At 73.5% G+C, this 85,607-nt stretch carries 78 protein-coding genes and 2 pseudogenes; 43 read left to right on the top strand and 37 right to left on the bottom strand.

The features are described from left to right. Positions 1-91 precede the first annotated feature (91 nt). Positions 92-1,759 carry an eCIS core domain-containing protein gene (locus ACZ47G_RS35695; RefSeq protein ID WP_465749990.1) on the bottom strand — a complete coding sequence of 556 codons (1,668 nt, stop codon included), beginning with the start codon at positions 1,757-1,759 and terminating at the stop codon, positions 92-94. A 143-nt stretch (positions 1,760-1,902) separates the two neighbouring features. On the opposite strand from ACZ47G_RS35695, the gene ACZ47G_RS35690 reads away from it, so the two are divergent. Continuing rightward, entirely contained in the window at positions 1,903-2,031 is a 129-nt protein-coding gene (locus ACZ47G_RS35690; RefSeq protein ID WP_465749988.1) for a hypothetical protein, read from the top strand. 38 nt (positions 2,032-2,069) lie between these two features. Here ACZ47G_RS35690 and ACZ47G_RS35685 read toward each other — a convergent pair whose 3' ends face one another. Both ACZ47G_RS35685 and ACZ47G_RS35680 read right to left on the bottom strand, forming a co-directional pair. Continuing rightward, positions 2,070-2,933, bottom strand: coding sequence for a serine hydrolase (locus ACZ47G_RS35685; RefSeq protein ID WP_465750002.1), 864 nt, complete (start codon positions 2,931-2,933; stop codon positions 2,070-2,072). A gap of 146 nt (positions 2,934-3,079) precedes the next feature. Then, complete coding sequence (locus tag ACZ47G_RS35680) at positions 3,080-4,027, bottom strand: LysR family transcriptional regulator (protein WP_465749986.1); 948 nt, start codon at positions 4,025-4,027, stop codon at positions 3,080-3,082. A gap of 192 nt (positions 4,028-4,219) precedes the next feature. Here ACZ47G_RS35680 and bla point away from each other — a divergent pair, with 192 nt between their 5' ends. The 3 genes from bla (at position 4,220) to ACZ47G_RS35665 (ending at position 8,016) form a co-directional block, all read left to right on the top strand. After that, on the top strand, positions 4,220-5,170 hold the full coding sequence (gene bla / locus ACZ47G_RS35675; RefSeq protein WP_465749984.1) for a class A beta-lactamase: 951 nt from the start codon (positions 4,220-4,222) through the stop codon (positions 5,168-5,170). Between the two features lie 95 nt (positions 5,171-5,265). Next, positions 5,266-6,336: an MBL fold metallo-hydrolase gene (locus ACZ47G_RS35670; RefSeq protein WP_465749982.1), complete on the top strand. Its 1,071-nt coding sequence runs from the start codon at positions 5,266-5,268 to the stop codon at positions 6,334-6,336. Positions 6,337-6,405: 69 nt separating this feature from the next. Beyond that, positions 6,406-8,016: an Ig-like domain-containing protein gene (locus ACZ47G_RS35665; protein WP_465749980.1), complete on the top strand. Its 1,611-nt coding sequence runs from the start codon at positions 6,406-6,408 to the stop codon at positions 8,014-8,016. A gap of 191 nt (positions 8,017-8,207) precedes the next feature. Here ACZ47G_RS35665 and ACZ47G_RS35660 read toward each other — a convergent pair whose 3' ends face one another. From ACZ47G_RS35660 to ACZ47G_RS35635, 6 genes are all read right to left on the bottom strand, one after another. Beyond that, positions 8,208-8,852, bottom strand: a complete 645-nt coding sequence (locus ACZ47G_RS35660) for a hypothetical protein (RefSeq protein ID WP_465749978.1) — start codon at positions 8,850-8,852, stop codon at positions 8,208-8,210. Further along, positions 8,849-10,276: a DUF58 domain-containing protein gene (locus tag ACZ47G_RS35655; RefSeq protein WP_465749976.1), complete on the bottom strand. Its 1,428-nt coding sequence runs from the start codon at positions 10,274-10,276 to the stop codon at positions 8,849-8,851. The genes ACZ47G_RS35660 and ACZ47G_RS35655 overlap by 4 nt, the downstream gene beginning before the upstream one ends. After that, complete coding sequence (locus ACZ47G_RS35650; RefSeq protein WP_465749974.1) at positions 10,273-11,349, bottom strand: AAA family ATPase; 1,077 nt, start codon at positions 11,347-11,349, stop codon at positions 10,273-10,275. Before ACZ47G_RS35650 ends, ACZ47G_RS35655 begins: the two co-directional genes overlap by 4 nt. Before the next feature lie 107 nt (positions 11,350-11,456). Next, positions 11,457-11,984 carry a hypothetical protein gene (locus ACZ47G_RS35645; protein WP_465749972.1) on the bottom strand — a complete coding sequence of 176 codons (528 nt, stop codon included), beginning with the start codon at positions 11,982-11,984 and terminating at the stop codon, positions 11,457-11,459. Further along, on the bottom strand, positions 11,981-12,913 hold the full coding sequence (locus tag ACZ47G_RS35640; RefSeq protein ID WP_465749970.1) for a DUF4129 domain-containing protein: 933 nt from the start codon (positions 12,911-12,913) through the stop codon (positions 11,981-11,983). Before ACZ47G_RS35640 ends, ACZ47G_RS35645 begins: the two co-directional genes overlap by 4 nt. Before the next feature lie 323 nt (positions 12,914-13,236). Continuing rightward, positions 13,237-14,325 (bottom strand): alcohol dehydrogenase catalytic domain-containing protein, encoded by a 1,089-nt coding sequence (locus tag ACZ47G_RS35635; RefSeq protein ID WP_465749968.1) that lies wholly within the window; start codon positions 14,323-14,325, stop codon positions 13,237-13,239. A gap of 131 nt (positions 14,326-14,456) precedes the next feature. Between ACZ47G_RS35635 and ACZ47G_RS35630 the strand changes: the two genes are divergently transcribed. Both ACZ47G_RS35630 and thpR read left to right on the top strand, forming a co-directional pair. After that, on the top strand, positions 14,457-15,350 hold the full coding sequence (locus ACZ47G_RS35630) for a LysR family transcriptional regulator (RefSeq protein ID WP_465749966.1): 894 nt from the start codon (positions 14,457-14,459) through the stop codon (positions 15,348-15,350). A gap of 113 nt (positions 15,351-15,463) precedes the next feature. Next, positions 15,464-16,060 carry an RNA 2',3'-cyclic phosphodiesterase gene (thpR, locus tag ACZ47G_RS35625; RefSeq protein ID WP_465749964.1) on the top strand — a complete coding sequence of 199 codons (597 nt, stop codon included), beginning with the start codon at positions 15,464-15,466 and terminating at the stop codon, positions 16,058-16,060. 251 nt (positions 16,061-16,311) lie between these two features. Here the strand turns inward: thpR and ACZ47G_RS35620 are convergent, their stop codons facing one another. Beyond that, positions 16,312-16,902, bottom strand: a complete 591-nt coding sequence (locus tag ACZ47G_RS35620) for a DUF6939 family protein (RefSeq protein ID WP_465749962.1) — start codon at positions 16,900-16,902, stop codon at positions 16,312-16,314. A gap of 244 nt (positions 16,903-17,146) precedes the next feature. Here ACZ47G_RS35620 and ACZ47G_RS35615 point away from each other — a divergent pair, with 244 nt between their 5' ends. After that, entirely contained in the window at positions 17,147-17,566 is a 420-nt protein-coding gene (locus ACZ47G_RS35615; RefSeq protein ID WP_465749960.1) for a hypothetical protein, read from the top strand. A gap of 634 nt (positions 17,567-18,200) precedes the next feature. Here ACZ47G_RS35615 and ACZ47G_RS35610 read toward each other — a convergent pair. After that, positions 18,201-20,033, bottom strand: coding sequence for a serine/threonine-protein kinase (locus ACZ47G_RS35610; protein WP_465749958.1), 1,833 nt, complete (start codon positions 20,031-20,033; stop codon positions 18,201-18,203). Between the two features lie 250 nt (positions 20,034-20,283). On the opposite strand from ACZ47G_RS35610, the gene ACZ47G_RS35605 reads away from it, so the two are divergent. Next, on the top strand, positions 20,284-21,444 hold the full coding sequence (locus tag ACZ47G_RS35605; protein WP_465749956.1) for an iron-containing alcohol dehydrogenase: 1,161 nt from the start codon (positions 20,284-20,286) through the stop codon (positions 21,442-21,444). On the opposite strand, the gene ACZ47G_RS35600 is transcribed toward ACZ47G_RS35605, so the two are convergent. Further along, on the bottom strand, positions 21,435-22,850 hold the full coding sequence (locus ACZ47G_RS35600; RefSeq protein ID WP_465749954.1) for a cytochrome P450: 1,416 nt from the start codon (positions 22,848-22,850) through the stop codon (positions 21,435-21,437). The two genes, ACZ47G_RS35605 and ACZ47G_RS35600, sit on opposite strands and share 10 nt — an antisense overlap. A gap of 222 nt (positions 22,851-23,072) precedes the next feature. Between ACZ47G_RS35600 and ACZ47G_RS35595 the strand changes: the two genes are divergently transcribed. From ACZ47G_RS35595 to ACZ47G_RS35585, 3 genes are all read left to right on the top strand, one after another. Then, the gene (locus ACZ47G_RS35595; protein WP_465749952.1) at positions 23,073-23,447 is read left to right on the top strand and encodes a hypothetical protein; all 375 of its coding nucleotides are present in this window, start codon (positions 23,073-23,075) and stop codon (positions 23,445-23,447) included. 151 nt (positions 23,448-23,598) lie between these two features. Continuing rightward, positions 23,599-23,727 (top strand): hypothetical protein, encoded by a 129-nt coding sequence (locus tag ACZ47G_RS35590; protein WP_465749950.1) that lies wholly within the window; start codon positions 23,599-23,601, stop codon positions 23,725-23,727. Positions 23,728-23,853: 126 nt separating this feature from the next. Beyond that, positions 23,854-24,840, top strand: coding sequence for an NAD-dependent epimerase/dehydratase family protein (locus tag ACZ47G_RS35585; protein ID WP_465749948.1), 987 nt, complete (start codon positions 23,854-23,856; stop codon positions 24,838-24,840). 17 nt (positions 24,841-24,857) lie between these two features. Here the strand turns inward: ACZ47G_RS35585 and ACZ47G_RS35580 are convergent, their stop codons facing one another. Next, entirely contained in the window at positions 24,858-25,205 is a 348-nt protein-coding gene (locus ACZ47G_RS35580; RefSeq protein WP_380454009.1) for an ArsR/SmtB family transcription factor, read from the bottom strand. Positions 25,206-25,302: 97 nt separating this feature from the next. Between ACZ47G_RS35580 and ACZ47G_RS35575 the strand changes: the two genes are divergently transcribed. Then, positions 25,303-27,273: a heavy metal translocating P-type ATPase gene (locus ACZ47G_RS35575; RefSeq protein WP_465749945.1), complete on the top strand. Its 1,971-nt coding sequence runs from the start codon at positions 25,303-25,305 to the stop codon at positions 27,271-27,273. A 66-nt stretch (positions 27,274-27,339) separates the two neighbouring features. Here ACZ47G_RS35575 and ACZ47G_RS35570 read toward each other — a convergent pair whose 3' ends face one another. Together ACZ47G_RS35570 and ACZ47G_RS35565 are read right to left on the bottom strand one after the other, a co-directional pair. Beyond that, positions 27,340-28,083, bottom strand: coding sequence for a G1 family glutamic endopeptidase (locus ACZ47G_RS35570; protein ID WP_465749943.1), 744 nt, complete (start codon positions 28,081-28,083; stop codon positions 27,340-27,342). Positions 28,084-28,340: 257 nt separating this feature from the next. After that, positions 28,341-29,816 carry a PTS transporter subunit EIIC gene (locus ACZ47G_RS35565; RefSeq protein WP_465749941.1) on the bottom strand — a complete coding sequence of 492 codons (1,476 nt, stop codon included), beginning with the start codon at positions 29,814-29,816 and terminating at the stop codon, positions 28,341-28,343. Between the two features lie 282 nt (positions 29,817-30,098). Between ACZ47G_RS35565 and ACZ47G_RS35560 the strand changes: the two genes are divergently transcribed. The 3 genes from ACZ47G_RS35560 to ACZ47G_RS35550 all read left to right on the top strand — a co-directional run bounded on the left by ACZ47G_RS35560 (position 30,099) and on the right by ACZ47G_RS35550 (position 34,910). Beyond that, complete coding sequence (locus ACZ47G_RS35560; RefSeq protein WP_465749939.1) at positions 30,099-31,847, top strand: MFS transporter; 1,749 nt, start codon at positions 30,099-30,101, stop codon at positions 31,845-31,847. Next, on the top strand, positions 31,844-32,293 hold the full coding sequence (locus ACZ47G_RS35555; RefSeq protein ID WP_465749937.1) for a MarR family winged helix-turn-helix transcriptional regulator: 450 nt from the start codon (positions 31,844-31,846) through the stop codon (positions 32,291-32,293). Before ACZ47G_RS35560 ends, ACZ47G_RS35555 begins: the two co-directional genes overlap by 4 nt. Positions 32,294-32,876: 583 nt before the next feature. Then, entirely contained in the window at positions 32,877-34,910 is a 2,034-nt protein-coding gene (locus ACZ47G_RS35550; RefSeq protein ID WP_465749935.1) for a putative Ig domain-containing protein, read from the top strand. A 169-nt stretch (positions 34,911-35,079) separates the two neighbouring features. Here ACZ47G_RS35550 and ACZ47G_RS35545 read toward each other — a convergent pair whose 3' ends face one another. The 4 genes from ACZ47G_RS35545 to ACZ47G_RS35530 all read right to left on the bottom strand — a co-directional run bounded on the left by ACZ47G_RS35545 (position 35,080) and on the right by ACZ47G_RS35530 (position 39,594). Then, complete coding sequence (locus ACZ47G_RS35545; RefSeq protein WP_465749933.1) at positions 35,080-36,399, bottom strand: cryptochrome/photolyase family protein; 1,320 nt, start codon at positions 36,397-36,399, stop codon at positions 35,080-35,082. A 75-nt stretch (positions 36,400-36,474) separates the two neighbouring features. Then, positions 36,475-37,977 (bottom strand): SDR family oxidoreductase, encoded by a 1,503-nt coding sequence (locus ACZ47G_RS35540; protein WP_465749931.1) that lies wholly within the window; start codon positions 37,975-37,977, stop codon positions 36,475-36,477. A gap of 88 nt (positions 37,978-38,065) precedes the next feature. Then, positions 38,066-39,007, bottom strand: a complete 942-nt coding sequence (locus ACZ47G_RS35535) for a MerR family transcriptional regulator (RefSeq protein WP_465749929.1) — start codon at positions 39,005-39,007, stop codon at positions 38,066-38,068. 230 nt (positions 39,008-39,237) lie between these two features. Beyond that, positions 39,238-39,594, bottom strand: coding sequence for a winged helix-turn-helix transcriptional regulator (locus ACZ47G_RS35530; protein ID WP_465749927.1), 357 nt, complete (start codon positions 39,592-39,594; stop codon positions 39,238-39,240). Between the two features lie 89 nt (positions 39,595-39,683). Between ACZ47G_RS35530 and ACZ47G_RS35525 the strand changes: the two genes are divergently transcribed. After that, positions 39,684-40,238, top strand: a complete 555-nt coding sequence (locus tag ACZ47G_RS35525) for a carboxymuconolactone decarboxylase family protein (protein WP_465749925.1) — start codon at positions 39,684-39,686, stop codon at positions 40,236-40,238. A 278-nt stretch (positions 40,239-40,516) separates the two neighbouring features. On the opposite strand, the gene ACZ47G_RS35520 is transcribed toward ACZ47G_RS35525, so the two are convergent. Then, entirely contained in the window at positions 40,517-40,891 is a 375-nt protein-coding gene (locus ACZ47G_RS35520) for a nuclear transport factor 2 family protein (RefSeq protein ID WP_465749923.1), read from the bottom strand. A 103-nt stretch (positions 40,892-40,994) separates the two neighbouring features. Further along, positions 40,995-42,152 (bottom strand): MFS transporter, encoded by a 1,158-nt coding sequence (locus ACZ47G_RS35515; protein ID WP_465750000.1) that lies wholly within the window; start codon positions 42,150-42,152, stop codon positions 40,995-40,997. A gap of 247 nt (positions 42,153-42,399) precedes the next feature. Between ACZ47G_RS35515 and ACZ47G_RS35510 the strand changes: the two genes are divergently transcribed. Together ACZ47G_RS35510 and ACZ47G_RS35505 are read left to right on the top strand one after the other, a co-directional pair. Further along, positions 42,400-42,966, top strand: a complete 567-nt coding sequence (locus ACZ47G_RS35510) for a TetR/AcrR family transcriptional regulator (RefSeq protein WP_465749921.1) — start codon at positions 42,400-42,402, stop codon at positions 42,964-42,966. Positions 42,967-43,119: 153 nt separating this feature from the next. Further along, positions 43,120-44,034 (top strand): DUF2207 domain-containing protein, encoded by a 915-nt coding sequence (locus ACZ47G_RS35505; RefSeq protein WP_465749919.1) that lies wholly within the window; start codon positions 43,120-43,122, stop codon positions 44,032-44,034. Between the two features lie 61 nt (positions 44,035-44,095). Here ACZ47G_RS35505 and ACZ47G_RS35500 read toward each other — a convergent pair whose 3' ends face one another. The 4 genes from ACZ47G_RS35500 to ACZ47G_RS35485 all read right to left on the bottom strand — a co-directional run bounded on the left by ACZ47G_RS35500 (position 44,096) and on the right by ACZ47G_RS35485 (position 50,012). Then, positions 44,096-45,910, bottom strand: a complete 1,815-nt coding sequence (locus tag ACZ47G_RS35500) for an alkaline phosphatase family protein (protein WP_465749917.1) — start codon at positions 45,908-45,910, stop codon at positions 44,096-44,098. Positions 45,911-46,145: 235 nt separating this feature from the next. Further along, a complete protein-coding gene (locus tag ACZ47G_RS35495; protein WP_465749915.1) occupies positions 46,146-46,865 on the bottom strand; it encodes a scabin-related ADP-ribosyltransferase in 720 nt (239 codons plus the stop codon). 162 nt (positions 46,866-47,027) lie between these two features. Continuing rightward, entirely contained in the window at positions 47,028-48,695 is a 1,668-nt protein-coding gene (locus ACZ47G_RS35490; protein ID WP_465749913.1) for a serine hydrolase, read from the bottom strand. Between the two features lie 222 nt (positions 48,696-48,917). After that, the gene (locus ACZ47G_RS35485; RefSeq protein WP_465749998.1) at positions 48,918-50,012 is read right to left on the bottom strand and encodes an endonuclease/exonuclease/phosphatase family protein; all 1,095 of its coding nucleotides are present in this window, start codon (positions 50,010-50,012) and stop codon (positions 48,918-48,920) included. Between the two features lie 137 nt (positions 50,013-50,149). Here ACZ47G_RS35485 and ACZ47G_RS35480 point away from each other — a divergent pair, with 137 nt between their 5' ends. Together ACZ47G_RS35480 and ACZ47G_RS35475 are read left to right on the top strand one after the other, a co-directional pair. Next, on the top strand, positions 50,150-50,869 hold the full coding sequence (locus ACZ47G_RS35480; RefSeq protein ID WP_465749911.1) for a response regulator transcription factor: 720 nt from the start codon (positions 50,150-50,152) through the stop codon (positions 50,867-50,869). Between the two features lie 73 nt (positions 50,870-50,942). Then, a complete protein-coding gene (locus ACZ47G_RS35475; RefSeq protein WP_465749996.1) occupies positions 50,943-51,983 on the top strand; it encodes a sensor histidine kinase in 1,041 nt (346 codons plus the stop codon). A 91-nt stretch (positions 51,984-52,074) separates the two neighbouring features. Here the strand turns inward: ACZ47G_RS35475 and ACZ47G_RS35470 are convergent, their stop codons facing one another. Next, positions 52,075-53,118, bottom strand: a complete 1,044-nt coding sequence (locus tag ACZ47G_RS35470; RefSeq protein WP_465749909.1) for a GlxA family transcriptional regulator — start codon at positions 53,116-53,118, stop codon at positions 52,075-52,077. A 137-nt stretch (positions 53,119-53,255) separates the two neighbouring features. Here ACZ47G_RS35470 and ACZ47G_RS35465 point away from each other — a divergent pair, with 137 nt between their 5' ends. The 3 genes from ACZ47G_RS35465 to ACZ47G_RS35455 all read left to right on the top strand — a co-directional run bounded on the left by ACZ47G_RS35465 (position 53,256) and on the right by ACZ47G_RS35455 (position 56,400). Next, entirely contained in the window at positions 53,256-54,179 is a 924-nt protein-coding gene (locus ACZ47G_RS35465) for an NADP-dependent oxidoreductase (RefSeq protein WP_465749907.1), read from the top strand. A gap of 173 nt (positions 54,180-54,352) precedes the next feature. Then, positions 54,353-56,062: an immunity 49 family protein gene (locus ACZ47G_RS35460; RefSeq protein WP_465749905.1), complete on the top strand. Its 1,710-nt coding sequence runs from the start codon at positions 54,353-54,355 to the stop codon at positions 56,060-56,062. Positions 56,063-56,175: 113 nt separating this feature from the next. Continuing rightward, the gene (locus ACZ47G_RS35455; protein ID WP_465749903.1) at positions 56,176-56,400 is read left to right on the top strand and encodes a hypothetical protein; all 225 of its coding nucleotides are present in this window, start codon (positions 56,176-56,178) and stop codon (positions 56,398-56,400) included. Positions 56,401-56,447: 47 nt separating this feature from the next. On the opposite strand, the gene ACZ47G_RS35450 is transcribed toward ACZ47G_RS35455, so the two are convergent. Then, positions 56,448-56,807 (bottom strand): nuclear transport factor 2 family protein, encoded by a 360-nt coding sequence (locus ACZ47G_RS35450; protein WP_465749901.1) that lies wholly within the window; start codon positions 56,805-56,807, stop codon positions 56,448-56,450. A gap of 54 nt (positions 56,808-56,861) precedes the next feature. Then, positions 56,862-57,482 carry a TMEM175 family protein gene (locus tag ACZ47G_RS35445; RefSeq protein WP_465749899.1) on the bottom strand — a complete coding sequence of 207 codons (621 nt, stop codon included), beginning with the start codon at positions 57,480-57,482 and terminating at the stop codon, positions 56,862-56,864. A 135-nt stretch (positions 57,483-57,617) separates the two neighbouring features. On the opposite strand from ACZ47G_RS35445, the gene ACZ47G_RS35440 reads away from it, so the two are divergent. Then, positions 57,618-59,177, top strand: a complete 1,560-nt coding sequence (locus ACZ47G_RS35440) for a purple acid phosphatase family protein (protein ID WP_465749897.1) — start codon at positions 57,618-57,620, stop codon at positions 59,175-59,177. A gap of 228 nt (positions 59,178-59,405) precedes the next feature. Here ACZ47G_RS35440 and ACZ47G_RS35435 read toward each other — a convergent pair whose 3' ends face one another. Then, positions 59,406-59,867 (bottom strand): carboxymuconolactone decarboxylase family protein, encoded by a 462-nt coding sequence (locus ACZ47G_RS35435; RefSeq protein ID WP_465749994.1) that lies wholly within the window; start codon positions 59,865-59,867, stop codon positions 59,406-59,408. Positions 59,868-60,514: 647 nt separating this feature from the next. On the opposite strand from ACZ47G_RS35435, the gene ACZ47G_RS35430 reads away from it, so the two are divergent. The 4 genes from ACZ47G_RS35430 to ACZ47G_RS35415 all read left to right on the top strand — a co-directional run bounded on the left by ACZ47G_RS35430 (position 60,515) and on the right by ACZ47G_RS35415 (position 63,233). Beyond that, entirely contained in the window at positions 60,515-61,390 is an 876-nt protein-coding gene (locus tag ACZ47G_RS35430; RefSeq protein WP_465749895.1) for a universal stress protein, read from the top strand. 75 nt (positions 61,391-61,465) lie between these two features. Continuing rightward, positions 61,466-61,762, top strand: a complete 297-nt coding sequence (locus ACZ47G_RS35425) for a hypothetical protein (RefSeq protein ID WP_465749893.1) — start codon at positions 61,466-61,468, stop codon at positions 61,760-61,762. An 82-nt stretch (positions 61,763-61,844) separates the two neighbouring features. Next, complete coding sequence (locus ACZ47G_RS35420) at positions 61,845-62,129, top strand: MBL fold metallo-hydrolase (protein WP_465749891.1); 285 nt, start codon at positions 61,845-61,847, stop codon at positions 62,127-62,129. Between the two features lie 402 nt (positions 62,130-62,531). Beyond that, on the top strand, positions 62,532-63,233 hold the full coding sequence (locus tag ACZ47G_RS35415) for a hypothetical protein (RefSeq protein WP_465749889.1): 702 nt from the start codon (positions 62,532-62,534) through the stop codon (positions 63,231-63,233). Between the two features lie 189 nt (positions 63,234-63,422). Here the strand turns inward: ACZ47G_RS35415 and ACZ47G_RS35410 are convergent, their stop codons facing one another. Beyond that, positions 63,423-63,653: an antibiotic biosynthesis monooxygenase family protein gene (locus ACZ47G_RS35410; RefSeq protein WP_465749992.1), complete on the bottom strand. Its 231-nt coding sequence runs from the start codon at positions 63,651-63,653 to the stop codon at positions 63,423-63,425. Positions 63,654-63,755: 102 nt separating this feature from the next. Here ACZ47G_RS35410 and ACZ47G_RS35405 point away from each other — a divergent pair. From ACZ47G_RS35405 to ACZ47G_RS35395, 3 genes and pseudogenes are all read left to right on the top strand, one after another. Continuing rightward, positions 63,756-63,965, top strand: a pseudogene (locus tag ACZ47G_RS35405) (TetR/AcrR family transcriptional regulator); the annotation flags it as partial. Between the two features lie 81 nt (positions 63,966-64,046). Then, the gene (locus tag ACZ47G_RS35400) at positions 64,047-65,279 is read left to right on the top strand and encodes a phosphodiester glycosidase family protein (protein ID WP_465749887.1); all 1,233 of its coding nucleotides are present in this window, start codon (positions 64,047-64,049) and stop codon (positions 65,277-65,279) included. A 114-nt stretch (positions 65,280-65,393) separates the two neighbouring features. After that, entirely contained in the window at positions 65,394-66,641 is a 1,248-nt protein-coding gene (locus ACZ47G_RS35395; protein ID WP_465749885.1) for a hypothetical protein, read from the top strand. Between the two features lie 360 nt (positions 66,642-67,001). Here ACZ47G_RS35395 and ACZ47G_RS35390 read toward each other — a convergent pair whose 3' ends face one another. Both ACZ47G_RS35390 and ACZ47G_RS35385 read right to left on the bottom strand, forming a co-directional pair. Beyond that, positions 67,002-67,658, bottom strand: a complete 657-nt coding sequence (locus ACZ47G_RS35390) for a hypothetical protein (protein WP_465749883.1) — start codon at positions 67,656-67,658, stop codon at positions 67,002-67,004. Positions 67,659-67,849: 191 nt separating this feature from the next. After that, entirely contained in the window at positions 67,850-68,389 is a 540-nt protein-coding gene (locus ACZ47G_RS35385; RefSeq protein WP_465749881.1) for an ATP-binding protein, read from the bottom strand. A gap of 549 nt (positions 68,390-68,938) precedes the next feature. Here ACZ47G_RS35385 and ACZ47G_RS35380 point away from each other — a divergent pair. Then, entirely contained in the window at positions 68,939-69,982 is a 1,044-nt protein-coding gene (locus ACZ47G_RS35380; protein WP_465749879.1) for a Tat pathway signal protein, read from the top strand. A 43-nt stretch (positions 69,983-70,025) separates the two neighbouring features. Next, complete coding sequence (locus tag ACZ47G_RS35375) at positions 70,026-70,514, top strand: TrmO family methyltransferase domain-containing protein (RefSeq protein WP_465749877.1); 489 nt, start codon at positions 70,026-70,028, stop codon at positions 70,512-70,514. Between the two features lie 117 nt (positions 70,515-70,631). Here the strand turns inward: ACZ47G_RS35375 and ACZ47G_RS35370 are convergent, their stop codons facing one another. Together ACZ47G_RS35370 and ACZ47G_RS35365 are read right to left on the bottom strand one after the other, a co-directional pair. Next, positions 70,632-71,309 (bottom strand): NUDIX domain-containing protein, encoded by a 678-nt coding sequence (locus ACZ47G_RS35370; protein WP_465749875.1) that lies wholly within the window; start codon positions 71,307-71,309, stop codon positions 70,632-70,634. Continuing rightward, complete coding sequence (locus tag ACZ47G_RS35365; RefSeq protein ID WP_465749873.1) at positions 71,306-71,689, bottom strand: DUF4406 domain-containing protein; 384 nt, start codon at positions 71,687-71,689, stop codon at positions 71,306-71,308. Before ACZ47G_RS35365 ends, ACZ47G_RS35370 begins: the two co-directional genes overlap by 4 nt. A 49-nt stretch (positions 71,690-71,738) precedes the next feature. On the opposite strand from ACZ47G_RS35365, the gene ACZ47G_RS35360 reads away from it, so the two are divergent. Together ACZ47G_RS35360 and ACZ47G_RS35355 are read left to right on the top strand one after the other, a co-directional pair. Beyond that, the gene (locus tag ACZ47G_RS35360) at positions 71,739-72,497 is read left to right on the top strand and encodes a DeoR/GlpR family DNA-binding transcription regulator (protein WP_465749871.1); all 759 of its coding nucleotides are present in this window, start codon (positions 71,739-71,741) and stop codon (positions 72,495-72,497) included. 227 nt (positions 72,498-72,724) lie between these two features. Further along, on the top strand, positions 72,725-73,159 hold the full coding sequence (locus ACZ47G_RS35355; RefSeq protein WP_465749869.1) for a peptidoglycan-binding domain-containing protein: 435 nt from the start codon (positions 72,725-72,727) through the stop codon (positions 73,157-73,159). A 344-nt stretch (positions 73,160-73,503) separates the two neighbouring features. On the opposite strand, the gene ACZ47G_RS35350 is transcribed toward ACZ47G_RS35355, so the two are convergent. Further along, a complete protein-coding gene (locus ACZ47G_RS35350) occupies positions 73,504-74,124 on the bottom strand; it encodes a hypothetical protein (protein WP_465749867.1) in 621 nt (206 codons plus the stop codon). Positions 74,125-74,506: 382 nt separating this feature from the next. Beyond that, the gene (locus tag ACZ47G_RS35345; RefSeq protein WP_465749865.1) at positions 74,507-75,388 is read right to left on the bottom strand and encodes a LysR family transcriptional regulator; all 882 of its coding nucleotides are present in this window, start codon (positions 75,386-75,388) and stop codon (positions 74,507-74,509) included. Positions 75,389-75,513: 125 nt separating this feature from the next. On the opposite strand from ACZ47G_RS35345, the gene ACZ47G_RS35340 reads away from it, so the two are divergent. From ACZ47G_RS35340 to rbsD, 6 genes are all read left to right on the top strand, one after another. Continuing rightward, the gene (locus ACZ47G_RS35340; RefSeq protein WP_465749863.1) at positions 75,514-76,671 is read left to right on the top strand and encodes a bile acid:sodium symporter family protein; all 1,158 of its coding nucleotides are present in this window, start codon (positions 75,514-75,516) and stop codon (positions 76,669-76,671) included. Between the two features lie 222 nt (positions 76,672-76,893). Continuing rightward, positions 76,894-77,901 (top strand): LacI family DNA-binding transcriptional regulator, encoded by a 1,008-nt coding sequence (locus tag ACZ47G_RS35335; protein WP_380453919.1) that lies wholly within the window; start codon positions 76,894-76,896, stop codon positions 77,899-77,901. 119 nt (positions 77,902-78,020) lie between these two features. Next, positions 78,021-79,559: a sugar ABC transporter ATP-binding protein gene (locus tag ACZ47G_RS35330; protein WP_465749861.1), complete on the top strand. Its 1,539-nt coding sequence runs from the start codon at positions 78,021-78,023 to the stop codon at positions 79,557-79,559. Continuing rightward, positions 79,549-81,504 carry an ABC transporter permease/substrate-binding protein gene (locus tag ACZ47G_RS35325; RefSeq protein ID WP_465749859.1) on the top strand — a complete coding sequence of 652 codons (1,956 nt, stop codon included), beginning with the start codon at positions 79,549-79,551 and terminating at the stop codon, positions 81,502-81,504. Before ACZ47G_RS35330 ends, ACZ47G_RS35325 begins: the two co-directional genes overlap by 11 nt. A gap of 112 nt (positions 81,505-81,616) precedes the next feature. Then, a complete protein-coding gene (locus ACZ47G_RS35320) occupies positions 81,617-82,519 on the top strand; it encodes a ribokinase (protein WP_465749857.1) in 903 nt (300 codons plus the stop codon). After that, on the top strand, positions 82,516-82,899 hold the full coding sequence (rbsD, locus tag ACZ47G_RS35315) for a D-ribose pyranase (RefSeq protein WP_465749855.1): 384 nt from the start codon (positions 82,516-82,518) through the stop codon (positions 82,897-82,899). The genes ACZ47G_RS35320 and rbsD overlap by 4 nt, the downstream gene beginning before the upstream one ends. A 103-nt stretch (positions 82,900-83,002) precedes the next feature. Here rbsD and ACZ47G_RS35310 read toward each other — a convergent pair whose 3' ends face one another. Beyond that, positions 83,003-83,941 carry a MerR family transcriptional regulator gene (locus tag ACZ47G_RS35310; RefSeq protein ID WP_465749853.1) on the bottom strand — a complete coding sequence of 313 codons (939 nt, stop codon included), beginning with the start codon at positions 83,939-83,941 and terminating at the stop codon, positions 83,003-83,005. Positions 83,942-84,117: 176 nt separating this feature from the next. On the opposite strand from ACZ47G_RS35310, the pseudogene ACZ47G_RS35305 reads away from it, so the two are divergent. Together ACZ47G_RS35305 and ACZ47G_RS35300 are read left to right on the top strand one after the other, a co-directional pair. After that, positions 84,118-84,711 (top strand): annotated as a pseudogene (locus ACZ47G_RS35305) (transposase family protein). 191 nt (positions 84,712-84,902) lie between these two features. After that, a complete protein-coding gene (locus ACZ47G_RS35300) occupies positions 84,903-85,463 on the top strand; it encodes an SMI1/KNR4 family protein (RefSeq protein ID WP_465749851.1) in 561 nt (186 codons plus the stop codon). The last annotated feature ends 144 nt before the right edge of the window (positions 85,464-85,607 follow it).

Genomic DNA, 85,607 nt, shown 5'->3' with positions numbered 1-85,607 from the left:
GAGAGCTACCTCGCCGGCCTCCACCTTCGTGGCGCGATGATCTGGAGCAAGGACCTCACCAGAGCCGCTTGATCACGACCAAATACGCACCCTAGTCCCCTCGAGTCGGTCCCTGGCCCGCCAGGATGTCGGCGAAGACGATCACGGACGCGCTCTCGCCGTATTTCGCCGACTTCTCCTGCCGGAAATCGCCGCTCCGCACGAGGATCTGGCGGATGTGGATCTCGGTGCCGATGGGGAAGGTCATCTCCTCCTCGGACTGGTTGTTCCTGCCGAGCGCCCTTCCCCGGTGGTCCTCCGGGAGGCCGAACTCCCAGACGATCTCCTTGCCGGCCACGTACGTGTGGGTCAATGGATCGCCGTACGTGGTCGACAGGATCGCCGGCCACTCGATGGTCTGGTCGACCGAGACGTAGCCACCGTCCGGGTGGTTCTCCTGCTGCTTGAGGATGCCGCCGAACGACTCGAACATGTGCTTGCTGTCGCCCCGCATCACGTTGCCTTCCTCGTTCGCGCGGGGCGTCGCGAAGTCGTCCCACACGCCGTTGATCCGGGCGAAGATGTCGAAGGTGTCCGCGAGGTGCTTCTCGTCCCACGCCTCTGTACTCTGCTCGTCCGCGTACCCCCGCGCCACGGCGATACTGCGCCACGCGTCGAGCACCTCCCTCTCCTTCGACTTGTAGGAGAAGCCGGGGGCGGCGATCTCGCCGGGGGCGAAGCCGACCTGCCCGAGGGCCGCGAGGAGCGGGTTGATCCGGCGGTAGTCGGCACTGAGGTAGTTCTCGCCGAGGTCGAGGTCCTTCTGCTTCTGCTTGGCCGCGAGGACCGCCGGGTCCAACTCGGCGGCGCGAGCCGCTTCATACTCCGCGCGGGACGCCTCCCGCCCTTCGACCGTCCCCCACGACTTGTCCTTGAGGGACGCCCGGGGCTTCTTGCCGTCCTCGCCCGCGGAGATCAGATAGGACCCGAAGGAGAAACCGAGGATCTTATGCCCCTCGATGTCCCCCTCGTCCGTGTGCTTGACGACCTGGGTCTCCTTCGGGAGGCCCGCCGCGAGGGTGCGCTGCACAGGCTCCTTTGCCGCACCGGCCGTCCCGGTCTCGGGCCCGTCCGAACGCTGCGGGCCGGAGGTCGCCCGGGGGGCCGGACGGCTCATCACCGCGCGGGCGTTGGCCTCGGCCTCGCGCTCGAAGCGGTCGGAGGGGTCGGAGACCTTCAGCCCGTTGCCGTGGTCGGTACCGCTGACCGGCCCCTGGCGCTGCTGGATGACGTGGGTGAGCTCGTGGGCGAGGGTGTGCGCGTCGCCCCCGCCCGCGGCGATGACGACGTGGTTGCCGGAGGTGTAGGCACGCGCGCCGACCTCGGCGGCGGAGGCGTTCGCGGCGCTGCCGGTGTGGATGCGTACGTCGGAGAAGTCGGCGCCGAGGCGGGACTCCATGTCCGTACGGGTGGCCTGGTCCAAGGGCCGGCCGGGGCTGCGCAGGACGTCGTGGACGGAGGAGCGCTGGACGGCGGCGGCCGCAGCACGCTGGACGGCGGGGTCCTTGAAGCCCCCGTGGCCGCAGCCGTCCCCGTGCCGGTGCTCCTCCTCGTCCAGTCCGTGGCCGGCCCGGCGAAGCATCTGGACGACCGCCGCGTTGCCCACGGTGCCCTGGAGGGCGAGGAGCCTGGGCCGTGGGTGCCCGGCCGTGGCGGGCGCGTGCCTCGCCTCCCGGCCGGCCTTGGCCCCGGTGGCCTTCTCGTTCTCCCGCTCACGCATCGGGCTCCGCCCCTCCTGGGATCGTCGGTAACGTTCCATTCAACCCAATGGCCGGGGCGCGGCGGAAGGTACTTGAGGGCAGAGCGCGGGTGCCCTGCGGCGGTCTCCTGTGGCACTTTCGTGCAGGTGGCCGGTGGCAGGGTGTGGACGAAGCATTCCGGCGCGGTCGGCTGGACCCACCGCGCCGAGGCATCGCCACCCGCTACGAGAAGACCGCCACCATCCACCCGGCCCGACTCCACATCGCAGGCGTCTTCCCCTGGCCCGCCTGATGATCCAAACGGAACCGCCTCGGTCCTGTCCGGCCCGCTCAGCCCCTCCCGGCCGCTGCCGCCTGTGCCCGGAGGGCGTCGACGGCTAGGCGGGCGGTGGTTCCGATGGCGGCGTCGGCGGCGGGCAGGGTGATGGTGGTGGCGGCGGCCCGGGTGAAGACGGCGACGGCGTAGCGGCCGCCGTCGGGGTACTCGACGACGCCGACCTCGTGGCGCAGCGTGGGGAGGGTGCCGGTCTTGCCGTGGACGCGGACGTCGTCGAAGGGGAAGCCGGAGGCCAGGCGGTGCGGCCAGACCTGGAGGCCGAGGAGGCGTCGCAGGGCGGCGCCGTGCTCGCCGGGGCAGGCGTCGCCGTGCCAGAGGGCGGCGAGCAGGGTGGTCATGTCGCGGGGGGTGCTGTGGTTGGTGAAGGCGGGGTCGAGAACCCTGAGGCGGGCGACCACGGCCGGGTCCACCGGGGAGTCCGGGCCGGTGTCCTCGGCGAGGGCGGCGATGAGGTCGCGGAGCTTGTGGACGGCGACGGTGCGGCTCAGGCCGAGGTCCGCCATGGTCCGGTTGACGGTGTCGAGACCGATCTCGTCCCACAGGACGTCGGCGGCGGTGTTGTCGCTGACGGCCACGGTGAGGTAGGCGAGGTCGCGCAGGGAGAGGCGGGCGGCGTCGAGCATGGCGGCGAGGCCGGTCCCCCCGGGGGTGCGGCCGGTGGCGGGGACGTCGACCTGCCGGGTCAGGTCGATCCGTCCGGCGGCGGCCTCGCGGTACAGCGTCACGAGCAGGCAGACCTTGTGGACGCTGGCGGTGCTGACGGCGGTGTCGGCGCCGAGGTCGATCTCGGCCCCGGTGTCGAGGTCGCGCGCGTGCAGCCGGCCGGTGACGCCCGCGTCGGCGAAGGCCGCGGCGATGCGGGTGCGCGCGGCCCGGCCGTGCGGGGTCCGGGCAGCAGCCGTACGGTCGGCTCGCGTGCGGTCGTTGGCCGTACGGTCGTTGGCCGTACGGTCGGCTCTCGTGCCGTCGGCTCGCGTGCGGTCGGCTCTCGTGCGGTCGCTGGTCACAGCGGGAACTCCATTGCGGGCCGGGGGTAGAGCGGGCGGTTGGGCGGCTGGGGCAGCAGGCCGCCCGGTCCGGTCAGCGCCGCGTGGGCGGCCTCCGCGAACAGCCTGACCGCGGGCCCGCCCCGCCCGGCCGGCCAGGCCGTGGAGGTCCGCCAGGCCAGCGGGGTGCCGGTGAGCGGACGCCAGACTGTACCCGGCGGTGGCGCGGTGCGCGGCACCAGGGCGACGGCGCTGCCGGTGAGCACGAGCGCGCCCGCGACGTCCGGTCCCGGCGGATCGACGACGGCCTCGGGGGTGCAGCCGTGCCTGGTCAGCGCGGTGAGCACCTCGTCGTACAGGGCCGGGGCGTTGGCGCGCGGGGGGAGGACCAGGCGCAGCCCGGTCAGTTCGGCCACCGTTAGCTCCGGGCTGTCGGCGTACGGGCTGCGGGCGGCGAGCAGGACGCCGAGCGGCTGGTGCAGGACGGGGCCGAAGGCCAGTCCGTCGGCCGGGCAGGGGTGGCGGACGACGGCGACGTCGACGGTGTGCTGGGCGAGTTCGCGCACCACGGTCGCGACCGGCAACTCCCGCAGTTCGAGCCGGGTGCCCGGGGAGGCGGTCTCGAAGCCGGTGAGCAGCGCGGCCAGGGCGGCCGGCCCGAGCTCGGGCGGGACGGCCGCGCGCAGGGTGCCGGCCCGTCCGGTGCGCAGGTCGGCGGCGGTGGCGAGGAGCCGGGCCGCGCTGTCCAGCGTCTCCTCCGCCTCGGCGAGCAGCAGCCGGCCCGCCGGGGTGAGGTCGACTCCGCGCGGGCCGCGGTCGAACAGGGTCACCCCGAGTTCGCGTTCGAGGCGCTGGATCCGTTGGGAGAGCGAGGGCTGGGCGATCCTCAGGCGCTCGGCAGCGCGGCCGAAGTGCCGTTCCTCGGCGACGGCGCGGAAGTGGCGGAGGTGCCCCAGCAGGTCCATGGGCAGCAATCATAGGTGTTTTCTTATCACCCACTTCACGATTGAGGTCTTGGACTGGGGAGGCGGCGGCCTGTTTAGCTGAGCGCGACGGCGCGACCACGCCGACACGAACCCGACGGCACGAACACGACCGCACCGCACACGACGGCACCGCACCGCACACGACCGCACCGACCACCTGGGAGACCACCGATGACGCCCGACCTGCACCGACCCCGCACCGCGCTGCCCGCCGTGGCCCTGCTGGTGGCCGCGCTGATCGGCGGGTGCGGCCGAGCGGGCAGCGCCTCGACGGCGCCGGCGACCGGCACGGCCGCGGCGACAGCGGCAACAGCGGCCTCGACGGCTCCCGCGACCGACTCGGCGGACGCCTCCTTCGCGGCACTGGAGCAGCAGTTCGGTGCCCGGCTCGGCGTGTTCGCCGTGGACACCGGTAGCGGCCGGGAGGTCACCCACCGAGCCGACGAGCGGTTCGCGTTCGCGTCCACGATCAAGTCGCTCGCCGCCGGCTACCTGCTGCACAAGGCATCCGACGCTGACCTGGACAAGGTCGTCCCCTACCGCCAGGAGGACGTGCTGGCGTGGGCACCGATCACCTCCCAGCACGTGGCCACCGGCATGACGCTGCGGGACCTGGCCGCCGCCTCCATCCAGTACAGCGACAACACCGCGGCCAACCTGGTCACCGCCCGACTCGGCGGCCCGGCGGCCGTCCAGCAGTCCCTGCGCGACCTGGGCGACTCGACCACCAGCGTCGACCGCACCGAACCCACCCTCAACGAGGCGACCCCGGGCGACACCCGCGACACCAGCACACCGCACGCCCTGGCCACCGACCTGCGCCGCTACGTGCTCGGCGACGTCCTCGCGGAGGACCGGCGCGGGCTGCTGACGGACTGGCTGGTCGGCAACACGACCGGCGGGCCGTACATCCGCGCGGGTGTGCCCGCCGATTGGAAGATCGGCGACAAGACCGGCAACGCGGGCTACGGCACCCGCAACGACGTCGCCGTGGCGTGGCCGGGCGGCGGGCGCAGCCCGATCGTGATCGTCCTCCTGTCCGACCGCGGCAAGGCGGACGCCAAGTCCGACGACGCCCTGCTCGCCCAGGCCACGAAGACCGTCGTCAACACCCTCGGCTGAGCCTCCCCGACCGACCAACCGACCGACCAACCGACCGACCGACCGACCGACCGCCGATCGCCCAACCGCCCGATCGACCAGGAGCCCCGACCGGAATGATCCGCCCCACCCGCCGGACCGCCACGGACGCCGACTTCACCCGGCGCCGCCTCGCCCAGCTCGCCGTCCTCGGTCTCACCGCCGGAGCCGGGCCGGGCGCCCTGGCCGGGCCGGCCTCGGCCGCCGCCCCCGATTCGGCGAGGACACCGTCCGCCTCCCGCGCCCACTACGACCGCGCCCGCCGCCTGGCCGGTGACGACCCCGTGCTGGGGGCCCTGGTGACGGCGCTGACACCCGGTTCCGCCCTGCCCCGGCTGCCCGCGCCCGCGCCCGTCAAGCTGTTCGACAACCTCGTGCTGCTGAGCGTGGGCTGGGTCTCGGCGATGGCGGTGCTGACCGACGACGGCATCGTGCTGATCGACGCGCTCACCTCGCCCGCCGATGCCGAGGGCGTCATCGTCCCCGGACTGCGGGCGGTCGGCGCCGACCCGGCGGCGATCCGGCACGTCGTCGTGACCCACGGCCACGCGGACCACTTCGGCGGCGCGCAGACCCTCGCCGACCGCTACGGCGCCCGGGTACACATGTCCCCGGCCGACTGGGACCTCCTCGCCCGCACCCGCCCCGCCGACGCCCCCGTCCGCGACCTCGACATCGCGGACGGCACGCAGCTCACGCTCGGCGGCACCACGATCGAACTGCACCACACCCCGGGCCACACTCCCGGCACCGTATCGCCGGTCATCCCGGTCCGCGCGGACCGCCGACACCACAGCGCGATGCTCTGGGGCGGCCTCAACCCGCCCTCGACGGTGGCGGAACTCCGCACCTTCCTCGCGTCCGTCCACTCCTTCCGGGCCGTCATGCGCCGGGCGAACGTGGAAGTCGAACTCTCCAACCACCCGAACGACCACGGCCTCGAACGAGCCGAACAGCTCCGGCACCAACCGCCCGGCGCCGCGAACCCCTTCCTCCTCGGCGGCCCTCGCACCCAGCGATACATGGCGGTCATGGACGCGATGCTGCGCGGCCGCATCACCGACGCGGAGGCGACGGAAGCCACGGAGACGATGGAGGAGGCAGCGGAAGCAGCGGCCAAGACTGCCGGGAGGTCCAAATGCGATTGACGCCTGGTCGGCCTGCTGACAAAGTGCTCCCGCCACACGATCGAACATGATCGAAGAGGGGGAAACCGCATGTCAACCACCATCAGCGGGCGCCTGGCCGCCACGCTCGGTGCCGCCGCCGTCGTCCTGATGACCATCGGCGCGCCCACGGCCACGGCCGAGAACGGGCAGACGGCCGTGACCGACCCCAAGGCCGCCCCGAGCCCGCGCTCGCTCGCCGCCGGGGCGTCCACCGACGCCTGCGACAGCACCACGACGCCGGGCTGGATCACCACCACCGAGCCCGCGCTCACCGCGCGCACCACCGCGCCCGGGGCGCGCTTCAAGGTGTGGAACGCGGCCGGCGCCAAGGTCTTCGACCAGACCGCGCAGACGGCTGCCGACGGCACCGTCCAGGTCCGACCCACGGGCCTCGCCGAGGGCGCCGGCTACTCCTGGCAGGTCTGGCCCGACTACGGCCCGGGCGGCGGGAAGCCGACCGCGGCCTGCCACTTCGGGATCGACGCCACAGCCCCGCAGTTCACCGTCGAGTCCGCCGACTTCCCGGCGTCCGCCGGCGGGGCGACCCCGTCGAAGTACGCCGGCCAGACCGGAACCTTCACCGTCAAGGGCACCGACCAGGGCTCGGGCGTCGCCTGCTACCAGTACGTCCTGAACGGCACGCTGAGCGCCGGCGCACCGTGCCAGGGCGCGGGCACCGTGACGGCCGGCGCCGACGGCACCGCGACCTTCCAGCTTAAGCCGACCCAGTGGGGCACCAACGTCCTCACCGTGCAGGCCGTCGACAACGCGGGCAACACCACCCCGCCGGTCACCTACACCTTCTACGCGCCCTCGAACCCGAACCCGCCGTCCACCCCGGGCGACGTCAACGGCGACGGCGTGCCGGACATCCTGCTGCCCGACGCCGCCGGCAACCTCCAGATCATCAGCGCGGACGCCACCAGCACCGTGCCGACGTCGACGGTCGCCGCCGTTCGCGCGCCGGGCGGCGCGGGGTGGAACGGCGTACAACTGCTGCACCGCGGCTGGGACCAGGCGCACGCGCCGGTGGACGACCTGATGGCCCACCGGCCGGGCGGTGCGGGCATGTCCCTCTACCGCAACTTCGACATGGGCGCCTTCGCCCGTGGCGTGATCTCGTTCGGGCGGGACATGGACCCGTTCAACCCGCCGCCGGTCCCGGCGGGCTTCACCCCCGACTGGTCGAAGGCCACTCAGCTGGTGCCCGTGGGCGCGCTCGGAACGGACCAGCGGACCTCGATCCTCACGGTGGAGGACGGCGATCTCTGGCTCTCCACCGACCCGGCTCCGCTGTACGACTACAACACCTTCGTGAGGATCTCCACCACGGGCGCCTGGACCGGCTACGACCTGATCGCCCCGGGCAAGGCGGCCGACGGCTCGCTCGCGCTCTGGTCCCGTAACCAGGCCACCGGCGAGCTGCGGACCTACCCGATCGCCAAGGGCGCAGACGGCAAGTACGACTTCACCTCGCTGGCCGACCCTGCGGCGGGCACGGTGATCGGCACCTTCCCGGTCGCCGAGTACCCCACGCTCGGCAGCGTGGGCGACGGCAACGGTGACGGGCGGCCCGACCTTTACGCCGTCACCGCCGACCGGCACCTGCTGACCTTCAACGGCGTCACCGACCCGAAGGACCTCGGCGTCCTGCGCTGATCCGAAGGACCTCTGCGTCCTGTGCTGATCCCGATGACCGAGGGCCCGTCCGACCGGACGGGCCCTCGGTCTTGTCGTCCTTGTCGTCCTTGTCGTCCTTGTCATCCTTGCCGTCCTCGAGAACGGGGCCGCCGAACGGTCGGTGGCGGGACAGTCAGTGCCGGGACCGTCGGTGGCCGGGGCGCGGGCCCTCAGGTGGCGGCCGGGCGGGTGTCGTCCGGTTGTCCGTCCGGCGGCGGCTGGGGCGGTGTGCGCTCCGGGCGCAGGGCGAGGGCCACGCCGAGGGCGGCTGCGGCCAGGCCCAGGACGGCGAGGGGGCGGGACCACTCGCCGGCCGCGGTGGGGGCGAGGGCCGGGGGCAGGACGAGCAGCGAGGCGGCGAGGGCGGCGGCCGCGGTGGTGGGGCGGATGGTCGGGCGGTGGGGGCCGAGCGCGTCGAGCAGCAGCAGATACCCGGCGAGCAGGACGGTGACTGCGAGCGCCCGCCACCAGGTCGGTTCGCCGAGGGCGGCGAGCGGGACGGATCCGGCGGCCAGGACGGTGGTGCGGGTCGCGGACAGGTGGGCGAGCCACCTCGTCGACGTCGGGCCGTCCGCTGCGGGTACGGCGGCCCACAGGGCGCCGGCGGCGATCGGCAGGAGGAGGAACGGACCCAGCCGGTCGGTGAGCGTGCCGGTGCCGGTGCCCGCGGCGGCGAGGGCGAGGGCGGTACCGGTGCCGCGCAGGGCGGCGCGTTCGAGGCGCGGGGAGAGGGCGGTGGTGCTGCGGACCGGCCGCCTCGGCTTCGCAGGGCGCGGCGGAGCGGTCGTCGGAGCGGTCGTCGAGGGGTCGGTCATCGCCCGCCTCCCACGATGCGGCGGCGCAGCAGCGGCCCGAGGGCGAGGTCCAGGGCTTCGCCGGGCGTGTGGGCGACCACCGGGATGCCCCGGCCGCGCAGGGTGGCGCGCATCGCCTCGCGCTCGGCGCGCCACAGACGCAGGGCGAGGGCGTCGGTCTCGTCGTCGGGGCGGGCGGTCGGCTCGCCGGCCGGGATCTCCACCACGACGAGGGGGTTGCCGCGTTCGCGGATCTGGCCGAGGACGTCGAGGATGCGCTGGTCGGCGAGGGGTGTGAAGGCGTAGACGAGGGCGTGGCCGGGCAGGGCCGCAAGCGACAGGGGCGGGAGGGGGCCGCGCCGGGGGCGGTCCTGGCGGGCCTCCAGCACGCTCTCCACGATGCGGTAGAACTGGCGGTCCCCGGTGGCGGCGGTGAGCTGGCGCAGGCGGCCGCCGACCGCGACGAGGCCGATCCGGTCGTGTCGGCGCAGGTAGGCGCGGGTCAGGCCGGTGGCGGCGCGCAGGGTCTCGTCCAGGCTGCGCCGTCCGGTGGTGGTGTCGATGTAGTCGGCGAGGGTGTCGAGCAGGACGACCGCGTCGACGGCGCGTTCGGCGGCGAACTGGTTGATCTGGACGGCGTCGCGGCGGGTGGTGGACGGCCAGTGGATCCGGCGCTGCCGTTCGCCGGGCACGTGCGGACGGACGCCGACGACCTCGACGCCGGTGCCCTCGTGAGCGGTGGTGTGCTCGCCGATCCGTTCGGGCAGCCGGACCGGGATCGGGGTCAGGCGGGCGGCATCGGGGACGGGGAAGACGTCGACGGTGCCGAGGTCGGTGCGGACGGTCCGGCGGGCCAGGCCCCGGGCGTCGGGCACGTCGAGGTCCACGACGCCCAGGTGACGGCGGCCCCAGCTGTCGGCGTGGAGGACGAGGTCGACGCCGGTCGGGGTGACGGTCAGGGCGTCCAGGGCGAGGCCGGGGCCGAGCGACACGGTGGGCTCGGGCGAGCCGATCCGGCCGTCGTGCTCGATGGTGACGTGCACGGTGACGGGCTCGCCCTCGAAGCAGCGCTGCGGATGGGCGGTGCTCCCGGCGGACAGCCTGCTGGGGCGGCCGGCTCCGGGAGCGGCCAGCGCGAGCAGCACGGCGGCGAAGGCGCCCGGGGCGAGCAGCCAGGCGTGACCGGTGAGCAGGGCGGCGACGGCCGCGGCGGTGGCCACCGTGAGCAGGCGCATGGTCTGCTGACCGGGCCGCCAGTGCGGCGAGGGCGGGCTGTCCGGCAGGCCGGCGGCGCTGGCCCGGACGGTGCGGGCGACGGCCAGGTCCCGGGCGCGGTGGGCGAAGCGGTCGGTGTGATCGGTGCCGTCGGTGCCGACAGTCCCCTCAGCGCCGCCGGTGCCGCCGGTGCCGCCGACGGGCGGGGCCGCGGCCGGGGCGGGGGTCACGGCGCCACCGCGCGGGGCAGCGTCTGCGGCGCCGGGACGGAGGCGACCAGCCGCGCCAGCACGTCGTCCGCCTCGATCTGGCGCACCCACAGTTCCGGCTTGAGCGTGATGCGGTGGGCCAGCGCGGGCCCGGCGAGCGCCTTGACGTCCTCGGGGGTGAGGTAGTCGCGGCCCTCCACCATGGCGTGGGCGCGGGCCAGTTGGATCAGCGCCAGGCCGCCTCGGGGCGAGGCGCCCACCTGAATCTGCTGGTCGTTGCGGGTGGCGTCGACGAGGGCGATGACGTAGTCGACCAGGTCGTCGTCGACCTCGACCCGTTCCACCGCGGCCCGCATGGCGAGCAGTTCCGCCGGGCCGACCACGGTCTCCAGGACCGGCTCGGGGGCCGCCCGGTCGATCCGGGCGCGCAGCATCGCCGCCTCGGTCGCGGTGGGGAGGTAGCCCATCCGCACGCGCAGCAGGAAGCGGTCGAGCTGGGCCTCGGGCAGGGAGTAGGTGCCCTCGTACTCGATCGGGTTGGCGGTGGCGATGACCAGGAAGGGGTCCGGCAGGCGGCGGGTGGCGCCGTCGACGGAGACCTGGCCCTCGGCCATCGCCTCCAGCAGGGCGGCCTGGGTCTTGGGCGGGGTCCGGTTGATCTCGTCGGCCAGCAGCAGCTGGGTGAACAGCGGGCCGGGCCGGAACACCATCTCGCCGGTGTTGCGCTCGTAGAAGGGCGCTCCGGTGACGTCGGAGGGCAGCAGGTCGGGGGTGAACTGGATCCGGCGGAAGTCCAGACCGAGGGTGGTCGCGAACGAGCGGGCCAGCAGGGTCTTCCCGAGCCCGGGCAGGTCCTCGATCAGGACGTGCCCGCCGGCGAGGGCGCCGAGCATGACCAGCCGCAGCGCCTCGGGCTTGCCGACGACGGCCCGTTCGATCTCCGCGAGCACCGCACGGGCCTGCTCCCCGGCCTGCTGCGGGGTCAGCGGGGGCGTGCCGGCGGGGGCGACCGCCGGTACCGCCTCCGGCGCCTCCCCCGGCGGCGTGCCCGGGGCGTCGGCGGGGCGGCGGGGGCTGGTGGAGAGGTCGGACATGTCGCTCCTGCGGAAACGATTCGGTCGCTGGGTGTGGGGGTCGGTACGGGAGCCGGCACGGAGGCCCGTCCGTGGATCGGCACGGGAGTCAGGCCGTCGGTCGGAGGTCACAGGGTGTCGAGCCGGTCGACGAGCTCGTGCAGGACCTCCGCCGGGAAGACCCGGGCCGGCGGGGGCGCCAGGGGGTCGATCCACGGCCACAGCCGCGGGCCGAGGAGCTCGGCCGCCCGGTCGCGGTCGGCGGGCAGGTTCAGGCCGTGGACCTCCGCGAGCCGTACCGCGTACAGCCGTTGGAGCCGGGAGCGCAACGGCGCGACGTCGCCCTGGGGGTCGAGGCCCTGGCGGACCGTCCAGCGCCAGTCACCGAGGCCGTGCTCGTACACCTCCATCTGGCGCGGCCGGCGGCGCAGCGAGAAGGTCTCGGTCCCCGCCCCGGCCACCCGGCGGGCGAGGAGGAGGCCGGTGCCGGCCAGCAGGACCGCGCCGGCCCCCGCCCCGGGCCAACCGCCGACCAGGGCGCACAGGACCTCGGCGAGGACGGCGGGCACGGCCAGCTCGATCAGGCTGTGGCGCACCGAGCCGGGGCGGGCGAGTTCGCGCTCCGTCCCGTCGCCGTGCGGCGCCGCGCCGCTCATCGGTGCCCTCCCCGGGTCTGTGCCGCGTCCGCGAGCGGGGGCTCGGTGTCCGCGAGCGGGGGCTCGGTGTCCGCGAACCGGGCGGCGATGGCGTCCAGGGCCGTACGGGCCCGGCGCACCTGGTCGTCGTCCATCGGGTGGCTCGAATACCGGGCCTCGCGGAACAGCGCGGTGAGCTCCCGCGCCCCGGCGGCGTCGATCCGCTCGTCGGACAGCGCGCGCAGCAGCAGCTCCGTCGGGCTCTCCCAGGCGTGCCGGGGCAGACCGGAGTCGGCCAGCGAGCTCTCCATCGCCGCGTAGCAGGCGATCACCGCCGCCCGGGCGTCCGTTCCGTCGAGTGCCCTGCGACCGGAGGCGACGGCCTCGGCGAGGGCGGCCTCCGGGCTCGCCGACCCGACCGCGGCCGGCGGCACCGCCGGTGCCTGCCGGTCTCGAAGCCGACGCCGCCGGCGCAGGAGGACGACCGCGACCAGCAGCGCGACCGCGGCCGCCAGGACGAGCAGGGCGGTGAACAGCACACCGGTCCCCAGGCCCGCGGCCGGCTCGGGCGGTGCCGGCGGCGCTCCCGACGGGGTCGGCAGAACGGGCCGGACGGAGGGCATCACCGGGAGATGGGGCCGTGCGTGCGGCCCGGAGTCGGCCCGGCGGTTCAGGACCAGCAGCAGCACCGGCACCGCGCCGGCGGCCAGCGGCAGCAGGCGCATGGCCGCCGCCCGCAGGCGATCGGCCCGGGGCGTCGGCCCGTCGAGGTGGCGGACCTCCTCGCGGAAGCGAACCGCGAACCTGCCCACCAGCGCGGCCCAGCCCAGCCCGATCAGCACCACGAACCCGAGGCTGCTCACCGGCCCGCTCGCGGCCGTCCCCAGCAATCCGCCGTCGGGGCGCAGCGCCGCGGCAGCCGTCAGCAGCCCGCCGACGACCAGCAGCACCCCCGCCGGCCGCCCCCACCGCCCGCGCGTACCCGACGGCGCCCCACGACTCATCCGAACCCCCCGGTCCCCGCGCGCGATGGCGCGCGACCAGCAGCCTCGCACACCGACCGTCACGGTGTCACCCGGGGTCACGGGCGCCCGGGCTCAGGTGCGCGACCAGGCGCGGTGCGGCCCCGTCAGCCCGACGGCGGGACGCGGACGGTGCGGCCCCGTCAGCCGGACGGCGGGACGCGGACGGTGCGGCCCCGTCAGCCGGACGGCGGGACGCGGACGGTGCGGCCCCGTCAGCCGGACGGCGGGACGCGGACGGTGCGGCCCCGTCAGCCGGACGGCGGGGTGAGGACGGTGCGGTCGAACGCGCCGCCGTGGGCGGCGGCGTGGGCGACGGCCTCGTTGACGGCGTCGAGGCCGAAGGTCCGGACCCGCTCGGGGCAGAGGTCCAGGGTGCCGGCGGCGACCAGCCGGATGATGCCGACGTTCGCCGTGCGCGGGTACATCCACTGCCCGCGCACGGTGACCGAGTTGCGCATGATCCACGGGTACGGGAGGGCCAGGTCGTCCCCGCCGAGCATGCCGACGCCACCCATCAGGACGACCCGGCCGTACTCGCGGACGGTCATGGCCGCCGCGCGGGTGGCCGAACTGGGTGCGCTCGGCGGGAGCAGGTCGATGACCAGGTCGATCGGGCCGTCGGCCGCGGCCGTCATGGCGGCACGGTCGGTGCTCTCCTCGCCGGTCAGCACGACGGGGCGCACCCGCGGCCCGAACCGGTCGGTGAGGAGGTCGAGGACGGCCCGGTTGCGGCCCGGGGCGACGACGCGGCCGGCCCCCATGGCGAGTGCGACGGCGACCGCGCTGCTGCCGAGGTTGCCGGTGGCCCCGCTGACCAACAGCGTCTCGCCGGCGGCGAGTTCGCCCGCCAGCAGTCCGCCGTAGGAGATGGCGTGCACGGCGAGGGCGGCCCAGCGGGCCGGGTCGTCGGCGGCCGCGGCGGGCAGCGGGTGGACGTTCTCGGTCGGGACCCTCATCAGCTCGGCGAACGATCCGTCGTGCAGGTGCCGGGCGAGCCGCGCGCCGCCCTCGCCGCGTGAACTCCAGCCCTGGAGCGTGATGTCGGGCGTCAGGGCGTCGTCCCGCGCGCGCACCGTCGAATCGCACCACACCAGGTCGCCGGGGCGCAGCCGGGTGGCGTCCGGGCCGACCCGGACGACCCGCCCCACGCCGCCGATCCCGGGGACGACGGGCGGGACCAGCGGGTACTTCCGGGCCCCGCTGAACACCTCGCCCGCGTACGGGGCCACCGCGGCGGCGAGGACCTCGACCAGCACCTCGCCGCCGCCGGCCTCGGGATCGGGCACCTCCCGCACCGTGAGCGGGGCGCCGAACCGCGTCAGAACTGCTGCGCGCATGGGAATGACCTCCGTGTCCGTCTGGATCGTCAGGACCGTCACGATCCGTCGGTATCCCTCGGGATCGACATTAAGAACGCTGAGCGCATGCGGGAAGCGACGATCCTTCATCCCTGGTATGCGTAGGACGCATGGACATCTCCAGCACGGGACTGCGGGTCCTGCGACAGATCGCCGAGTCCGGCAGCTTCACCGCGGCGGCCGGCCGGCTCGGCTACACCCAGTCGGCGGTCTCGCGACAGGCCGCCTCCCTCGAACGCAGCGTCGGTACCGCCCTGTTCGAACGGCGCACGGACGGGGTGCGGCTCACCCCCGCGGGCCTGACCCTGCTGCGACACGCCCACGCGATCCTCGACTCCTTCGCGGCGGCCGAACGCGACCTCAGCGGCGCCCACCCCCGGACGCCACCGGTACGTCTCGGGGTGTTCCTGAGCGCCGGCGCGGCGATCCTGCCCGCCGCGCTCGCCCACCTCGCGGCGGCCGACCCCCAGCTCACGGTGACCACCAGCGAGGGCACCACCCCCACCCTGATCCGGAGGCTGCGCGCGGGCTCGCTCGACCTCGCCGTGCTCACCTCCCGGCCGCCCCACCGGCCCCTGGACGGCGAGTCACCGCGCCTGCACGTCGAGACCGTCGCGGACACCGAGCTGGTCATCGCGGCGCCGGCGACCGGACGGTTCGCCGGCCGCACGACGGTGCACATCGACGAACTCGCCGACGCCGCGTGGATCGCCACCCCGTCATCGGCCGCCGAGCCGCTGCTCGGCGTCTGGCCCGGCCTGCCCGCCCGGCCGCGCATCGCCCACGCGGCCCGGGACTGGCTGACCAAACTCCACCTGGTCGCCGGCGGGTTCGGCGTCACGACCGTCCCGTCCCGGCTCTCGCCATTGCTGCCGCCCGGGGTGAGCCTGCTGCACGTCGAAGGCGCGCCGCCGGAGATCCGCCGGGTCCTGGTGGCGCGCCTTCCCGGACGTACCACCCCGGCGGTCGAGGCCGTCACCCGAGCGCTCACCTCGGCCGCCTGACCGGCGTCGCCCTACCTCTGCCGCCCTGCTCCCCCGACCGTCGGCCACCCCGGCGGCACCGCCCGCGGCCGGGCACTCGGCGGCGCCCGGTGCCCGGGTGCTAGAAATCCCCCGTGGACGATCACCCAGAACCCCCGACCCGGCGCGTCTTCGTGGCCCTGGCTCCGCCCGACGACGCCAAGGACGAACTGGCCCACGCCCTGCGGCCCGCGTACGAGGAGTACCCGCGGCTGCGCTGGAACCGGATCGAGGACTGGCACATCACCCTGGCCTTCCTCGGCGAACAGCCCTCCACGGTGGTGCCGCTGCTGCAAGCGGCGCTGGCCGGTCCGGTCGCCTCGCGCCCCGCCCTGCGGCTGAGCCTGCGCGGCGGCGGCCACTTCGACGAGCGGCTGCTGTGGAGCGGCATCGACGGGGACCTGGACGGACTGCAACTGCTCGCCGCCGACGTCCGGGGCCTGGTCAGGTCCTGCGGGATCCAGTTCAGGGACCGGCCGTTGCACCCCCACCTGACACTGGCACGCTCCCGCCGCGACGACCCCGTCAGCGTGCCGCAGGCCGCGGCCGGGCTCACCGGGTTCACCGGCCGGCCGTGGCGGACCGAGCGCCTGCACCTCGTCGCCAGCAACATCGGCCGTGGCCCCGGGCCGATCCGCTACCGCGACATCGCCTCCTGGCGGCTCGGCGCCGCCGCCCTAACCGAGCCTTAGCCCACCCGCCCGCCCGAACACCCCGCCGGCACAAGGCCGTTACCCCGGGCCAGAGGGGAATGAGGCGGGAATGGCACCGGTCGGCGTGTGGCGGCTCAAGGCGATGTTCCTGACCGAGGTGTACCGTCCGAATCGTTCATCTGGAGCGGCAGGGCCACGCTCACTCGGTACCTCCTGCGGTTCGACCCGAGCAGCCACCATCCAGTAGCCCCTCGTGATCGGCGAGCGGCTTCCACCCGGTTGACGGCGAATCACCCACGGCGTTCGATCGCTGATGCGCGGGACGTCTCGTGGTCGTCCTCGCCGGGCCAGCGACCGTCTATGTGCAGTTGGATGAGCGCGGCGTGGGAGAGCGGGGTGGTCGGGTCGGTGACGTCTCCGTTGGTGGTGTAGTCCAGGAGCACGATGTCGTCCTTCTTCCTGAGCGACTCGACCAGGTCGGCGGCTCGGTGCTCGAGGATCCAGCGGTAGGCCGGCAGATAGATCCGGCGACGGGCCGTTTCATAGGACAGCAGCCGATCTCCGTCCAGACCGGCTCGGTGGCCCAGGACGGGGCCGTACCGACGAACCGTCCGCTTCAGGCCCTTCATCGTGGTGACCCCGAGCTTCGCGGGGTCGACGTCGGAGTCCTGGAAGACCTTGAGGGCTTGCCAGATCCCTTCCACGGACTGGCTGGTCACTCCGTCGCTGTAGGGGACCGGGATCCCGCCGTGCGGGTAGAACGGGCTCAGCCGGACCCACGGCTCCGGCGCCTTGGAGGTCACGTCGATGATCTCGGCGCCCGGGAACGCGGCGGTCAGAGACGCGGTCGCGCGGCGACGGCTGGCGATACGGATCGGCATGTGCGGGCCCCCTGGTTCGATGACAGCAATCACCGAGCATCTCCGATGCCACTGACATCCCGCCCTCCGGGTGCTCGATGCTCCGGTCCGTCCCGGACCCGTCCTGCTGGAGGCGCTGCCGTGGTCCCCCGGGGGCACCCGGCCGGAGCGCGGTAGCCGGACGGCCGTGGGGGTGCGGGAGGGGGCCCGGATAGGCTGTAACGGCACGTCAGAGGGCCGGGAGCGGCCGGGGAGGGCCTGGAGCATGGGGAAGAAGAGCGAGCTGGACGACCTGCGGGCTCGGCTGGCGGCCCTGGAGGCGGAGGTCGACCGCCTGCGCGGTGAGGCTGCGGCGGTGGCGGCGGGTACGGCGTCTCCCGTGGCCGCCGGGCAGCCCCAGTCGATGACCCGCATCGCGGACGCCGTCGGGGTGATGGTCTCCGGACGGGCGGAGACCGTGATGGTCTCCGGACAGGTGGAGACCGTGACGCTCTCCGGACGGGCGGAGACCATGATGCTGTCCGGACGGGCGGAGGAGGCGACCCAGGTCCTGCGGGCGCGCACCGGGGCCCCGGAGGGCCGGAGCGCGGAGGCCGTGGAGAGTCGGAGCGTCCCGGTCCCCGTCCCGGAGCACGGCCAGTTCCTGGAGAGCCTCCTGTCGGGTCGGCCGGCCCTCCAGCAGTAGCCGGGCCCGCGCCGGGTCAGCGGGCCGCCGTGGGCGGGGCCGCCTTCGCCGTGCTCACGGCGGCCCTGCGCGTCGGTCGACAACACGCGCCGCCCCCGACCGTCACCGTCCACGCGGGCGGTCCACCGTCACCGTCGACGGACCGCCCTCGCGATCACGGCCGACCGGTCACACGTGGATCTCGTCAAGCGATGGCCCGTTGCACGCGCGCCCAGGCAGAATGAGCGCATGGCGACTTGAAGAGCACCGGCCGGGCGGAAGTCCTGGCGCAAGAGGGGATACGACTGGTCCGTCCGCGACGGTGACCGCTGGATCTGCCTCGTCTGCCACGAGCCCGTCCGCTCCTACCAGTACCGCTTCCATCCACCCGAGTCCTCCAGCTTCGAACGCTGCATCGGGTTCGCCTGGTGCTCGGGGTGCCGGATCTACTCGGGCGCCCTGGTCCACGTTCCTCGCAAACGCGTCCTGGTCGACGCCCTGGCCTCGCTACCCGCCGATGACCGCGAGCAGTTGCTCCGGAAGGAAGCCGCACTGGTCGACTACCTCGACAGCCAGGACCTCGACCGGCACTGACCCGAGCCCCGCCCGGGAGAAGCGGGCGAGGGTCGGGGGGCTCGTGCTCGGCGAGGGACGGTCAGGAGGGCTGCTTCCAGAGCGTGACCAGCCCGGTGAAGGCGGGCGGGTCCGCGGGTGTTCCGGTCGGTCGCACGTCGGTGATCTTCAGCATGGCGAGGTTGCCCTTCGAGGTGACGGTGCACAGCACGTCGCCCTTCACGATCGGACGGCGATCGATCAGCGCGGTGTTGCTGAGTTCCGACGGCAGCGGGGCGCTGTCCACCGCCTGGCGGCAGGCTTCCGGTGTCGTCCCCGTGCTCTTGGCGAACGGGGTGTTGAAGGTCAGGTACTGGAGGATATAGGACAGTTCGGCTTCGTGGTCGCCGAACTCCCCGCGCGGGTTCACCTTCGGGGTGTCCAGGTCCACGGTGATCAGCTCGCCGACGGCGGGGGTGCCGATCGCCAGGGGGCGGTCGGTGAACACCGCGGTGTAGCCGCCCTTCGGGGGCGCCGTGCCCGGTCCCGTAGCCGCGCCGGACGGTCCGGTGGCGCTCGGCTGCCCGCTCGACTGTCCGTCCGGCTGTGCGCCCGCCTGCCCACCGGTCTGAGGGCTCGCGCTCGCGCTCCCGCGCGCGTCGGGCTGCGCACCCGCGGCCGTGCCGGAGCCGGAGTTCCCGTCACCGGACAGCGCCCACGCCGTACCGGCAGCGGCGGCCAGCACCAGGGCGAGCGCCCCGGCCACCAGGGCCCGCTTGCGCCGCGGAGGTGCCGCCGACTCCGTGGCCACCGGCGCCGCAGCCCCCGGCCCCGTAGCCGCCTGGGTGGGCGCGCCGTGCACCGGGTCGCCGTACGGGGTGCCGGCGCTCCCCGAGGCCTGGGTGGGCACGTACGTGGCCGTCCGCCGGGGCGGGGCCTGCGCGGCGGCGGGCGCCAACCGCTCCGCCCCCGGCTCAGCCCCCGCCAGCAGCTCTTCCATCCGCCGCCGCCGCTCGGTGACCGCCGCCGCCAGCGGGGCGGGCAGCCACTCCCCCAGGTCGCGCAACGGGCGCCCGGACACCCGCTCGCACAGCTCCGCCAGTTCGGCCGGGGTGGGCCGGGCCGCCGGGTCCGCGGCGAGGGAGCGCTCCAGCAGGGGCCGCAGCCCGTCCGGGTAGCCGGTGAGGTCCGGCGGGCGCTGCGCGGTGTTGGCGATCTGGGTCGCCACGGTCAGCGCCCCGCCCGAGCCGTAGGGGTGGCGGCCGGTGGCGGCGACGGCTGCGATCAGGCCGAGCGCGAACACGTCGGTGGCGGGGGTGAGTTCGTCGCCGATGCCGTGCTCGGGCGACATGTACTGCGGGGTGCCGATGAAGCCCCCGCTCTGGGTCAGCCTGGTGGCCTCGGCGGCGCGCGCGATCCCGAAGTCGATCACCCAGGGGCCGTCCGCGCCGAGCAGGATGTTGCCGGGCTTGAGGTCGCGGTGGACGACCCCGGCGGCGTGCATGGCGTCCAGGGCCCGGGCGACGCAGCCGACGAGCTGGAGGGCGACGGGCAGCGGCAGCGGGCCGTGGGCGTCGAGGGCCTCGTCGAGCGGCAGGCCGGGGACGTACGCCGTCGCGAGCCACGGCTGCTCGCCGTGGGCGTCGTGGTCCAGCACGGGCACCAGGTGGTAGCCCCGCACCTTCTCGGCGGCGCCCACCTCCTGCCGGAAGCGGCGACGGAACTCGGCGTCGCCGGCGTACTCCCGGCGGATCACCTTGATCGCGAGCGGCTGGTTGCCGCGCGTGCGCGAGAGGTAGACGGACCCCATGCCGCCCTCGCCGATCCGCGCGAGCAGCCGGTACCCGGCGATCTCCTGCGGCTCGTCCGTGCTCAGCGCACGCAGCGCGCCGTTGCTCCCGTTGCTCCCGTTGATGGACCCCACCCCTTGTGCCATGGCTTCGAAGATCAAGATCCTAGCTCCGTCGCGGACCGCCGACGCCGGGGGCTCCGCCGGAACCGAGCCGACCCGCAGCGAAGAGATCGCGCTGAACGTATGACAACCGGCCGGACCGACGGCCGGATTGACGGCCGGATTGACGGTTGAACACACAGGCGCGGGTACGGCAGAGTCGAAGGAGTCGAACTCGAACCACCCCGGCCGAAGCGCCCGGCCGTCCCCGCCGCCCGACGTCGAGAGGTACCTCATGGTCGCCAGCCTGTCCCTACCCCGGATCATGCGCGTCGGCCGGGGCGCCACCGAGGAGTTGGGCGAGGTCATGGCGGGGCTGGGGCTGAGCCGGCCGCTGCTGGTCACCGACGCGTTCCTGGTGGGGACGGGCGCGGCGGAGCGCCTCACCGCCGCGCTGATCGGGGCCGGGCTGAGCCCCCGGCTGTTCGCCGACACCGTGCCCGACCCGACCACCGACTCCCTGACGGCGGGCCTGAAGGCCCTTCAGGAGCACGCGGCGGACTCCGTCATCGGGTTCGGCGGCGGCAGCCCGATGGACAGCGCCAAGGCCCTCGCCCTGCTCGCCGTCCAGGGCGGTCACATGCGCGACTTCAAGGCGCCGCGGCTCAACCTGGGCCCGGCGCTGCCGGTGATAGCCGTCCCCACCACCGCCGGCAGCGGCTCGGAGGCGACCCAGGTCACCGTCATCACCGACAGCGACACGGACGAGAAGATGCTCTGCCTGGGCCCGGCGTTCCAGCCGCTGGCCGCCGTGATCGACGTCGAGCTGACCATGTCGATGCCGCCCCGGCTGACCGCCGACACCGGAATCGACGCCCTCACCCACGCCGTCGAGGCGTACGTGAGCCGCAAGGCCAAGCCCTTCACCGACGGCCTGGCGCTCACCGCGATCACCACCATCGGCCGCCACCTGCGCCGCGCCTACGCGGACGGCTCGGATGCCGTGGCCCGCGAGGCCATGATGGTCGCCGCGACCCAGGCGGGGCTCGCCTTCTCCAACTCCAGCGTCGCCCTGGTGCACGGCATGAGCCGGCCCATCGGCGCCCACTTCCACGTCGCCCACGGGCTGTCGAACGCGATGCTGTTCCCGGCCGTGACGTCCTTCTCGGTGCACGCCGCCCGCCCCCGCTACGCCGACTGCGCCCGCGCCCTGGGCGCCGCCACCGCCGACGACCCCGACGACCTGGCCGCCGACAAGCTGGTCGACGCCCTCCGCACGCTCTGCCACGACCTCGAGGTGCCCACGCCCCACAGTCACGGCATCGACCGGGACGCCTGGACCGCGCTCATCCCCCTCATGGCCGAGCAGGCCCTGGCCTCCGGCTCCCCCGCCAACAACCCCGTCGTGCCCACCGCCGACCAGATCCGGGAGCTCTACGCCCGGATCTACGCCTGACCCGGCCCGGCAGCACCGGCACCGGACCCAGCACCGGCACCCGCACCGGCACCGGCACCGGCACCCGCACCGGCCCCAGCCCCGGCGCCGGCCCGCGGGCTCACCAGCATCCGGATGTCCTCGGCGGCCCAGAGGACGAACCGCTCGACCGGCACCACCCGGTGCCCGGGCTCGGGCCGGAACCGGAACCGCTTGAGCAGCACGGCCAGCGACAACAGGGCCTCCACGGTGGCCAGTCGGGCCCCCTCGCAGGCGCGCGGCCCCATCCCGAACGGGATCCAGGCCAGCCGTGGCCGCCCGGCCGACTCCTCCGGGCCGAACCGCTCGGGCCGGAAGCGCTCCGGGTCGGGCCAGTGCGCGGGGTTCAGGTGGACGGCCCAGATCGGGTGGAAGACCACCGCGCCCGCCGGGACCTCGTACGGGCCGACGGTCAGCGGCTCGGTGGTCCGCCGGGCGCCGTACGGGCCGGGCGGACAGCGGCGCAGCGACTCCTTGAGGACCATCTCCAGGTACGGCAGCCGGTGCAGGTCGGCGTAGGCCGGTGCGGCGCGGTCGCCGAGGACGCGGTCGAGTTCCTCGGTGACGCGTCCGGCCGCCTCGGGGTGCCCGCCGAGCACGTGGAGGGCCCAGGAGACGGCCACGCCCGTGGTGTGGTGGGCGGCCAGCATGACGGTGAGGACGGTGTCGCGGATCCGCGCGGGGTGCTCACCGGCCTCGACCAGGGTGCCGATCAGATCGCTGCGGTCGTGACCGGGTCCGCCGCGACGGTGGGCCGCGATCACCCCGTCGACCGTCGCCCGCAGCCGGGCCAGCGCGCCGGCCGTCCGCTCGGCGCCCTCGGCCGGGGCCGCCGTGCCCGCCGGCCGGTAGAGGCCCGCCAACTGCTCGGCGAGCACCACCTCGAAGGCCTCGACCACGCCGTCCGGGTCCTCGACCTCGCCGCCCAGCGCGAAGGCGCAGATCATCCGCAGCGAGAGCGCCGTGAGCTCCCGCTGCAACTCCACCGGCCGGCCGGCGGGCAGGGCCGCCCAGCGGTCGGCGAGCTCGGTCGCCAGGGCCGTGAAGCGGGCGAAGTGCCGTTCGTGCGCGGGCCGTCCGGCCAGCACCCCCAGCAGCAGCCGGCGCCACGGGGCGTGCTCCTCGGCCGGGAGCACCTGGAGGTTGCCCGCCTCGAACAGCGGGTCCAGGAAGGAGAACAGCCGCTCCGGCCGCTCGTCGAGGTGGACGGTGGCCTCCAGCAGCACCGGGTCGGCGATCGACACGGCGGTGTCGGCGCCGGGCAGCTGGAAGCGCACCACCGGGCCGTACTCGCCGTGCAGCCACAACTGGTAGGCGTGCAGCCCGCCCGCCCGGGCGATGGCACCCACCCCGCCGTCCGGGCGCGGCTCCGGGCCGGGAATGTTCATCGGACCTCCTGGACGACGGCCGGTCGGATTCTGCCCGCCCACCACCCCCGAGGCCATCCCCCACGCCGCACCGCCCGCGCCGCACCACACCTCACCGCACGAAGTGGCGGCCCGGGCCGGCGTGAACCGCCCGGTCCGCCCGGCCGGTCCGCCCGACGGATAATGGCCGGGCCGCCGGCCGAACGCGCCCGCGGCACCGATCGAGCGAGAGGCAGTGGACGGATGACCCTGGAGGAAGGCCGACGCGTCAGGCTGACGGAGGACCTCGGCCTCGGCGAGGCCGTCGCCGGGGAGCCCGGGGCCGTGGTCGGGTTCCTGTCGCTGGGCGCCGGGACCGAGGGCACCGTCGAGCGGGTGGACGGCGAACTCCCGGAGAGCGAGGCGGTCCGCGAGTACCAGCGGCTCAAGGCGCTCTTCGAGGACTACGGGCACACCATGCCGACCGCGAGCCGGGAGCGGCTGGAGAGCCGGCTCGCGGCGCTGGAACCGGAGTGGGCCGCCCACCGGGAGCGGGGCCGTCAGGTGACGGTCCGGGTCCGCCTGGACAACGGCTTCGTCCTCGAGGGACTGCACCAGGACGTCCTCGCCGCCCTCTGAGGGCGGGCGCCGCACCTCCGCCGACGTGCGCGTTGAGCGGGCGTTTACGGCACCCGGGCACCATGGGCCGTCCACTGAGACCACGGAGGCCGGGCAGATGCCCGATTGGTCAGGAGGCAAGCCAGTGCCCGATGTGACAGGAGGCAAGCCAGTGCCCGATATGACCGGAGGAGGCGCCGACCGCGACGCGGCGGCCCCCGCCGAGGAGACCACCACCACCGAAGCCGAAGCGGACACCCCCGAGCAGAACGAGGAATCGGAGAGCGCGCCGAACAGCTGAGGCGCGGCTGATCTGCGGCGGCCGGCCCCCCGGCCGCCGCAGTGCGGTAGCCCGCGCCCCGGCGCACCCCGGCCCGAAGCCGGGAAATCCCTGGCCGAGTCCGCGCCGAGCTGGGACCATGGCCCGATGCGGATACTGATCATGGGCGGCACCCGGTTCGTCGGCTACCACTTCGCCCGGGCGGCGCTCGCCGCCGGCCACGACGTCACCGTGCTGCACCGGGGCCGGTCCGGCGCCCACCTCCTGCCCGAGGCCGCCCACCTGATCGCCGACCGCGACGCGGACCTGTCCGTGCTGCGTGGCCACACCTGGGACGCCACCGTGGACGTCAGCGCCTACTTCCCGCGCCAGGTACGGCAGTTGGCGGCCGCCCTGGACCCCGGCGCCGCCGGGCGGTACCTGCTGGTCTCCTCCATGGCCGTCTACGACACCCCCGCCGCCCCCGGGTTCACCGAGGACTCCCCACTGCTGCCCGCCGACGGCCCGGAGGCCGAGGAGATCACCGTCGCCTCCTACGGCGTGCTCAAGGTCCAGTGCGAGCGGGCGGCGCGGGAGTGCTTCGGCCCGGACGTGCTGCTGGTGCGTCCCACGTACGTGATCGGCCCCGAGGACTACACCCACCGCTTCGACCACTGGGTGCAGCGGCTCGCCCGGGGCGGCGAGGTGCTGGCGCCGGGCCGTCCGGACGCCCCGCTCCAGGTCGTCGACGCCCGCGATCTCGCCGACTGGATGCTCGGCCTGCTGGCGCGCGGCGCCTCGGGGGACTCGGGTGTCTCCGGCGCGTTCCACGCCGCGACTCCCCCGCCCTTCACGATGGGCGATCTGCTCGACGCCGTCGCCTCCGCCGTCGCCCCGCCCGGCACCACGCTCACCTGGGTGGACGACGACTTCCTCCGGGCGTCCGGCGTCCAGGACGGCGCGCTGCCGCTGTGGCACGCCGACCCGCAGCGCCGGGCCACCAACACCGCCGACCCCGCCGCCGCCCTCGCGACCGGGCTGCGCCTGCGCCCGGTGGCGGACACCGCCCGCGACATCCGGCCGTTCGAGCCGTCGCCGCGGGCCCTGACGCCGGACCAGGAGTCCGCCCTGCTCACCGCGTGGCACCAGGGCTGACCCCGGGGGTCAGTGGGTCAGTCGGTGAGCCCCAGCCGCAGGTGCTCGATGTGGTAGACGGCCTGGTCGAGCAGGGCGGCCACGTGGTTGTCGTAGAGCGCGTACACGACCGAGCGGCCCTCCCGCCGGCCGACGACCAGGCCGAGGTTGCGCAGCAGCCGGAGCTGGTGGGAGCAGGCGGACTGCTCTAGGCCGACCTCGGCGGCGAGTTCGGTGGCCGCGCAGGGGCCCTCCCGCAGCCGGGAGAGGATCAGCAGGCGGGAGGGGGTGGCCAGGGCCTGCAGGGTGGTGGCCACCCGGGCGGCGCTGGCTTCGTCCAGGCGGGTGTGCGGGACGGCGGTGGCGGGGGCGGCTCCATGACCCATGCGGGCAATAGTACAACTCATACATGAAGACGCGTTCATATGTTCATGTATGGTGAGTGAGTCACCGGCCCCACCCTGCCCGAAGGGTCCCGTTCGCATGCCCACCACCCTGACCGAGCGCCCCGCGCACTCCCCCGCGCAGCGCCCCGCCACCGCCCCGCGCCGCCGAACCCGGGTGTTCGCCCTGCCCGAGGCCCGCTGGGCCGCCGCCGCGACCGTGCTCTTCCTGGTCGCGCTACCGCTCCAGCTCACCGGCGCCCCGGCCTGGGCCTGGGCCCCGCTGTACGCCCTCGCCTACGCCACCGGCGGCTGGGAGCCCGCCTGGGCGGGCCTGCGGGCGCTGCGCGAGAAGACCCTCGACGTCGACCTGCTGATGATCGTCGCCGCCCTCGGCGCCGCCGCCGTCGGCCAGCTGATGGACGGCGCGCTGCTGATCGTCATCTTCGCCACCTCCGGCGCCCTGGAGGCCCTGGCCACCGCCCGCACCGCCGACTCCGTACGCGGACTGCTCGACCTCGCCCCGGCCACCGCCACCCGGCTGCTCCCCGACGGCACCGAGGAGAGCGTGCCGACCGAACACCTGGCCGTCGGCGACACCGTCCTGGTGCGGCCCGGCGAGCGGATCGGCGCCGACGGACGGGTGCTGGACGGCGCGAGCGAGGTCGACCAGGCCACCATCACCGGCGAGCCGCTGCCCGTCGCCAAGGAGGCCGGCGACGAGGTCTTCGCCGGCACGCTCAACGGCACCGGCGCGCTGCGGGTGCGGGTCGAGCGGGACGCCGCCGACTCGGTGATCGCCCGGATCGTCGCCCTGGTCGAGGAGGCCTCCGAGACCAAGGCCCCGACCCAGCTGTTCATCGAGAAGGTCGAACAGCGCTACTCGATCGGCATGGTGGCCGCCACCCTGGCCGTCTTCGCGGTGCCGCTCGCCCTCGGCGCGGCCTTCACCGGCTCGCTGCTACGCGCCATGACCTTCATGATCGTGGCCTCGCCGTGCGCCGTGGTGCTCGCCACCATGCCCCCGCTGCTGTCGGCCATCGCCAACGCCGGCCGGCACGGGGTGCTGGTGAAGTCCGCGGTGGTGATGGAGCGGCTCGGGCAGGCCGACGCCGTCGCCCTGGACAAGACCGGCACCCTGACCGAGGGCACTCCCCGGGTCACCGACATCCGCCCCCTGCCCGGCTCCGGCCCGGGTGAGGAGGAGCTGCTGGCACTGGCGGCCGCGGCCGAGCACCCCAGCGAGCACCCGCTCGCCCGCGCCGTCGTCGACGCCGCCCGCGCCCGCGGTCTGGCGCTCGCCGGCGCCGAGGGCTTCTCCTCGACCCCCGGCATCGGGGTCACCGCGACCGTCGACGGTCGCACCGTCGCGGTCGGCACCCCGGCCAGGCTGCTGGACCACGCCGACCGGGAAGTCTCCGCCGTCGCCGCCGAGTTGGAGGACGGCGGCCGCACCGCCGTCCTGGTCGTGGTGGACGGCGTCCCGGTCGGCCTGCTCGGCATCGCCGACCGGCTGCGCCCGGACGCCGCCGCCACCGTCACCGCACTCACCGCCCTGACCGGCGCCGCACCGGTGCTGCTCACCGGCGACAACCCGCGCGCCGCCGCCCGGCTGGCCGCCGAGGTCGGCATCACCGACGTCCGCGCCGGGCTGCTCCCGCAGGACAAGGTCAGCGCGGTCAAGGAACAGGAGGCCGCCGGGCGCAAGGTCCTGGTGGTCGGCGACGGCGTCAACGACGCGCCCGCCCTGGCCGCCGCCCACACCGGCATCGCGATGGGCCGGACCGGCTCCGACCTCGCCCTGGAGACCGCCGACGCCGTGATCGTGCGGGACGAACTCGCCACCGTCCCCGCCGTGCTGGCGCTCTCCCGGCGGGCCCGCTCCCTCGTGGTGCAGAACCTGGTGATCGCCTCGGTGTTCATCTCCGTGCTGGTGGTCTGGGACCTGGTCGCCACCCTCCCGCTGCCGCTGGGCGTCCTCGGCCACGAGGGCTCCACCGTCGTCGTCGGCCTCAACGGACTGCGGCTGCTGCGCGAGTCCGCCTGGACGAAGGCCCGGGCCGAAGGCTGAGCCGTCGCCGCCGGAAGGCCGCCGCTCCCTCGGTCGTGGGGGCGGCGGCCTTCCGTGCACTCAGGGTCAGCTGTGCTTCCAGGTCACCGAGAAGGAACTGCCGCCGCTCAGCCCGGAGGTGGTGGCCTTGGTGGTGCCGCCGGAGGCCATGGTGATGTTGTCCGGGCTGAAGGCGCCCAGGGCCTGCCCGTTGACGGTGGAGCCGCTGAACGCGACCGAGTGGAAGTTCGAGAGCGGGAGCACCCCCGAGGAACTGGAGGGGGCCTCGGCGATCACCTCGGCGGAGGCCAGCGCCGCGCTCGTCAGGGACTTGTTGACGGTGCGACTCCAGCCCGCCGTGGTGTCGGCGAGGGTGAGGGTGAAGGAGCCGCTGCCGTTGGTGGTGACGCTCGCGGTGAAGTGGTCGCCCGGCCGCACGGTGTTGCTGAAGTTGACCGGGTAGGCCGGGTACATCTCGTACCAGGCGGAGTAGACCGGGGAGCCGCCGGAGCAGTCGGCCTCGGTGCCGGTCTGTTCGACGCTGTTGCTGCCGTCGCCGTCCAGGCCGACCCAGAAGCTGGACCAGGTGTCGGTGCCGGTGCAGGACACGGCGGGCTGCACCCAGCTGGCCTTGACGCTGGTGAACCGGCTGCCGGTGGCGGCGTAGCCGGACCAGTTGCCGCTGGTGCTGTTCAGCAGACCGCCGCCGTGGTGGGCGAGCGGGGCCTGGACGAGGGTGGGGGCGGCAGCGGCGACGGCCGGTGCGGCGGTGCCCAGGAGGGTCAGCAGGGCGGTGGACACGGCGAGTGTGCGCCGACGGGCTTCGGACATGACTACTCCCTTGTGGGGGCGTGGAGTTGGCCGAGCGTCGACAAAGGTAGACCCGCCGGAGCAGCGCCGGATGTCACGGGGACATAACGAACCGTCACCCCGTCCGCGGGGAACGCGGCCGGAGTGACGGAGGGAGTGCGCCGGATTGCGGACGGAGGGCGGAGAGACGGCGGGACGGAAGACGGAAGGGACGGGGAACTGGAGAGCCGGAGGGACGGAGAGCCAGCGGGACGGAGGGAACGGGCCGTTACGGAGGGTCAGCCCACCCCGGACGCGCGACCGCCCTCAGTCGCCTCCCCCGCCGCCGGGGCCGGTGCGCCGTACTCGGCGAGCAACTCCCGGGTGAAGCCGAAGAAGTAGGTGGCCAGGAAGCCCACCAGGTAGCCGGTCAGCAGCCCACCACCGTAGACGGCCGCGCTCGCGACCATGCCGTGCGGCCCGGCCAGCAGCGGGAACAGCGCCCAGCCGGACGGGCCGACGGCCGTCGAGCCGACCGCGTGGCCGAGTTGGCCCGCCACCCCGACGAAGGCGCCCCCGGCCGCACCACCCACGCAGGCCGTGACGAACGGACGGCCGAGCGGCAGCGTCACCCCGTAGACCAGCGGCTCGCCGACGCCGAGCAGGCCGGCCGGGAGGGCGGAGCGGATGGTCGCCCGGATCGAGGCGTTGCGGCGCAGCCGCAGGTAGACGGCCGCGGCGCAGCCGACCTGCCCGGCGCCGGCCATGGCGAGGATCGGCAGCAGCACGGTGGAGCCCTGCTGCTGGATCAGGGTGGTGTGGATCGGGATCAGCGCCTGGTGCAGGCCGAGCATCACCAGCGGCAGGAAGAGGCCGCCGAGCACCAGCCCGGCGAGCAGTCCGCCGTGGGCGAGCAGCCAGGTGGCGGCGTGGCCGATGCCGGTGGAGACCTCCCCGGCGAGGAACATCAGGCCGAACAGCGCCGCCAGCCCGCCGACCAGGACGGTGACCGTCGGGGTGACCAGGACGTCCAGCGCGGCGGGCACCAGCCGCCTGGTCCACCGTTCCACCTGGACGGCGAGCAGCGCGGCGAGCAGCGCCCCGACCACGCCGCCCTGCCCGGGGGTGAGGTGGTGGCCGAAGGCCTCCACCTTGGCCACCCCGGGGTAGACGATCACGCCCGCGACCGCCCCGCCCAGCACGGGCGTTCCGCCGAACTCCTTCGCCGTGTTGTAGCCGACGAAGACGGCGAGCAACGACATGAACCCGGAGGAGACCGCCGTCAGCGCGGGGACCAGCCCGGTCGCCCAGCCCAGGTTGGCGAGCGCCCCGGAGAGGGCGGCGACGATCCCGCAGCCGATCAGGGCCGGGATCAGCGGGACGAAGATGTCGGCGACCCGGCGCAGCGCCCGCTTCACCGGGGTGGCGTTGCGGACCCGGGCCTCCTCCCGGATCCGGGCACCGCGCCCGGCGAGGTCATCGGCGCCGGGAGGGGCCGGGGCGGCCGTGGCCCCGTCGGCGGCGGCCAGCAGCCGGCGCAGCTGGGCGGTGACCCCGGCGACGGCGCCGGGGCCGAGGACGACCTGGTAGGTGTCGTCCTCGACCGTGCCCAGGACGGCCGGCAGCGCCCCGAGCGCCTCCCGGTCGACCAGGGAGAGGTCCGCCAGGCCCAGCCGCAGCCGGGTCATGCAGTGGGCGACCGAGCGGATGTTGGCGGCGCCGCCGACCAGCGGGAGGATCGCCTCGGCCACGGTGCGGTGCTTCTCGTCGGACATGCCAGGGGAGGTACCCGGGCGGGCCCGGCCCTCAACCCGGCCGACGCTCAACCCGGTGAACGCTCAAGCCGGTGAACGCTCAAGCCGGTGAACGTTCAACTCGGGGAGCGCTCAGCCCGGGGAGCGCTCAAGCCGGTCCGGACTCAACCTCCCCCCCAGAGGGTGCTCCGGACGGCCTACCACCGGAACGACCATCGGACTATCGTTAGTTGGCGGAAGCTATCGAAATCCACACTCGACCCGGCGGCCGCCCCCGGCCCGACCGGCCGGCGGGAGGCAGCGGTGGCGACAAGACTCTCCGGCGGCGGCAGGACCGGACGGCGGCGCCCGGCCCGTACCGGAGTGGACCCGGACCACCCCCGGTACAAGTGGGTGGCCCTGTCCAACACCACGCTCGGCACCCTGATCGCCACCGTCAACGCCTCGATCGTGCTGATCTCGCTGCCCGCGATCTTCAACGGCATCGGCCTGGACCCGCTGCAGCCCGGCAACGTCAGCTACCTGCTGTGGATGCTGATGGGCTACATGCTGGTCACCGCCGTCCTGGTGGTCACCCTCGGCAGGCTGGGCGACATCCACGGCCGGGTCCGGATCTACAACGCCGGGTTCCTGATCTTCACCCTCACCTCGGTGGCCCTCTCCCTCGATCCGCTGCACGGCGGCCCGGGCGCGCTGTGGCTGATCGGCTGGCGGGTGGTGCAGGCGGTCGGCGGCTCGATGCTGATGGCCAACTCGGCGGCGATCATCACCGACGCGTTCCCGGCCCGCCAGCGCGGTACGGCCCTCGGGGTCAACATCGTCGCGGGCATCGCCGGGTCGTTCATCGGACTGGTGCTGGGCGGGCTGCTGGCCGAGTGGAACTGGCGGTCGATCTTCTGGGTGAACGTGCCGATCGGCGTGCTCGGCACGGTCTGGGCCTACCGCTCGCTGCGCGAGACCGGGGTGCGCAGGCCCGCCCGGATCGACTGGTGGGGCAACATCACCTTCGGTGTCGGCCTGACCGCCCTGCTCGCCGGGATCACGTACGGCATCCAGCCCTACGGCGGCCACACCATGGGCTGGACCAACCCCTGGGTGCTGGCCGGGCTGTTCGGTGGGGTGGCGCTGCTCGCCGCGTTCTGCCTGGTCGAGGCCAGGACGGCGGAGCCGATGTTCCCGCTCTCGCTGTTCCGCGACCCGGTCTTCACCGGCGGCAACGCGGCCACCCTGCTGGGCTCGATCGCGCGCGGCGGGCTGCAGTTCATGCTGATCATCTGGCTCCAGGGCATCTGGCTGCCGCTGCACGGCTACGACTACGCCGACACCCCGCTGTGGGCGGGTATCTACCTCGTCCCGCTGACCGTCGGCTTCCTGGCCGCCGGGCCGGTCTCGGGCTACCTCTCGGACCGCGCCGGGGCCCGGCTGTTCGCCGCCGGCGGGCTGGTGGTGATGGCGTTCTCGTTCGCCGGGCTGCTCCTGCTGCCCACCGACTTCGGCTACCCCTGGTTCGCCCTGCTGGTGTTCCTCAACGGCCTGGGCGGCGGCCTGTTCGCGGCCCCGAACACCTCGCTGATCATGTCCAGCGTGCCCGCCGCGGCCCGCGGCGCCGCCTCCGGCATGCGGGCCACCTTCCAGAACGCCGGCATGGTGCTGTCGATCGGGGTGTTCTTCTCCCTGATGGTGGCCGGTCTGGCCGGCTCGCTGCCGCACACCCTCACCAGCGGGCTGACCGCCCAGGGCGTACCCGCCGCCGACGCCCACGCCATCGCCTCGCTGCCGCCGGTGGGCACGCTGTTCGCCGCCTTCCTCGGCTACAACCCCGTCCAGCAGCTGCTGGGCCCGCACGTGCTGAGCCGGCTCCCGCCGGACAGCGCCCGGACGCTCACCGGCCGGGAGTTCTTCCCCCAGCTGATCTCGGGTCCGTTCCACGACGGGCTGGTAGTGGTGTTCTGGCTGGCGATCGCGATGTCGCTGGTCGCCGCCGCGGCCTCGCTGATCCGCGAGCGGCAGCGGCCCGCCGCCGGACCGCAGCGTCCGGAGGACGGCCGGTGAGCCCGGACGGCGGCGGGCTGTCCGCCGAGGCGGTGGTCCGGCTCCGGCTGGCGATCGGCCGGCTCAACCGCCAGCTGGTCCGCGCCTCCGGCGACCAGGACCTCACCGCCGCCCAGCTCTCCGCCCTGGCCCGGGTGGACCAGCACGGCCCGCTGCGGCTCGGCGAACTCGCCGCACGCGAGGGCGTGGCCGTCCCGTCCATGGTCCGTACGGTGGCGCCGCTGGTCGCCGACGACCTGATCACCAAGACCCCCGACCCGCAGGACGGCCGCTCCCAGCTCCTCGCCCCCACCCCGCACGGCCGGGACACCCTCGCCCGGATCCGCCGCGAGCGCACCGCCCTGCTGGCCCGCCGCGGCGCCCGCCTGACCCCGGAGCAGTGCCGCGCGCTGGAGGCGGCCCTGCCCGTACTGGAACTGCTCCTGGAGGAGCCCGACCCGCGCTGACCCGACACCTCCGCCGCCCCACCGGTCCCCGGCCGGTGGGGCGTTGACATGGTCGGGCACTGGCCCAGGGTCGGCAGCGACGTACCGACCGGCGGGCGCCCGGTCAACGGGTGGCCCGGCGAACCGGGTTCGCCCACGACCGCCCGCCCCGCCGCCTGGCCCCGCCCCCCGGCCGCCGGCCGGGGCGGGGCCAGCACCGGCCTCGGCCGTTCCGTGTGCGAGGTGAACCGCCGCTCAGCGCCGGCGGCGGCGCAAGGGCGCCAGTGGCGGGATCCCGCCCGGTCAAGCCTCGGTCATGGCCTGGACTTCGGCCTTGTTCGCCGGTGCCCGGCGTGGCTACCTTCCTATCGCTGACGCCGTGAAGGCTCGGCACCACTCCATTGGCATGCCCCGATCAAACAGCCGTCCGGCCGGGCTCCCCGTCCCCAACGGGCCGATCCGCCATTGCCCCACCGGACGCCAGGGCGGCCGTCCGCACGTGCGCGTCTCCCCCTCACCCCGGGCCTGCAGCCCGACGAGCCGCCCCATGACGGCGTGCCCGCGCGCAGACCCAGGGCCCGACCCCCCACCTGGGAGGGCTCCGTTGCGCAACATCCTCAGTTCCCCCTTGCGGCACGGCCGGCTCCGGGCCGGCACCGCGACCTTCGCGGTCGGCGCCGTGGTGGCCGCCGGCCTCGCGCTCGCGGCCCCGGCCGGCGCCGCGGCGACCGCCTCCGGCGCGTCCGGCGCGTCCGGCGCGCCCGGCACCGGCGTCAAGCACGTGTGCGCCACGCCGACCGAACGTCACCGGATGGCCTGCGACGCCCTGGTGCGCACCGACGTCGTCCAGCCGCACGCCTTCTCGCTGTCCGCCGTCTCGCCGGACGCCACGCCGTCCGGCTTCGGCCCGGGCGACCTCCAGAGTGCCTACGGCCTGTCGGCCAACGGCGGCGCCGGGCAGACCGTGGCCATCGTCGACGCCCAGGACGACCCCAACGCCGAGTCGGACCTGGCGACCTACCGCACGCAGTACGGGCTGCCTGCGTGCACCACCGCCAACGGCTGCTTCAAGAAGATCGACCAGAACGGCGGCACCAGCTACCCGACCTCCGACACCGGCTGGGCGGGCGAGATCTCCCTCGACCTCGACATGGTCTCCGCGGTCGCGCCGAACGCCCACATCCTGCTCGTCGAGGCCACCTCGGCGACCATGTCGGACCTCGGCGCCTCGGTCAACCAGGCCGTCGCCCAGGGCGCGAAGTTCGTCTCCAACAGCTACGGCGGCGCCGAGGACTCGACCGACACCTCCTCGGACAGCCAGTACTTCAACCACCCCGGGGTGGCCATCACCGCCTCCTCCGGCGACTCCGGCTACGGCGCCCAGTACCCGGCCGGCTCGCAGTACGTCACCTCGGTCGGCGGCACCTCGCTGACCCGGGACTCCAGCTCCCGCGGCTGGAGCGAGTCCGTCTGGGGCACCAGCTCCGGCGGCGAGGGCGCCGGCTCCGGCTGCTCCGCCTACGACCCCAAGCCGAGCTGGCAGACCGACAGCGGCTGCGCCAACCGCACCATCTCGGACGTGTCGGCGGTCGCCGACCCGGCCACCGGCGTCGCCGTCTACCAGACGTACGGCGGCAGCGGCTGGGCCGTCTACGGCGGCACCAGCGCCTCCTCGCCGATCATCGCCGCCGTCTACGCCGACGCGGGCGCCCCGGGCGCGGGCGACAACCCCGCCAAGTACCCGTACGCGCACACCAACGCGCTCAACGACGTGACCAGCGGCGCCAACGGCACCTGCTCCCCGGCCTACCTGTGCACGGCCGGCGCCGGCTACGACGGCCCGACCGGCCTGGGCACCCCGCACGGCCTGGGCGCCTTCACCGCGGGCGGTAGCACCGGTGGCAACACCGTCACGGTCACCGGCCCCGGCAACCAGTCCGGCACCGTCGGCACCGCCGCCGGCCTGCAGATCCACGCCAGTGACTCGGCCTCCGGCCAGAGCCTGACCTACTCGGCCAGTGGCCTGCCCGCCGGCCTGTCGATCGACTCCTCCAGCGGCCTGATCTCCGGCACCCCGACCACCGCGGGCAGCAGCAACGTCACAGTCACCGCCAAGGACACCACCGGCGCCTCCGGCTCCGCCTCCTTCAGCTGGACCATCGCCGGCTCCGGCGGCGGCACCTGCACCGGCGGCGGCCAGCTGCTCGGCAACCCGGGCTTCGAGACCGGCACCGCCTCGCCGTGGACGGCGAGCTCCGGCGTCATCGACAACTCCGCCGGTGAGGCTGCCCACTCCGGCAGCTGGAAAGCCTGGCTGGACGGCTACGGCAGCACCCACACCGACACCCTGAGCCAGACCGTCACCATCCCGGCCGGCTGCAAGGCGAGCTTCTCCTTCTGGCTGCACGTCGACACCGCCGAGACCGGCGGCACGGCCTACGACAAGCTCACCGTCCAGGCCAACTCCACCACCCTGCACACCTACTCCAACGTCGACGCGGGCACCGGCTACGTCCAGCGGACCTTCGACCTGTCGAGCTTCGCGGGCCAGACCGTGACCCTCAAGTTCACCGGCACCGAGGACTCCTCGCTCCAGACCAGCTTCGTCATCGACGACGCCGCCCTGAACGCCTCCTGACCGACCACCCGCACCCGCGTGGGGCCGCAGCCGACGCCGCGGCCCCATCGGCGCGTTCGGCGCGTTCGGCGCGTTCGGCGCGTTCGGCGCTACCTCTGAGCCCAGGAGCGGCGGGCGGTCGCGGGGAGGACGGCACCGGCACCGAGGGCTGAGTCAGTCCGGTTCCGGTTCAGTCCAGGTGGCGGGCCGAGCGCAGCCGGGCCGACAGGGTGTCGGGGGCGATCAGCGGCTCCGGGTAGTCGGGGGCGAGCAGCCAGGGGCGGTGCACGGCCGGGCCCGGCAGGTGGGCCAACTCCGGTACCCAGCGCCGTACGTAGTCCCCGGCGGGGTCGTAGCGGTCGGCCTGGCGCAGCGGGTTGAGCACCCGGTTGGGCCGGGTGTCGGTGCCGGTCCCGGCCACCCACTGCCAGTTGAGCTGGTTGTTCGCCACGTCGCCGTCCACCAGCAGGGAGAGGAAGTGGGCGGCGCCGATCCGCCAGTCCAGGTGGAGCGACTTGGCGAGGAAGCTCGCCGTCAGCAGCCGGGCCCGGTTGTGCATCCAGCCCTCGTGGGCGAGTTGGCGCATCCCGGCGTCGACGATCGGGTAGCCGGTGCGGCCCTGCCGCCAGGCCTCGGCCTCCCGCTCGTCCCGGTGCCAGTGGTCGTCCCGGGTGCGGTAGTCGCGGTGCGCGGCGTCGGGGCGGGCGGCGAGGACCTGGTGGTGGAAGTCGCGCCAGGCGAGCTGGCGGACGAAGGCCTCGGCGCCGGGGCCGCCGCGCTGGAGGGCGCGGGCGGTCAGCTCGGTCGGCGACAGACAGCCGAAGTGCAGGTACGGGGAGAGCCGGGAGGTGTCGTCGGCCGCGAGGTCGTCGTGGACGTCGGCGTAGGAGTCGACGTCCCAGCGCCGCCACCGTTCCCGGGCCGCGGTCTCGCCGCCGGTCGGCAGGCCCGGCGAGACCGGGCCTGGGACCACGAGGTTCTCGCTGCCGATGCCGCCCGGCGTGCGGATCACCCGGGGCGCGCCCAGCACGGTGCGGTGCGGTGCCTGCTGCCAGGCGCGGTGGTACGGGGTGAAGACGGCGTAGTGGTCACGGCCGGCCGGGGTGATCCGCCCGGCCGGGACGACGGTCACCGAGCCGTCGTGGACGTGCAGCCGGTCGCCGAACCGGGCGAGCAGCCGGGCCTCGCGCCGCCGGGCGAAGGCGCTGACCCCGGCGGCGAGGTGCACCGTCCCGGCGCCGGCCTCGGCGGCCACCCGGGCCGTCTGCTCGTCGGTCGCGCCCCGGCGCACGATCAGCCGGGAGCCGGTGCGGCGCAGCGATGCGTCCAGGTCGGTGAGGCAGTCGGCCAGGAAGGCCAGCCGGTTGGGGGCGGCGAAACCGGCCGCCTCGACGGCGGGGTCGAGGACGAACAGCGGCACCACCTGGTCGGCGGCGGCGCGGGCGGCGTTCAGCACGGGGTTGTCGTGCAGGCGGAGGTCCTGGGTGAACAGGGCGATCGCGACGGTCATCGGCGGGGCCTCGGAGCGGGTTCGGGTGCGATTGGCTTTCTTGCGATTGGCTTTTCTCAGGGGGTGCGAGGGGCCTCAGGGGTGCGGCCCGGCCCGGCGGGCGCGTTCGGTGATGTTGCGCGCCATCGCGTCGAACACCAGGGAGTGGAACGGCGCCACCGACCACCAGTAGGCGTGGCCGGCCAGTCCGTGCGGGTGGAACAGCGCGCGCTGGCGGTAGAGCGCCCCGCCGGCGCCGTCCGGGCCGACCCGCAGCTCCAGCCAGGCCAGGCCCGGCAGGCGCATCTCGGCCCGCAGCCGCAGCAGGCGTCCGGGCTCGATCTCCTCGACCCGCCAGAAGTCGAGGGCGTCGCCGACCCTCAGCCGGTCCGGGTCGCGCCGGCCGCGGCGCAGTCCGACGCCGCCGGCCAGCCGGTCGAGGGTGCCGCGCAGCGCCCAGGCGAACGGGACGGAGTACCAGCCGTTCTCGCCGCCGACGCCCTCCACCACCCGCCACAGGGCGGCCGGGTCGGCGGCCACCCGCCGTTCCCGCAGGTCCTGGTAGAGGCTGCCGCCGGCCCAGTCGGGGTCGGTGGGCAGCGGGTCGCTGGGGGCGCCGGGCAGCGAGGCGGAGGACCAGCGGGTGGTGACCCCGGCCTCGCGGATGCGGCGCAGCGCGAGTTCCACGGCGCGGTCGAAGCCGGTGAGGCCCTGCGGCGGGTCGGGGACCCAGCGGGCGATGTCGTGCTCGTGGCAGACCACCTCGTGCCGCAGCGACTCCACCAGCGGGCGGGCCAGCGGGCCGGGCACCGGGGTGACCAGGCCGACCCAGAGGCTGGACAGCGCCGGGGTCAGCACCGGCACCGGCACGATCAGCCGGGGCGGAAGGTCGGCGGCCCGGGCGTAGCGCTGCATCATCAGCCGGTAGGTGAGCACCTCCGGTCCGCCGATGTCGAAGGCCCGGTCCACCTCCGGCGGCAGCCCGGCGGCGGCCACCAGGTAGCGCAGCACGTCCCGGACGGCGATGGGCTGGATCCGGGTGTTGACCCAGCGCGGGGTGACCATCGCGGGCAGCCGTTCGGTCAGGTAGCGGAGCATCTCGAAGGAGGCCGAGCCGGAGCCGATGATGACGGCGGCCCGCAGTTCGGCGGTGGGCACCCCGGTGGACCGCAGCACCCGGCCGACCTCGGCGCGCGAGCGCAGGTGCGGGGACAGTCCGGCCTCCGGCACCCCGGCGGGCAGCAGCCCGCTGAGGTAGACGATCCTGCCCACCCCGGCCCGGGCGGCCGCGTGGGCGAAGGCGCGGGCGGCGCGCCGGTCGGTGGCCTCGAAGTCCGACCCGGTGCCGAGCGAGTGGACCAGGTAGTAGGCGACCTCGACGCCGTCGAAGGCGCCGTCCAGGCTCTCGGGCCGGGTGACGTCGCCGGTGGCCGCCTCGACCCGGTCCCGCCACGGCTGGTCGCGCAGCCGTCCGGGGTCGCGGGCCAGGCAGCGCACCCGGTGGCCGGCCGCGAGCAGCTCGGGGACGAGCCGCCCGCCGATGTAGCCGGTGGCGCCGGTGACCAGGCAGTGGCGTCCGTTCGGGATCGGCTGGTCCACCGTCCGCTCCTTCCGTTCTCTTCGTTCCGTCCGTGTTCCGTCCGTGTTCCGTCCGTGTTCCGTCCGTGGTACGCCTACCCGGCTCCGGTCAGCGCAGCAGGCCCTCCAGCAGGTCGAGGGCGGTGCCCAGGTCGCGGGGCCGGAGGGTACCCGGCGGGCGGCGGGGGCCGGTCCAGCCGGGGCCGGCGACCAGCACCACCGGCTGGGTGCGCGCGCCCTGCGGGCCCCAGGCCGTCCGGACCACCCGCTCCACCAGCGCCCGGTCGGCGGTTCGGGTGACCTGGGACCACAGCAGGACGGCCGGCGGACCGGTCCGGCGCACCGCCTCCAGCAGCGCCTCGGGCGGCAGGGCGGGGCCGAACATCCGGAACGGCAGGCCGCGCTCGGCCAGGGCGGCGGCGAGCGCCTCCAACGCGAGGGCGTGCAGCTCGGTGGGCATCCCGGCGAGCAGCGCGGCCGGCCCCGGGGGTGGCTCGGCCCGGTCGGCGGCCCGGCGCAGGGCGGCCGAGATGTGCCAGGACAGCAGGTGCTCCACCTCGACGTAGCGCTCGCCCTCGGTGGACCACTTGCGCCCGACCGCCCGCAGCGCGGGGGTCATCACCTCCGTCCAGGCGGTGACCGGGCCGAGCGCGTCCACGCTGCGGCGCAGGATCAGCGCCATCTCGGGGGCGTCCAGCCGTACGGCGGCGCGGGCCAGGCCCCGGCACTCGGGGCGTACGGTGCCCACGGGCAGGGTGTTGCCGCCGGAGGCCGTACCGGTCCTCGGCTCCGGCGGGGCGGGCGCGGCGCCCACCAGGGCGACCCGGGCGGCCTCGGCGGGGTTGACGCCCCGGGCGGTGAGCCGGCACATCTCCTCCAGCACGGCCACGTCGTCCGGCTCCCACCGCCGGTGCCGCCCGGGCGCGCGGTGGGCCGGGCCGATGCCGTAGCGGCGCTCCCAGGAGCGGATGGTGGTGGGCGAGACGCCGAGCCGTCGGGCGAGGGCCCCGGTGGTCAGTCCGGCCGGGGCGGGAGCGGGCGGGGCGGTCACGGCCGCGAGCCTACGTCGGGGCGCCGGGGCCCGCTCGGCCGACGCGCGGTCGGTGTCTCCGGCGCCGGTGGACGGCCGGTCGGTGATTGCCTGCACCTTCCGACCGTCGCGCAGTCGCGGGCCGCCCGGGTAGTCGCACCGTTTTCGCAGCGTTCCGGCGGGCCGCGCGCGGGCACCGAACTCGCCTGCGCGGCGCCATGGTTGACGCCCGCCCGACCGGCTGCGGCCGCCTAGCCGCCCAGCTCCTCCGCCCAGCGGCGGCTCCAGGCGTCCAGCGGGCCGAGGGCCGCGACCAGGTCCTCGCCGAGCGGGGTGAGCCGGTAGAGCTCGCCGTCGCGGGTGAGGATCCGGGCCTCGGCCAGTTCGGCGAGCCTGACGGTCAGCACACTGGAGGACATCCGCTCGCACCGGCGCTGCAACTCCCGGAAGCCGCCTGGTGATTGGCTCAGCTCCCAGAGGACGCGCAGCGCCCAGCGGCGGCCGAGCAGGTCGAGCGCGGCCATCACCGGCCGGCCCGAGGCGGAGCCCCGGACCGGTAGGCCGGGGCGCGGCGGGCCCGCCGCCGCGGGGGTTTCGGGGCCGTCCATGAACACCCTCCTTGTGCTTCTGTTTCCGAAGCATCATAGTGGTGCTTCGGAAACAGAAGCACCCGGGACCCGACGCCAGGGAGTGCACTATGCCGCGCATCCAGCCGCTCGAACCGCCCCACCCCGCCGACGTCCAGCGGTCACTGCTCCGCTGGATGCCGCCGGGGGTCACGCACGAACCGCTCGCCCTCTTCCGCGTGCTGCACCGCAACCCCGAACTCGCCTCCCGGATGTTCGCACTCGGCTCCGGGCTGCTCGGGCACGGACTGCTGCCCGCCGCCGACCGCGAACTGGTCATCGCCCGGACGACGGCCCGGGCCGGGTGCGGCTACGAGTGGGGCGTGCACGCCGCCACCCTGGCCCGCCGGGCCGGGCTCACCGACCAGCAGCTCACCGCCACCGCTCACCGCACGCTCGGCCCGGAATGGACGGACCGCCAGGCGGCGCTGCTGCACGCCGTCGACGAACTCCACGACACCGCGGACCTCTCCCACGCCACCTGGACCGCCCTGACCGCCCACTACGACGACGCCCAGCTGCTGGAACTCCTCGTCCTGGCCGGCTGGTACCGCATCATCGCCACCCTGGCCAACGCCCTGCGCCTGGACGACGAACCGTGGGCCACCCCGCTCCCGCGCGGCTGAACCTCCAGGCGATTCAACCGGTCAAGAGGACTTCTCAGCCGGGGAGCCCGCGAGTGCCGATCATCGCCGCTGGGCCCAGGCACACCCCGAGGCGGCGACGAACACGATCGCCGCCGGCACCTCTCGGCCCCCGTAGCGCCTTGAGTTACCGCCCGTGGCGGTCGCTGCCCGCGGCACCGGCGGGAGGCCGACCGCGTCGCCGCCTTCGGCGGCATCGCAGCAGCGATCAGCTGCCCTCGCGGACTCCCCGACTGCGAAGTCCTCCAGGCCGGTTCGGTTCAGCCGGCGAGCTGGGCCCGGAAGGCCGCGCTGTTGAAGTACGCCGTGGCCTCCCGGATGAGGCCGGTGTCATCCAGCTCATAGATGTTGATGCCGGACCAGTTGACCGGCTTGCCGTCCACCGCGACGGCGGCGCCGCGCCAGGAGACGGCGACGTGGTTGCCGACGGTGTGCGCCTCCAGGGGCGTCAGCCCGAGGAAGGGCCGGAAGCCGGGCAGGACGGAGGCGATGAACTCGCGGATCGCGGCGCGTCCGGTGATCGGCGGGGTGCCGATGGGGTCATGGAAGACACCGTCCTCGGCGAAGGCCTCCGCCCAGGTGTCGGCGTCGCCTTCCTGGGAGGCACGGAAGAACTGCAGGACGGCAGGGGGCATGGCCGGGAATGTCATGGGATGGTCCTTCGGTGGTGGATTCCGTTTCTGGGGCGGCGAGTTGGTCGCGGAAGCGGCGGCGCCCGCGCGAGTGAGCAACCACCGCTCATGACGCGAGCGGGGTGTCCGTGCCAACCCGGCGCCACAGTCGGCCCGCGAGGGCGACGGCCGCGGCAACCCCGACGAGGGCGCACACTCCGGGCCAGCCGAGCCGGGCGAAGACCCGGATCCCGAGCCAGGATCCGGCGCTTCCGCCGAGGAACGAACAGGTCATGTAGGCGGTGTTCAGCCGGCTGCGGGCCTCCGGGCGCAGGGCGAAGATCCGGGCCTGGTTGGCCACCTGACTGCACTGCACCGCCACGTCCAGGAGCAGGAGGCCGGCGGTGAGGGCGGCCAGGCCGGTCGCCCCGCCCGCCGCGCCCGCGGTGAGCACGGCGGCCGCGGCGAGGGTGGTTCCGATGCACCATCCGTTCACCCGGTCCGGGCCGTGCCGGTCGACCCAGCGGCCGGCCGCAGGGGCGCAGAACATGCTGGCCGCTCCGATCAGGGCCAGCACACCGACCGCCTGGGCGTCCATCCGGTAGTGGGGCCCGGTGAGCAGGAGGGCGAGCGCCGTCCAGGCGGCGCTGAAGCCGGCGAAGAGGGTGGACTGGTAGAGCGCGGAACGGCGCAGGCCCGGCTCGGTGCGCAGCATCCGCACGGTATCGGCGAGCAGGGCCGGGTACCGTTCGCCGGTGGCGGGCGCGGTGGTGGGCAGGGCCAGGCCGAGCACGAGCGCGAGCAGCCCGGTGAGCACGGCGGCGGCCAGGTAGGGGGCACGCCAGCCGAGGTGTTCGCCGACCACTCCGCCGAAGGTGCGGGCCAGCAGGATCCCGCCGATCAGGCCGCCCTGCAGGGTACCGATCACGGCGCCGCGCCGGTCGGGTGCGACCAGGCCCGCCGCCAGGGGCAGCAGCAGTTGGGGAACCACCGTCGCCAGGCCGACGATCGCACCGGCGGCGACCAGGAGGCCAGTGGCCGGGGCGAGCCCGGCGGCCAGCAGCGCGCAGCCCGTCACGGCCAGCAGCGCGGTGATCAACGGGCGGCGGGGCAGCCGGTCACCGAGCGGGACCAGCAGGAAGATCCCGGCGGCGTACCCGAGTTGGGTCACCGTGGCCACGCCGGCGGCCGTACCCGGCGCGACGCCGAACCCGTCGGCGACGAGCGGGGTGAGGGCCTGCGGGAAGTAGACGTTCGCCACGCTGACGCCGCAGGCCAGTGCCATCACCAGCGGCAACCGCCGACCGATCGCGGCGGGCGCGGACGGGACGGGCGCGGACGGGACGGGCCCGAGCGCCACGGGCGCGGACGGGACGGGCGCGGGCGAGACGGGCGCGGGCAGATCGGTCCGGGGCGGATCGGTCCTGGGCATCACCACTCCAATCGAACGAACTAGTTGGTTCGGACGCTCGATGAGAGAGTGACAGAGCGTTGCGCGATCGTCAAACGAACCAGTTCGTTACCATCGGTCCATGGCCTACGACTCGACCGCGACCAAAGAGCGGATCCTCACGGCGGCGGCCGCCGAATTCGCCGCCCACGGCGTCGCCGGCGCCCGCGTGGACCGCATCGCCGCCCAGGCCCAGGCCAACAAGCGGGCGATCTACGACTACTTCGGCGACAAGGACCGGCTCTTCGCCGCCGTCCTCGAACGCCTGATGGCCGATCTCGCCCAGGCCGTCCCGCCCGGCGACGACGACCTGCCCGCCTACGCCGAGCGCCTCTTCGACTACCACCGCGCCCACCCCGAGGCGCTGCGGCTGCTCATGTGGGAGGCCCTCGAACTCGGCGACCGACCCGTTCCCGGCGAAGAGGTCCGAACCCGCCACTACCAGGACAAGCTCCAGGCCGCCCACGACAGCGGCGACCCCCGCACGCGCCTGTTCTTCGCCCTCGGCCTGGTCGGCTGGAGCCTGGCCATGCCCCAGCTCCGCCGCATGATCTTCGGCCCCGACCACAGCCTTGACCGGCTCCGCACCGACATCGCCCAGGCCGTCCAGTCCCTCCCCACCGGAGACGGCCCTCCCGAGCAGTCCTAGCCGTGGCTGAAGATGACTTGGTGACCGAACTGACGCCGGGGCCTCGCGCGCCTCGAACCGGCAGCTGAACCGCCGCTCCGGGTACCGGGACCGGAGCTTGCCGGGTGGCCCCGGGGTGCCCAGACTGGGTTGACCTGCCCGGGGGAGGACGTCATGTGGGTGGTAGTGGTGCTCCTGCTAGGGGCGGCGGCCGGGGTGGTGCTGGTCGTGGTCTGCGCGCGCTGTCGGTGGGCGCAGCGTGAGCTGCGCCGGGCCGAACGGCTGGCTGCGGGCCGGGACTTCGACCTCGACCTCGACCTCGACCTCGACCTCGACCGGTACGAAGTCGCCTGCCTGACGGGGCATCTGGCGGAGCTGAAGGTCGTGGAGATGTGCGACCGGGGCCGGCTCGTCGTCTCCCGCTCGGGGGACGTCACCGCGACCACCGCCCGGCACTCCCCGCAGGGTGGCCCCGGGGAGCTGGAGGGGTTCGAGGAGGAGGTCCTGCGTCTGCTCGGGCCCACCCGCACCCGCGACCTCGGCGAGCTGCTCCGGTCGGTGGACCGCTGCCCGCAGGCGCGGGCGCTGCGCAAGCGGCTGGCGGACTCGGGACTGTTCGAGGACGAGGAGCTGGTCGCGCGGATGTGGGCGGCCGACGAGTGGATATCCGTGGCGCGGGCGTCGGTGGCCGTGGCGGGCGCGGCCGCCCTGGTGTCCACCCTCGCGATGCACGGCGCCTGGCTCGTGCCGCTGGTGGGCTTCACCGCGCTGTTCGCGGTGGCCCTGTGGGTCGGCGGGCGGATGCGGCCGCGCCTGAACACCTACCGCCCCCTCACCGCGCTCGGCTCCCGGGTGCTCGGCGACGTCCGCACGGCCGAGCACCGCGAGCCGGGGTCGGCGGCCATCGCCCTGGGCGGGTTCTCGGCTCTTCCCGGCGCTCACGACCTGCGGTACTGCGAGGCGGGATCCCGCCGCCGTGCCAACGCGGCAGCGGCCAAGCGCGCCACCGGTGACCATCGCCGGAGCGAGGGCGTGGGCGCCTGCGGCTTCGGCGGCGGGTGCGGTGCCGGCTGCGGCGGGGGCGTCTGAAGCGTCCGGGGCCCGGCCACCGAGGGGGCCCGCCGGGCGGGCCCCCTCAGCCGCCGGGTCGTCAGCCGACGGTGACGGTGAACGGGCCGGCCAGGACGGAGTAGCCGTCGTTGGCCAGGAGGTACGCGTCGTAGCGGCCCGGGCCGCCGAGCTTGCCGGTGGCGAAGGTGAGGGCGCCGCTCTGGTTCGGGGCGTAGGACCAGGTCAGCGAGGAGCGGGAGCCCGGGGTGACGCCCGCCGGGTAGAAGCCGACCCAGTTCTTGGCGCCGGCCTGGGCGGCGGTCGGCAGGGCGTAGCGCAGGGTGAGGTTGCCGCCGTTGGCCACCGCGCCGAGGTCGCCGGTCAGGGTCGGGCCGGTCGCGGTGGACGGCGCGAAGGCGGCGTTCAGCGGCGTGGCGTAGGTGTCGTTGGCGGTGAGGCCGGGCAGTCCGAGGGCGGACTCGATGGTGCGGCCGATGCCGTAGTGGTCGTAGTGCAGCGGGCTGCTGGTGCCGGCCGGGACGGTGCCCTGGGAGCCGACGGCGATGGTGGCGAGGTGGTTGTAGGCCTCACCGGAGCTCTCGTCCCAGGTCAGCAGGAGCAGGGAGCGGTCCTGGGTCCAGGCGGGCGAGGACAGCACCGGGGCGAGGGTCTGCTGCAGCCAACCGTCCTGGGTCTTCAGGCTGGTGGCGTTGCCGTTGCCGGAGGCCTCGCCGTCGTAGTAGTCGTCGGCGGCGATCCAGGAGAAGTTCGGGGTGGTGGCGGCCGACTTGAGGTCGGTGGTCAGCTGGGTGGTGTCGAACAGGTGGGCCGCGCAGCGGGCCGGGTTGCCGCTGATGTCGGTGTAGTTGATGAACGGCGCGTCGTCGGGCTCGTACTTGGCGTCGTACTGGGTGGTGGTGTTGCAGGGCGTGCCCATGCCCTGCTCGTAGGCCTTCCAGGTCTTGCCGGCGCCCTCGATGGTGTCGCCGAGGTTGCGCTGCGGGGAGTTGATGTTGGGCCAGTAGGTGGCGCCCTTGGTGTAGGTGTCGCCGCCCGCGACGGCCAGGTAGTTCTCGTCGCTGGGGTGGTAGACGCCGTGCGCGTCGGTGAGGGTGGCGCCCTGGGCCATCAGGCCGTGGATGAACGGGGTGTCCGCCGGGTCGTTCATGATCTGGGCGTAGTCGGTGTTCTCCATCATGACGGTGAACACGTGGTCGTAGCCCGGCACTCGGGAGGCCGGCGGGGCGACCGGCGCGGGCGCGGCGACCGGGGTGTCGAGGGTGAGCGAGAGGTTGTCCAGGTAGCCGGTCTCGTTCGTGGTGGAGAGGAACTGCACCTCGACCTGGATCGAGCGGGTGCCGGCCGGGACGGCTCCGGTGGCGCTGCGGGAGAGGAACTTGGTGCCCAGGCCCCGGTCGGTGGCGGAGACGGTGGGCAGCTTGGCGGTCGCGCCGAGCGGGCTGCCGTCGGCGCCCTGGAAGTGCAGGCTCACCGCGGCGTAGCCGCCGTAGGTGGTCCAACCGCCCAGCCAGCCCGCGAGGTCGTAGTGCACGCCGCCGCCGTCGATCGCGCCGGCCGCCGAGGAGACGTCGACGGTCTGGCTCATCGAGCCGTCCCCGAAGTTGCCCGGTCCGAAGAAGGCCTTGCCGGGAGCCTGTCCGTCGGTCGGCAGGCCGAAGGAGCCGACCGTGGAGCACATCACGTTGACGCCGCCGGCCTGGACGGTCCAGCCGGGGACGGTGGTGGCCGCGCTCCAGTCGTTGGTGCAGTAGCCGCCGGCCTCCGCGTCGCCGTTGACGATCAGGTTGCCGCTGCCACCCGCCGCCTGCGCGGGGCCGGGGGCGGCGACGACCAGTGCGCCGACGAGCGGGAGGGTGGCGAGCAGTCCGCCGATGGGGCTCCAGCGCAGTCGCATGGGGGTACCTCGTCCCGTTGGTTGCATGAGGGTGGGTGCCGTGGCGGTGCACCACGGGCGGGACATAGGTACCGGTTCCGCACCGCCCGGGGAAGGGCGCGCGGGCGAACACAGGCCGAACTTGGTCAGACAAGTTTGCGCGGAGGGCGCCCCACCACCCATCGGACGCCCGCCGACCCGGGCAACGCCGCAGCCCCGGGGGGCGGTGGGGCGACCGCCGCTCCGCGCGGGGCGGTCAGGAGCCGGCGGGCACGTTCGGGTACGGCGCGAAGCCGGAGTTGGACTTGCAGCCGAGGTTCTCGAAGGTGCTGATCTTGGTGTTCGGGTCGGTGGAGAGCAGGTGGTACTTGCAGGCGCCCTTGATGTACCGGCCCTCGACCCCGCCGGGGAAGTCGATCTCCTTGTTCCAGAGGTACGGCGACTGGTAGCCGTTCAGCCGGGCGGTGGCGTTGACGTCGATCCCGCCGGGGGCGTACATCTCGTACACCCAGCCGGTCTTGGTGTCCCCGTAGGTGGCGAACTTCTGGGCCACCCACTGCGTGCAACTGGTGCTCAGGTGTGCGCTGTTCTGCCCGCCGCCCTTGACGATGTACTCGGCGAGCGGGGTCACCTGCTCGCCGCGCGGCGTGAAGCCGCCGCGGAAGATGTCCTCGACGTTCTCCCGGGTGTCGCCGCGCCAGAGCGTGTTGACGTCGTTGCGCCACTGCCAGCGCTCCGCCGTCGCCTGGTCCGCGACGGTCTGGGCGATCTGCGGCTCGGTCGTGGTGCTCCACCAGTCCGAGGCCCGGTAGTCGCGGACCGGCCCGCAGGGGGTGGTCAGGTCGTCATCGGCGGCCGCGCGCGGGGCGGGCACGGACGGCCCAACCGGGGCGGCGACGGCCGGGGCGACGGCGACGGTGGACAGGGCGGAGGCGAGGGAGACGGCGGTGAGCACCCGCAGAGCGGCCTGCAACATGGTGAGAACCCATCAGTCGATCAACATGACCGGCTCTTTATAGGCGTGCCGACCGGAGCTCGGCGGGAGCACTACGCCGACACCACCCGCACGGGTGGATTATTCGTATCGATACTGACGGAGCGCCGGCCAGGGGTGGGGTCGGCGCTCGCAGCGTCCGGGTCAGCCGCGGGTGAAGGTCCCCAGGCCGTCCACGTCGAGCTGCTCGACCACCACCTTCCCGGCCCGCCCGTCCGACCCCACGGTGAAGCTCACCCCGGACAGGCCGACCGCGTTCTCCCCCTTGCTCAGGAAGCTGAACACATCGCCGTCGAAGTGCTGGAGCGGGTACTGGAGTTCGGCCGGCCCCACCGTCATCACCAGGCCGCCGTCCTGCTCGGTCACGGTCAACGGCCCGTAGTAGCCGCTGGCGTACGTCCCGGTGTACGCGGAGTTCGGCTTGGCCGGGGCGGCGCTCGCCGGCGGCTTGCCGTAGTCGGTCTTCGAGGCCGGGCTCGCCGCGGCGGCGGGCACCAGCTTGCCGAAGAAGCCCAGCCAGTCCACCGTCTCCCGGCCCTCCTGGGCGACGTCGAAGAACTCCTCGGCCACCGCCTCCGGGAGGCCGGTCGGCTGGCCGTTGGTGAGCACCACGATCCCCAGTTGCTCGGAGGGCAGCAGGGTCACCGTGGTCGCCGCGCCCAGCTCGAAGCCGCCCGAGTGGTTCAGCCGCAGCCGGCCCTGGGGGTCGGTGCCGACGTTCCAGCCCAGGCCGTAGAACCCGGCGGTGCCGGCGGCCGCCCTCGGCGGGCTGCTGACGTACTGCGGGGTGCGGGTCTCGTTCAGCGCGGCCGGGTCGATCACCGACCGGCCCTCGAACTTCCCGTCGGCGAGCTGCAACCGCATCCACCGGGCGAGGTCCTGCACGGTGGAGCTCACCCCGCCGGCCGGCGACTGGGAGTCGGCGTTCTCGGTGGTGCTGACCTGCCAGCCGCCGGCCGTCTTGACGTGCGCCGCCGCCTTGTCCGTCGCGTTGTCGTAGTCGGAGCGGCGCGAGCTGGTCGAGTTCATCCCCAGCGGCCGGTACAGGACGTCCGCCGCGAGGTCCTCCCAGGCCACCCCCTTGGCCTTGGCGACGGCCGCGGCCGCCTCGGTCAGGCCGTAGTTGGTGTAGGCGTAGCTCGCCCGGAACGGGCCGAGCGGCTGGTCGCGCAGGTGCTGGACGATGTAGTCGCGCTGGTAGCCGAGGTCCTCCAGCAGGTCCCCGGCGTGGTCCGGCAGGCCGCTGCGGTGCGAGAACAGGTCGGCGATCGTCACATGGCTCGTCACGTACGGGTCGGCCAGGGCGAAGCCCGGGTCATGGGCGGTGACCGGGTCGTCCCACTTCGCGACCTTCTGGCCGACCGCCCCGGCGACCACCGTCGAGGAGATCGGCTTGGAGACCGACGCCAGCTGGAACACGGTGTCCGGATCCACCTGGTCCGGCTTGCCCAGCTCACGGACCCCGAAGCCCTTCGCGTGGATCACCTTGTCCTGGTACACCACCGCGATCGCCACCCCGGGGACACCGGTCTTGGCCATCGCGTCCTGCACGTAGCCGTCGATCCGGCCCACGGCGGCGTTCACCTGCTGCTCCGTCAGCTGCGGCGCCGGCTGGGCGGGCGGCGCGGTGGCCGGGGCGGTCGCCGGGACGGAGGAGGGGCTCGGGGTGGGGGCGGCCTCGGGGTCGGTGGCGGCCGCGGAGGTGCACCCGGCGAGCAGCGGGCCGCTCAGCAGCAGGCCCGCCAGCACGGGCGCGGCGACGGCCCGGCCGGGGCCGTGGGCGGTGCGACTGGCTGCGCCGTGACGATGCATCGACGTCCTCCCTCGTCCGGGCGGCGCGGCTCCGGTCCCTCGGTGCCGCCGTCCGCCGTACGGCGGGAGTGTGAACGGCGGCGCGCGCCCCTGGCCGCCGCCGCGCGCCGCCGGCCACGCAATCCACCCGTCCGGCGGCCGGTCAGCGGGACGGCGGCCGGTCAGCAGAACCGCGGCCGGTCAGCCCGTCGGCGCGGACGGTAGCCAGGCGGGGCGGAGTGTTCACCAGCTGATGCCGGCCGCGACCGGCAGGTGGTCGCTGCCGGTGTCCGGCAGGGCCCGGGAGCTCGTCGCCGTCACGCCGCGGACCAGGATCTGGTCGATCCGCACCACCGGGAAGGACACCGGGTAGCTGAAACCGAAACCGTCCCCGGCCGTCTCCTGGGCCGAGCGCATCCGTGCGGTGAGGCCGGCGAACGCGCGGTCGTCCAGGCTGCCGTTCAGGTCGCCGAGCAGCAGCGTCCGCTCGCTCGGGTCGGCGGCGAGGGCCCTGCCGAGCGCCTGCACGCCGATGTCGCGCGAGGCCGTCGCGAAGCCCGCCCCGGGGTACACCCGGACGGACCCCAGGTGTGCCACGTACACCGTCAGCGGCCCGCGCTCGGTGGCCACCGTGGTGCGCAGCGCCCGGTTCCCGGCCGTCTTGTCGTCCGCCGGCTGGCGGGCCGCCAGCGGCCCGTAGTCCATGACGTCGATCGGCTGGGTGTCACCCAGCGGCAGCCTGCTCCAGAGGCCGACGGTGCCCCGGACCACGTGGTACGGGTACGCCGCCGCCAGCCCCTTCTCGTACGTGCCCACGGCCTGCGGGGCCAGCTCCACCAGGGCCAGCAGGTCCGCGCCGGAGCCGGCCAGGTGGCGGGCGGTGCCGGCCGGGTCGGGATTGTCGGCGTTCACGTTCTGCTCGACCACGGTGAGGTCGCCGCCCGGGCGGGACTTGTCGGCGAGCAGGCCGCCGAACAGGTTGAGCCACGCCACGACGGGCAGCAGCAGCGCCAGCACCGCGGCGGCGGAGCGGCGCCACAGCGCGGCCGCCAGCAGCAGCGGGACGAACAGGCCGAACCACGGCAGGAAGGTCTCCACCAGACTGCCGAGGTGCCAGCCGGCGTTCGGTATCTCCGTGTGCAGCAGCAGGACCAGGCCGAGCAGCAGCGCGAGCGCCGTGAGGAGCGGCCCGCGCCGCCACGGCTCCGGCCGGGAGAGGGCGCGGACCGCCCGGCGCAGCGCCGGGCGCCGGGCGCTCCCCCGACCACCGCCGCCCGGCTCCCCCGTTCCCGTTTCCGCCCTCGTTCCCGCCCCGGTCGTCGTTCCCGCCCCGGTCATCGGCGCCGGGCGCTCCCCCGCGGTCATCGTCGCGTCCTGCTCGTGGTTCATGCCGCCAGTCAACGCGGCGTGGTGTTGCCGGGCCGTAAGCGATTTCCGATACGCGGACGATAGGCACCGGCTCGTAGCATCGAGGGATGCGCGTGTTGATCGTCGAGGACGAGTTCTACCTGGCCGAGGCCATCCGGGACAGCCTGCGGCTGGAGGCGATCGCGGCCGACATCGCCGGTGACGGGGACACCGCGCTGGAGCTGCTCGCCGTCAACACCTACGACATCGCCGTCCTCGACCGCGATGTCCCCGGGCCGTCCGGTGACGAGATCGCCAGGCGCATCGTCGCCTCCGGCAGCGGCCTGCCGATCCTCATGCTCACCGCGGCCGACCGTCTCGACGACAAGGCCTCCGGGTTCGAACTCGGCGCCGACGACTACCTCACCAAGCCCTTCGAGCTCCGTGAACTCGCCCTCAGACTCCGGGCGTTGGACCGCAGGCGCGGCCACAGCCGGCCCCCGGTGCGGGAACTCGCGGGCCTGCGGGTGGATCCGTTCCGACGCGAGGTCTACCGGGACGGCCGCTTCGTCGCGCTGACCAGGAAGCAGTTCGCCGTGCTCGACGTCCTCGTCGCCGCGGAGGGCGGCGTGGTCAGCGCCGAGGAACTGCTGGAACGGGCCTGGGACGAGAACACCGACCCGTTGACGAACGCCGTGCGGATCACCGTCTCGGCGCTGCGCAAGCGCCTCGGTGAACCCTGGATCATCGCCACCGTGCCGGGCGTCGGCTACCGCATCGACACGGCACCGGACGGCCCGGGGGCGGCGCCCGGGTCGACGTCGGGCGAAGGCGGGCGGCGTGGCTAGCTCCTGTCCGGGGCCCAGGTCACCGGGGCCGAGCGTCCGGCTGAAACTCACCCTCAGCTACGCCGGGTTCCTGATGGTCGCCGCCGTCCTGCTGCTCGCCGCGGTGTGGCTGTTCCTGCTGCGCTACGTCCCCGACCGGGCGTTCCTGATCGCCGGCTCCACCGACACCCCGACCCACGGGGTGTTCCCCGTCCGGTCGAACCTCCTGCGCGTCTTCGCCCCCAGGGCGGCCGTGGTGCTGGCTTTCCTGCTGGTGTTCGGCCTGGTCGGCGGGTGGGTCCTGGCCGGCCGGGTGCTGGCCCCGCTGACCCGCATCACCGAGGCCACCCGGCAGGCCTCCACCGGATCGCTCGCGCACCGGATCCGACTACCCGGCCGCGCGGACGAGTTCCGGGAACTCGCCGATGCCTTCGACACGATGCTGGCCCGGCTCGAAGCCCACGTCGGCGAACAGCAGCGGTTCGCCGCCAATGCCTCGCACGAGCTGCGCACCCCGCTGGCCACCTCCAAGGCACTCCTCGACGTCGCCCGTACCGATCCCGGCCGGGACGCCCGCGAGATCATCGACCGCCTCCACGTCGTCAACACCCGGGCGATCGAGCTCACCGAGGCCCTGCTCCTGCTCAGCCGGGCCGACCGGCGCTCCTTCACCCGGGAGCGCGTCGACCTGTCCCTGCTGGCGGAGGAGGCCACCGAGACCCTCCTGCCGCTCGCGGAACGGCACGGCGTCACCCTGGAGACCGCCGGCTCCGTCGCCCCCACGACCGGATCGCCGGCACTCTTGCTCCAGCTCACCGTGAACCTCGTGCACAACGCGATCGTCCACAACCTGCCCGCGGGCGGCACGGTACGGGTCGACACCCGGGTCCGCCCCGGGGTCGCGCTGCTCACCGTCGACAACACGGGCGAGCCGCTCTCCCCGGAACTGGTCGCGACGCTCACCGAACCGTTCCAGCGCGGCACCGGCCGGATCCGCACCGACCATGCGGGCGTCGGGCTCGGCCTGGCGATCGTCCGCTCCATCACCCGGGCGCACGACGGGACCCTCACCCTCACCCCACGCCCCGGCGGCGGCCTGCGCGTCACGGTGGAACTGCCCGCACCACCCCCCTGACCGCGCCCGACCGGCCGTCCATCCATCCGCCCATCCGCCCATCCGCCCGACCGGCCGTCCGTCCCGCCCGTCCCGCCCGTCCGGCCGCCCGTCACCTGAGCGCGGGCACCCGGTCGTCGGTGCCGAAGGTGCGGCGGTAGGAGGCGGGTGAGATGCCGAAGGAGGCGCGCATGTGGGCGCGCAGGGAGTTCGCGGTGCCGAAGCCGGCCCGGTGGGCGACCAGGTCGATGGACAGGTCCGTGGTCTCCAGGAGCTGTTTGGCCAGTTCGAGCCGCTGGGCGGTGAGCCACTGGACCGGGGTCATGCCGACCTCGTCGCGGAAGCGCCGGGTGAAGGAGCGCAAGCTCATCCGGGCGTGCTCGGCGAGCCGGGTGAGGGGCAGCGGTTCGCCGAGGTGGTCGAGGGCCCAGGCCCGGGTGGCGGTGGTGTCGGCGACGGTAGGGTCCGGGACGGGACGGTCGATGTACTGGGCCTGTCCGCCGTCCCGCCACGGCGGCACGACGCACATCCGGGCGGCCCGGTTGGCGGTGGCCGCGCCGTGGTCGCGGCGGATGATGTGCAGGCAGAGGTCGACGCCCGCGGCCACTCCCGCGGAGGTGAGCACGTCGCCGTCGTCGACGAAGAGGACCTCCTCGTCGAGCTTGACCGCCGGATAGGCCCGGCGGAACTCGGGGGCGAGGTTCCAGTGGGTGGTCGCCGGCCGGCCGTCGAGCAATCCGGCCGCCGCGAGCACGTAGGAGCCGGAGCAGATGGACACCAGCCGGGTGCCGGGGCGGATGCGGGCGACGGCCGCGGTGACCTCGGGCGGCAGCGGGCCGCCGCGGGCCAGCTCCGGCATCGCGTGGGTGGGCGGGATGATCACGGTGTCCGCCGCGGCCAGGGCCTCGGGGCCGGCGGCCGGCTGCACGGTGAAGCCGGCGTCGCTGAGGACGGCGGTTCCGTCGGCCGTGCAGACGGTGACCTCGTAGAGCGGGCGGCCCTCGGCGTCCTGGGCGCTGCCGAACACCCGGGAGGGGATGCCCAGTTCGAACGGCGGGACCCCGGACAGGGCCAGCACGGCGATCCGGTGCGGACCGGGGGCCGCCGGCGCCCGGTTCGAGGTGTTCTGAGGTGCTACCGACCGAATCCTGCCCATGGCCAGATCCTGTCACATAGTGGCCGGACGGCCAACCCCGCGAGCGGCCCGGATGCCGGATCGTTGACCGCGTCGCGCCGGGGAGCCCCGGCGGCGAAGCGAACCAACCGGATCCGAAGAGAACGAGGCACACGGTCATGCGTGCAGTGGTGGTGGAGCAGTGGGGCGGTCCCGAGCGGCTGGTCGAGCGGGAGCTGGCGCGGCCCGAGCCCGGGCTGAACGAAGTCCTGGTGCGGGTGCACGCGGCCGGGGTGAACCCGGTGGACTGGAAGACCCGGGCCAGCGGGGGACTCATCGAGTGGGGCGACGTGCCCGCGGTCGGCTGGGACGTGTCGGGCACGGTGGAGGCCGTCGGCCCCGGGGTGGGCATCCACCGCCCCGGTGACGAGGTCTACGGGATGCCGCTCTTCCCGCGCCAGGCGGGCGCCTACGCCGAGTACGTGGTGGCACCGGCCCGGCACCTCGCCCCGAAGCCGGCCGGCCTGACCCACGTGGAGGCGGCGGCGCTGCCGCTGGCCGGGCTGACCGCCTGGCAGGCCCTGGTCGACGCGGCGGACGTGCGCCCCGGCGAGCGGGTGCTGGTGCACGCGGCGGCCGGCGGGGTCGGCCACCTGGCCGTCCAGATCGCCAAGGCCCGCGGCGCCCACGTCATCGGCACCGCCAGCGCGGGCAAGCACGGGCTGCTGCGCGAACTGGGCGCGGACGAGGTGATCGACTACCGCGCGGTCCGCTTCGAGGAGGCCGTGTCCGACGTGGACGTGGTGCTCGACGGCCTCGGCGGCGAGACCGCCGAGCGCTCGCTGCGGGTCCTGCGGCCCGGCGGCCGCCTGATCACCCTGCCCGGCCCGGGCGACGTCCCCGCGGCCCGCGACGGCGTACGGGCGACCTGGGTCCTCGTCGAGCCCGACCACCTGGGCCTGCGCGAGCTCACCGCCCTGGCCGACCGGGGCGCGCTGCGGCCCGTGGTCGAGACCGCCCTCCCGCTCGACCAGGCCGCCAAGGCCCACGAACTCGGCGAGCAGGGCCGCACCACCGGCAAGATCGTCCTGACCGTCGCCTGACCGACCGGAGGGTGGTGGGCCCGGTCCGGCCGATCCTGCCGGACAGGGCCCAGCCCAATCACGACCTTTCACAACAGCACTTGGAACACCGCGCCCTCCTCCGACCCCGCACGGCACGCTGTCGGACCCCACGCCTAGGCTGGCGACCAGGCAAGGGATCAAGGAGCAGAGCTGTGCGGATCGAGCGTCACCAGGTGAACCAGTCGGCGGTCTCGGCGGCCCGCGAGGGCTTCGCCGACCGGATCGGGGGGATGGTCCACTCCTACTCCCGCGCCGGCCTGATGACCGCCACCGAATGGCGGCTGATCGCCGACGAGTTCCTCGATTACCTCGGCGCGCTCTCCGCCGACTCCCCCGCCCTCGACACCCCCGAGGCCGAGGCCGTCCTCAAGGACGCCACCGAGGCCGCCGCCGGCGCCATCGCGTTCGCCGCGTACTACGCGCGCGACACCTTCCAGGTGTTCCTCGACTACCCGAACTTCGGGATGAGCTACGACCCCGAGGACGCGGACGGGAGCGTGCGCCGCAGGCTCGTCCTCCCGCAGTATTGGCTCGACGCGCTCTGCCTCGTGATCCTCTCCGACAAGCTCGCCCGGCACGGCGAGGCCCTGGCCTTCACCTGGCAGACCATGCCCGCCGGCGGCGGCTACTCCGCCGCCCAGCTCGTCAACGGCTTCATGGCCCACCTCCTCGGCGACACCCGCGACGAGAACGCCCCCCACGCCGAGACCCCCGAGCAGCGGCTCGCCGCCATCGACGCCGCGCTGGCCCTGATCGAGGACCGGGACAGCGAGGCCACCCAGGCCCTGCACACCCTGCGCGCCCTCGCCGCCGAAGACCGCGAGGCCTTCGACTCCGGGATGCTCGCCCTCCTCGACCGCGCCGACGGCACCCGCCCCCGCAGCCTCCTCCCGCTGCTACCGCTCGCCCTCGCCACGCTCGCCCACCGGGCCCACGGCTGGCTCCCCGCCGTCGACACCGACTACCTCCCGCACACCCTGGTCACCGGCTTCGCGGGCCCCGGCCCCCGCGTCGAAGGCCTCGGCCGCGCCCGGCGCCCCGACGCCGTCGCCCAGCTCGCCGCCGGGCCCGTCCGCGTCGACCGACCGAGCCCGGCCCTCCCGCTCCACCCCGACACCGAGGCGCTGTACGAGCGGCGCACCCGGGAGGCGATCAACCCCGAGCCCGACGACCGCCACGCCGTCCACTGGCTCGGCAGCGCCCTGAGCAAGCAGGCGCTCCTCATCCGGGCCCGCGCCTCGCAGTCCGCCGACGTCACCGACACCCAGCTCGCCGGCCTGCGCCTGGCCTCCCAACTGGGTGCCGCGCTCTTCCGCATCGCCCTCGCCGAGCCCGGCACCGAGGCCGAGGTGACCATCGACGGCCGCACCGTCCGCTACCCCGCCACCCGGGGCGAGGAATCCGGCCCCGGCCCGTGGCAGCTCGCCCTCGACCTCGCCCTGATCACCGGCGTCCGCGAGGACCTCGCCCCGATCGTCCTCGCGGGCCCCACCCACTCCACCGCCGACCGCTCCGCGTACGGCTCCTACCGGCGCGCCCTGCACGACTACTTCCGGGGCGTCGACCCGCTTCCGGCCACCGAACAGGCCCTGCGTGAGGTCGAGATGGCGAAGGACTGGGGCTTCCTCCCGCCACCGGTCGTCCTCTTCTCCCAGCTCGTGGAGGGCGACGAGACCAGCTTCAACCTGGCGCTGATCGACGCCCTCGAAGCCCACCGCGACCACCACTCGGTCGCCGACCGCGCCACCGACCCCGACGCCGCGATCAGCCTCGACATCCTCGCCCTCGCCTGCCACGCCCGGCGCCGCGGCTGGGCCGTCCGCGTCGAGTCCCCGTACCTCCCGGCCCGCCTGCTCGCCTAGGTCCTGTCCCTAGGGTCAGCCTCTTGGATCCTTGCCGTGACGAGCCGTCAGCTCGACGGCGAGTGTCCTGGCGGTTCCCGGTGACCAGGGGCAGGCCGGGTCGTTGACCGGGCATGACCACCACCAAGCGCATCATCGCGCTCACCGCCCTGGCCGCCGCCGCATTCTCGCTCGGCGGCGCCCCCGCCTTCGCCTCCGGGCCCGTCCGGCACGTGGAACCGCCTGTCACCGTCGTCCAGTGTGAGGAAGGCGGCGGCTGGGTCGCCAGCGACATCCGCGAGCGGCGCGAGTTCTGCGTCGGCGGGGAGTTCAACGACCGTTACGTGATCTGGATCTAGCCGTCTGTGGGCGCCCCGGGTCCCACCCCCGGGGCGTCTCAACTGCCTTACACCTCCGGCCCGTACGCGCCGAAGCCGCGGCAGACCAGGCCGTCGCGGAAGGTGAGCACCTCGGCGACGGCCCGGCCGCGCTCGTTGCGGTAGTTGATGACGAGGGTGTCGACGGAGGCCAGCACGCCCTCGACGGTGAAGTGCAGGTCGGGCAGGTGCTTCAGCCCCTTGGACCAGTAGACCTGCAGGGCCTCCTTGCCGTGCACCTCGCCGGAGGGGTCGCCGATCAACTCGACGATGCGGGGCGAGGCGAAGACGACGTCCTCGGTGTAGTGGGCGAGGATGCGCTCCAGGTCGTGGGAGTTCCAGGCGGCGGCCCAGTCCTGGGCGAAGCGGGTGGCGAAGTCGTGGTCCATGGCCAAGGACGCTACGACAACTTGCCCTCCCCCGCCCGCCGTTCCACGATCCGGTCACCGCCCCTGGACCAGCAGTGGCACCCGCACCTGGTTGAACGCGTAGTAGAGCGCCAGCAGGCCGTGCACGGCGAGGGCGGCCGGGGCGGAGAGGAACGCCAGCCCGACGGTGAGCGGGTAGACCACCAGCCCCACCTCGAACCGCCACCGGGCGGCCCGGGCCGCCGGCACGTCCACCCGCTCGTCGAAGCAGCGGCCGGTGCGGGTGGCGTAGTTCCAGAAGACGCTGAACAGCACGGCCTGGCCGACCATCACCCCGCCGTACACCGCCGCCGCGACGTTCGCCGCCGAGCCGTTGCGCAGGTTCTGCGCCACCACCGCGGTCGGGAACGGCAGCACGGAGATCAGCATCAGCAGCAGCAGGTTGAGGAACATCAGGGTGCGGTCGACCCGGGCGAGGTGGGCGAACAGGGTGTGGTGGTTCACCCAGACCACGCCGATCACCAGGAAGCTCACCACGTACGCGAAGTAGGACGGCCACTGGGCCCCGAGCGCCCTCCACAGCTCCACGGACCCGTGCGCCTGCGGGACCTTGATCTCCAGCACCAGCAGGGTGATCGCGATCGCGAACACCCCGTCGCTGAACGCCTCGATCCGGCCGGTGTCCGTCGTCTCCACCGGCAGAGCATCCCAGCCGGGCAGCACCCGCCCCGTCGCGCAACGCCGGTGCGCCCCGGCCGGCGGCACCGTCCGCGTGATTCGGTGCCGCCCGCCCTCTTGTCAAATGTTAGGAACGTTTCCTAACTTGATGTCATGTCCGAGACACCACGGCACTCCCGGCGCTCCCTCCTGCGCGTCGGCGCGGCGGGCGGAGCGGCCTTCGCCGGCGGCCTCCTGCTGCCCGGCACCGCCCGGGCCGCCGCCCCGCGCCCCACCGCCCTCGACATCCCGCCCCTCCCCTCACCCCGGCGCGACCGGACCGCCGGGTCCGCGCTGCGGCCGTTCGGCCGGCACCTCGCCTTCGGCGCCGACCCGTCCCGTCAGGTCGTCGTCTCCTGGCAGGTGCCGGACGCGGTGACCGCTCCCTTCGTCCGGATCGGCCTCCAGCCCGGCGACCTCGGCGCCCCGATCCCCGCCGAGGTCCGCACCCTGGTCAGCAAACTCGCCTGGCAGCACCCGGTCGAGGACCAGCCCCTGGTCAAGCCCACCACCGTCACCCAGTACTACCTGCACGCGCAGGTGGACCAGCTGATCCCGGACACCACCTACTACTACGTCGTCGGCCACCAGGGCCACGACCCGGCCGGCCAGGGCGGCCGGCTCGGCGACGTGGCGAGCTTCCGCACCGCACCCGCCCCCGGGCGCGGCGCCGGGTTCACCTTCACGGCCTTCGGCGACCAGGGCATCGGCTACAACGCCGCCGCCACCGCCCACCTGATCGCCGGCCTCGACCCCGCCTTCCACCTCCACATGGGCGACCTGTCGTACGCCAACAGCGGCGGCAGCGGCAAGACCGACGACGCGTACGACGCCCGCCTGTGGGACTCCTTCTTCGTGCAGAACGACCCCGTCGCCGCGCGGACCCCGTGGATGGTGGCGGTCGGCAACCACGAGATGGAGCCGTGGTACGGGGCCGACGGCTACGGCGGCGTCCGCGCCCGGTTCACGATGCCCGACAACGCCTGGAGCCAGTCGACGGGCATCTACTCCTGGCGCTACCAGAACCTCGGCCTGATCAGCCTCGACGGCAACGACGTCTGCTTCAACACCCCCGCCAACCTCGACCACACCAAGGGCCGGCAGAAGACGTGGCTGGACAGCCGGCTCGCCGCCCTGCGCGCCGACCCCGGCATCGACTTCATCGTCGTCTACCTCCACCAGTGCACGTACTCCACCTGCCACGACAACGGCGCCGAACTCGGCGCGCAGCAGGACTGGGCCCCGCTGTTCGACAAGTACCAGGTGGACCTGGTGCTCAGCGGCCACAACCACGTCTACGAGCGGACCGACCCCATCCGCGCCGGCAAGGCCACCCGCAAGGTCGCCTCCGGTGACACCGTCAACCCGGTGAAGGACGGCACCACGTACGTCGTCGCGGGCGGCGGTGGCGGCGGGCTCTACAAGTTCCCCGCCTCCGACACCTACCTCGGGCACGAGACCAGGAACGACGCCCCGGTGCCGATGGTGGTCTCCGACCGGGGCGGCCACGAGCAGACCGTCAAGGTCACCTGGTCCAGGGTCCGTTACACCGGCTACTGCCTGGTGGCGGTGGACGTGACCCCCGCCGCCGGCGGTGCGCCGGCCCGGATGGAGGTGCGGTCCGTCACCGAGGACGGCACGGCCGTGGACCGCGTCACCGTGCAACGCGGCTGAGCCGGCCACCCCGGGTGGGCGGCCGGCCGGGGGCCGGGCCGCCACCCTCGCAGCCGGACTTCGGCACCGCCGTACGCACGCACCGCCTGCTCGACGCGATCAGGACGTCCGCCGAGAGCGGACGGCGGCAGACCCTGACGGACTGACCGGACCGTACGGGAAGCCGTACCGTCCTCCGCGGACCGGCCCGCCGAGTGAGGCGCTCGACGGGCCGGTCCGCGGAGTCGCTCAGGCCCAGGGGTCGGTGAACGACCGGCCGGGGACGGGCTTGGCGATCAGCGCGATCGCCGTGAAGAAGTTGACCTGCCCGATCGCGAGCATCAGGGTGGCCAGCGCCTTCTCGTCGAAGTGCGCGGCCACCTCGGCGTACAGCTCGTCCGACACCCGCTCACCGTGCGGGCTGGGCTGCAGCACGGCCTCGACCAGGGCCAGGGCCGCCCGCTCGGGGGCGGTCAGGTACGGCGAGTCCTGCCAGGTCGCCACCGAGGTGATCCGCTCCTCCGACTCACCGGCCTTGCGCAGGAAGCCGGTGTGCAGGACGGTCAGGTAGGTGCTGCCGGCGATCTGTCCGGCCCGCAGCTGGACCAGGCTGACCAGGCCGCGCGGGATCGAACGGTTGCCGACGGCCCGGAACAACGCGGCCGACACGTCGGCGAGTTCGGGGACGAGCTGCCCCGGGTCGGTGGCCATCCGGGGGCGCAGCGGGATCTCGGCGGTGATCGAACGAGCGGTGATCGAACCAGCGGCGGTCGAACGAGCGGCGGTCGGCTGGTCGGTGGTCGGCTGGTCGACGATCGGCTGGGTGGTCATCTCGTGTTCCTCTCGGGTGATCGGTGCTTTCACTGACCCGACGGATCCCGGCCCACGAGTGTGACGGCCCGGCGGAACTTTCTACTCGCCGCGCAGTCGTAGGGCGGCGCCTTGCCTCAGGACACCGAACTCAGCACGCCGAGCCCAGCACGCCGAGCCGGCGGTGCCGAAGGCGACCACCAGGCCGGTGAGGGGGAGGTTTCGGGTCGTGGCACGGAGGGTCATCGCTTCCAACCTTCTGAAGTGGCGTGGGAGTGCGAAGGGCGCGTGCTGCTGTTGCCATGTGCACGCAAGGCCCATCCTGTCTCCCGGCAGAGCCCCCTGTCCGTACCGAGAACTGCGCATTGCCGACCTCCGCGCGAGCGGGCAGACGCGGCCCCGAGAGGTGCCGGGCCCGGCCAGCGCCGATACTGGGGGTCGCAAACCCGACGCGGCCCCGGCGGCCCGATCCAGCCCGACCCGATCCAGCCCGACCCGATCCGATCCGGCCCGATCCGGCCCCCGCCGCGGAACCTGAGGAGCGCGCCGTGACCGATCCCGCCCCGACCGACACCTCCAGCGGGCCCGTCATCGTCGGCTTCGACGGCTCGCCCGAGAGCCTGACCGCCACCGAGTGGGCCGCCCACGAGGCGCAGCGCCGCGCCGTCCCGCTCGAAGTCGTCGAGGCCTGGCCCTGGCCCAAGCGGGACGTGGTCGGCAGCGACCAGACCTACCACCGCGCCCTGGCCCACCTCGCCGACCGCGAGTCCGCGCTCGGCGCCCTGACGCCCGGGGTGGCGGTCTCCTCCAGCGCGGTCTCCGCCGACCCGGTCGAGGCCCTGGAGGCCGCCTCGCACCGCGCCGCCGTGCTGGTGCTCGGCTCCCGCGGGCTGGGCACCCTGCGCGGCTTCCTGGTCGGCTCGGTCAGCCAGGAGGTGCTGCGCCGCTCCGCCTGCCCGGTGGTGCTGGTCCGCGCCCAGCACGAGGAACCGGACGGCCCGGTCGTCGTCGGCATCGACCTGGCCCACCCCGCCGGGGACGTCCTGGCCTTCGCCTTCCGCGCCGCCGCCCTGCGCTCGGCACCACTGCGCGTCGTGCACATCTGGTCCCCGCCGGCCGGCAGCGAGTACATGTCCTACGGCGCCATCGGCGGCTTGGAGGGCGAGCTCTCCAGCGTCGAGTGGAACGGCCTCGCCGAGGCCCTCGACCCCCTGCGCACCCGCCACCCCGACGTCGAGGTCACCGCCGACCTCGTCCGCGGCAAACCCGCCGTCGAACTCGTCGACGCCGCCGCCACGGCCCGTCTCCTCGTCCTCGGCCGCCGCCTGCGCCACCTGCCGCTGCGCCACCACCACCTCGGCCCGGTCGCCCACGCCGCGATCCACCACGTCCACTGCCCGGTCGCCGTCGTCCCCTACGGCTGACCTCCCGGGTCGATCGCGTCCCGGATCCCACGAACCGACCCACCTCGACCGCGCCGACCGGCACACTCGTCCGACATGAGCGACTGGTACGAGCAGTTGGAGCTGGGCAGTGGCCTGGTGCGGGTCTCGGAGCCCCGCGTCAGCCCGTTGCTGTCGGCGAAGATGTGGTGGCTGCGCGGAACCGACCGCGACCTCGCGGTCGACGCCGGGCTCGGCGTCGTCCCCCTGCGCGACGCGCTCCCGCTGATGTTCGAGCGCGACCCGCTGGCCGTCCCCACCCACGCGCACCTCGACCACGTCGGCGGAGCCCACGAGTTCCGCGAACTGGCCGACTCCTACCTCCACCGGACGGCCGCCGCAGCGACCGGCTAGACGTTGCAACGGTGTTGGACGCGCCGCACGGCCCCGGTATCGGTGGGCTCGCGGGTCTCGGCCCGGCATGGTGCATGGATGCGTGACCGCCCGGGGGAGGGCAGGGCCGCTGCGGCCTCCCTCCCCCGGCCACCGCATCGACCTGGGCGGCCGCACCCTGACGGTCCTCCACCGCCCCGGCCATTCCCCGGGCAGCATCGCCCTGCTGGAGGAGCGCACCGGCGTCCTGTTCTCGGGCGACGTGGTGTACGACGGCGGCCCGATCGACGACCTCCCGGACTCCGACGTACCCGCCTACCGGCGCAGCATGGAACGCCTCGCGTGCGAAGACGCCCGGGCCAGCTGCCCACCACGGTGGAAATACTGATGGTGCGTCACAAGGGCGCACAGCGAAGCCAGCGGTGCAGCCGGCAGGGACGCGGGCTCTCATCGGCAGTGTGCAGCGCACCGGGCGGGCGCGGGCGTGCTCCGTGACGGCGAATACGGCTCACCACAGGCCGCCTTCGTCACCACCAGGCCGGTTCGGCGTCGGCTTCGTCGCCGACCGGGCCGTGGTCGGCGACGCGTTGGCCGGTCTCCAGAGCCTGGACTTCCTCACGGATCAGGTCGCCGATCCAGTCGGCCGTACCCGCCGACCATGTGAGGGCCTCTGCTCGATACCGTGCGGGGTACCGATCGTCACGCAGATCTCCGGGGGCTCCCCAGGGGCGGCGACCGCTCCCGGCCCCGGGGCACAATGGCATGGTCCGGCAGGGGAGGGATGGGGCTCATGGGGAAAGCGGACGGCCCGCAGGACCGGCGCCCGCGGCGCGGACCGGCGGCGGGTGAGGTGTTGCTGCGCGGCCTGATCGCCGCGCTGGGGCTGGCGATCGTGGTGTTCGGCTTCATCCGGTACCACGACGCCTACGACGAGGGCCGGGCCTACCTCGACGCGCCCGTCTGCGGAGCCCCGGCCAACGGGGCAGCACAGGCGGACTGCCTGCGGCCGGAGAGCGGCCGGGTGACGAAGAAGTGGGTCGACGCCAACAGTGACACGACCTCGCACCGCCTGACCGTTCTCCGGGAGAACGCGCCGGGCCGCACCTACACGGTCGAGGAGTCGTTCTACGACACGGTGGACGTCGGCTCGACCGTGGAACTGCGCTTCTGGCGGGGCCGGGTGGCCGAGATCATCCACCAGGGGCACCGAACCGACCCGCCGACCACCCCGTGGGCCGTGACGTTCCGCATCGGACTGCTGGTCGTGGCGGGCACGGCGCTGCTGGCCGGCGGCCTGGCCGGGGCGTTCCTAAGGGCGTGGAGGATCCAGGCGGTGATCCTGGTCCCGCTGTTCCTCCTCACCTGGGACCTCGGTGCGCGGGTACTGGTCTGGCGCTGGCCACAGGCCCTCACCATGGGCCTGCCGGCGCTGGCCTGGCTGATCGCCGCCGCCCTGGCGACGGCCGTGGCCGTGGTGGCGGCGGAGGACTGAGCGGCCGGGACCGGCTCTGGGCGCAGCTGCGGGTGGACATCGCGTTGAACAACAGGGCCCAGCTGGTTCCGTCCGGGCGATCATGTGCGGAGCCAGATGACGAGGGCTGCTGCGGTGACGGTGCCGAGGTAGACGTAGCCGCGTTTGGGCGGCCGCTGCGGCCGCCCTCCCCCGGCTACCGCTGCGGCGTCATACGTCGATCTGCTCGAAGACGTGCGGGTACGACACGATGTCGTCGGGGGACTCGGCCGCCAGGCGCTGGAACTCCGGGCTGCCGAACGCCCTGGCGAGCGCCTCGGTCGACTCCCAGACCGCGACGTTCATCAGCAGGCGGCTGTCCGCCGTTCCCCGGTGCATCTGCAGGGAGACGAATCCCGGCTGAGCCTTCATGAACTCCGCCTGCCTCCGGAAGAGGGTCAGGAACGCCTCAGCCCGCTCCTTCGGGACGACGAAGGTGTTGGCCAGGACGATCGGCCCGGTCTTCTCCTTGAACTGCGCGAAGATCGGCGCATGCGGGTCCAGGCTCTGCAGTTGATCCCGCTGGCCCGCCGGGTGGGCCCCGAGCCGGAGCAGGCACCGGCGCGGGCGGCACTGTGCGCCTCGACCGTGCTGGGGCTCGCGCTGACGCGGTACGTGCTGCGGTTCCCGGCGAGCGTGGCACTCGACCGCGAGGAGATCGTGGACTGGCTCGGACCCACGATCCAGCGCTATCTCACCGCACCCACGCCCTGACGGCACCCGCCCTGACGGCACCCGCCCGGGCGCCACGCCGAGCGCGCCGGTGCGGCGGTACGGGCCACGGCGACCGCGACCATGGCGGGCGTGAGACGACTCGTACGATGTGCTGCTGTCCTGGTTCTGGCCTCCGCCCCGGTCGGCCTGGCCACCCCACCGGCCGACGCCGAGGCCGGCGCCGAGGCCGGCGCCGCCGGAAGCTGGGCGCCCCTCGCCCCCGGGGTCGTGTACCGGGAGCTGACGGTCCGTACCCCGCACGGCGACGGCCGGGTGTACGCCGTCCGCGCAGACCTCCGCCGGCCGGGCGTGCGGGCGGATCTGCTCTTCCCCGGCGCGGTGGCCGACCGGGCGCCGCTGACCCGACTGGCCGGGGCGCGTGGAGCGGTGGCGGCGGTGAACGGGGACTTCTTCGACATCACCGAGGAGCAGCACCCGGGCGTCGAGGCCACCGGGGCGCCCTCGGGCCCGGTCGTGCACAGGGGCCGGGCGTTGAAGGCCGCGGTCCCGGAGGCCCAGCGGTTCGGCTGGTCGCCGCCCGGGGAGAGCGACCGGGACGTGCTCGGGGTCGGCGTGGACGGGGTGGCCCGCACCGGCCGTCTGGACCTTCGGGGGCGGCTGCGGACCCCGGACGGCACCCGGCCGCTCGGCGGGCTGAACCAGTACGCGCTCCCGGTCGGTTCGATCGGCGCGTTCACCACCGACTGGGGCGAGGTCTCCCGCGCCCGGGCCGCCTGCGGGACGGACGAGTCGCGGAAGGCCCCGTGCACCGAGGACACCTGGGAGGTGACGGTCCGCGGCAACCGCGTGGTCGCGGCCTCCCCGACGCCGGGCAGCGGACCGATCCCAGCCGGCAGCACCGTCCTGCTCGGCCGTGAGGCCGGCGCCCACGTACTGGCCCGCCTGCCGATCGGCGCGCCGGTCGCGGTGGACCACCGCCTCGCATCGAACCGGCCGGTGCCCTTCGCCTTCGCCCTCGGCGCCTATCCCCTGCTACGCGGCGGACGCCCGCTGCCGGGGCTCGACAACCGTGACGCCGAACCCCGCAGCGCGGTCGGCCTGGCCGACGGCGGCCGGGTGCTGACCCTGCTCTCCACGGACGGCCGCGAGGGCACCTCCACCGGCCTGACCCTCACCGAACTCGCCCGAGCGGTAAGGGATCTCGACTGCCCGGACGGCGTCTACCTGGACGGCGGCGCCTCCGCGACCCTGGTCACCCGCGACCCTGCCACCGGAGCCCTCACCGTACGCAACCACCTCGACCACGGCCAGGAACGGCGGATCCCCAACGGCATCGGCATCTTCGCCGGGTAGGGCGCGGGCGGTGCCCGAGCGGGCGCCGCCGGGCGAGCAAGGCCGGATGCGCTCTCCTCCTCCGGGTGAACTCCCTTATATAAAGGGGGCGAAGGGGACCGAGGAGGTTGCAGCATGCAGGCGAGGAAGCAGCAGGAGAAGGCCGGGCATACCCAGCACGACGCGAGCCCGACCCGACAGGCCGGCGCCCGGGTGAGACCGGCGGCCGGAGCCGGACCCCGGCAGTCCCCGGAGTCCGTGGCGGACCTTCAGCGCACCGTCGGCAACGCGGCGGCAGGCCGGGTGCTCCAGCGCGCAGCGGGTGACCGGGCCGGGAGCCGGCCGGTGGTGCAGCGGATTCTGGACGAGAACAACGTGGAATCCGCCTGCGAGGCTGGCACCTTCGACGGGCGGACCGTCACCCTGGGCAGGCGGGCGGGCGACCTCCAGAAGATCGTCTGGCGGGACCACCTGGACGCCATCTCGGCGGTGTGCAAGAAGCACAAGTACACCATCGCCATCCGGGAGACCGGGGAGTACTCGATCCGGCGGATCGCGGAGGGCGCCAAGGCCAAGCCGCACACCATCCTGGAGAAGTCGATCAAGCCCGGATCCGTCGAGAAGAAGTACGGCACCGGGCCCGGACAGGCCCAGGGCGACCCAGCCACCATCCTGGCCTGGCTGGACGCCAACGAGCTGAGCGGCTTCGTCGGCCACTGGGGCGCTGCGGGCCTGCTCGGCGTGCGGATCGACAACCCGCCCCCGGCGCTCGCCGCCGGGATCGTGCACAACGGCGCCAACAACGAGCCGTACGTGCCGATCGACATGCAACAGCCGGGCGGCGGACCGGAGATGGTCGCCCTGAAGACCGATCCGAACTGGAAGCAGTACCTCTACACCGGCGACTACGACCTCCACGAGGTCTACTCCGCCCAGGGCGGCACGGGCGGCGGCCAGATCCCGGAAGCGACCATGGAGAAGGCCAAGCTGCTGAACCGCCTCAACGCGGGGATCGCCCGGAACGACCAGCAGGAGCCGGTGCCGCGTCACGGCACGGTGGCCCTGGAGCACGGCCGGCTGCACACCCAACCGGGCTCCGACTACGCCATGTTCCAGCACGGCGACCAGGCCACCTACCGGATGAACCAGTACCTGGAGTCGACGGTGGCCTGGTTCGCGCAGCAACTGGTGCGGGCGGTGGCCACGGAGGCCGACGAGCCGCTGGCCTGGTGCCGGATGGGCAAGTGGTACGTGACCAGGACCCGCGAGGAGCACAAGGTCCTACGCAAGCGCTGGAAGCTGGCGGTGCCCCACACCTGGGACGACGAGAACGTGGAGCGCACCGCCGAGGGCGGCTACCGCACGGCCCGCTACACCGCCTGACCCCACCCCCGCCGCCAACACCGTGAGGCCCCCTGCCCACACCACCGCCAGGGGGCCTCCACCGACGCCGGTTCAATGCCCGACTGTGACAACGAGCACTAACTCGCTGGCCCCAGCCACATTCACGAAGTCCCCGTCAGCTGACGGGGACGCCCTCCGTCGATGTTCCTTCCACACCAACGGAAACTGGACCCGGGATCATGTTCTTGATGCCGGTGCCATGCTTCCGAGGCCTCCCCTTCGGACGCCGCAAGGGCGCCTCCGCACCCAAGCGCGAAAGCTCCTCCGCGCTCCAGCCCGCGGCCTCCGCAGCCGCATACGCTCTGCCGTACGGCGCCTCCGTCTCGGCCAGCTGATCCTTCAGTCCTGGTGTCCGTGCCACAACGGGCGCTGCGGGAACAGCCTCGGGTTCGGGCCGGCGTCGTAGCAGGCGGCCATCCCCCGGGCGCCGAGGATGACCGTGGACGGCGTCGGCCATTCGACGCGGTCCCACTCCTCGTGCAGCTCGGCGCCGCGCCGGCGGAGGAACCACTGGTCGGCCTCGTCCAACGCGGTGTCATCCAGGCCGTCCAGCAATCCGTTGAACGGATCGTGGTCCTCCAGCCACAACGCCGAGTTGGGGCGGATCCGGTGCACGGCTGCGGTCGCCCGCGCGCTCGCGGCCGGGTCGCGAACCGGCTGCCCGGGGTGACGCCAGAAGGTGACCGCTTGTCCGTGGGCGATCCGGACGCGGTCGTAGTCCGGGACGACCACGGCCACCCGGTGCTCGTCGAGCACCCGGACACCGCGCAGCAGCGCCCCCGCCTCGTCCGCATCCGCGTGTACGAGGGCGAGTGCGTTGGAGGCGGGCAACCACCAGGCATGCTGCGGGTGTTCGCTGATCAGCTCGGCCCGTGCGGCGTTGTCGCCGGTGTCCGTGCAGGCCTGGGTCAGGGCCGCGTAGGCGGCCGCGACCTGATGCCTGCGGGCTTCGCTGGTGATCCTGGTCAGCGTTCTGGTGCGCGGTCCGACGCTCACGGCGCAGTCCTCTGGTTCGAAGTCGATGGGCGGATGGGGGCCGTAGTGGCGCGGACCCAGCCGGGGCTCCGGATCGGCCGGACCCGCGCTGCTCCTCCGCTGCCCGCCGCTCCGGGCGGGCGTTCCGGAGTCCGGTGGCTTCGGCGCGCGCGAAGGGCTGCTGGAGCCACCGGAGGTCTACGAGGTGCTGCTCACGCCGGTATCCGGTCGAGCTCCGGCTGACCGGGCAACGCACCGCCAGCCGACCTGGGCCGTACGACCCGTACGGCGGTTCCGGTGCACAGCACCATGACCTTCAGCTCCGCATGTCCGTCGACGACCGATGCCGGGCCGGGCCGCATCGCCTCGGGCAGGTCGAGCTCGGCCCACACCGCCTTGCCGGCCGTACCCTCATCGACGCCGAACCGGTCAACCACCCCGGCCACCAGAAGCAGACCCCTGCCACTGGTGGCGTCCTCCCCCACCCTCCGGGATTCGGGTCTGCCGAGCCCCGGGTCGGTGACGGAGATCCGCAGCACGCCGGTCGGGGTGAGCAACAGGGCAGCGGCCCGCTCCACGTCCGGCCGGCCTCCGCCGCAACCGTGCACGACGGCGTTGGCAGCGATCTCGGACATCACCAACTGGATGTCCTCCACCAGCGGATCGCTCAAGCGCAGGCCGAGCTCGGGCAACCGCGCCTTCACCCAGCGGCGGACGGCGCCGATCTGCGCCAGCTCGGCGGGGAACCTCATCGTGGTGTTGCGTGATCTCGGCTCCATGCGGGCGCCTCACTCACTTGGGTCGGATGCCGAGACATGCTGTGCGGCTGCCCTGAGGGGCGGCCGGGGCACGTCGTGCGGCCTGAAACTGCCTTGCAGAAACAGGAAACCGCTCAAGGTCGCTAGGAGTAAGGTGTTGGCGACCCTCCGTTGTTTAACGTGTTTAGCGACACCGCCAGGGGGAGCCCCATGGGGCGTACTCGTCAGCCCAACGAGCGCTTGGGCCTGCTCATCCGTGAATCCGGCCGACCCAACGAGGCTCTCGCTCGGGCCTTGTGCGCTGTCGCTGCCAGCCACGACGATCCGGCACGGCCGAGTCGATCGTCCGTCACCCAGTGGGTCCGCTACGGCTGGAGCCCTTCCGGAAACCTCCCGCAGTACCTTGCGGAAGTCCTCACCAGATGGCTGGACCGGGACATCACCCTGGCCGCGATGGGCCTAGGTGACGATGAACCGGATCTTCGAGACTGGGACTTGGATACGCTGAAGGCCCTGGCGGCTCTTGGACGGATCGACGTTGACGTGGAACGCAGACAACTCCTCCGCACCCTCACCTACTCGCTCGGGGCGCTGAGCATCCCGCCCAGCAGTTGGTGGGAGCACATGGCCCGCACCGGCAGCCGCGACCTCACCCAGCACCGCGCCGGTCGGGCCGATGTGGAAGCCGTCCGGGAGATGACCGGGTTGTTCTCCCAGCTCGACCAGCGCCGCGGCGGCGGGCACGGCCGCACCGCGGTCGCCCAGTACCTCCTCACGGACGTCGGCGACTTCCTCTGGGGCACCTTCGCCTCCGACCAGGTACGACGCGACATGTTCTCCGCCGCGTCCGAACTCGCCTACCTGGCCGGGTGGACGGCATTCGACAACGGCGAACACCCCACCGCCCAGCACTACTACACCGTCGCCGTGAAGCTGGCGGCCGAGGCCGATGACCCCGCGATGGCCGCCCACGTCCTGCGTGCCATGGCCCACCAGGCGGTCGACCTCGGAAAGCCGGGCCACGCCGTCAGGGTCGCCGAGGCCTCCATGGCCGGCGCCCGGTACGCGCTCGCGAGCCCACGCGAGCGCTCCCTCCTCGGCGTCGTCCACGCCCGCGCTCTCGCCGCCGCCGCACGCGCCCCCGAAGCGAACGCCGCGCTGCTCCGAGCCGAACGCGACCTGTCCGCAGCGTCCCCCGGCGACGACGAACCGGCCCGAGTCTTCTTCTTCGGCGAAGCCTCCTTGGCGCATGAAACGGCGTCGACTCTACGAGACCTGGGCGACCTGGACGGCGCGGCCCGGGAGTTCGAGCGCAGCGTCGCGACGCGGAAGGCCACCGCCTTCACGCGGACTCACGCCGTCACCCTCGGCTACCTCGGGCTCGTGAAGGCCGAGCAGCATTCCGTCGAGGAGGCCTGCACGATCTGGTTGCGGTCGCTCGACGCGATGCAGACGGTCCGTTCCGCCCGCACCCGCGATGTCGCTCTGCAGATTCGCGGCGCGCTGTCCGCCTACCGCGGCCGCAAGGTCCCGGTCGTCAACGCCGTCGATCGGCGTGCCGCCGAGTACCTGGCGGCCACCGCCTGACCCGCCGGCCCGGCGCGGTCTGTTCCACAGGAGGGGAAACGCAGTGACCGAAGTCTTCAGCGTGGAAGCGCTCGGCTACGTGGTGGGGGGCCGCACGGAGCCCACCGACGACTACTGGGGAGGCACCCGGGCCGTCATCCGGCTCGACGGCGACCGGTTCCCGCCGGACGCCACCAAGGGGCTGGAAGCGTTCTCCCACCTCGATGTGATCTTCAGGTTCCACCTGACCGACCCGACCGACCTGAACTTCGGCGCCCGCCGCCCGCGCGACAACCCGCAGTGGCCCGAAGTCGGTGTCTTCGGTCACCGGAACATGCGGCGCGTCAACTGGCTCGGCTCCTCCCGCTGCCGACTCCTCAAGGTCGACGGCCTGGACCTGCACGTCGAGGACCTGGACGCCGTCGACGGCACCCCGATCCTCGAAGTGAAGCCCTGGTTCGAGGAGTTCGGCCCCCGCGGCGATACCCACCAGCCGGCTTGGACCACCGAGATGCTCCACGACTACTTCGCCCCGGCCCCCACAACGCCCTGACCGGAGCCGAGGAGCTCGTCCCCTCGCGTCAACGGTGTTGGCGCGAGGTGGACGGCCGACACCTCGACCTTCACCGTGTCCGAAGCGAGCGGGGCTGGGCCGGGGTCGGGCTTGGTGTCAGTGGCCGCCTGTCGCGTGGGCGAAGGGTCCGTCCAGGGCTGCCCATTGCAGGAGCAGGATGGTCTTGCCGTCGGTGATGCGTCCGTCGCGGGTCATCGCGAGGGCCTCGGCGAAGGGCAGTTCGAGGACCTCGATGTCTTCACCGTCCTCCTCGAGTCCGCCGCCGGTCCCGGTCCGGTCGGCCGGGGTGTAGGAGGCGGCGAAGAAGTGGAGCCGCTCGGTGACGGAGCCGGGGCTCATGTAGGCGTCGAGGACATGGGTGAGCGGGCCGAGGGTGACGCCGAGTTCCTCGGCGCTCTCGCGCCGGATGGCGGTCGGCGGGTCGTCCGCGTCGAGCAGACCGGCGGCCGCTTCGACCAGCATGCCGTCGGGGTGGTCGTTGACGTAGGCCGGGTAGCGGAACTGGCGGGTGAGCAGGACGCAGCCACGTTCGGTGTCGTAGGGCAGGACGACGGCGCCGTTGCCGCGGTCGTAGGTCTCGCGCTGCTGGGTTTCCCAGCGTCCGTCGCGGCGGCGGTAGTCGAAGGTGGTGCGGCGCAGGACGTGCCAGCCCTGGGAGGTGAGTTCGACGTCGCGGATCACGACGTCGGGGTTGCGGTCCAGGCCTCGTCCGGCCTGGTCGAGGGCGGTACGGCCGCGGTGGTCGGGCGTGTCGACGCCGGGGCGGCTTGTCACTCGCTCTCCTGCGGGGTGCGGCGGGGGATCTCGGCCACGTCGTGGTAGACGGGCAGACCGCGGCGGCGGGCGGTGGCGACGTCCTGGTCGGCTCCGGTGGATTCGCCGGGCAGGCGCAGCACGGCGTCGCAGTGGGCGAGGAGACGGTCGGCGGTCGGATAGAGCACCTGATCGGCGAGGGGGTCGGTCGGGGCCGCGCCGGCCGAACGCAGGACGGGCAGGGCGATCCATTCCCCGATCACGGGGAGGTGGCCGGCGGCGAAGACGGGCCAGGCGGCTGCTTCGAGGCGGGCGAGATTGGCGGCCATGGCCTGCGGATCGCCGTCGGTGCCGGAGCGGTAGGGCCCGGCGATCAGGATGAGCATGGGCTTGTCGGTCATGGGGCGCTACGATACATGCAGAAACGTGCAAGAACAGGAGAGAATGCGGATGCTGGCTGCTGAACGCCGTGACCACCTGCTGGGCCTGCTCGCCCGTGAGGGCAAGGTCGTCGCCAAGGACGTCGCCGCCGAACTGGGGATCTCCGAGGACAGCGTGCGACGCGATCTGCGCGATCTCGCGGCCGAGGGACTGTGCCAGCGGGTCTACGGCGGGGCGCTGCCGGCCTCCCCGGCGGTGGCGGACTACGCCGCCCGGCAGGCTGTGGCCCCGGACGGCAAGCAGAAGGTCGCCGCGGTGGCCGCCGGGCTGGTGCGGCCGGGCGGCACGCTGATCCTCGACGGCGGCACCACTGCCCTGGCTGTCGCCCACGCGCTCCCGCAGGATCTGGCCTGCACCGTGATCACCCACAGTCCGACGATCGCCGCCGCCCTGCTCGACCACCCTCAGGTCGAGCTCTTCCTGCTCGGCGGCCGCATCTTCAAGCACTCCGCGGTCGCCTGCGGCGCCGCCGCAGTCGAGGCCGCGCAGAACGTCTCCGCCGACCTGTGCCTCATCGGAGTCACCGGCGTACACCCCGATGCGGGCCTGACCACCGGCGACGCGGAGGAGGCCGCGATGAAGCGCGCCCTGGCCGCACGGGCCGCGGAAACCTACATCCTCGCCTCGTCCGAGAAGATCGGCACCGCTTCGCGGTTCCGCGTCATGCCCTGGAAGAAGATCAGCGGACTGATCACCGACGCCAACCCCGACGAGGCCATCGTCAAGCAACTCAGAGCGCTCGGCGTGGAGGTCCTGGCAGCCACCTGACAGGACCTCCGAATACGGAATCGCCGCCCGGCCGAGAGGCCGTCCGGGAAACCGCCCCCCGCACTGCGCTTCAGCCATCCACGGGAATTGACAATTGCTCCGCGACGTTTTCGGCCTGCCCCGAAAGCTTTGACCGCTCTCCCGTCACTGTCTGATCATCAAGTTTTGGGGGGTCAGACAGGAATATGGCCCCCGTGACCTTGTCTAACGGGGGAGAGCAAGCAGTCGTGATCAGCTTCACCAGTATCTTCAAGCGCGCTGCCATAGTGCTGGCAGGCACAGCACTAGCCGCAGGCGCAACCACCACAAGCGCGAGTGCAGCCGCTGGGGCGCCGTACATCGGCGTCGGCCACAACCTCAGCGGTGACGCCGTCTGGTGTGTCCAGCACCAGTACAACTACTACATCGGTACCCACAGTTGGCTGCTGGGCCTGTCGGACCTCCCTGCGTCGGTCGCCGAGGACAGCAAGTGGGGCCCTGAGACGCAGGACATGGTCATCAAGTGGCAGGCTTTCTGGCACTTCCAGCAGGACGGAATCGTCGGCCCCCAGACCGGAGGGCAGTTCCTCTGGGTCGGCGAGCCGTACTACACCGGCAGGGGCAGCGCGGACCCGAGCAACGCCTACTGCTACCAGCGGATCCCCGGGACGTTCCCGTCCTGATACGGCCGTAGGAAAAGCCCCCGCCCCGGCGGGGCGGGGGCTTTTCCTACCACCGGCTGGACGTGGGTGGGCGCACCGCCTCCTTTGCGTCGCGTCATTGAAGTCGCGGGGAGTTGCCGATGACTGGAGACAGCGAGTTAGTGGTCGTTGTGACATCACGCCTTAAGCAGCGTGCACAGCCAGACGTCGACCGGGTCCGCCGGGGGAGCTGAGCACAGCACTTTCGACGGCGTGGACGGCACCACGGCGGACACGCGGCACTCAGCGGCTCAGCGGCACTCGGCGCACTCAGCGGCACTCAGCGGCACTCAGCGGCACTCAGCGGCAGCGTGACGTCCGTCAGCTCATCCGGCGGCGCCGGTGGCCGAGACGGACGCGTCGATGTCCATGCCGAGGTTCACCAGGCGCCAGTCGCCCTTGACCTGGCCGAGGGTGAAGGTGAGGGCGAGCTGCACCTGGCCCGAGCCCTGCTTGGTGCTGAGGATCGCCTGCCGCAGGGTGTGGCCGTCCACAGTCACGTCCGCGTCGGTCACCACGCTCTGGCCGTCGGCCTTCGGCTCCTGGTGGGTGACCCGGAAGTCCGGGGTGTGGACGGCCAGGGCGAAATTCTGGTGCAGGGAGTTCACCACCCGCGTGAACGCCGCCTTCGGGTCCTGCTGCGGGGAGGCGCCGCCCGTGGCCGGGGGCAGCTGGGTGAGCGCCCACGCCTGGTCGACGTCCCCGCGGTAGACATCCGCGAGCCAGGCCTCCAGTACCTGGGCCGGCCCGGCCGAGGCCGCTGTCCCACCCGCTGTCGGGGCGGTGGCCGTCGTCGGGGCCTGCGCCGGCACGCCGACTTGGGTGGGCGAGGTGGTGATCGGGCTCGCGGCGGGCGTGGGCGCCGCCCCGGAGCCGGTTGCCGAGCAGCCCGCCACAGCGAGCGCGAGGAACGGTACGGCTATCGCTCTGCGCGGAAACAGGTTCACGGTGGTCTCGACTTTCGCCAGTGCAGGTGGGGAATCGACAGGTGCGTGCTCAGGCTAGGCCCGCGCCCTCCGCCCCCCCACCACACCCCCCACTCGGCTGACGCGGCCAGCGGCCGGATCGACGCTCGTGCGCGGATGCTACAGAACGGAAATAGCCGTCCCGGGGGGGCCTGTGCGGGCGGGGGCCGGTGGGCGGGCTTCGGAACGATGCTCCGCTGGTTCGCCGCTGTCTCACCGAACCTCCAGGAGTTCGCCGATGCACGAGCGCGTCGGCCCCCGTTCGACTTCCCGTCAGGAGGGCGGGTGGCGTAGTCGACGTCGATCCAGCCCAGGTCGTCGTCCCGGGCGGTGTGGCCGATGCCGGTGGACGGTCGTGGCCCGGTCAGGGCTGTGCCCGCTCCGGGGCGCGTTGCAGCCGGAACGCGTCCGCGAGTACGGCCTGGGCCAGGACCCGGGCCGGGCCGCGGGCCGCGCTGCGCCCTGTGGTGAGGGCGAAGTCGGTGGTGCCCAGGTCCGGCAGGTCCGGCTGGTCGGGCAGCGGCCGCAGGCCCGACGGAATCAGGCTCCGGGCGTGCGGCACCACCCCGAGGCCGGCCAGCGCGGCGGCCCGGACGCCGGACAGGCTGGTGCTGGTGCAGGCGATCCGCCAGGGTCGGCCCTCGCGTTCGCAGGCCTCCAGGGCGCGGGCCCGGGTGAAGCTGGGCGGCGGGTAGACGATGAGCGGCAGCGGCTCCACCGGACCGTCCAGCCGGAAGTCCTCCGCCGCGACCCACACCAGCCGGTCCTGCCAGACCAGTTGGCCCTGGGAGTCGCTGCCCGGCGGGCGCTTGCCGAGCACCAGGTCGAGCCGTCCGTCGGCCAGTTGCTCGTCGAGCACGGCGCTGAGCCCGACGGTGAGTTCGAGGTCGATGTGCGGGTTGCGGCGCCGGAAGCTCCGCAGGATCTGCGGCAGTTCGGTGTGGACGAAGTCCTCCGACGCGCCGAACCGCACCCGCCCGCGCACCTGCGTCCGCGCGAAGTAGCCGAGCGCCTGCTCGTGGGCCTCCAGGATCGTCCGGGCGAAGCCGACCATCGCCTCGCCCTCGCCGGTGAGCTGCACGGAGTGGGTGTCGCGCAGGAACAGCCGCCGGCCGGCGGCCTCCTCCAGCCGCCGCACGTGCTGGCTGACCGTCGACTGCCGCAGTCCCAGCCGCTCGGCGGCCCGGGTGAAGCCGCCGGTCTGGGCCACCGCGAGGAAGGACCTCAACTGCACCGGATCGAGCATCCGGCCACTCTATCTGCTGATATCACGAATCATGATGGCAGTGCCCGCAGCCAGCGGGATTCACAATCACCCGACCGGGAGGCAGGCTGAGGCCGTCCCCAACCGAACCATCGACGCGGAGAACCATGCCCTGCCCGAACCCCTCACTCCGCTCACGCCGAATAGGCCGCCTTCGCGCCCGGCCGCCGCTGCGACGCTGCGCCCGCATCCGGGTCGACCCGTTCATCGCCTCCCTGCTCGGCACCGTCGTGCTCGCCGCCCTCCTCCCCGCCCGAGGCGTCGCCGCACCGGTCGTCTCGGACGCCGCCACCGGCGGCGTCGCCGTGCTGTTCTTCCTCTACGGCGCCCGGCTCTCCGCCCGTGAGGCCTGGACCGGACTCAAGCAGTGGCGCCTGCACGGCACCGTGCTCGCGGTGACCTTCGTGCTCTTCCCCCTGCTCGGGACGGCCGCCCGCCTGCTGGTGCCGACCGTCCTGTCGCCGCAGCTCTACCAAGGCCTGCTGTTCCTGACCCTGCTGCCCTCCACCGTGCAGTCCTCGATCGCCTTCACCTCCATCGCCCGCGGCAACACCGCCGCCGCGGTCTGCAGCGCGACCTTCTCCAGCCTCTTCGGCATCCTGCTGACCCCGCTGCTCGCCGCCGTGCTGCTGCACACCGAGGGCGGCATCTCGGCGGGCACCGTGCTGGAGATCGCCGAACAGCTCCTGCTGCCCTTCGCCGCCGGCCAGTTGCTGCGCCGCTGGATCGCCGCCTGGACGGCCCGCCACCGCGCCGTCCTCGCCCTGGTGGACCGCGGCTCCATCCTGCTGGTCGTCTACAGCGCCTTCAGCGCCGCCGTCGTCGGCGGGATGTGGGGCGCGCTCTCGCTGCCCCGGCTGGCCGCCCTGCTGGTGACCGAGTCGGCGCTGCTGGCGCTGGTCCTGACCGCCACCCTGCTCGGCGGCCGCCGCCTCGGATTCGACCGCGGCGATCTGATCGCGATCGTCTTCTGCGGCTCCAAGAAGAGCCTGGCCAGCGGCGTGCCGATGGCCGCCGTCCTCTTCCCCGGCGCTGCGGCCGGGCTGATGGTGCTGCCGCTGATGCTCTTCCACCAGTTGCAGCTGATGGTCTGCGCCGTCCTCGCCCGCCGCTGGGGCGCCGAAGCCCGGCCCGCCGAAGCCCAAGCAGCCGAGGCCCAAACCGGCGAGACCCAAGCCGCCGACGCCCAAGCAGCCGACGCCCAAGCAGCCGAGGCCGCGCCACGGGCGAAGCCGGTACCCGCGCTCGATCACTCGCATCGGTAGGCGGTCACCCCCCGGTCACGATTGGGTTTCGGCCATCCGCACCCTCTTGCCTCCGCCTCGTGTAATCGATTCCAATCCTCCTACGGCACGGTCATGGAATCGATTACACGCTTCCATGGGGTACCCGTCGCCCGTTCCACCAGGACGTTCCAGCAGGACGCTCCACCGGGGCGTTCGACCAGGTGGTTCCACCAGGAAGCTTCACGAGGAGGTGAGCCGGCGTTGGCGAGTATCAAGGATGTCGCCGCCGCGGCCGGGGTGTCCGTCGCCACGGTGTCACGTGTCCTGAATGCGCACCCGTCGGTCAGCGCGGAGGCACGCACGCGTGTGCTGGCCGCCGTCGCGGAGCTGGCGTACCGGCCGAACGCCGTCGCCCGCTCCCTGCGGACCGACCAGACCCACACCCTCGGGCTCGTGATCAGCGACGTGCTGAACCCCTACTTCACCGAGCTGGCCCGCTCCGTCGAGGAGGAGGCACGGGCGCTCGGGTACAGCGTGATCATCGGGAACGCCGACGAGCAGCCCGAGATCCAGGACCACCACGTGCGGAACCTGCTGGACCGGCGGATCGACGGGCTGCTCGTCTCCCCCACCGACGGCGGGTCGCCGCTCATGCTCGACGCCGCCCGCGCCGGGACGCCCATGGTGTTCGTGGACAGGTGGATCCCGGGCGTGGACGTGCCCGTCGTCCGGGCCGACGGACGGGCCGCCATCCGGGACCTCGTCGCCCATCTGCACTCCCTCGGGCACCGGCGGCTCGCCATCATCGCCGGGCCCGCCGCCACCACGACCGGCAGTGAGCGCGTCGAGGCCTTCCGGGCCGCGCTCGCCGAGTACGGGCTCCCCCTCCCCGACGTCTACGTGGGCCAGGGCGACTTCCAGGCCGCCAGCGGGCGACGGGTCACCGAGGGGTTCCTGGATCTCCCCGAACCGCCGGACGTCGTCTTCGCCGCCGACAACCTCATGGCACTCGGTGCCCTGGACGCCGTCCGCGCGCGCGGGCTGCGGGTGCCGGACGACATCGCGCTGGCCGCGTTCGACGACATCCCCTGGTTCGTGCACACCGACCCGCCCGTCACCGCGATCGCCCAGCCGACCGGTGAGCTGGGGCGGGCCGCCGTACGGGCCCTGATCGACCGCATCGAGGGGCGCACGCCCCCGTCCGTGACCCTGCCCGCCCGGCTCGTCGTGCGCCGCTCGTGCGGTGAGCCCACCCGCCCCGACCACTGACCCCCCTCCCCGACTCCCTCCCCCGCTCCATCCCCCACCCAGTCCCCACCCATCCCCCACCCATCCCCCACCCCCAGTCCCCCTCCCCAGTCCCCCTCCCCAGTGCAAAGGAGCACGTCGTGAGCAGCCCGGTTGAGTTGCTGCGCATCGAGGGCATACGCAAGACCTTCCCCGGCGTGGTCGCGCTCGACGGCGTCGACTTCGCTCTGCGCCGGGGCGAGGTCCATGTGCTGCTCGGAGAGAACGGCGCCGGCAAGAGCACGCTGATCAAGATGCTCTCCGGGGCCTACACCCCCGATGCCGGGCGGATTCGCGTCGACGGCCAGGACGTGCGCATCCATGGTGCGCAGGACGCCGAGCGGCTCGGAATCGCCACCATCTACCAGGAGTTCAACCTGGTTCCCGAGCTGACCGTCGCCGAGAACATCTTCCTCGGGCGGCAGCCCCGCCGCTTCGGGATGATCGACCGGAAGAAGATGGAGGCCGACGCCGAGGCCCTCCTCGCGCGCGTGGGCGTGAACGTGTCGCCTCGCGCTCGGGTGCGTGAACTCGGCATCGCCCGGCTGCAGATGGTCGAGATCGCCAAGGCGCTCAGCCTGGACGCGCGGGTGCTGATCATGGACGAGCCGACCGCCGTGCTCACCTCGGAGGAGGTGGAGAAGCTCTTCGCCATCGTGCGCTCGCTGCGCGAGGACGGGGTCGGGATCGTCTTCATCACCCATCACCTGGAGGAGATCGCCGCCCTGGGGGACCGGGTCACCGTCATCCGGGACGGCAGGAGCGTCGGGCAGGTTCCGGCCTCCACGCCCGAGGACGAGCTGGTACGGCTCATGGTCGGGCGCTCCATCGAGCAGCAGTACCCGCGCCAACGGCCGGACCGGGGAGCCGCGTTGCTGTCCGTCGAGGGGCTCACCCGGGACGGGGTGTTCCACGAGGTGGGCTTCCAGGTGCACGCCGGGGAGGTCGTCGGGATCGCCGGGCTCGTCGGAGCCGGGCGGACCGAGGTCGTCCGGGCCGTGTTCGGGGCCGATCCCTACGACGGCGGGACCGTCACCGTCTCCGGTACGCGGCTCAAGCGGCATGACGTGAGCGCCGCCATGGCCGCCGGGATCGGGCTCGTGCCCGAGGACCGCAAGGGGCAGGGGCTCGTGCTCGACGCCTCCGTCGAGGAGAACCTCGGGCTCGTCACCATGCGGGCCGCCACCCGGGGCGGGCTCGTGGACCGCAAGGCGCAGCACGCCGCGGCCGAGCGCATCGCCCGGCAGCTGGGAGTGCGGATGGCGGGCCTGGGGCAGCAGGTGCGGACCCTGTCCGGCGGCAACCAGCAGAAGGTCGTCATCGGCAAGTGGCTGCTGGCCGACACCAAGGTGCTGATCCTCGACGAGCCGACGCGCGGGATCGACGTCGGCGCCAAGGTCGAGATCTACCAGCTGATCAATGAACTGACCGCCGCCGGGGCCGCCGTCCTCATGATCTCCAGTGATCTGCCCGAGGTGCTCGGCATGAGCGACCGGGTGCTGGTCATGGCCCAGGGCCGGGTCGCCGGCGAGCTCGCCGGCGACGAGGCCACCCAGGACGCCGTGATGTCCCTCGCCGTCTCCGCCCCCACCACCGAGAAGACCGAGAAGACCCAGAAGGAGGCCAGCCGTGGCCACTGACACGCTCAAGAGCACGCCGGGCGCGACGGGCGCCGCCCCCGGCGGCCTGCGCCGGCTGCTCCTCGACAACGGCGCGCTCACCGCGCTGATCGGCCTGGTGATCGCCCTGTCGGCGCTCTCCGGGGACTTCCTGACCACCGACAACCTGCTCAACATCGGCGTCCAGGCCGCCGTCACGGCCATCCTGGCCTTCGGCGTGACCTTCGTGATCGTCTCGGCCGGCATCGATCTGTCGGTCGGGTCGGTGGCCGCGCTGTCGGCGACCGTGCTGGCCTGGGGCGCGACCCAGCACGGGGTGCCGGTGGTGCTCGCGGTGCTCCTCGGCCTCGCCACGGGTGTCGTGGCCGGGCTGGTGAACGGCTTCCTCATCGCGTACGGCAAGCTGCCGCCGTTCATCGCGACGCTGGCGATGCTGTCCGTGGGCCGTGGTCTCGCGCTGGTCATCTCGCAGGGCTCGCCGATCGCCTTCCCGGACTCGGTCTCGCACCTCGGTGACACGCTCGGCGGCTGGCTGCCGGTGCCCGTCCTGGTCATGGTGGCGATGGGCCTGATCGCGGCCCTCGTCCTGAACCGGACGTACATCGGCCGCTCGATGTACGCCATCGGCGGCAACGAGGAGGCGGCCCGACTGTCGGGGCTGCGCGTGTCGAAGCAGAAGCTCGCCATCTACGCCCTGTCCGGCCTGTTCGCGGCCGTCGCCGGCGTCGTGCTGGCCTCCCGGCTGTCCTCTGCGCAGCCGCAGGCCGCCAGCGGCTACGAGCTGGACGCGATCGCGGCGGTCGTCATCGGCGGCGCCTCGCTCGCGGGCGGCACCGGCAAGGCCTCCGGCACGCTGATCGGCGCGCTGATCCTCGCGGTGCTCCGCAACGGCCTCAACCTGCTGTCCGTGTCGGCGTTCTGGCAGCAGGTGGTGATCGGTGTCGTCATCGCGCTGGCGGTGCTGCTGGACGCCGTGCGCCGCAAGGCCGGGGCGGCTCCGGCGGCCCCGGGCGGTGCTCCGGGCGGCAGGGGCAAGCAGGCGGTGACGTACGCGCTCGCGGCCGTCGTGGCCGTGGCGGTGGTCGGCGCGACCTCCTTCCTGCACGGCGGGTCCTCGTCCGCCACGGCCCCGCGCATGGGGCTGTCGCTCTCCACCCTCAACAACCCCTTCTTCGTGCAGATCCGAGCCGGTGCCCAGGCGGAGGCGAAGAAGCTGGGCGTGGACCTGACCGTCACCGACGCCCAGAACGACGCCTCGCAGCAGGCCAACCAGCTGCAGAACTTCACCGGTTCGGGCCTCGGCGCGATCATCGTCAACCCGGTGGACTCGGACGCGGCGAGCAACGCGGTCCAGGCCGCCGGCAAGGCGAAGATCCCGGTCATCGCCGTCGACCGGGGCGTCAACAAGGCCGATGTCAACGCCCTGGTGGCGTCCGACAACGTGGCCGGCGGTGAGCTGGCCGCCAAGTCGATCGCCGAGAAGCTCGGCGGCAGCGGCAAGATCGTCATCCTCCAGGGCCAGGCGGGCACTTCGGCGGCCCGGGAGCGGGCGGCGGGCTTCGCCCAGGGTCTGCGGGCCTACCCCGGTATCGAGGTGGTGGCCGAGCAGCCCGCCGACTTCGACCGCACCAAGGGCCTCGACGTGATGTCCAACCTGCTCCAGGCCCACCCGGACGTCCAGGGCGTCATCGCCGCCAACGACGAGATGGCGCTCGGCGCGATCAAGGCGCTCGGTTCCAAGGCCGGTACGTCGGTCCAGGTCGTCGGCTTCGACGGCGTCCCGGACGGACTGGCGGCGGTGAAGGACGGCACGCTGTACGCGTCGGTCGCCCAGCAGCCCTCGCAGCTGGGCAGGATCGCCGTGGACAACGCGCTGCAGGCGGTGCAGGGCAAGAAGGTCGAATCGATGGTGAAGGTGCCGGTGAAGGTGGTCACGCAGGACGACGTGGCCGGTTTCAGCGGCTGACCACGAGCGGCTCGGGCGGGCGGGTCGTCCACCCACGGTGCGCATCGTGGGTGGACGACCCGCCCGCCCTGGGGCGGTTCAGCGCAATCACGGGGAACGAGGGAGTCAACTGATGTACGACTACGACCTGTTGGTCGTCGGGTCGGCCAACGCCGACCTGGTGATCGACGTCGAGCGTCGGCCGGGCGCCGGTGAGACGGTGCTCGGCGGAGACCTCGCCGTCCACCCGGGCGGCAAGGGCGCCAACCAGGCGGTGGCCGCCGCCCGGCTCGGCGCGGGCACGGCCCTGCTCGCGCGGGTCGGCGACGACGACCACGGCCGGCTGCTGCTGGACTCGCTGCGCTCGGCAGGCGTCGACACGACCGGCGTGCTGGTGGGCGGGGCGCCGACGGGCGTGGCGCTGATCACCGTCGACCCCGACGGGGACAACAGCATCGTGGTGTCCCCGGGCGCCAACGCCCGGCTCACCCCGGCGGACATCAGCGCGGCGGGCAGCCTCATCCGGGCCTCCCGGGTGGTGTCGGCGCAGCTGGAGATCCCGCTGGAGACGGTCGTGGCGGTGGTCCGGCAGCTGTCCCCGGACAGCCGCTTCGTCCTGAACCCGTCACCGCCGCAGCCGCTGCCCGCGGAGGTGCTGGCGGCCTGCGACCCGCTGATCGTCAACGAGCACGAGGCCCGGGTGATCCTGGGCGACGCCTGCGTGAGCGAGGAGCCCGAGGACTGGGCCGAGCTGCTGCTGGCCGAGGGGCCGCGCTCGGTGGTGGTGACGCTGGGCGCGGACGGGGCACTGGTCTGCGACCCGTCCGGGGTGACGCGGGTGACGTCGGTGAAGGTGGACGCGGTGGACACCACGGGCGCGGGCGACGCCTTCACCGCCGCGCTGGGCTGGAAGCTGGGCGCGGGTGCCTCGCCGGCCGAGGCCGCGGGGTACGCGGCCCGGGTCGGCGCGGCCGCCGTGACGAGGCGGGGCGCCCAGGAGTCGTACCCGACGGCGGAGGAGGTCGACGCGCGGTGAAGAAGGCAGGGATCCTGAACCGTCATCTGGCCGGTGCCATAGCAGAGTTGGGGCACGGCGACGGAGTGCTGGTGTGCGACGCCGGCATGCCGGTCCCGGCCGGGCCGCGCGTGGTGGACCTGGCGTTCCGGGCCGGGGTGCCGTCGTTCGCGGAGGTGCTGGACGGACTGCTGGCCGAGCTGGTGGTCGAGGGCGCCACGGCCGCGGAGGAGCTGCGCGGGCCCAACCGGGCCCTGCTGGACGGCCACTTCCCGGACCTGGAGCTGGTCCCGCACGAGCGGCTGAAGGAACTCTCGGAGGGAGCCCGGCTGGTGGTCCGCACGGGGGAGGCACGGCCGTACGCCAATGTGCTGCTGCGGTGCGGGGTGTTCTTCCAGTGACCTGAGTCGGAGATCCGCCGGTCCTGGCCCGCGGATCTCCGGCTCAGGTCACCGCGGAGCGCCTCGCGCGGTCGGCGCGAGGCGCTCCTGGCTCGACCTCGTGCTATCGCTCCACGTCGGCACGCAGAGCCTGGACGAACCAGGCGAACACCGGGGCCAGGCTCTCGGGGACCGGCCAACCGTTGATCACGGCCAGCAGCTGCCAGTACCGCTCGGCGCGGGGATCGCCGGCAATCTCCAGGCGCTTCAGCAGCCAACGCTTCAGGTCGGCATCGTCGGGACGGCCGAAGACGGACGCGTAGCGGGCCATCAGGGCCGTGATCACCAGGGCGGCCTGCGGCGAGGCCGGGGCGACACCGGCGGTCAGCGCCTGGCCGACCTGGTCGCGGACGGCCTCCGTGAGGTCGTGGTGCAGGCCCGTGGTGTCGCCTTGGGCGCGTTCGGCCGCCTGGTACTCGGCCATGCGGCGCACGGACGCTCGGAAGTCCGGGTCCTGGGCGAGCTCGGCGAGTTCGACCCAGGCGTTGACCTGCTCCGACGTGGGGTCGTCGGGCAGGTCCGGCATGGCCGAACGCATCATGGCCACCAGTTCGGGGTTGGCGTCCAGGCCACCGAAGGTGTCGTCCACGAAATCGCTGATGACACGTCGGCGTTCATCGTCGGAGAGCTTGGCGAGCTTGTGCATCAGGTCCATCTCCTCAGGGGTGGAGCCCCGCTTGACTACCGCTCGCAGCACCGCACGCCGCAGTCGCAGGGTGCGGATCTGCACCTCCAGGGCTTCGGCATGTGCTGCGGCGACCTCGGGCAGCGAGATCTCCCGGTCCAGGACCTGCCGGATGGCGGCAAGGTCGAGTCCCAGGTCGCGCAGCGTCCGCACGAGGTCCAAACGCGCGAGGGCATCGATGTCGTAGAGCCGGTAGCCGGCCGGGCTGCGGTCTGTCGGCGGCACGATCCCCGAGTCGGAGTAGAACCGTACGGTCTTGACCGTCAGCCCGGTCCGCCGGGCCAGATCGCCGATCGAGTAAAGCGTGTCGCTGTCCATGCCCTCACCCTCGCGCCTCCCCTTGGTGGAGACTCAAGCTCCGCCGCTCACGGCTTCCCTGGTTCGACGTCAATTCAGGCCGTCCACCAGTAGATGCCGAGCTGATCGGCAGTAGCAGGGCAGGCATGTTCGCCCGATCATGGAGTTCCCTACGCTTCATGATCATTGGGGGATCCGTGCCTGCCGTCCCATCATGCATTCTCGACCCGATCCGCGACCAGTTCCTCACGCTGCTCCCCGCTCTTGAGGACCTCCATCCGCTGGGCTGCCACAATCCGCGCATCAGCGACGAGGTCGCCTTCGACCGTCTGGTACAGGTTCTGGTCTTCGGTTGCGGATACGAGCGGGTGGCGGATCGCATGTGCTCTGCCGGGACGCTGCGCCGCCGCCGCGACGAGTGGATCGCCTCGGCGTGATGGAGACCCTGCGCGTACTCGCACTTGCCTGCTACGACCGGAATCGGCCTCGAACTCGACCAGCTGTCCGCGGACGGCTGCATCGCCAAGGCTCCGCCCGGCGAATCATCGGCAAGATCGCCGAGCGTGGCGCGAGGACCCCGATCCACGCCGGCGGGCGCTGGGTGGCCGAACGTACGAACTCCTGGATGAACAACTTCGGCAAGCTCCACCGCTGCACCGAGCGACGAAGAACCATCGTCGAGTTCTTCATCGCCATGGCCGGCGCCATCATCACTGTCCGCTGCCTGATCCGACGGGCTTGGGACCCTCTACCGCTGGGACACCCGGCCTCGAAGCCCCCGCATCCGATGAGCCTGACCCGAGTGGATTCACCTCGCGATCTGCCATCGGTGACAGCAGATCGCGACGCGCTGCCCCTGCCAGCCGCTCATAGTGCCTCCCGGGCGCAGCGGACATGCACTCCACCAGGCACCACTTCTGTTCGGTGGTGGGCACGCGTCCCTCGCCATTAGGCTTCGGGACCGAACGAGAGAAGATCACGTATGGACCCCCGCCTGCCCCGCCTGCGCCGGAAGCTCGCCCAGATCCCCTTCAGCCCTCTTCGCAGCCACTCCTTCGGCGAGGAGAAGCATCGCTTCCAGCTCGGGCGAACCGTCAGCGCGGCGACGCTCGACGCCTTCGAGACTGACCACGGAGTCGTGCTTCCTGCCCCCTACCGAGACTTCCTGACGTTCCTTGGCGCGACCGGGGCTTCCCCGTTCTACGGGCTCCTGCCCCTGAACCGGTGCGAGCTGTTCACGATGGACCCGAAGGGGTCCGAGGATGAAACCCCGCGGAGCTTCACCACGGTCGAGGATCGTGCACGTCCAGGCGACAGGTTCCTGCACATCATCGAAGCAGGGTGCAGCGACGTGGTTCTGCTGGGAGTCACGGGACCGCTGACCGGCCGCATCGTCACGGGCAACTCCGATGGCTTCTGGGGCCCCGACCTCTCGTCGGCTCCCGACTTCATCGCCTGGTATGAACTCTGGCTGGACGAGATGGCGGCAGGTCACGACAGTCGGGCGCTCGAACTGACCTCGCCCCGCCAGCCGCAGCACTGAAAGACGCGCGCGTCCTACCTCATAGCAGCTCCGGACGGCATCCCAGGCCTGTCAGCGGACACGGCAGACTCCCCGCTGGCGGTCAGTTGGCCTCCCCGCTGGTGGACATGAAATCTCCCCGGTGACGGACAGCTGATCTCCCCG

It is taken from the genome of Kitasatospora sp. NPDC030952 (assembly GCF_055571335.1).
Note: the sequence above shows the minus strand (reverse complement) of the source record. Positions and strands in the feature narration are given on the sequence as shown.

Excerpts from the sequence above, each read along its gene's own strand:
- ACZ47G_RS35605 (WP_465749956.1), top strand. The coding sequence starts at position 20,284 with ATGGTCGCCAGCCTGTCCCTACCCCGGATCATGCGCGTCGGCCGGGGC.
- ACZ47G_RS35490 (WP_465749913.1), bottom strand. The coding sequence starts at position 48,695 with ATGCATCGTCACGGCGCAGCCAGTCGCACCGCCCACGGCCCCGGCCGG.
- ACZ47G_RS35415 (WP_465749889.1), top strand. The coding sequence starts at position 62,532 with ATGGGGAAAGCGGACGGCCCGCAGGACCGGCGCCCGCGGCGCGGACCG.
- ACZ47G_RS35425 (WP_465749893.1), top strand. The coding sequence starts at position 61,466 with ATGAGCGACTGGTACGAGCAGTTGGAGCTGGGCAGTGGCCTGGTGCGG.
- ACZ47G_RS35525 (WP_465749925.1), top strand. The coding sequence starts at position 39,684 with ATGCCGCGCATCCAGCCGCTCGAACCGCCCCACCCCGCCGACGTCCAG.
- ACZ47G_RS35365 (WP_465749873.1), bottom strand. The coding sequence starts at position 71,689 with ATGACCGACAAGCCCATGCTCATCCTGATCGCCGGGCCCTACCGCTCC.
- ACZ47G_RS35475 (WP_465749996.1), top strand. The coding sequence starts at position 50,943 with ATGGTCGCCGCCGTCCTGCTGCTCGCCGCGGTGTGGCTGTTCCTGCTG.
- ACZ47G_RS35670 (WP_465749982.1), top strand. The coding sequence starts at position 5,266 with ATGATCCGCCCCACCCGCCGGACCGCCACGGACGCCGACTTCACCCGG.
- ACZ47G_RS35470 (WP_465749909.1), bottom strand. The coding sequence starts at position 53,118 with ATGGGCAGGATTCGGTCGGTAGCACCTCAGAACACCTCGAACCGGGCG.
- ACZ47G_RS35480 (WP_465749911.1), top strand. The coding sequence starts at position 50,150 with ATGCGCGTGTTGATCGTCGAGGACGAGTTCTACCTGGCCGAGGCCATC.
- ACZ47G_RS35500 (WP_465749917.1), bottom strand. The coding sequence starts at position 45,910 with ATGCGACTGCGCTGGAGCCCCATCGGCGGACTGCTCGCCACCCTCCCG.
- ACZ47G_RS35575 (WP_465749945.1), top strand. The coding sequence starts at position 25,303 with ATGCCCACCACCCTGACCGAGCGCCCCGCGCACTCCCCCGCGCAGCGC.
- ACZ47G_RS35660 (WP_465749978.1), bottom strand. The coding sequence starts at position 8,852 with ATGACCGACCCCTCGACGACCGCTCCGACGACCGCTCCGCCGCGCCCT.
- ACZ47G_RS35345 (WP_465749865.1), bottom strand. The coding sequence starts at position 75,388 with ATGCTCGATCCGGTGCAGTTGAGGTCCTTCCTCGCGGTGGCCCAGACC.
- ACZ47G_RS35635 (WP_465749968.1), bottom strand. The coding sequence starts at position 14,325 with ATGCGCGCAGCAGTTCTGACGCGGTTCGGCGCCCCGCTCACGGTGCGG.
- ACZ47G_RS35485 (WP_465749998.1), bottom strand. The coding sequence starts at position 50,012 with ATGACCGGGGCGGGAACGACGACCGGGGCGGGAACGAGGGCGGAAACG.
- ACZ47G_RS35435 (WP_465749994.1), bottom strand. The coding sequence starts at position 59,867 with ATGGCCACCGACCCGGGGCAGCTCGTCCCCGAACTCGCCGACGTGTCG.
- ACZ47G_RS35505 (WP_465749919.1), top strand. The coding sequence starts at position 43,120 with ATGTGGGTGGTAGTGGTGCTCCTGCTAGGGGCGGCGGCCGGGGTGGTG.
- ACZ47G_RS35300 (WP_465749851.1), top strand. The coding sequence starts at position 84,903 with ATGGACCCCCGCCTGCCCCGCCTGCGCCGGAAGCTCGCCCAGATCCCC.
- ACZ47G_RS35580 (WP_380454009.1), bottom strand. The coding sequence starts at position 25,205 with ATGGGTCATGGAGCCGCCCCCGCCACCGCCGTCCCGCACACCCGCCTG.
- ACZ47G_RS35515 (WP_465750000.1), bottom strand. The coding sequence starts at position 42,152 with ATGGCACTGGCCTGCGGCGTCAGCGTGGCGAACGTCTACTTCCCGCAG.
- ACZ47G_RS35395 (WP_465749885.1), top strand. The coding sequence starts at position 65,394 with ATGCAGGCGAGGAAGCAGCAGGAGAAGGCCGGGCATACCCAGCACGAC.
- ACZ47G_RS35530 (WP_465749927.1), bottom strand. The coding sequence starts at position 39,594 with ATGGACGGCCCCGAAACCCCCGCGGCGGCGGGCCCGCCGCGCCCCGGC.
- ACZ47G_RS35695 (WP_465749990.1), bottom strand. The coding sequence starts at position 1,759 with ATGCGTGAGCGGGAGAACGAGAAGGCCACCGGGGCCAAGGCCGGCCGG.
- ACZ47G_RS35400 (WP_465749887.1), top strand. The coding sequence starts at position 64,047 with ATGGCGGGCGTGAGACGACTCGTACGATGTGCTGCTGTCCTGGTTCTG.
- ACZ47G_RS35585 (WP_465749948.1), top strand. The coding sequence starts at position 23,854 with ATGCGGATACTGATCATGGGCGGCACCCGGTTCGTCGGCTACCACTTC.
- ACZ47G_RS35450 (WP_465749901.1), bottom strand. The coding sequence starts at position 56,807 with ATGGACCACGACTTCGCCACCCGCTTCGCCCAGGACTGGGCCGCCGCC.
- ACZ47G_RS35440 (WP_465749897.1), top strand. The coding sequence starts at position 57,618 with ATGTCCGAGACACCACGGCACTCCCGGCGCTCCCTCCTGCGCGTCGGC.
- ACZ47G_RS35385 (WP_465749881.1), bottom strand. The coding sequence starts at position 68,389 with ATGAGGTTCCCCGCCGAGCTGGCGCAGATCGGCGCCGTCCGCCGCTGG.
- ACZ47G_RS35610 (WP_465749958.1), bottom strand. The coding sequence starts at position 20,033 with ATGGCACAAGGGGTGGGGTCCATCAACGGGAGCAACGGGAGCAACGGC.
- ACZ47G_RS35595 (WP_465749952.1), top strand. The coding sequence starts at position 23,073 with ATGACCCTGGAGGAAGGCCGACGCGTCAGGCTGACGGAGGACCTCGGC.
- ACZ47G_RS35510 (WP_465749921.1), top strand. The coding sequence starts at position 42,400 with ATGGCCTACGACTCGACCGCGACCAAAGAGCGGATCCTCACGGCGGCG.
- ACZ47G_RS35570 (WP_465749943.1), bottom strand. The coding sequence starts at position 28,083 with ATGTCCGAAGCCCGTCGGCGCACACTCGCCGTGTCCACCGCCCTGCTG.
- ACZ47G_RS35630 (WP_465749966.1), top strand. The coding sequence starts at position 14,457 with ATGGACATCTCCAGCACGGGACTGCGGGTCCTGCGACAGATCGCCGAG.
- ACZ47G_RS35565 (WP_465749941.1), bottom strand. The coding sequence starts at position 29,816 with ATGTCCGACGAGAAGCACCGCACCGTGGCCGAGGCGATCCTCCCGCTG.
- ACZ47G_RS35465 (WP_465749907.1), top strand. The coding sequence starts at position 53,256 with ATGCGTGCAGTGGTGGTGGAGCAGTGGGGCGGTCCCGAGCGGCTGGTC.
- ACZ47G_RS35650 (WP_465749974.1), bottom strand. The coding sequence starts at position 11,349 with ATGTCCGACCTCTCCACCAGCCCCCGCCGCCCCGCCGACGCCCCGGGC.
- ACZ47G_RS35520 (WP_465749923.1), bottom strand. The coding sequence starts at position 40,891 with ATGCCCCCTGCCGTCCTGCAGTTCTTCCGTGCCTCCCAGGAAGGCGAC.
- ACZ47G_RS35600 (WP_465749954.1), bottom strand. The coding sequence starts at position 22,850 with ATGAACATTCCCGGCCCGGAGCCGCGCCCGGACGGCGGGGTGGGTGCC.
- ACZ47G_RS35340 (WP_465749863.1), top strand. The coding sequence starts at position 75,514 with ATGCCCTGCCCGAACCCCTCACTCCGCTCACGCCGAATAGGCCGCCTT.
- ACZ47G_RS35645 (WP_465749972.1), bottom strand. The coding sequence starts at position 11,984 with ATGAGCGGCGCGGCGCCGCACGGCGACGGGACGGAGCGCGAACTCGCC.
- ACZ47G_RS35545 (WP_465749933.1), bottom strand. The coding sequence starts at position 36,399 with ATGACCGTCGCGATCGCCCTGTTCACCCAGGACCTCCGCCTGCACGAC.
- ACZ47G_RS35620 (WP_465749962.1), bottom strand. The coding sequence starts at position 16,902 with ATGCCGATCCGTATCGCCAGCCGTCGCCGCGCGACCGCGTCTCTGACC.
- ACZ47G_RS35455 (WP_465749903.1), top strand. The coding sequence starts at position 56,176 with ATGACCACCACCAAGCGCATCATCGCGCTCACCGCCCTGGCCGCCGCC.
- ACZ47G_RS35310 (WP_465749853.1), bottom strand. The coding sequence starts at position 83,941 with ATGGACAGCGACACGCTTTACTCGATCGGCGATCTGGCCCGGCGGACC.
- ACZ47G_RS35615 (WP_465749960.1), top strand. The coding sequence starts at position 17,147 with ATGGGGAAGAAGAGCGAGCTGGACGACCTGCGGGCTCGGCTGGCGGCC.
- bla (WP_465749984.1), top strand. The coding sequence starts at position 4,220 with ATGACGCCCGACCTGCACCGACCCCGCACCGCGCTGCCCGCCGTGGCC.
- ACZ47G_RS35665 (WP_465749980.1), top strand. The coding sequence starts at position 6,406 with ATGTCAACCACCATCAGCGGGCGCCTGGCCGCCACGCTCGGTGCCGCC.
- ACZ47G_RS35360 (WP_465749871.1), top strand. The coding sequence starts at position 71,739 with ATGCTGGCTGCTGAACGCCGTGACCACCTGCTGGGCCTGCTCGCCCGT.
- ACZ47G_RS35680 (WP_465749986.1), bottom strand. The coding sequence starts at position 4,027 with ATGGACCTGCTGGGGCACCTCCGCCACTTCCGCGCCGTCGCCGAGGAA.
- ACZ47G_RS35320 (WP_465749857.1), top strand. The coding sequence starts at position 81,617 with ATGTACGACTACGACCTGTTGGTCGTCGGGTCGGCCAACGCCGACCTG.
- ACZ47G_RS35495 (WP_465749915.1), bottom strand. The coding sequence starts at position 46,865 with ATGTTGCAGGCCGCTCTGCGGGTGCTCACCGCCGTCTCCCTCGCCTCC.